We start from the raw sequence: 113,119 nt of genomic DNA on the forward strand, positions 1-113,119 counted from the left end.
GCCCCGGCGAAGGTCGCGGCGGCGCCCCCGGCGAGGGTCGCGGCGGCGGCCCCGGCGAAGGTCGCGGCGGCGGCCCCGGCGAAGGTCGCGGCGGCGGCCCCGGCGAAGGTCGCGGCGGCGGCCCCGGCGAAGGTCGCGGCGGCGGTCAGGACCGCAACTGACGCGAGGACGGCGCCCGGCAGAGCATCTGCCGGGCGCCGTCGTCCGTCCGTCCGGGTGCGCGTCGCGCGTTTTGCGGTGACCATCGGGGAACACGACCGACGGAGGTCCCCATGAGCACCGACGACACACCCGCGAAGCCCGGCCCGTCCAGCACGGACCCCTCGGCGCGCACGGCCGAGACGCCCGCCGCGCCGAAGAGCCCCGGACCACCACCAGGCGGCGTCCCTGGCCAGACACCGACGTCTGCAGAGTCCCCGGACTCGCCTGGGCCCGAGGCACCGAAGAGCCCAGGCCCGCCGTCCGGCTCCGTCCCGGAGCGCTGAGGCCAGGTCGGCATCGGCCGGTTCGCGCGCAACGCGGACCGGCCCACCTCGAACGCGGCGGACCAGGATGAGGCCGCTGCGGATTGCCGCACGCCTTGTGCGGGACGCCGCAGAATTCGGACCCCTGTTCCCTGATTCTCTGGCCGCCGCACCAGCCCCTCAATACGGTGAATCTCGGCGCTCAGGAGTGTTCCCTCAGCATTTCCTGGTGCGGTCGGGCCGACGCAGTTCTGAGACGGACGTTGCCGGCGCCGACCTTGGCAAGTGGCGATGCTGAACGGCCGGATGGTCGGCCCTGAGGCAATCGCTCAAAGGGGGGCCAGTTCGGTGGTGTGCGCACGACGTTCAGGCGGCGTCAGGACCGTTCTCGTGACTCCCGGGATCTCCGTAGGCAAACGAGAGGGGCAAGGAGAATGTCCAGCAGATTCGCACGATCCGGCCGGAAGTGGCTGGCGGCCGCAGCGGCCACCTCGGCACTCGTGCTCGGGGGAGGTGTCGCCACCGCGACGGCCGGCCATGCCGCCGGTGGCGACGGTGGCGGACACGGCGGGGGGCACGAGGGCGGCGGAGACGCCTGCGAGTTCTTCCTGGAGCACATGTGGGCGAACGAGGACGGCATCCCGCTCCTCGGGAGCTTCTCCCATGTGAACGAGCACCACACCGATCCGGCCTACGAGAACCTCGTGCTCTCGTTGGCCAGTGGCGCCATCGGCAACTCCAACATGCCGATCATCGACGTCTACGGTGGCCCTCTCGGCTGGATCCCCGTCTTCAACCCCTCGCACGTGCGGGGTCACGACACCGACTACGTCACGTTGCTCACGTCGTGCGGCGGGATCGGCATCCCCCTGGACAGCAATGACCTGACGACCCTGAACGTGCCGTCGGTCGAGGAGCTCGCGAACCTCTCGGACCTGATCATCCCGGGACTGCCGACGCCCGAGATGCTCACGGACCCCAACTACATCTGGGAGACCACCGACGCGTCCGCGATCCTGGAGCGCGTCACGCCCCAGACGCTGCTCAACCTCGATGAGTACGTGGGCTTCGCCGGCGACCACGTGGACACCTGGCGTCTGCTGTGGGAGACCGCGCTCGAGGCTGTGACCACTGGCGACCCCGCGGGTGTGCTCGAGGTCCTGCAGATCACGGAGAACATCAACACCCTCGAGTCGCTGTCCAGCGTCGTCGGCGAGGACGCGGTGGGCGATGTGCTCAACGGCGCCACGCTCACTCGCGTCCTGGGCGACGAGCCGCTGTCAGGCGTGATCGGTGAAGAGGCGCTGACCGGCGTTCTGGACGAGGAGACGCTCACAGAGCTCTTCGGTGAGGATGCGCTGTCCGGTCTCCTGGGCGGCGAGGACGGCCTCGTCGGCGGTGATGTCCTCGGCGGCATCGACGGCCTGCTGGGCGGCGAGGGCGGTGTCGTCGGTGGCGACGGCGACCTCCTCGGCGGCATCGACGGCCTGCTCGGTGGCGAGGGCGGTCTTGTCGGTGGCGACGGCGACCTCCTCGGCGGCATCGACGGCCTGCTCGGTGGCGGTGAGGCCGGCGGCGGTCAGCCTGGCGGAGGAGACTCCTCGAGCTCGACCGACTTCAGCGTGATCCTGACCGGCGACCAGTCCTCCGGCGCGGGTCAGTGCCAGGGCACCCTGAACGGCAACACGTTGACGGTCACCTGCATCTACACCGGCATGGACTCCGAGGTCACCTCGGTCTCCCTGAGCACAGGCGGTGCCGGCAGCGATCTCGAGCTGACGGCGAACGGCGGCACGAGTGGTGGAGCCGGCGGCTCCTTCGAGCTGACCGACGAGCAGGTCGCCGCGCTGACCAGCGGCGAGTACACGATCACCGTCAGCACCAGCAACGGGACCGGCGACATCAGCGGCGCCCTCGAGGGCTGCGGGTGCAACTGATCGCGTCACCGCTCGGCGCTGACGTGAGCTGATGCGAGGATGGGGCCGGGAGCGATCCCGGCCCCATCTTTCTCGTGCGCGCCCGGACGCCTCACCGGTCGGGCGGGAAGGTCGGCCACGGGTCCGCCGCCTCGAGCGCCGCGGCCAGGCTCAGCAGGGTCTGCTCCGCGCCGGTCCGGCCGCCGAGCATGACACCGAACGGCAGCTCCACGCCGTCGACCTCGGCACGGTGCAGGGGCAGGCTGATCGACGGGGCCCCGATGATGTTCCAGGTCGACGTCCACGGCGTGAAGGCCTTCTGCGCCTCGAAGTCCCCCTCCGGGTCCTCGTCGTCGCGCATCGAGCCGATCGGCACGGGCGGCTGCGCGAGCGTCGGGCTGAGGACCACGTCCACACCGGACCAGTGCAGCGCGGTCTGGCGGGTGAGCCGCTGCACCGCGGCGACGGCGTCGGCGTACTGCGCCCCGGACACCCGGCGGCCGCGGTCGCGCAGCCAGCGGGTCAGCGGCACGAGCCGCTCCTCGGCCTCTGGCGGGATCGGCGCCTGCAGCGCGCCGACCTCCCACAGCGGGCCGAACGCCAGCCAGTCCTCGTCCGAGAACGGCACGGTGACGGGCTCGAGGTGATGACCCATGTCCTCCAGGAGACGAGCGACGCGGTCGACGGCGACCAGAGCCTCGCGGTGCACGGGTGCGTCGGCAACCGTGATCGGGTCGGTCAGCACCCCGATGCGCAGCGGACCCGCGTCCCGGTCGCAGGCGGCGAGGAATGAGTCCTGCGGCAGCGCGAGGTGATAGGTGTCCCCCGGCCACGGCTGCGCCAGCACGTCGAGGAACGCAGCGCTGTCTCGCACCGTGCGGGTCAGGACGCCGTCCACGGCGAGTCCGGCGCCGTCCACACCGTACGGGCCCCGGGAGACCCGGCCGCGGGAGGCCTTCAAGCCGACCAGGCCGCAGGCCGAGGCCGGGATCCGCAACGACCCTCCGCCGTCGTTCCCATGGGCGGCGGGCACGATGCCGGCGGCGACCGCGGCCGCAGCCCCGCCGCTGGACCCGCCCGCGGTCCGGGACCGGTCCCACGGTGTACGGGCCGGCGGGGCGATGTCCGGCTCGGTGTAGGGCGGCAGGGCCAGCTCGGGCACGTTGGTCTTGCCGACCATGAGGGTGCCGGCGCCGCGCAGCAGGCTGGTGACGCCGTCGTCCACCGGGGCGACGAACCCGTCCAGCGCGGCCGAACCCGCCCGGAACGGCAGTCCGGCGACCATCGTGACGTCCTTGATCGGGACGGGGACACCGAGGAACGCGGGCAGCGCCGCCGCGTGCGCACCACGAGAGCCCGACAGCAGCTCGCTCGCCTCGGCGGCCTGCGCCCGGGCGCGGTCTTCGGCCACGTGCACGAACGCCCCGACGTCGGGACCGAGCCGGTGGGCGCGCTCGATCGTGTGCTCGGCGACCTCCTCCGGCGAGACCTGACCGCCGCGCACGACGGCGGCCAGGTCGAGGGCGGACAGGTCGTGGATCTCGCTCACTCCCCGACCGTAGCCCGCGGCCTTGCGCCGCGTGGTGAGATAACGGGGTGACCCAGACGCATGACGCGACCCGCAGGACGACCGAGGACACCGACCCGCACGCCTGGCTCGAGGACGTGGAGGGAGCCGACCAGCTCACCTGGGTGCGCGAGCGCAACGCCCATGCCGAGAACGCGCTCGGCGGTGAGCGCTTCGAGGCCATGCGCGCAGAGATCCTCGAGGTGCTCGACTCGACCGAGAAGATCCCGGCCGTCGTCCAGCGCGGGGAGTACCTCTACAACTTCTGGACGGACGCGGACCATGAGCGCGGGCTCTGGCGCCGGACCACCTGGGAGTCCTACCGCACGGACCGCCCGGAGTGGGAGGTCCTCATCGACGTCGACGCCCTCGGCGCCGAGGAGGGCGTGAACTGGGTGTGGCACGGAGCCCACGTGCTCAAGCCCTCGCACACGCGGGCGCTGGTAGCCCTCTCCCGCGGCGGCTCCGACGCCGACGTGACGCGCGAGTTCGACCTGGAGACCAAGACCTGGGTCGAGGACGGGTTCACGCGCGAGGAGTCCAAGGGCGGCATGGGCTGGGCCGACGAGACCGGCGACGCGGTATGGGTGTACACGGACTTCGGCAACGGCTCGATGACGACGTCGGGCTACCCGCGTACGGTGCGACGCTGGCAGCGCGGGACACCGCTGGCGGAGGCGCCCGAGGTCTTCGCCGGCCGGAGCGACGACATGGTCATCGGTGCCGGCCGGGACCAGACGCCGGGCTTCGAGCGCGACATCGTCTTCCGGCACCTCGCGTTCTACTCGTCCGAGACCTATCTGCTGCGGGACGATGCGCTGACGCTCCTCGAGGTCCCCCGGTCCAGCGAGCCGGACCTGTTCCGGGAGTGGCTGACGGTCGAGCTCCGGGAGGAGTGGACGCCGGAGGGTGGGGACACGACGTATCCGGGCGGGGCGTTGCTGGCGATCCCGCTCGAGGCCTTCCTCGCCGGGGAGCGCCGCTTCGAGGTGCTCTACACACCGAGCGCCAGGACGTCGCTCGCGGGAGCGACGTGGACCCGCCACCACCTCGTCCTCAACATCCTCGACGACGTCTCGAACCGGCTCGAGGTGGTCACACCGCCGACCGCCGGCTCGGAGACGCCGTGGCGACGGCGACCACTCGACCTCAGCGGCGGCACCGACGGGACCGTTGTGCCCGCGCTGGCGACGATCGCCGTGTCCGCGATCGACCCGGACACCTCGGACGCCCTGTGGCTCACCACGACGGGGTTCCTCACCCCGACCACGCTCTCCCGGCTCGACCTCGACGCCGACGGCGCGACGACGTCGCTCGAGCCGCTGAAGTCCCTGCCGGCCTACTTCGACGCCTCCGGCCTGGAGGTCGAGCAGCACTTCGTGAGGTCCGCGGACGGGACCCGCGTCCCGTACTTCCAGGTCGCCGCGGCCGAGACGACGACGGACCGGAATCCGGCCCCGACGCTGCTGTACGGGTACGGCGGGTTCGAGATCTCGCGCGTGCCCGCCTACTCCGGCAGCGTCGGGCGGGCCTGGCTCTCCCGCGGCGGGGTGTACGTGGTCGCGAACATCCGCGGCGGCGGCGAGTACGGACCTCGCTGGCACCAGGCGGCCCTGAAGGAGAACCGCCACCGGGCGTACGAGGACTTCGCCGCGGTCGCACGTGACCTCGCGGCGCGGGGGGTGGCCGACCGGGCTCACCTGGGCGCCCAAGGGGGATCGAACGGCGGCCTGCTGATGGGCAACATGCTGACGGGCTATCCCGAGCTGTTCGGCGCGATCGTCTGCCAGGTTCCGCTGCTGGACATGAAGCGGTACTCGCACCTGCTGGCCGGCGCCTCGTGGATGGCCGAGTACGGCGACCCGGACGACCCCGAGCAGTGGGAGTTCATCAGGACCTTCTCCCCGTACCACCTCATCGACGAGAACCGGGACTACCCGCCGATCCTGTTCACCACCTCCACCCGGGACGACCGCGTCCACCCCGGGCACGCGCGGAAGATGGCCGCGCGCCTGATCGAGGCGGGCAAGGACGTGACGTCCTACGAGAACATCGAGGGCGGGCACGGCGGCGCGGCGACCAATGCCCAGGCCGCCTTCATGCAGGCGTTGGCGTTCGAGTTCCTCTGGCAACGGATCGGATGAGCGACACCGACGAGTGCCTGTTCTGAGGCTGGTTGCGTCGGCCGGGGCCACCGTGCCGCCCAGCCTCCGCGTGAGGTAGGGACCTATGCCGGGCGGCGAGTCCCACAGGCAGGCCTCCTCATGGCATGACCGTCCGGCGAGGTGGTAGTTCTTGTCCGCCGAGATCACCGAGAGCAAAGGGCCGATGGGCGCATGATCTTCTTTGGCTGGGGCGGGAAGAGCCTGAGCAAGCAGGTCTCACCGCAGCATGTGGTGGTGCGGACCTACCGCTACTTCCACCTCATGTTCCTCTTCCGCGTCGCCTTCAAGTACTCCTACCAGCTGGCGACCGCGGGCCCGCAAGGGTGGATGCACAGGCCGATGAGTGACGAGGAGGCGTTGCAGGCCCTGGGCGGCGAGCACCTCTCTCCGAACTGGTGGCAGCGGTTCAGCATCTGGATCCTGCCGGTAGGCATCGCCGTCGCGATCGCGCTCGGGAACCTCGCCACACTGGGCAGCTGAGCGGGTCGTTCAGCGGCCGGGCGGACGCCACAGCACGAGCGCACCCGACGTCGTCGTGGAGACGCGGCGGACCCGTCGGCCGCGCGGCACGGCGACCACGTCCCCGGTCGCGTCGGCCGCGAAGACCCGGCGGCCTGGCTCTGCGACGGACCGAAGCCGGTCGTTCTCCTCCCGGACCCGCTCCAGCTCGCGCTCGAGCCACAGGATCCGCTTGATCCCGGCGAGGTTGACGCCCTCCTCCTGGCTGAGCCGCTGGACCTCGCGGAGCCGCGTGACGTCTCGCATGGAGTAACGCCGTCCGCGGCCGCGCGTGCGGCGCGGCTCGACGAGACCGAGCCGGTCGTACTGGCGCAGGGTCTGTGGATGCATCCCCGCGAGCCCGGCGGCGACGGAGATCGTCAGCACCGGCGCGTCCTCACGCCTGTCCGCCATCGTCCTGCCTCCCCTCGGCGCCGGTCACCGCGCGGCCTGCTCCATGAGCCCCGCGCGCGGGTCGGCGCCGTCGTTGGCGGTGGCGAAGGCCTGGACGGCCTCCTTCGCCGCCTTGGACAGCCGGCTCGGGACGACGACGTTGACCGTGACCAGCAGATCGCCGTCCGGACCGTTCTTCACGTGCAGGCCACGGCGGCGCACCCGCAGCGTCCGGCCCGACGGAGTCCCGGCGGGGACCTTGACCTTCACGGTCCGCCCGTCCAGCGTCGGCACCTCGATGGTCGCCCCGAGGGCGGCCTCGTCGAAGGTGACCGGGACGGTCAGGCGGACGTGGTTGCCGTCCAGCGAGAACAGCGGGTGCGGCTCCACGTGCACCGTGACGATGAGGTCGCCGGGCTCCCCACCGTTCATGCCGGGGCGCCCCTTGCCACGCAGCCGGATCTTCTGCCCGTCGTGGACGCCTGGGGGGATCCGCACAGTCATGGTGCGTCCCTCGACCGTCAGCTGGACGGTCGACCCCTCGACGGCGTTCCGGAAGGGCAGGCTGGCCGCGGTGGCGACGTCCTGCCCGCGCTGCGCCCGGCGTCGCGACCCGAAGCCGCCCCCGCCGAACACCCCCGAGAACAGGTCCTCGAAGCCCGCCGGCCCCGCACCCTCGTTCGTGGTCGAGTACCGGACACGCGGCCCGCCGGTGCCCGCCCCGCCGAACATCCCGGAGAACAGGTCCTCGAAGCCGGCGCCGGAGGCCGGGCCTCCCGATCCGGCGGAGAACCGGGCCCCTCCGCCGGCCATCGCGCGCAGCGCGTCGTACTGCTTACGCTGCTCGGGGTCGGAGAGCACCGCGTACGCCTCGCCGACCGACTTGAAGCGTTCCTCCGCGCCCGCATCACCCGGGTTCTGATCGGGGTGGTACTGCCGGGCAAGCTTCCGGTAGGACTTCTTGATCGTGTCAGGGTCGGCGTCCTTGGGCACACCGAGAGCGGCGTAGAAGTCCTTCTCCAGCCAGTCCTGACCAGTCAAGACTCACCTCCTCGATCGTGCGGTGCCGCGGCGGCCGTCGACCGGCCACCGCGGCACCAGACGCCTGATGTCCTGCTCACTCCGGGCCGGCGACCGCCACCCGGGCCGCCCGCAGCACCCGCTCACCGGCACGGTAACCGGGCTGGAGCACCTGCGTGACGGTCGTCGACGTCGCCTCCGGGTCCGCGGAGTGCATGAGCGCCTCGTGCACCTCCGGGTCGAACTCCTCGCCGACCTCGCCGAACCGGGACAGCTCGAACCGCTGCCCCAGCGTGCCCTCGAGCTTCTCGGCGATGGCGGCGAAAGGACCGGCGAGGTCCCCGTGCTTGCGGGCCGCGTCGACGTCGTCGAGAACGCCCATGAGCGCCTCGAGGACCTCGTTCGCCCCGGCCCGCCGCTGGTTGGCGGCGTCGGCCTTCGACCGGCGGACGTACGCGTTGTACTCCTGCTGGAGGTTGTAGACGTCCGCGTTGCGGCGCGCGAGCTGGTCCTGCAGGTCCGCGGCCTGGGCCTGAGCCTGGGCGAGCGGATCCTCCTCGGCCCCCTGCGCACCTTCGGGAGCCTCGCCGCCCGGCTCGGGCTGGGAGCCGTCCTCCGGGACGATCCCCTCGGCCGCGTCAACCATCTCGGGGCCGCCGCCGGCAGTCCCGGCGGAGCGAACCCTCCCGGTCTCAGGGTCGATCTTCCGGCGGTCGTTGACCACGGGCCGCTCGTACCCCTCCTCGTTCCCTTCGGTCACTTCTTGTCCTCGTCGTCCACGATCTCGGCGTCGACGACGTCGTCGTCGGAGGAGGTCGTCGACTCACCCGACGGGCCGGCCTGGTCGAAGCCCGGCGCGCCCTGCGGACCGGCCGTGGCGCCGTCGCCCTGCTGGGCGTAGAGCGCCTCACCGATCTTCTGGCTCTTGGTGGCCAGGTCGGTCTGGGCGGTCTTGACCGCCTCGATGTCGTCGCCCTCGAGCGCCTTCTTCAGCTCGTCCACGGCGCCGCGGACCTCGGACGTCACGTCGTCGGAGAGCTTGTCCGCGTTGTCGTTGAGCAGCTTCTCCGTGGAGTACACGAGCTGCTCGGCGGTGTTGCGGGTCTCCGCCTCCTCGCGACGCTTCGCGTCCTCGGCGGCGTGCGCCTCGGCCTCCTTGACCATCCGGTCGATCTCCTCCTTGGGAAGGGCGGAGCCGCCGGTGATCGTCATCGACTGCTCCTGGCCGGTGCCGCGGTCCTTCGCGGAGACGTGCACGATGCCGTTGGCGTCGATGTCGAACGTGACCTCGATCTGGGGCATGCCGCGCGGGGCCGGGGCGATGCCGGTGAGCTCGAACGTGCCCAGCGGCTTGTTGTCGCGGGCGAAGTCACGCTCACCCTGGAAGACCTGGATGAGCACGCTCGGCTGGTTGTCCTCGGCCGTGGAGAAGATCTCGGACTTCTTGGTCGGGATGGCCGTGTTGCGCTCGATGAGCTTGGTCATCACGCCGCCCTTGGTCTCGATGCCGAGCGACAGCGGGGTGACGTCGATGAGCAGCACGTCCTTGCGGTCGCCCTGCAGCACGCCGGCCTGGAGCGTCGCACCGACGGCCACGACCTCGTCCGGGTTGACGCCCTTGTTGGGCTCCTTGCCGCCGGTCAGCTCACGGACCACGTCGGAGACAGCCGGCATACGGGTCGAGCCGCCGACGAGCACCACGTGGTCGATGTCGGAGACGGAGATGCCCGCGTCCTTGATGACGTTGTGGAAGGGCTGCTTCGTCCGCTCCAGCAGGTCCTTGGTCATGTCCTCGAAGGCGGCACGGCTGAGCTTCTCGTCCAGGTGGATCGGGCCGTTCTCGCTCATCGAGAGGAACTGCAGGGACACGTTGGTCGAGGTGGCCGAGGAGAGCTCCTTCTTGGCCTGCTCGGCGGCCTCGCGCATGCGCTGGAGGGCGATGCGGTCCTTGGAGAGGTCGACGCCGTCCTTGTTCTTCACCTGCTTGACCAGCCAGTCGACGATCCGCTGGTCCCAGTCGTCACCGCCGAGGCGGTTGTCACCGTTGGTGGCGCGGACCTGGATCGTGGAGAAGCCGTCGTCGTCCTTGCCCACCTCGAGGAGGGAGACGTCGAACGTGCCGCCGCCGAGGTCGAAGACCAGGATGAGCTCGTCCTCCTTGCCCTTCTCGAGGCCATAGGCGAGGGCGGCGGCGGTGGGCTCGTTGATGATGCGGAGCACGTTGAGGCCGGCGATCTGGCCGGCATCCTTCGTGGCCTGGCGCTCGGCGTCGTTGAAGTACGCCGGGACGGTGATGACGGCGTCCGTGACCGGCTCGCCGAGGTAGCCCTCGGCGTCCTTCTTCAGCTTGCCGAGGATGCGGGCGGAGATCTCCTGCGGCGTGTAGGTCTTGTCGTCGATCTCCTGGGACCAGTCGGTGCCCATGTGGCGCTTGACCGAGGTGATGGTGCGGTCCACGTTGGTGACGGCCTGCCGCTTGGCGACCTCACCGACCAGGACCTCGCCGGACTTGCTGAACGCGACGACCGACGGGGTGGTCCGGGAGCCCTCCGCGTTGGCGATGACCGTGGGCTCGCCGCCCTCCAGGACGGAGACCACGGAGTTGGTGGTCCCGAGGTCGATACCGACAGCTCGTGCCATGTGTGTTCGCTCCTTCGATCGGCGCCCGACGGTTCCCGCCGGGTCTTGAGTCTTCCGCGCTCAAGTCTGCGGTCTCGATCGGCCACGACCAAATCGAGAGCGTCGAACTTGAGTCTGTATGGCTCAACTATCGACGCCACGAGTTTGTTCCAGCGCAGCGAAAGTCAGGTTCTGACGCCGCCCCGCTTGACCACGAGACCCCCGGGCGGGACGCTCGACGTTCTTGTGCATGCTGGTCCGAACGTCGATCTGAGCAGGGGGAGATCGCGGTGCGGCGAATCTTCACAGTCCTGGGGGCGCTCGTCGTGCTGCTCAGCGGCCTCGTGGTCGGCGCATCCCCCGCCGCAGCCGAGAACGCCGTCACGGCGTCCTGCAGCGGTCTCGACATCCACCTCGAGGCCACCGCGCCCGGCGAGGTGACCGTCGAGGTCGACGGCCGGGTCGTGGACACAGCTCCTCTCGAGGAACGGATGGAGCCGGGTACCTACCTCTACACAGATCCGATCCCGTTCGAGTGGACCGCGGCGCACGACTGGTCGGTCACGCTCGACTCCGAGGACGACACCCAGGACTGGTCGGACTCGGGCACTACGACGCCGTGCGCCGCCGACGAGTTCCTCGAGGTTGAGGCCTCGGCGGACTGCCACCACGTCGGGTTGACCGCCTCGGGCTACCCCGAACGTGCGCAGGTCGTCATGAGGGTCGACGGCGAGGTGGCCATCGACGAGGGTCTCGAGACGAGTAGCTCCTACGTCGGGTGGGGAACCGCGGGAGACGACTACTACTTCAACGCACCCGATCCTCGCGATCCCGACTCCCACCTGGGCGAGCCCGACTGGAACGCTCCGTTCGAGCCGCACGACTGGTCGGTCACGGTCGACGCGGCGGACGACAGGTTCGACTACGAGGCGTCCGGCACGACCAGGCCGTGCGATCCGCCGGCGACCACCGATCCGGATACGGCGCCCCAGGTCGTCGTCGACGCACAGTGCGACAGCCTGACCGTGGATGTGACGGCGCCGGAGGGCGCCAACTCCGTCTGGGTCCGGATCGACGGCGAGAGAGTGGCTGCCGTCGGCCCGTCGGCGGGGACCGAGTGGTCGGAGTCGTACGAGCTCGACCCGACGGCGCCCCACACCTGGGAGGTCTGGGCTGCCGGGCAAGGTCCCGATGCCGGCCAGGCGCGGGAGTCCGGCGCCACCCAGCCGTGTGCCGCCGGGGCGACCGAACTGCCTGAGACAGGCGTCGAGATCACGGCCGTGGCGGTCGCCACCGTGCTCGTGGTCGGTGGCGGTGTCGTGACCCTGGTGTGGCTCCGCCGTCGAGACGTCACCCCATAGCTACGTCACGCCGTCGTCCGTGACGTGACAGGAGCGGGCGACGCATGGGCCCGGCCGGGGCTCGCCGCCGACCGTGCCGTCACGTGGCGGCGGTCTTCAGGACCCGGAGCGACTCGCGGATGTCCCGCACCACGAGCTCGGGCTGCTCCCAGCCGGCGAAGTGGCCACCCTCGGGCAGCTCGGTGAACCGGACCAGGTTGTTCACCCGTTCGACGAGCCGGGGCACCGGGACGCCGAGGTCGTGCGGCATCGCGCCGATCGCCAGCGGCACCTCGGACCGCTCCGGCTCGGCGCCCCAGGCGGACGCCTCCTCCTTGTAGTACCGCATCGAGGACCAGATCGTGGCGAAGTGCCAGTAGATGCTGACGGTGGTGAGCATCTGGTCCTTGGTGAGGACCTCCTCCGGCCCCTCCTGTGCGGCCGACCAGTCCTTGAACCGTTCGACCATCCACGTCAGCAGGCCGACGGGCGAGTCGGTCAGCGCCAGTCCGAGGGACTGCGGCCGGGTGGACTGGAGCATGGCGTAGGCGCCGAGCTCGTACTGGTAGCGCATCGACTGCTCGACGGCTCGGGCCTCCAGCGGATCGCCCATGTCGGCCGTCTCGTACGTGAGGCCCTCGCCGCCCAGCACGTCGGTCAGGTGCAGACCGATGAGGTGCTCGCGGTCGAGGAGACCCATCTGCCGCGCGATCAGGGCCCCGGTGTCGTAGCCGTGCACGGCGTACCGCTGGTACCCGAGCCGGGCCATCAGCGTGATCATCGCCCGCGCGGCCCGCTCGGTGTTCCAGCCGACCGCGGGACCGGAGATCCCGAACCCGGGGATGGTCGCGACGACCACGTCGCAGACGTCATCCGGGTCACCGTCGTGCGCGGTCGGGTCGACCAGGGCGTCGAGCATCGGGAGGAACTCGGTGGGCGCCCCGGGCCACCCGTGGAGCAGGAGCAGCGGTGTGGCGCCGTCGTGCCCGGAGCGGACGTGGAAGAAGTGCACGTGGTGGCCGTCGATCGGCGTCGTGAACTGCGGGGTGGCGTTGATCCGCCGCTCCTGTGCCCGCCAGTCGAACTCGGTGGACCAGTAGTCCGTGAGCTCCCTGGCGTACTCGACCGGCACGCCGTGGTCCCAGCCGGTACCGGCGTCCTCAACCGGCCAGCGGGTCTGCCGCAGCCGCGTGGTGAGCGCCGCCAGCGACTCGTCCGGGACGTGGAGGGTGAACGGGCTGATGGTGCTGCTCTGTGTGTCCATGGCTCCACGCTAGGAACCCTTGCGGCCTGATTCTGTCCGCGATCTCAGCGTGATGTCGGCGCGGGTGTCAGGCACTCGAACGGCGCCGCCGAGGGTGGCGAGGCGACCGGCGAGCCGGGCGGCGGCTGCCCGGAGCTCCGGCGGCTCCAGCACCTCCCCCTCGACGCCGAGGCGGGCGAGGTGCATCGCCAGCCAGTCGAGGTCGTCGCCGCCGGCGACGAGCACGCAGGACCCGTCAGGTTCCTCCTCGACGCGTCCCACCTGGGGTGGCACCTGCTCCCGGACCTGGTCCGCCGGGGCGCGCAGTCGAACGCGTGCGAGATATCGGTAGGGCGCCTCGGTGACCGATCGCTGTACGTAGGCCACCGGGTCGGGATGCTCCCGCGGCCGGAAGTGCCACGTCGTGATGGTCACCGTGCGCATGCGGTCCAGGCGGAACGTCCGCCAGTCCTCGCGGTCGACGTCCCAGGCCATCAGATACCAGCGACGGCTGGTGGCCACCATCCTCACCGGCTCGACGGTGCGCTCGCGTTCCACGCCGTCGCGCCCGGCATAGCCGAACCGCACCCGGACGGATTCGCGGCAGGCCCGCGCGAGCGTCACCAGCAGCTCCGCGTCGACCTCGACGCCGGGGTCGGCGAGGGTTTCCGTGGCCGCGTGCAGCGTGCGCACGGCCGCCCGGAGCCGGGGCGGCATCACCTGGTCCAGCTTGGCGAGGGCCCGCAGCGCCGCCTCGCCCGTGCCGGTCACTGTGCCGAGGGACGCCAGGCGCAATGACACGGCCGTCGCGATCGCCTCGCCGTCGTCCAGGAGCAGGGGCGGCAGCCTGGTGCCGGCGCCGAGCCGGTACCCGCCGCCCACGCCCACGGTCGCCTGGACGGGATAGCCGAGCGCACGCAGCCGCTCGACGTCGCGCCGGACCGAGCGGTCGGTCACCCCGAGCTCCGCGGCGAGCTCGCTCGCTGTCCAGGACGGCCGGCGCTGCAGCAGACCGAGCAGCCGCAGGACCCTCTCGGTCGTCGCTTCGGAGGCCATGCGCGCATCCTCTCACCTAACACGGAACGTATCTGTCCGGGTTGGGTGTCAGGGTTTGCTCCATGAACACGACGGCGAACGTGCTGTTCAGGAACCAGATCGACGAGCACTGGCCGGGACAGCTGCGTCCTCGCCTCGAGGGCCTCACCACGGAGGAGTACCTCTGGGAACCAGCGCCAGCCTGCTGGAACGTGCGACGGCGCGGCACAAGTGCCGCACCGATCCAGGCCGGCTCCGGCGCGATGACGATCGACTTCGCGGCACCGGAGCCCTCGCCGCCGCCGTTGACCACGATCGCCTGGCGCCTCGGGCACGTGATCGTCGGCGTGCTCGGGGCCCGCAATGCGGCACACTTCGGCCGCGCGCCCACGGACTACATGTCCTTCGAGTACGCCGCGTCCGCGGACGAAGCGCTCGTCCAGCTCGACGCCGAGTACGCGCGCTGGCGCTCCGGCGTCGAGTCGCTCGGGGAATCCGGCCTCGGCCGGCCGTGCGGGGAGGCCGAAGGCCCCTACGCCGAACGCACCATGGCGGAGCTGGTCCTGCACATCAACCGCGAGCTGATCCACCACCTGGCGGAGGTCTGCCTCCTGAGGGACCTCTACCTGCACACCCGAGGAGGAGAGAGATCATGACCAGGACGACGACGCACCTCGACCCCGACGACCTGCAGTACAGCCCGGCGTTCACCCAGGGCGTGGTCGCGCCCGCCGGCCCGATGCTCTACGTCGGCGGTCAGCTCGGGATCGACCGCGACGGAACCATGCAGGACGGGCTCGAGGCGCAGACCGTGCAGGCCATGCGCAACGTGCTCACCGTGCTCACCTCCGGAGGCACCGGCCCAGAGCACGTGGTCAAGCTGACGATCTACCTCGTCCACGGCTCCGACGCCCAGGCCGGGTACGCGGCGGCACGGGAGGTGTGGGGAGACCACCGCACGGCGATCACGGTCGTCTCCACCGCGGGCCACGCTCGCCCGGGAGCACTGGTCGAGATCGACGCCGTCGCGATCGTCCCGGACTGAGCACACACGTGTGGCCCGGTCAGGGAGCCGCTGGAGCCCGCGTCGAGGAGACTCACGGGGCGGCGGGCGTGCTGACGAACCTCGGCGACTACCAGGTTCCAAGCACCTCCACGTCCACGTCTACAGCGGTCCGCGGCTGCGTTGACGTACGGCACTGACCAGCGCGACCACACCCACGGCCCCGCACGAGTCACGGCCGACCGGAACCTGCCGAGCAGACGTGCTTCGCGTAGCGACCCGGTGCCCTTCACCGGAGGGCGAGGACGCTGGCACGCGGCGCTGCATGGTCGATCCACCGTCGTCGTGATGTCAACGACGTTGCCGGACCTGGCCACTCGGCCATCAGATCTGGCCGGTCAGCCGGCACGTGTGTCCGGTCGACGGTTCTCCCCGGGCACGACGGCGAGCGACGCTGCCGGGTATGACCGAGAGAAGCACCTCAGCCGGTAAGACGACAGTGCGTCATCCCGGGCCCGACCTGGCTCGAGGAGCGATGCTGCTGCTGATCGCAATGGCGTACGCCGGCGTCTACGTCAGCGCCGGGTTCGGGACGTCGAGCGCTGACGAGCCCCTACCCGACCGCTTAGCGCGGCTCGTCGCGTCGCTGCTGCTCGACAACCGGGCGTTCCCGATGTTCGCGATCCTGTTCGGCTACGGGCTGTCCTGGATGGTGAGGCGTCGGCTGAGCCGTGGCGACCCCCCGGGACACGCGCGACGGCTGCTGCGGCGGCGCGGCCTCTTCCTGCTGGCCTTCGGCGCAGTCCATGCCTTCCTGGTCTTTCCCGGTGAGATCCTGGCGGCCTACGGGCTCGCGACCCTCGTCACCGGGTGGCTGCTGTTCCGGTCCGACAAGGCGATCGTCCGGGCGGCGACGATCACCGCGGCCTGCTACCTGCTCACGGTCCCGATCGGGATGGTCGGGCTGGCCGCCGCCCCCGAGACCGGCGGAGCGAGCCCTCTGCCCGGGTATGCCACGCTCGGTGACTGGATCGCCAGGGTCGCCGCGGTCCCGTTCTCGCCGCTGTTCGTCACCTTCGCCTATCCCCTGCTGCTCATGGTGCTGCTGGGCTTCTGGGCCGCCCGGCGCAGGCTGCTGGACGAGCCCGAGCGGAACCGGGCGACACTGCGGCGGATCGCCGTCGTCGGCATCGGCGTCTCCGTGGCCGGCGCGATCCCGGCGGCTGCGGTCGACGTCGGCGGCTGGGATCCCGGGGTCGGTCCGGTCACGGCGGCGATGGCCCTGCAGGTGCTCACCGGCGTCCTCGGTGGCGCCGGGTACGCGGCGCTGTTCGGGCTGCTCGGCAGCAGGCTCCGCGCTCCGTACAGTCTCGTGACGACGGCGGTGACGGCGGTCGGGCAGCGCTCCCTCACCTGCTACCTCGCCAACTCTGTGCTGGTGGCCGTGCTGCTGCACCCGGACCTCATCGGTCTCGGCACCAGCATCGGCGCCGCCGGGGCACTGCTATGCGCCGTGGCGGTCTGGGCCGCCACCGCGTGCGCAGCGCTAGGCCTGGCGCACAGTGGTCGGCCGGGACCCGCCGACGCGCTGCTGCAGCGGCTCGTGAACGGCGGCTCACAAGGATCTGGACGATCAGCGGTCGCCGGAGCTTCGCCAACCCCCTGACGGCGGGGCGTCGTCGCGGACCAACGATCCACGCCACGGGCAACGACGTCACCGCCTGGCGACCCTTTCACGTGGCAGCATGCCCGTTGCCGGTGCTCGCCGCGGTCCATACCGTGGGGGACGCCGGCGCGACGTCGCCCGGAGGACGAAGGAGTGACTGTGGACGACCTGGATTTCGCCCGCGCGGCGGACATACGGCCCATCGAGGAGATCGCGGCCAAGGCCGGGATCCCGCACGAGGCGATCGAGCCGTACGGCCGGCACATCGCGAAGGTCGACGTCACGAAGCTCGCGCCGGGCGGCCGGGGCAAGCTCGTGCTCGTCAGCGCGATGAGCCCGACGCCGGCCGGCGAGGGCAAGACGACGACGTCGATCGGCCTCGCGGACGCGATCGCCCGCGCCGGGCGGCGCACCATCGTCGCGCTCCGCGAGCCGTCGCTCGGGCCGGTGCTCGGCATGAAGGGCGGTGCCGCGGGCGGCGGCCGCTCCCAGGTGCTGCCGATGGAGGACATCAACCTGCACTTCACCGGCGACTTCCACGCCATCACGACGGCGAACAACACCCTCGCGGCGATCGTCGACAACAGCATCCATCAGGGCAACCCCCTGGGCATCGACGCGCGGCGCGTCACCTGGCGGCGGGTGCTGGACGTGAACGACCGCTCGCTGCGCAACGTCGTGACGGGCCTCGGCGGGCCCGCCGAGGGTGTCCCGCGCGAAGCCGGCTTCGACATCACCGCGGCGAGCGAGGTGATGGCCGTCCTGTGCCTGGCCACCGACCTGGCCGACCTCAAGGAGCGGCTCGCGCGCATCACGGTGGGTCTCACCGGCGACCGTCGCCCGGTGACGGTGGGCGATCTCGGCGCGCAGGGCGCGCTGACCACGCTGCTTCGGCACGCGATCAAGCCGAACCTGGTCCAGACCATCGCCGGCACGCCGGCGTTCGTGCACGGCGGCCCGTTCGGGAACATCGCGCACGGCTGCAACTCGGTCATCGCCACCACGACGGCCCGCTCGCTCGCCGACGTCGTCGTGACCGAGGCGGGCTTCGGCGCGGACCTCGGCGCGGAGAAGTTCCTCGACATCAAGACGCGGGTCGGTGACGTGGTGCCCGACGCCGTCGTCCTGGTCGCCACCATCCGCTCGCTGAAGTACCACAGCGGGGTCGCGGCGTCGGAGCTGGAGACGCCCGACGCGGCCGCCGTCGAGGCGGGGATGCCGAACCTCGTGCGCCACGTGGAGAACATCCGCAAGTTCGGCCTCGAGCCCGTGGTGGCGATCAACTCCTTCCCGTCCGACACGGACGAGGAGCGTGCGGTCGTGCTGGAGTGGGCGGCGGCGAACGGGGTGCGCGCGGCGGTCGCCGACATCTGGGCGCGTGGCGGCGGCGACGAGGGCGGGGACGAGCTCGCCGCCGCGGTGCTGGAGGTCCTGGACGGCCCCGGCGACGCGTCGTCGTTCCGCCGGCTCTACGAGCCCGAGGCCACGGTCGAGGAGAAGATCCGCACCGTCGCGCGGGAGATCTACCGCGCCGACGACGTCGAGTTCTCGACGGCCGCCAGACGCCGGCACGCGGAGATCGAGCAGAACGGGTGGGACGACCTGCCGGTGTGCATCGCCAAGACGCAGTACTCGTTCTCCGACGACGCGAAGGCGCTCGGGGCAGCGGAACATTTCACGCTCCAGGTCCGGGACCTCGTCGCGCGGACCGGCGCAGGCTTCGTCGTCGCGCTCACCGGAACGATCATGACGATGCCGGGCCTGCCCAAGACACCCGCGTTCGAACGCATCGACGTCGACGAGCACGGGGTGATCTCGGGGCTGTCCTAGGAGCGGCCGGAGGTACTCCGGAGTACCGTCGAGACGGACGGGAGGCGGTCATGGCCACAGGCTTCGCATCAGCTCCGTGGCGCTCGCCGAAGCAGGTCGCCCAGCTCCTCGCCGTCGTCCTCGCCCTGGCGACGTCGATCGCCTATCTGTTCGTCCCGGCGTACGAAGGCGTGGTCTCCGACGGCACGACGGAGACCACCACGACGGCGACGCTGCTCGAGGAGAACGGCCCGCACGTGCTGGCCGTCCTCGCGTTCCCGGTCCTCCTGACGCTGCTGCCGCTGCTCGTGCGCGGCCGGGCAGCCCGGTGGGTCGGTCCGGTCTCGGTCGCGCTGCTGGCGACGTTCGTCGTGCTCGGCGGGTTCAGCATCGGCCTGTTCTACGTACCGGCGCTGCTCGCTTCCGTCTTCGGCCTCGCCCTGCCCACCGCGCACCGACGGTCCACCGAGCAGCTCGAGACGGTCCCACCAGGTGCGTGAACCCTCCCGCTGACGTTCGGCCCCGCCGGGATGCGAGGTCCGGGCGTCCGCGTGACGATGGGTCCCGAGGCCGCGGCGCGACAGCATCCGACCGACGGAGGACGCAATGGCTACCTGCGACACCTGCGGGAACGAGTACGACAAGACGTTCACCATCACCCGGGGCGCCGAGTCGGGAACGTTCGACAGCTTCGAGTGCGCCGTCCACGCCATGGCTCCCACGTGCGAGCACTGCGGCGTGCGGATCCTCGGCCACGGGGTCGAGGCCGACGGTGATGTGTACTGCTGCGCGAGCTGCGCCCGCATGTCCGGCGCGGTGGAGCTGGTCGACCGCGCCTGACCGCCACCCCGCGCACCTCGGCCGGCGCGACCGATCCGACAGAATGCCCGGGTGGACATCCGGGTCGGCGCATACGCGGTCATCGTGCGGGACGGCACCCTCCTCCTGCCGCACTGGAACGAGAACGGACGGCAGGGCTGGACGCTCCCCGGCGGCGGGCTCGACCCCGGTGAGGATCCGGCCGACGCGGCCGTCCGCGAGGTCCGTGAGGAGACCGGCTACGACGTCGTCCTCGACGGGCTGCTCGGCGTCGACAGCCTCGTGATCCCGGCGGCGGACCGGCTGGTGCCCGGCCGGGGCGGCGTCCCGCTGCACGGCCTGCGCATCGTCTACCGGGCGCACGTGATCGGCGGCGAGCTGACGGTCGAGCAGGACGGCACGACCGACGACGTCCGGTGGTTCCCCGTCGCCGACGTCGACGGCCTGGACCGGGTGGAGCTCGTCGACACCGCCCGCCGCTGGGCGGGACTGCTCTGACCTAGGCCGCGAGGGCGTCCACCAGGTCGAGCACCGGGGCCGCGCCGTCGTCCCGGCGGACACGGTCGGCGAACGCCGTGGCGCGACGGCGGTAGCGGGGGTCCGTGGTGACGGTGTGGATCGCCTCGGTCAGGCGGTCGGTGCACATCCGGCGGAGCGGCACCACGCCCGGTGCGACGCCGAGCGACACGGCCCGGGCGGACCAGAACGGCTGGTCGGACAGCACGGGGACGGGGACCGTCGGCACACCGGCCCGCAGCGCCGCCGCCGTCGTGCCGGCTCCCGCGTGATGGACCACGGCCGCGACACGGGGCAGCAGCCACTCGTGCGGGACCACTCCGGCGGTGATGATGTCCTCGCCGTCGTCCGGGAGGGCGTCGACGCCCTGGAGGATGCCGCGCACACCGGCGCGTCGTAGCGCCACGACGGCGTGCCGGACGAGCCGGTCGATACGTCCGGTCGCCATGCTGCCCAGGGTCACCAGCACGGGCGGTGGTCCGGCGTCGAGGAACTCGACGAGGTCCGCCGGCGGCGTCCAGGCCGGCTCGGGCGGGGAGAACCAGTAGCCGACGACGTCCAGACCGTCTCGCCAGTCCGCCGGCCGGGGCACGATCGAGGGGCTGATGCCGTGCAGGATCGGCCACCGGTCCTCGGCCTGGACGCGCCGCACCTCGCGGATGCTCATCCGCGGCAGACCCAGTCGGTCCCGGAGCTCACGGACGGCCGCCGACGTGGCCGCGTCGATGACCACGGAGGCCGCGTGCCCGAGCGCGAGGTTGCCGGTGGCACCGAACGGCCGCGGCGTCAGCCAGATCGGGGAGAACTCGCGCGTCGGCTCCAACGGCTGGAGGTACAGGCCGGCGCTCGGGACGTCGAGGGCCTGCGCCACGTGCCAGCCGAGCGGCGCCGTCGAGGACGCCAGCAGCAGCACGTCCGTCCCGGTGCCGGCGGCGTCGACGAGCCCCTCGCCGAGCTCACGCAGGAACTGACGTGCCAGCCGGACCGACTGGCTGACACCGCGCGGGGTCGCGCCACGCCCCCCGGTGCGCTGCTCGTCGTCGAGCAGAGCCTCCATGTCTCCGCCGATCGATCGGTGACCGAGACCGGCAGCCGTCACCAGGCCGGCGTGCGAGTCGTGCACACCGATCGTGACCTCGTGGCCGGCCGCCTGCAGCCGCTGACCGACCCCGAGGAAGGGCACCACGTCTCCACGGGTGCCCGACGTCGCAATGAGCACTCTCACGGCACCATCATGGCGGTCCGGGCACCCTCCGGTCACCGATCGACACCCCGGCGGACCAGGACGAGGACGGTCGGACGGCCCCGCGCGACCCGGGCTACCGTGCCTCCGTGACCGTTCCGCACCTCCCCACGTACGACGACGTCGCCGCCGCGGCGGACCGGCTGACGGGCCACGCGCACCGGACGCCGGTACTGCGCTCACGCCTGCTCGACGCCGCCCTCGACGCCCGGATCTTCCTCAAGGCCGAGAACCTCCAGCGGGTCGGCGCGTTCAAGTTCCGCGGCGCGTTCAACACCCTCGCCCGCCTCGCGTCCGAGCAGCGCCGCGCCGGCGTCGTCGCGTACTCCTCGGGCAACCACGCGCAGGCGGTGGCCCTGGCCGGGCACCTCCTCGACGTCCCCGCGACGATCGTCATGCCGCACGACGCGCCGGCGTCGAAGGTCGCGGCCACCCAGGGCTACGGCGCCACCGTGGTCCGGTACGACCGCTACACCGAGGACCGCGAGGAGATCGGCCGCGCGCTCGCGGAGCGCGACGGGCTGACGCTGGTGCCGCCGTACGACCACGCCGACGTCATCGCCGGGCAGGGCACCGCCGTTCGGGAGCTGCTCGAGGACGTGGGTGAGCTGGACGCCCTATTCGTGCCGCTCGGCGGCGGCGGGCTGCTCTCGGGCTCCCTGCTCGCGGCCCGCGAGCTGAGCCCGGGCTGCCGGATCTACGGCGTGGAGCCGGCCGCCGGGGACGATGCCCGCCGCTCGCTCGCCGAGGGACGCATCGTGCACATCGACACACCCCGCACCATCGCCGACGGCGCCCAGACCCAGCACCTCGGGGAGCTGACGTACCAGATCCTGCGGCGGGAGGCACCGACGATCCTGACCGCGACGGACGAGGAGCTCGTTATGACCATGCGCACCCTGGTCACGTACCTCAAGGTCGTGGTCGAGCCGACCGGTGCGCTCGGCCTCGCCGCCGCCACGCGGCTCGCGGAGGAGCTGCGCGGTGAGCGCGTCGGTGTGGTGCTCAGCGGAGGGAACGTGGACCCGGCGCGGTTCGGCGCCCTGCTCGCCGGCACCTGACGCCACCGCGGCAGCGCTCGCCCACCGCTGCCGGCATGCCTGCAGCGGTGGGCGACGGGTGCAGTGGTCGCGGGGTGGAGGGTCAGACGCCGGCGCGGACGCGCTCGTCCCGAGGGTCGCGGACCGCCCACTCGTGCTCCCCGGACCCGACCTCGTGCGTCTCCCCGCCGGGCAGCTCGACGAGGGCGCTCGCACCGGCCGGGACGACGGCGCGGACCCGCACCTGCCCGTCCTCGGCCCGCCAGCCCGCCTCCGCGGGCCCGTACGGGGTCTCGAGGCGGGCCGTGGCGTGGTCCATCCCGGCGATCGGCACGGGTGCGATACGCAGCCGCCGGTAGCCGGGCGCGGCGGGCGCCAGTCCGGCAAGGCGCCGGTACATCCAGTCGGCCACCGCCCCGAACGCGTAGTGGTTGAAGGACGTCATCTGCCCGGGGTTGATGGTCCCGTCCGGCAGCATCGAGTCCCAGCGCTCCCAGACCGTCGTGGCGCCCATGGTCACGGCGTACAGCCAGGACGGGACACCGGTCTGGAGCAGCAGCCGCCCGGCGACGTCCGCGTGACCGGTGTCGGTCAGCGCGTCCGCGATGATCGGCGTGCCGACGAACCCGGTGCCGATCCGGTCTCCGGCCTCGCGGACCAGCTCGGCGAGCCGGTCCCCCATCGCCTGCCGTTCCGCGGCGTCCACGAGCTCGTAGGCGAGGGCCATGGCGTAGGCGGTCTGGGCGTCGGAGGTGATCCGGCCGTCCCGGGTGACGTACGCGGTGAGCCAGGCCTGGCGTGCTCGTTCGGCGAGGTCGCCGTACCGCTGCGCGTCCGCGGCGTGGCCCAGCTCCTCGGCCGCCCGGGCCACCAGCCGGGCGGAGCGCACCAGGTGGGCGGTGGCCACGATCTCCTTGGCCACCTTCGCCTCGCCCGGGGCGTCCGGCGGGGAGTCCGGGTCGAGCCAGTCGCCGAACTGGAAGTCGCCCTCCCAGAGCAGGTTGTCCCCGGCGCGCTCGGCGACGACGTCGACCCAGGCGCGCATCGACGGGTACTGCTCGGCCAGCGCCCGGCGGTCACCGAACCGCTCGTAGAGCACGGTCGGGACCACGGTGGCGGCGTCGCCCCAGGCGGCCGCCGGCCGGTCGCCGTCGGGCAGCACCTGGGGGACCACGAAGCCGAGGGATCCGCCGGAGGCGGCCTGCTCGGCCTCGACGTCCTTGAGCCAGCCGGCGAGGAACGCGTCGGCGTCGAAGAGGGTGGAGGCCGTGGGGCTGAAGACCTGGATGTCACCGGTCCAGCCCAGCCGCTCGTCACGCTGGGGGCAGTCGGTCGGGATGGACAGGAAGTTGCCGCGCATGCCCCACACGACGTTCTCGTGCAGGCGGTTGACCAGCGGCTCGGAGCACTCGAACCAGCCGGTGCGGTGCATGTCCGAGCCCACCACGACGGCCGTGAAGGCCGCCGCGTCCCGCCGGCCGTCGAACTCCCGGGGCCAGCCGTCGACCTCGACGTAGCGGAAGCCGTGGAAGGTGAACTCGGGCTCGAGGACGTCCTCGCCGCCGGAGAGGACGAGCTCGTCGGTGGCGCGGGCGTGCCGCAGCGGCCGGGTCCCGAGCTCGCCGTGCTCGAGGACCTCCGCGTGCCGGAGGGTGACGACGTGGCCGGCGGGGCCGGAGACCCGCACCCGGACCCGCCCGACGAGGTTCTGCCCGAAGTCGAGGACCGTCCTGCCGGACGGGGTCGTGAGCACCTCCCGGACCGGGAGCTCCCCCGTCCGCCGGACGGGCTCGGCCAGCGCCGGCACCGGGAGGACGTCGACGTCGCGGGTGGTCACGGCCGGCCAGCCGGCGTCGTCGTACCCGGGCTCGGACCAGCCGGTGGCGGCGCGACGGGCGTCGATCCGCTCGCCGTCGTAGATGCCGCTGCTGACCACCGGTCCCGCGGCGGCACCGCGCCAGTCCGGGCCGGTCGTCACGACCTGCGAGGTGCCGTCGGCGTAGCGCAGGTGCAGCTGTGCGGCGACCGCGGGCTGGTCCTCGCCGTAGACGCGGCGGGCATGGCCGTGGAAGCCGAACTTCTCCGTGAACCAGCCGCCGGCAAAGCGGATCCCGACGGCGTTGCGGCCCTCGCGCAGCAGCCCGGTGACGTCGGTGGCCTCGTGGGCCAGGCGGTACTGGTAGCTGGTCCACCCGGGCTTGAGGACGGCGTCGTCGACGTCTCGGCCGTTGATCGCCACCTGGTAGACGCCCTGGGCGGTCGCGTACAGCGTGGCGGAGGCGAGCGGCCGGTCGAGGTCGATCTCCGTGCGCACCAGGCCCGGGCAGGCCTCGCCGTCGGGCTCGGCCAGGGTGACGAAGGCGGCCTGCCACTCACCGTCGCCGAGGAAGGTGCTGCGCAGCTCGACCGGCTCGCTCCACGGCGAGGCCGCACCGTCCTGTCCGGTGACCCGCACCTCGAGCCGGTGCCGGGCACGCGGGGCCAGCGGATCGAACGGCCAGTCCACGAACACCGACTCGTCGGTCTCCAGCCGGGCGACCTCGCTGCCGTCCAGCCGGACCTCCGCGCCGGCCTGCCGCCACCCCGGGACGTCGGAGCCCACGGTCCACGACAGGCGCGGCGTCGGGGTGTCGGCGAACGCGCCGTCCCGGCGGCGCTCGACGCGGACGGCGGTCACTCGGGGGGTGCTCATGAAACGGATCGTCCTCTCGGGTTCAGCCCTTGACGGCGCCGGAGGTCATGCCGGCGACGATCTGGCGGTTGAAGAAGATGTACATGACCAGCGGCGGGATGGTGATCAGCAGCACGTCGGTGAACAGCAGGTTCCACTGGTTGAGCGTCTGACTCATGAAGTTGTACAGGGTGAGCTGCACCGTGGCGTTCTCGTCCCCCGGCAGGAAGTACAGGGGGTTGGTGAAGTCGTTGAACACGTTGACCGCCTGCACCACGATCACCGTGATGACGGTGGGCTTCATCAGCGGCAGGATCACCGTGAAGAAGAGGCGGACGGCGCCGGCACCGTCGATGAGCGCCGCCTCGTCCAGCTCCCGCGGGATGGTGCCGACGAACGCCCGGAACAGGAGGATGCAGAAGGACAGCCCGAACGTCGCCTCGATGAGGATCAGCCCGGGCATCGTCTTGAACAGTCCCAGCGCCTGCAGGAGCCACACCGTCGGGACAACGGCCGGCGGGACGATGAGGCCCGCAAGCACGAAGAAGTTCACCACGGGGTTCCACCGGCTGGCCCGGCGCTGCAGCACGTAGCCGACCATCGCGGCGACGATCACCATGATGGCGACGCTGGTGACGGTGAGGACCGTGCTGTTGACGAACGCCCGCAGCACGATGCCGTCCCGCATGGTGAGGACCTCGACGAGGTTCTCCACGAACGCCATCTCCTGGGGCCAGGAGAAGCGCAGCTGCGAGGCCTCGGCCGGGGTCTTCATCGCCTGCAGGACGACGAACGCGAACGGTACGAGAAAGATGACGACCGACAGCAGGATGCAGATCGCGCCGAGCAGGGTGCCTGTGCGCTTCATCGCTCTGTGCCCTTCCTGCGCGAGCGCTGCGGTGCCTCGCTCCACCGGCGCTCGTGCCTCGCGCCGCCTCCGCGGGGGCTCCTCGCGCTCATCGCTCTGTGCCCTTCCTGCGCGAGCGCTGCGGTGCCTCGCTCCACCGGCGCTCGTGCCTCGCGCCGCCTCCGCGGGGGCTCCTCGCGCTCATCGCTCGACCGCCTTGCGGTTGATGAGCATCGTGATCGGCACCATCACCGCGGTGACGACGACGAACAGGATCACGTTGCCCGCGGTGGACAGCCCGTAGAACCCGGCCTGGTACTGCTTGTAGATGACCGACGCGATGACGTCGGAGGCGAAGCCCGGTCCGCCCCCGGTCGTGGCCCAGATGAGGTCGAAGGACCGCAGGCCGCCGATGAGCGACAGGATGATCACGGTCCCGGTGGCCGGCATGACCAGCGGGAGCGTGATGCTGCGGAACTGCTGCCACCGGCCCGCGCCGTCGACGCGGGCGGCCTCGTAGTACTCCTGCGGGATGGCGACCAGGCCGGCGATGTAGATGAGCGTGGCGATGCCGAGCCCTTTCCACACGTCCACGGCGGCGACGGTCAGGAGCGCGATGCTCGGGTCGGTGAACCAGCCCGGGCCCTCGAACCCGAAGGCCCCGAGGACGGCGTTGACCAGGCCGTCGAACGGGTCGAGCAGCGCCGTGAACATCACGCCGACGCCGATCGTGGAGACCAGCACGGGGAAGAAGACGACCGACCGGAGGTAGCCGCGGGCGATGATCTGCGACGTGAGCAGCACGCCGAGCGCCAGACCGATGACGACCTTCGCGCCCGAGGTGGTCACCCCGTAGATGAGAGTGTTGACGAAGCCCGTGACGAGCTGCGGCTCCTGGAAGAACCGGACGTAGTTCTCGAGGCCGATGAACTCGATGTCGAAGAGCGTCCAGCGGGTGAGGCTGAAGTAGAAGGACGCGAACGTCGGCACCGCGAAGAAGACCACGTACAGCACGCCGGCGGGCAGGTAGAACCACATGGGGTAGGCGTGCCGGAGCACGCCGGACGAGCGGGCCTTCTCCTCGCGCCGCGAGGTGCGGGCCCGGGCCCGACGGCCCCGCACCTCGGCGGCGGCGAGGGTCACCAGCCCTCGATCCCCAGCTGCTGGGCCTGGTTGACGACGTCCTGGTCGTACCGTGCCGCGGCGTCGCCGGCCGGGCGGATCCCGGAGCCGACCTCCACGAGGATGTGCTCGAGGTTCGGGCCCTTGATCGGCGAGAGGAACTCTAGCGCCGGCGCCGACCTGCCCTCGTCGACGTAGGTCTGCAGGTCGGTGAGGATCGGCGGGGCGTCCTCCGGCAGCTCGCAGGTACCCGGGTAGGGCCCGGCGGCGGTGAGGTGCTCGTTCTGGATCTCGCACCCGGCGTCACTGGTGATGAACTCGACCAGGGACATCGCGGCCTCCCGCTCCGCGTCCTCGGTGGTCTGCGGGACGTAGACGCCCGTGGCCTGCCAGATCGTGGCGGTCGTGCTCGCCGCGTCCTCGGCAGGCATCGCGAAGTAGCCGATGTCCTGCACGGCGTCGGGCGCGATCTGCTGGATCTGCGCGACGAGGTTGGACAGCATCGGGTAGTGGGCCCCGGCGCCCTCGGCGAGCATGCGGGCGCCGTCCGCGTCCGTGGCGGAGGCGAAGTCCTCGTTGAAGTAGCCGCCCTCCTGGACCTCCTGCAGGTGCTCGAAGCCGGCCACCGCCGGCTCCTCGGCGTACGCCCGGTTGTTGGCGGTGTACTCGTCGGCCCACTCCGGGTCGTCGGCGAGGACGTTGCCGAAGTCCGCGAGCACCCACAGCTGGCTGGTGAAGGTGGCGCCGTAGGTCTGGATCACCGGTGCGACGTCCGACTCCGCGGCGATGGTCTCGTTGTTCGCCATGAACTCGTCCCAGCTCTGCGGGACCTCGAGGCCCAGGTCCTCGTAGACCGCCCGGTTGTACAGGATGCCGCCGCCGAACGTGGCGCCCCAGGCGTTGCCGTAGGTGCCGTTCTCGGTGCTGACGGTGTTGACGAACTCCTCGTCCAGCTCGGATGCCCACGGCTGGTCGCTCATCTCGACGAGGGTGGAGTCCGGGTTGAGGGCCTGGAACAGCGAGCCGGTGTTGTAGATGAACACGTCGGCCATCTCCCCGGTGGACAGCCGGGTCTTGACGATGTTGTCGCCCTCGGCACCGCCGGGTCGGGTCTCCAGGGTGACGGAGATGTTCGGGTGGTCGGCCTCGAAGGCCTCGACGAGCGCCTCCGCCGCGGCGACCGTGTCCGCGCTGTTGTCGACCAGGAAGTCGATCTCGACACCGTCGCCGCTGCCCGAGCCACCGGAGCAGCCCGCCAGCGCGAGCATCGTCAGGGCGCCCGCCACGGCGACGACGCCGCGCGGCCTGCTGCTGAGGTTCATGCCTTACCTCCTCGTAAGGGCGAGCGTGTGAACCGATCTACACTCGAGAGTGAATCCTTTCACTCTCCACGCAAAGTAGTCTGTCCCCCGGAGCACTGTCAACCGATCTACACGTGAGGCGGCCCGCATGGCAACGAGCCCCGTCCCGGACACGGGTCGCAGCAGCGACGGGGAGCCGGCGCGGCACGCGGCCGGCCGGCGACGCGGCGCGACGATCCAGGACGTGGCCCGAGAGGCGGGGGTCTCGCGCGCCGCTGTCTCCAAGGTGATCCGCAACGCCTACGGCGTCTCGGACCAGATGCGCGCGCGGGTGGAGGCGGCGATCGCCACGCTGGACTACCGCCCCCGGGTGGCCGCGCGCGCGATGCGTGGCGCGAGCTTCACGCTCGGACTGGAGATCCCCCAGATCGGCAACGACTTCCACTCGGTGATCGCCTCCGCGGCGACCGAGGTGCTGGCAGAGACCAGCTACCAAGTGGTCATCGCCCCGATCCGCGACCCGCAGCAGGGCGACAAGGCCCTGCAGAGCCTGGCGGACCGGCAGGTCGACGGCATCGTCGCCGTCGCACCGCTGGTCTCCACGGACTGGCTCGACACCCTCGCCGAACGGGTCCCGCTCGTCATGGTCGGCCGGCACGACGTCTCCACCCGTTACGACACCGTGGCGGGTGACGACGAGTCCGGCGCCGAGCAGGTGATGGAGCACCTGGTCGAGCTCGGGCACCGGCGGATCGCGTTCCTGGACGTCGACCGGCGGCGTGCCGCCGGCAAGTCGTACATCTCCCCCACCGGGCGCGACCCGCACTCCATCCGGCGCCGGGTCTACCACGAGCACATGGGCGCCCTCGGCCTCGCGCCGCTCGTGGTCGAGTCCCTGGGCCACATGGAGGAGGACGCAGCGGCGGCGGTGAGCGAGATCCTGACGAGCGGGCCGCACCCGACGGCGATCTTCGCGGGGCACGACACCCTCGCCGTCGGGGCGCTCCGGGCCGTTGCCGCGGCCGGGCTCGACGCCGAGGACGTCTCCGTCGCCGGCTTCGACGACATCCCGATCGCCAGCCATCCGCTCATCTCCCTCACCAGCGTCGACCAGCAGGGCTACGCCATGGGCGCCGAGGCCGTCCGGCTCCTGCTCGAGCGGATCGACGGACGCACCGAGGCGGTCCAGGTGCAGATGCCGACCTCCCTGCGAGTCCGCGCGTCGACGCGTCCGCCGCGGAGCGTCGAGGGCGTCAGGCCGGAGCCAGGAGACGATCGATGACCCGGTCGGCGATCTCCCCGGGCATCAGCTGCTCGGTGTCGAGCTCCAGGTCGCACGGTGCGATCCCGGGCCGGAGCTGCTCGAACCGCTCGTAGGCCCGCTGGAGGAAGCCCGGGTCCTTGGACAGCCCGCGCTCCGGGTCACCGGCGACGCGACGCAGGGCCGCCGGGTACGTCGCCCGCAGCAGCACGCGGAGCGTGCCGGTCCCGTCCGGCACACGACTCATGAGGTGACTGGTCTCCCGGCGCGTGTAGATCGGGCCGTGCGCCACCACCAACTCGACGGGCGTCTCCAACCACGCGCCGACCAGCCGGCCGTGCACCTGGTGCGCGAGGTCCCAGTCCTCCGGGCGCCCGGGCACCATGGACGCCACCTCGTCCACGTCGACGACGGCGACGGTGCGCCCGGTGGCCTGCACGCGCGCGGCGACCTCGCGGGCGACCACCGACTTCCCGGCGGCGATCGGCCCGAGCACGACGACGAGACGCGCGGTCGGTCGTGGCATGGGTCGATGCTACGGCGGCCGGGAAGCTCGCCCGGGGCGGCAGTGGCCGCACAGGCGCTCAGTCCTCGCGGGTCTCCTTCACCTGGGCCACGAGCTGGGTCGGGTTCACGAACCGCAGCGCGATGACCAGGATGACCACCATCGTGAGGGTGTACAGCACCCCCATCGACGAGATGAGCTGGCGTGCCTCACCGCCGCCGGATGCCGTCATGGCGCGGTAGATCGCCACCACGAGGGTGTCCGAGCCGGGCCCGGAGACGAGGAAGGTCAGCTCGAACAGCCCGACGGTCCGGACCAGCACCAGCACGGAGGAGGCGAGGATGCCCGGGACCAGCAGCGGGGCGAGGATCCGGGTGAACACGGCCGTCGTCCGCGCCCCGGACATCCTGGCCGCTCGCTCGATGTCCGGGTTCACCTGCTCGATGAACGGCGTCATCGTCATGATGACGAACGGCACGGCCGGCACCAGGTTGACCAGGATGACGGCGGTGAGCGTACGGCCGAGCCCCATGTTGTACATGACCGTCGCCAGCGGGATGCCGTACGTGATGGGCGGCATCATGATCGGCAGCAGGAACAGCAGCATGACCAGCCGTTTGCCGGGGAACGTCCGGCGCGCGAGCAGGTAGGCGGCGGGCACGCCGACCACGACCGAGACCACGACGACGACCGCCGCGACCACCAGCGTCACCCACATGACCTCGGCGAGGCCGAACTCGCTCCACGCCGAGGCGTACCACTCGGTGGTGAACTCCTCCGGGAGCCAGGTGGTGAACCAGCCGCGCCCGAAGGAGTCCACGAGGACCGAGACGACGATCCCGGCGAGGAAGACGAAGAAGGCTGCCACGCCCGCCCACACGAACCAGGTGCTCGGGGACGCGACGAGCGGCCGGTCGCCGGGCAGCCGGCTGCGCCGTCGTGGCGCGGCGGTCTCGGCGGCCATCAGCCCTTCCCTCCCGTCGAGCCGCGGTAGGTCAGCTGCCGCAGGCCCAGCACCACCAGCACCACGAGCAGCTCGACCACGCCCATCATCAGCGCGATCGTCGAGGCCATCGTGTAGTCGTTCTGCTCGCCGAAGGCCCGGAACGCCATGAGCGACATGACGCGGGTCGAGCCCATGGCGTCGCCGACCAGCCGGGCGGAGGGGAAGACGGAGAACGCCAGGACGAAGGTGAGGATGAACGTCGTCGCCAGGCCCGGGGCGAGCAGCGGCAGGGTGATCTTCGTGAGCCGTTGCCGCCATCCCGCTCCGAGCGTCCGGGCAGCCGCCTCCAGGGACGGGTCGATCCCGGAGAGATAGGAGGAGATGAGCAGGAACGCGAACGGGAAGCCGCTGATGATCAGCGACAGCGCGACGCCGATGTAGTTCATGACGAGGGTGAGCGGCTGGTCGATCAGGCCAACGCCGAGCAGGAAGCGGTTCACCCAGCCCTGCCGCCCGACGAAGATCAGCAGCCCGAGCGCCGTCAGGACCGTCCCGAGCGTGATCGGCAGGACCAGCAGCGTGGTGAGCGTGCGCTTGCCGCGGAACCTCCCGCGGAGCTTGAACGCGACGGGGATCGCGGCGAGCACGTTGAACAGCGCCACCGGCAGCGCGAGCCGCATGGTGATCCACACCGAGTCCCGGATGAACGGGTCGGAGAAGAACGCCGTGAAGTTCGCCAGCATCCCGCCGCCCCACCGCTCGCGCGTCGCCGCGGGCGGCTGCACGGTCAGGCCGATCCCGTAGACGAACGGGTAGATGAAGAACACGACGACGAACAGCACCGCGGGGACGACCAGCAGCAGGGACCGGTCGATGCCGCGCTCGGCGAGCCGGTGCGCCAGGCTCGCGCGGGCCCGCGGCTCGCGCAGAGCGCCTCCGGTGGTCATGGCATGCTCCCTCGCGCGAGCCCTGCGGTACGGGGCTTCGGCTCCCGGCACACCTCGTTTCCTCGGCGTCCCTCCGCGGGGGCTCCTCGCGCTCACGCTGTGGCCTCCGCGAGTGCCTCCTCGACCTGTGACGGCTGCCCCTCGTCCCGGTACACCAGGGCCCGAGACGGATCGACGGCGAGCTCGACCGTCTCACCCACCGCCGGGGCGACGGCGGAGCGCACGTGCAGGACCCTCTCGCCCAGCGTGGCCTCGAGCGCGAACTCCCGCCCGCGGTACTCGACCACTCGCACGACGGCGCGCACCCGGTTCTCCGCGGGCTCCTCGTCCGGTCCCGCGATGCGCAGGTCGTCCGGTCGGATCGCGACCCGGGCCCGGCCGCCCGCGGTGACCTCCTCGAGGGCGCGGCCGGTCAGGCGGATGTCCCCGGCGGCGACGACCACGCCGTCGTCGCGGACCGCCTCGACCGTCGCCTCCAGCAGGTTCCGGAAGCCCATGAAGTCGGCGACGTGCCAGTTCGCTGGCTCGTCGTGCAGCTCCTCGGGCGTGCCGACCTGCTGGACCCGGCCGTCCCGCAGCACCACGAGGCGGTCCGCCATGCTGAGGGCCTCCTCCTGGTCGTGGGTGACGTAGATGGTGGTGAGGCCGAGCTCCTGGTGCAGCCGCCGGATCTCGGTGCGCATCTCCAGCCGGAGCTTCGCGTCGAGGTTGGACAGTGGCTCGTCCATGAGGACCAGCCGCGGCTCCAGCGCGATGACCCGCGCGATGGCGACCCGCTGCTGCTGCCCGCCGGAGAGCTGGGCCGGCAGCTTGCGGGCGTGCTCGCGCAGGTGCACCAGGTCCAGCGCCCGCTCCACCCGGGGCGTGATGTCCCGTCTGGGCACCTTGTGCATCTCCAGGCCGAAGGACACGTTCTTCCACACCGACATGTGCGGGAACAGCGCGTAGTTCTGGAAGACCATGCCGAAGTCGCGCCGCTCGGCCGGCTCGGTGTCGACCCGGGCGCCGTCGACGAGGATCTGCCCGTCGGTGAGCGGGATGAGCCCGGCGAGGCAGTTCAGCGCCGTCGACTTCCCGCACCCGGACGGCCCGAGCAGGGCGATGAACTCGCCCGCCCGGACCGTCAGGTCGAGCCCGGTCAGCGCCACCTGGCTGCCGTAGGTGCGGCCGACGCCCCGCAGCTCGAGCGTCTCGAACCGTGCCTGGCGTGCCATCACTCCTCCTGGACCCGGTCGCCGCCGATCTCCCGGTCCCAGATGTCGAAGGCGGTGACCAGCGCGTCGGCGGGCAGCGGGGTGACGACCTCGTGCTCCTCGATGGCCTGGTCGTACCAGTCGCGGCCGAACTCGGCCATGAGGTCCTGGCTCTCCTGCGGCGCCTGGTCGAGGCTCGCGCCCTCCACCGCCGGACCGGGATAGAAGTAGCCGCTGTCGTAGGCGTAGGAGTTGACCTCGGGCTGGAGCATGTACTCGATGAGGTTGAGGATCGCCGACTGCTCGTCCGCGGTGAGGCCGCGCGGCATGAGCGCGTACTGGGAGTCCGCGACGAAGGTGTACTCCTCGAACTCCGCCGCCTCGATCTCGGCGGGGACCAGGCCGTCGGCGCGTGGCTGGATGTCCCAGCCCATGGTCGTCGGCGTCATCGTCCAGGTGCCGTCCGCGACGTTCGAGACCATGGCGCCGGTCCCGGTCGTGTAGAAGTCGACGTGCCGGTCGAGCTCGGCGAGGTAGTCCCACGTGTTGTCCCAGCCGTTCTCGGGGTCCAGCGGGTCCGAGTCGTCGAGCATGTACGGCAGGGCCTGGAGGAAGGTGCGCCCGACGCCGGAGTTCGCGGGCCGCGCATAGCCGAACCGGCCCGGGTTGGCCTCCGCCCACGCCAGCAGCTCCTCCGGGGTGGCAGGCACCTCCGCCTCCTCGACCTCGGCGGGGTTGTACCAGAGGAACGGCCCGGACGGGGTGTAGGTGAGCAGCACCCCGTACCCCTCGGCGAGCTCCTGCATGGCGGCGGCACCCTCGAGGTAGCCGTCCATCCCGGTCAGCCGGTCACCGAACTCCTCGACCACCGGGACCCACAGGTCCTCGCCGATGCCGGCGGACATGCCGTCCGTGCCGGAGAGCACGAGGTGGATCTGCAGGTCCCCGGAGTCGACCTGCGGCTTGATCGTGCCGACCAGGTCCGGCGAGCCGGCCTCCTCGTAGGTCACCTCGGAGATGATGTCGGGGTTCTCCTCGACGAACTGGTCGATCATCTCCTGGGTGAGGTTGAGGTTCCCTGCGACGTCGAGGATGTGCAGGCTCACCGGCTCTGCGGGCACAGTCGGCACGTCCCCTGGTTCCGCTGCCGGGCCGCCGCCGTCGTCCTCCTGACCGCTCTGACCCTCCGGCGGGCTGCAGGCCGCCAGGCCGACCGTCAGAGCCGCGGCGCCGATCGCGGCGACCGTACGCACTGATCGCATGGTGTGCCCCTTCTGCTCGTCCGGGCACCGTCGCCCGGAGCGTCGTGGCGGTGCGTCGTCGCCCACCGCCTGCGTGCGTCGTGGTCCGAGTGTTCCATCGGACGGGGCTACGTCAACGTCCGGCGCGTCCCGGGAGCTGCGACACATTTTCGTGCCCTGCTCGTTCGTGGCGCGCTCGTGCGCCGGCGGCGCGAGCTCAGGCGAAGAACTGAGCGCCGGGGATGGCGGCGAGGAGCTGCCGGGTGTACTCCTCGCGCGGCTCGTCGAAGATCGACGCGACGCCACCCCGCTCGACGACGCTGCCGGACCGCATGACGAGGATGTCGTCGGCGATCTCGTGGACGACGGCGAGGTCGTGCGTGATGAACAGGTAGGTCAGCTCCAGCTCGTCCTGCAGCTCGGCGAGGAGGTCCAGGATCTGTGCCTGGACGAGCACGTCGAGCGCCGAGACCGCCTCGTCGAGGACGACGACGGCCGGCTCGGGGGCCAACGCCCGGGCGATCGCGACACGCTGGCGCTGACCGCCGGAGAGCTCGGCGGGACGCCGCTGCGCGAGCGAGCGCGGCAGGGACACCTGGTCGAGCAGCTCGGCCACCCGGCGTCGCCGGCTCTGCCGGTCCCCGATCCCGAACACCCGCAGCGGCTCGTCGATGAGGCGCTCGACCGAATGGGTCGGGTCCAGGGAACCGTACGGGTCCTGGAAGACCGGCTGCATCTGCCGGCGGACCGCGCGGCTGCGCCGACCGCGCAGCTCGTCGACGCGGTGCCCCGCCACGGTGACCTGGCCGGACGTCGGACGATCGAGGCCGAGCACCATCCGGGCCAGCGTGGTCTTGCCGGAGCCGGACTCCCCCACGACCGCCGTCGTCGTCCCGGGCCGGACGGTGAAGGTGACGTCGTCGACGGCGCGCAACGTACCGGAGCCGCGGAGCCGGAAGTCCTTGGTGACGTTGACCGCCTCGAGCACCGGCTCGCGGTCACGTCCCGGCCGCCCGGTCGCGGACCCCTCCCGCCCGCGCTCGCGCACCGCGCTCAGCGACGGCGCAGCGGCCAGGAGGCGCCGGGTGTAGTCCTCCTCGGGCCGGCGCAGGATGCGGTCGGGCGCGCCCTGCTCGACGATCCGCCCGCCCGACATGACCACCACACGGTCGGCGCGGTCCGCAGCCAGCCCGAGGTCGTGGGTGATGAGCAGCAGGGAGGTGTCGTGGGTGGCGATGAGGGTCTCGAGGTGGTCGAGGATCTGCCGCTGCACGGTCACGTCGAGGGCCGAGGTCGGCTCGTCGGCGACGAGGAGGGCCGGCCGGCACGCCAGCGCCATGGCGATGAGGACGCGTTGGCGCATGCCGCCGGAGAACTCGTGGGGGTACTGCCTGGCGCGTCGCCCGGCGTCGGGGATCCCGGCCTCGGTCAGCAGCTCGACGGCACGGGCGCGGGCCTGGTCGGCGGGGACGATGCCGTGCGCCGTCAGGGCGTCGCGGACCTGCTCGCCGACCCGCATGACCGGGTTGAGGTTCGACATCGGGTCCTGCGGGACGTAGCCGATCTGCTTGCCGCGGACGGCACGCATCCCGGTCTCGGTGGCGGCCGCGAGGTCGGTGCCACGCAGTGCGACGCTGCCGCCGGTGATGCGCCCGGCGCCGGGGAGCAGGCGCAGCACGGCAGCCGCGGTCGTCGTCTTGCCGGAGCCGGACTCCCCGACGATCGCGACGCGTTCACCCGGCCGGACGGTGAGGGAGACGCCGTGGACGACGGGCGTCGCGCCGTAGGAGACCTCGAGGTCGCGGATCTCCAGCAGCGGGCTGTCGGCCATCTCGGCTCCTGGGTCGGCGGGCGTGGACCGGGGGTCGGGGGCGCTGCTCATGCGGATGTCGAGGGGTCGAGGGCGTCCCGCAGCGTGTCCCCGAGCAGGTTGAACGCCAGGCAGATGACCACGATGGCGACGCCGGGGAAGACCGCGGCGGTGGGTGCGCGGAAGATGTACTGCTGGGCGTCGGAGAGCATGATGCCGAGGCTGGCCGACGGCGGCTGGATGCCCAGGCCCAGGAAGGACAGCAGCGCCTCGCCGATGATGGCGGTCGGCATGATGATCGTGGCCTGCACGATGATGACCGAGACGCAGTTCGGCAGCACGTGCTGGAGCAGGATGTGCCACGGCGAGGCATCCATGGCCAGGGCGCTCAGCACGTAGTCCCGCTCGCGGATCCGGAGCGTCTCGGCCCGCACGACCCGCAGCATCGTGGGGACCTGCGCGATGCCGAGGGCGATCGCGGCGTTGGTGAGGCTGGCCCCGCCGATCGCGGCCAGCCCGACGGCGATGATGAGGTACGGGAAGGCGAGCACCACGTCGTTGAGGCGGGAGACCACCGCGTCCAGCTTCGGGAAGTACCCGGCCAGCAGCCCGAGCGGCGTGCCGACGGCGATGGCGAGCAGCACCGAGAGGATGCCGACCTGCAGCGAGGCACGGATGCCGTAGATGATCCGGCTGAGGATGTCCCGGCCGAGGTCGTCGGTGCCGAGCGCGAACCCCACGGTGGCGGGCCGCTGGAACGGGGTGTCGAAGTGCACCTCCGTCTGGCCGTAGGGCGCCAGCAGCGGTGCGAGAAGGGCCACCAGCACCACGAGCGCGACGAGGACGGCGCCCACGGTCCCCGCGCGGGAGGCACGCAGGGTGCGCCAGGCCCGGCGGGCGGAGGCCCCGAGACCACCCTCGGCGGGGGAGGTGAGGGGTGCGACGGCGGTCATCGGGTGCGCCCTCCGATCCGGATCCTGGGGTCGATGACGGTGTAGAGCACGTCGGTGAGGAGGTTGATGACGATGTAGAAGAGGGTCACCACCAGCACCACGGCCTGGATCACCGGGTAGTCGCGGGTGAAGACGGAGTCGAGCGTGAGCTTCCCGATCCCGGGCAGGGCGAAGATCTGCTCGGTGACCACGGCGCCCGAGACGAGGCCGCCGAGCTGGAGCCCGACCAGCGTGACGACGACGATCACCGAGTTCCGCAGCGCGTACCGGGTGACGATCCGCGGCCAGGCCATCCCCTTCGCGCGGGCGGTGCGGATGAAGTCGGCGCCCAGCGTCTCGATCATCGACGCGCGGGTCTGGCGCAGCAGCAGCGCCAGGGTGCTGGTGGCGAGGATGAAGGCCGGCATCGTGAGGTGGTACAGGCCCCGCGCCGGGTTCTGCAGCACGTCGGTGTACCCGGAGGCCGGGAACCATCCGAGCTCGACGGCCAGGTAGAGGATGGCGAGGATGCCGATCCAGAACGACGGCACGGACAGGCCGAGGACGGCGACCGCCCCGGTGAGGTAGTCGGGCCAGCGGCCGCGGTAGACCGCGGCGAGGACCCCGAGCCCGATCCCGAGCACGACGGCGACGACGATCGCGTACCCGGCGAGCCACAGCGTCACCGGCAGCGTCTGCGACACGAGGTCGGTGACCGGGATGCCGGTGCGGATGGACTCGCCGAGGTCGCCGCGCAGGACGGAGCCGACGAACCGGACGTACTGGACCAGCACCGGCTGGTCCAGTCCCAGATCGGCCCGGACCCGCGCCAGCGTCTCCGGGTCGGCCTCCTCGCCCGCCATCGCCAGGGCCGGGTCGCCGGGCAACGAGCGGACACCGACGAAGATGACGACGGAGGCGAGCACGAGCGTGACGGCGGACTGCCACAGCTTGCCCAGCAGGTAGCGTGCCATCTCAGTCCTCCTCCGCGAGGAAGGCGGCCCGGGAGAGGCGGACGACGCCGTCGGCGTAGGTCTCCACGCCCGCGACGTCCTCGGTGTACCCGGTGAGGTTGCGGAGCCGGTAGAGGTAGATGATCGGGTTGTCCTCCTGCACCTGGGTCACCACCTCGCCGTACGTCTGCGCACGCTCGGCCGGGTCGGTGGTGCGGGTGGCGGCCGTCATGAGCTCGTCCACCTGCGGGTGGCTGTAGCCGGCGTAGTTGTTCGACCCGCCGGTGGTGAGGAAGTCGAACATGTTGCCGTGCGGGTCCACCCGGCCGGACCAGCCGCCCAGGAACGCCTCGAAGTCGCCGCGGGCGTACTCGTCCAGGAGGGTCGAGTACTCGACGGCCTCGATCGTCATCGCGAAGCCGCCCTCCGCGACGGACGCCTGCAGCGCCTGGGCGAGGCGGATGCCGTCCTGGGCGTCGGCGACCTTCACGTGGACCGGGAACGGGGTCTGCACGCCGGCCTCCTCGAGCAGTCGCCGGGCGCGCTCGGGATCGTGCTCAGGGCACGCCTCGGAGGCCGGTGTGCTGAACCGCGAGTCCGGCGAGATGGGCGAGCAGGCGGGCTCGTGCCAGTTGTTGAACGTCGAGTTGACGAGCGCCTCACGGTCGATCGAGGCCGAGAGCGCCTCCCGGACCCGGGGGTCGTTCGCCAGCGGGCCCTCGATCCGGCCGGGCGGGGTGCCGGCACCGTCCACGTTGCCGAGGTTGACGGTCAACGCCTGGTAGCCGTACGAGCCGACCTGCAGCACCCCGATGCCGTCCTCGCGCCGAAGCGCGTCGACGTCCTGCGGGGAGATGGTGTCGGCCACCTGGACGTCGCCGGAGCGCAGGTTCGCCGACCTGATGTTCGCGTCGGTGATGATGCGGTACGTGATCGTGTCGAGACGGACCTCGTCGGCGGCGTAGTAGCGCGGGTCCCGCTCGACCGTGATGGAGGTCTGCGGGACACGTTCCACGAACTTGAACGGACCGACGCAGACGGGGTTGCTCGCGAAGTCGTCTCCCAGCTCCTCCAGCGCGGCCGGGGACATGATCATCCCGGCGCGGTCGGCCAGTGACGCCGTGAGCGGGGCGAAGGGCTCGTCGTACGTGAGGCGCACGGTGCGCTCGTCCACCGCCTCGATGTCGGTGATCGGGCCGAGCTCGCCCGCACGGCTGGACAGCTCGTGGTTGAGGTGCCGGTCCAGGGTGGTCCGCACGGCCTCCGCGTCGAACGGCTCGCCGTCGGCGAAGGTGATGCCCTCGCGCAGCGGGATCGTCACGGTGCGGCCGCCGTCGCTGAAGGTCGGCATCTCGGCCGCCAGCTGCGGGACGATCTCGCCGGCGGGGTCGATGTCGTAGAGCTTCTCGCAGATCGAGGACATGACGTACCGCGTGTACAGCGAGGACGACGTCGTCGGGTCGAGCCCGTCCGGCTCGCTGGAGAGCGCCATGACCAGGTCGCCACCCTCCTGGACCGCGCGCCCCTCGATGAGCTCGCCGGTGACGTCCTGCCGTTCCGGCGGCGGCTCGATCGGCTGGATGGGCCGGCAGGCGACGGTCAGGAGGGCGAGCGTCCCCGCCAGGACGGTGAGCAGGGCACGTCTGCGGGCCGCGCCGCGTCGGTGGTCTCGGTGCTGCGGTGCCACGGTCCTCCCGGGTCGTCGTCGAGTGCGGGTGACGCTAGCGACAGCAGGCTATACGGACGTTTCCCGCTCATTACCCGGACGTTTCGGCCGGTGGGAGAGCGATGCCCGGGCCGAGCCGGGTCCGAGCCGGCCGAAGCGTGCCGATGCGGGAGACTGGGCGCGGCGGCACACTGGCCATCGAACGGGAGGTGACGGTGTGGCGGATCTCGACGAGCGGGCCGAGGCCCACCTGGTCGCCGCGCGCGGGGACGAGCGGGGCCGCAGCGCGGAGCTCCTGGTGCGAGACGGACCGCTGCGGCAGACCGTCATCGCGCTCACCGCGGGCAGCGTCCTCGAGGAGCACAACACGCCCGACGCGGCGAGCATCCAGGTGCTGCGCGGGCGGGTCCGGATCACCGGCCCGCAGACGATCGAGATGGGCGCCGGCGACCTGCAGACCCTCGCGCACGACCGCCACGGGGTCCTTGCAATCCAGGACGCCGTGCTCCTGCTGACCGCGGTCACCGGGGTCGGTCCCACGGGCGGACCCGAGCGGGCGCGGTAGGGCGCCGCACCGTCACGGAGGGGGAGCACCGTGGAGTGGTTCGCCGCCGAGAACTACGACGCCGCCCGGTTCGTGCTGCAGCGCGGCATCGCGCTGGTGTACCTCGTCGCGTTCGTGGCCGTGCTGCGCCAGTTCCGGCCGCTGCTGGGCTCACACGGGCTGCTGCCGGTGCCGGACCACCTCGCCCGGGTCGGTGCGCGGGCCGGGCCCACGCTGTTCCGGTGGCGGTACTCCGACCGCCTCGCCCTCGCCGTCGGGTGGGTGGGCGTCGCGGTGGCGGCCGCCCTCGTCGCCGGGCTGCCACAGGCGGGGGCGCCGTGGGTGCCGCTGCTCGCCTTCCTGGTGCTCTACGGTCTCTACCTGTCGGTGGTGAACGCCGGCCAGGTCTTCTACGGCTTCGGCTGGGAGTCCCTCCTCCTGGAGGCCGGGTTCCTCGCGGCGTTCCTCGGCTCCGACGGCGTCGCGACACCGGTCCTCGTGCTGGTGCTGTTCCGCTGGCTGCTCTTCCGGGTGGAGTTCGGCGCGGGCATGATCAAGATGCGCGGCGACCGGGTCTGGCGCGACCTGACGGCGCTGTACTACCACCACGAGACCCAGCCCATGCCGGGCCCCCTCTCGTGGTTCTTCCACCGGCTGCCCCGGCCGCTGCACAAGGTCGAGGTGGCGGCGAACCACGTCGCCCAGCTCGTGGTGCCGTTCCTGCTGTTCCTGCCGCAGCCGGTCGCCTCGATCGCCGCCGCCGTCGTGATCGTCACGCAACTCTGGCTGGTGCTCTCGGGGAACTTCGCCTGGCTGAACTGGCTGACGATGCTCCTGGCTTTCTCAGCCGTCGGGGACCGACAGCTGGCCGCCGTGGTCCCGACGCTCGCTCCCGCGCTGGACTCCGGCGCCGCGGAACCGGGGCCGTGGTGGTGGACGGTGCTCGTCATGACCATGACGGCGGCGATGGTGGCCATGAGCTGGCGGCCGGCGACGAACCTCCTCTCGAAGCACCAGGCGATGAACGCCGCCTACAACCGGTTCCACCTGGCCGGCTCCTACGGTGCGTTCGGCTCGATCACCCGACGCCGTGACGAGGTGGTGGTGGAGGGCACCGAGGACCCGGATCCGGCCACGGCGACGTGGCACGAGTATGTGTTCCGGGGCAAGCCGGGCCCGCCCGGTCGATGGCCGCGCCAGTTCGCGCCGTACCACCTTCGGCTCGACTGGGGCATGTGGTTCCTCGCGCTGGGCTCACCGTCCCAGCACCGCTGGTTCACCGTGCTGCTGCGCCGCCTGCTCGAGGCGGACCGGCCCACGCTGCGGCTGCTGGCGCGGTACCCGTTCGAGGGCCGCGCGCCGCAGTGGGTGCGGGCGCGGGTCTTCCGGTACCGGTTCAGCACGTGGGAGGAGCTGCGCAGGACGCGGTGCTGCTGGGTGCGGCAGGAGGCCGGGGAGCTCGTCGGGCCGCTCGACCTGGCGAGCATGCGCGGGCCGACCGACTAGCCCGCCCTCGGGTGCGACGACGAGGCGACGCGGTGGCGACCGGTCGGTGGCGGTTCGGTGAATCCTCGGTCCACGGCGCGCCGCACCGCCGTCCGGGCACCGCCGCGCCGCCATCATCGAGGCGTGGTCACGACGACTGCCGCCTCCCGCACGTACGGTTCGCACCCCGGACCCTGGGCCGTCGCCCACCGCGGCGGCATGGGTCTGGCACCCGAGAACACCCTCCTCGCCTTCGAGCGGGCCGCCGGCCTCGGGCTGACGTACCTCGAGACCGATGTCCGCGTCACGGCCGACGGCGTCCCGCTCGCCTTCCACGACCGCACGCTGGACCGGATCACCGACCTTCGTGGCCCGGTCGCGTCCCGGACCTGGGCACAGATCAGCAAGGCCCGGGTGCACGGCACCGAGCCGGTGCTGCCGCTGGAGGACCTTCTGGGCTCCTTCCCCGACGCGTGCGTCTCGGTCGACGTCAAGGAGGCCCGGGCGGTCCGCCCGCTCGTGGCGACGATCCGCCGGACCGGTGCGGCGGGCCGGGTCTGCGTGGCCGGCGGCTGGGACGGCTGGCTCGCCGCGGTCAGCGGGGCCTGCGGCCCGGCCCTGACGACGGCACTCGGCTGGCGTGCGCTCACCGCGCTCGTCTCGGCGGCCCGCACGGGCGTACGGCCACCGCGTTGGATCGCGGGTGCCGCGGACTTCGCCCACGTGGGTCTGGCCTACGGCCGGCTCCCCGTCCTGGAGGACCCGCTGATCACCGCACGCCTGGTCGGCATGGCGGACGAGCTCGGGATCGGGGTGGTCGCGTGGACGGTCGACGACGCGCCCACGGTCCACCGGCTGGTCGACGCGGGTGTCGCAGGGGTCATCTCCGACCGTCCCGACGTGCTGAGAGAGGTGCTCGTGGCCAGGGACCTGTGGACGCCGCCCCACGCACGGCTGTTCCGGCCCGCCCTGCGCGAGGCGGCCACGCGGTAGGACGGGCCGGGCCGCCGGTGCCCTCGTCGAGGAGTTCCTCCGCTCGGTGCCGGACGCGGTGCTGGGGGATGGCTGACCGGGTGCGGCCGGCCCGTCAGGGGGCGGCTCCGCCGTCGTCCTCGTGGGCGCGTACCACCGCGGCGTCCTCCCTGGTGACCGGGTCGACGAGGTCCGCGACCTCGGGGTGCCGCTCGACGTAACCGGCGACGTAGGGGCACACGGCCACGACGCGCATCCCCTCCCGGCGGGTGGTCTCCAGGGCGTGACGGACCACCGTCCCGGCGAGCCCGTGCCCCTCGAAGGCCGGGTCGACGACGGTGTGGACGAAGATGCGCCGGTCGCCGTTCTGGAGGTACTCGGTGAAGCCGGCGACCTCGCCGTCGACGAGGATCTCGAAGCGGCTGCGTTCGTGGCGGATGGTCGTGTCCATACCGCCATCCTGGTGCAGTCGGCCCGTCGGCTCAGCCGGAGCCACGGCGCGCGTCGTCCCACACGAAGCGCGGGATCAGCCCGATGAGATCCAGAAGGACGGGGAGCGCGGCGTCGATGGCGGCCGGGTCGGGCAGGCCGCGGCGCCACAGGATGATCCGATCGTCCTCGATGAGGATGTTGGCGTCCTTCAGGTCCGGCCGCATCAGCCGCTCCATCATCCGCGGATGGACGATGTCGGACGTGGTCCGCGCATCCTCGCCCCGGACGTTCCAGGCATCGTTGAACGCGGCGCTCTCGAACTCGGTGTCCGTGCCGGTGAACGCGTCCTCGGGCCTGAGCTCGACGGAGGGCAGCCGGCCGGGCATCCAGAGGGAGATCACGTGCTGGTCGTACCTCTGCGTCCGCCGCTTGCCCCGCGAGACCCGCCTCCTCTTGTAGGTGTACTTCCACGACGCCGCCTGGTGGCCCTCGTACGTGCCCCGGACCGCCTCGGTCGAGGAGCGGGAGTGGCCGCGCCCGAACGGACGGCGGCCGAGGCCACGCGTCAGCTCCGGCGCACTGCCCACGTACGTCCAGCCGCGGGCCTGCGCCCAGGTCCGCAACGCGGCACGCCGTTGCGCCGTCCGCTTGCGACGGAGCCACCAGAGGAGCACGAGGATCCCGATGAGCACGGGCCACATGAGGACGGCGATGAGGGCCGACGGGTCCACGTTCACACTCCTCCACGTCGCACGTCGTCCCAGACGAATCCAGGCACCAGTGCGATGAGCTCGTCCAGCAGGCGTAGCGTCCTGTCGATCGTCGCCGCGTCTGGCACGCCGCTGCGCCACCACAGGATGAGGCCGTCCTCGACGAGCAGGTTCCCGGCACGCGCGTCCGGCTGCAGGAGCCGCTCCATCATCCGAGGATGGAGCACGTCCGACGTCGTCTTCGGGTCTTCGCCCTCGACGTTCCACACGTCGTTGAACTCGGCGCTCTCGAGCTGGAGGTCCCTCCCCTTGACGAATCCCTCGTTCGTGAGCTCCAGGTACGGCAGCGGCACGCTCAGCACGAGCGCGACGACGTGCTCGTGGTACGTCCGCGAGTACTTGCCGCTGCCGACGGTGTAGGAGTACCGCCACGACGAGCCGAGCCTGCCCTCGTACCGTCCGCGGACGACCTCGGTGAACCTGCGGTCGTGGCCGCGGCCGAACGGTCCGCCCCGCAGGACCTGGTTCAGGCCGGGCTCGGCGGCGCTGTACTGCCAGTCGTGCGCACGCGCCCACGCCCGGAGGGCGGCCAGCCGCTGCTGGCTCCGCCGGTAGCCGAGGGCGAGCAGGGCGAGGACGACCGCGACGACGGCGAAGACGACCGTGGACGCGGCAGAGGGCATCACGGCGTCGGAGAGCCCGGTGGTTGCGTCCAGCTCAGCCCCCGTGCCCGCGCGCGTTGTCCCAGACGAATCCGGGGACCAGCTCGATGAGCTCGTGGAGCAGGCGGAGCGCGGCGTCGATGGCGGCCGGGTCCGGCATGCCGCGCCGCCAGAGGAAGATCCGGCCGCCCTCGTAGAGGAGGTTCGCGCCCTGGAGGTCGGGCTGCATGAGGCGCTCCATCATCCGCGGGTGGATGACGTCGGAGGTCGCCCGCGGACTGTCCCCGCGCACGTGCCAGGCGTCGTTGAAGGCCGCGTCCTCGAACTCGACGTCGTTGCCGAACGTGCGGCTGAGGAAGTTCTCCGCCGAGAGCTCGATGTACGGCAACGGCACGGGCAGCTGGAGAGAGACGACGTGGTGGTGGTACGTCCGGGTCCGCCGGCTCTTCCCCGACCCGGAGGTGATCTTGTACGTGTACCGCCACGAGGCGCCTTGCCAGCCCTGGTAGGTCCCCCAGACCGCCTCGGTCGAGCTCCGGGAGTGGCCACGGCCGAACGGACCGCCCCGCAGGTCGAGGCCCAGCCCCGGCGCGTTGTCCGTGTACGCCCAGCCGTGCGCCTGCGCCCACGCCCGCAGCGCGGCCCGGCGCTTCTTGGTCTGCTTGTGGCCGACGACCGCCAGGACGATGACCAGCCCGATGATCAGCGGGAACATCAGCATCGGCAGCAGCGACACGAGGAACTCACCGGCCATTGCTCACACCCCCTGTCCACGTGCGTTGTCCCAGACGAACCCCGGGATCAGGTCCACCACCTCGGCCACCATCCGCAGCCCCGGGTCGATCGCGGGAACCTCCGGCTGGCCGGAGCGCCACAGGAAGATCCGGCCCGCCTCGAACAAGATGTTCGCGCCACGCAGGTCCGGCTGCATGAGCCGCTGCATCATGCGCGGGTGGATGACGTCCGACACCGCACGCGGGTCATCCCCCTGCACGTTCCACGCGTCGTTGAACGCGGCGTCCTCGAACTGGATGTCGCGGCCCTTGAAGAAGCCCTCGTCCTTCAGCTCGATGAAGGGCAGCCGCGCGGGCAGGACCATCGAGAGCACGTGGTGGTGGTACGTGTGGGTGGTCGTCGTCTTCCCGTTGCTGGTCGTCACCAGGTACGTGTACCGGGAGGACATCGCCTCCCGGCCCTCGAACGTGCCCCAGACCGCCTCGGTCGTCTTCCGGGAGTGGCCCTTGTTGAACGGCCCGCCGTGCAACCCCTCGTGGACGGTCGGCACGTCGTCCGCGTAGGCCCAGCCGCGCTGGCGCGCCCAGGCGGCGAGCGCCTCGCGCCGTTCCCGGGTCTTCTTCGCCTGCCAGATCGCGGCGCCGACGCCGACCACGAGCATGAGGACGACGAAGACGCCGACGAACGTCATCATGCCTTCCCCGTGCACGCCTCCCCCTCCTGCGACTCGGGTCGAGGGTAGCGGCATCGTCGCCGTCCTCGAGGGAGGAGAACTCCCCATGGACACGGACGCCTGTGGGCGGCGCCGCCTACGCTGCTGCGGTGGAGGTCGTGGTGGCCGTCGGTCGTGCCCAGCCGGACGAACCGGCCGTGCTCACGGGTGCACCCGACGGCCCTGAGGAGGTCCCGGTCGCGCGGCTTCCGGCACGCATCGCCGAGCTGGAGAGCCGGCACCGTCCACGCTGGGTCTGGGCCGACACCGCCCGCCTGTACCCGCACCTGCTCGACGCCGGCGTCCGCGTCGCACGCTGCCACGACCTGCGGCTGTGCCGCCGGATCCTGGCGGCCGGTGAGCACGGTCGCGAGGACCACGACAGCGGCGGTGCGGGCGTGGACCTCGGGCAGGCGCACGGCGCGTCGTGGGAGGCCGGCGCCTCGTGGGAGATCCGCCCCGCCCACGAGCCCACCCTGCTCGACGGGCTCGAGCAGGAGCTGGGGCCCGCCGAGGTCGCGGCCGAGCACGCCCGGCAGCGGGAGGTCGTCGCGGCCTGCCCCGAGCCGGGCCGGCTGCGGCTGCTCCTCGCCGCGGAGTCGGCGGGTGCCCTCGTCGCGGCCGAGATGCGGCACGACGGTCTGCCCTGGGACCGCGCCGCGCACGACCGGATCCTCACCGAGATCCTCGGACCCCGCCCGCCGCACGGGAGCCGGCCCGCCCTCCTCGAAGAGCTCGCCGGCCAGATCCGCACGCACCTGTCCGCGCCGTCGCTCAACCCCGACTCCCCCTCCGACCTCCTGCGCGCGCTCAACGCCGCCGGCATCGAGGTCGGCACCACCCGGAAGTGGGAGCTGAACCAGGTCCGGCACCCCGCGATCCCGCCGCTGCTGGAGTACAAGAAGCTCGCCCGACTGCTCACCGCCAACGGCTGGGCCTGGCTGGAGGAGTGGGTGCACCCCGTCCGTCACCCCGGACCCGGTACCGGACGCGAGCTGGCCCGCTTCCGCCCCGAGTACGTGGTCGCCGGGGTGGTGACCGGGCGATGGGCCACCAGCGGCGGCGGTGCGCTGCAGCTGCCGAAGCAGGTGCGTGGCGCCGTCGTCGCGGACCCGGGCTGGCGGTTCGTGGTGGCGGATGCCGCGCAGCTGGAGCCGCGCGTGCTCGCCGCGATGGCGCGGGACGAGGGCATGGCCGCCGCGGCACGCGGCATCGACCTGTACCAGGGGCTGGTGGACCAGGGGATCGTCGATACCCGGGCACACGCCAAGGTGGCGATGCTCGGTGCGCTGTACGGCTCGACCTCGGGCGAGGCGGGCCGGCTGATGCCGCGGCTGCTGCGGGCCTACCCCCGGGCCACCGGCGTGGTCGAGGCCGCGGCGCGCACGGGTGAGCAGGGCGGCACCGTCCGGACCTGGCTGGGGCGCCGCTCACCCGATCCCCCGCCGGCGTGGCGGGAGGCGCAGCGCGGCGCCGCGGCCGAGGGCGCGGCCGCGGAGGAGGTCCGCCGGGCCCGCCAGCTGGCGCGTGAGTGGGGCCGCTTCACCAGGAACTTCGTCGTCCAGGGCACCGCGGCGGAGTGGGCGTTGTGCTGGCTGGCCGATGTGCGCGGGCGGCTGCGGGCCCTCGCGGCGAACCGCGGCCCGTGGTCCGGGCCGGGCGCCGACGTCGGGCCGCACCTGGTCTTCTTCCTGCACGACGAGGTGGTCGTGCACACCCCGGCGGACCTGGCCGAGGAGGTCGCCGAGGCGGTCCGCGCCGCGGCGGCCGCCGCCGGACGCCTGCTCTTCGGCGACTTCCCGATCGAGTTCCCGCTCGACGTCGCCGTCGTGGAGACCTACGCCGACGCGGCGTGAGCGGCCAGCCACTCGGGCGCGAGCGCGGCCATCGTGACCGCGTCGACCCACTCGTCGTCGAAGCGCAGAGCGTCCCTCGCCACGCCCTCGACCACGAAGCCGGCCTTCTCGTAGACCCGTTGCGCCCGCGGATTGAACGCGTAGACCTCGAGGGCTACCCGGTGCAGGCCGAGCGTCCGGAACGCGTACCCGAGGATCAGGCGAGTGGCCTCCGTCCCGAAGCCCCTGTTCTGCCCCTCCGGTCCGAGGAGGATGCGGAAACCGCAGGACTGGTTCCCGGCGTCCCAGTCGTTGAGCACCACCTCTCCCACGCAGGTGCCGGCGACCTTGTCGACGACCGCGAGATCCAGGCGGTCCTCCTGCTCGTTCCGGGTGGAGTACCAGTCGCGCACCCTGGCGTCCGGCTCGGGGCTGGCCGCGTGCGCCTCCGCGGTGGAGTGGACCGAGCCGGTCAGGCGTTGGACGTCGGGGTCGGCGAGAATCACCGCGATGCGGTCGACGTCCTCCGGGACGAAGGGCCGGAGGACGACGCGCTCGCCTGTCAGGGTGGGTTTGGTGGCGAAGGAGGGCACCGGTCGATCATGCCCGAGCCGGACCCGCGCATCCCCTCGCCGGCCGCGTCCCTGGCGGACGTGCTCGACTGACTCGAGCAGGACGGGCTCTCCTCAGGAGGCGCCGGTCAGGCGGGGACGACGACCGTCCCCGCCCCCTGGAGCCGGATCCCCACCCGCTCGGCCGGTTCGCACCCGCCCGGCGCGACGGCGGTCGCGACCTGTCCGTCCGGGAGGCAGACGTCGACCTCGGTCCGGCCGCGCACGAACCGGGTGGCGACCACCGGCAGCATCATCCCCTCCCGCGCGACCCGCAGCGCCTCCGGCCCGAGGCCGACGAGGACGCCGCTGCCCGGCGCCAGGGCGCGATCCGCGGGCACCTCACCGAGGACGGTCCGGGCGCTCGCGCCGTCGAGCTCGGCGGGCAGGAACGGTCCGTAGCCGAGGAACGCGGCCACCTCCCGACCGGCCGGCGCACGCCAGATCTGGGCCGGCCTCTCCACCTGGACGAGGCGCCCGTCGATGAGGACGGCGACACGGTCCGCGACCGTGAAGGCCTCGTCGTGGTCATGGGTCACGTACAGGGCGGTCGTGCCCGTGGCCCGGAGGATCCGGCACAGGTCACCGGTGAGGCGCTCACGCAGGCCGCGGTCCAGCGCCGAGAGCGGCTCGTCGAGCAGGAGCAGCCGCGGCGCCGGCGCCAGCGACCGCGCGAGCGCCACCCGCTGCGCCTGGCCACCCGACAGGCTGGTGATCGCCCGGCGCTCGTAGCCCTCCAGGCCGACCAGACCGAGCAGCTCGGCCACCCGGGACGCCCGCTCGTCCCGCGGCCGCCCGGTCAGCCCGTAGCCGACGTTCCCGGCGACGGACCGATGCGGGAAGAGCTGGCCGTCCTGGAAGAGCAGGCCGAAGCCGCGGCGGTGCACGGGCAGGTCCGTCACGTCGGTCCCGTTCCAGCGCACCGTTCCCCCGGGCGGCGGCTCGAGCCCCGCGATCGCCCGCAGCAGCGAGGACTTGCCCGAGCCGGAAGGCCCGAGCAGGGCGACCACCTCACCCGCCTGGACGTCCAGGTCCACGCCGGCCACCGCGGTCGTGCCGCCGTAGCGGACGGTCAGGCCGCGCACGGTCAGCCCGTCGGTCACCATCCGGTCGCCTCCTTGGTCCGCATCCGTTCGGCGAGCCCCATGACGGTGGCCGTCAGGGCCGCCAGCACCACGGCGGCCGCGAGTGCCATGCCGTAGTTCTCCGCGCCGGGGCGCCCGATGAGGCGGAAGATCACCACCGGCAGTGTGGGCCGGTCGGGCCGGGCGAGGAACGACGTCGCTCCGAACTCCCCCAACGACACCGCGAACGCGAACCCGACCGCCAGCCCGAGCCCGCGCAGCAGGAAGGGTCCGTCGACCGTGGCGAGGACGCGTGCCGGTGCCGCACCGAGCGCCGCGGCCGCCTGCCGCAGGCGCGGGTCGACGGCGCGCAGCACCGGCAGCACGCTGCGCACCACCAGCGGGATCGCCACGACCGCCTGGGCGATCGGCACGAGCACCGGCGAGGTCCGCAGGTCCAGCGGCGGGGAGTCGAGCGTGATGAGGAAGCCGAAGCCGACGGTGACCGCCGAGACGCCAAGGGGCAGCATGAAGACGCCGTCGAGCAGTCCCGCGGCGCGGCGGGCCGCCCGGCCGCGCGGCCGGCGGGAGACGACCAGCGCCACGAGGCAGCCGACCACGACGGCGAGGACCGTGGCGTCGACGGCGGCCCGTAGCGAGTTCGCGGTCGCCTCCCACACGGTGACGGTGAGCGCGTTCGGCCCGCCGGTGGAGCCGAGGTTGACGTAGTTCTCCAGCGTCCAGCCCTCCGACGTCCGGAAGGACCGCACCACCAGTCCGGCGAGCGGGGTGACCAGGAGGCCGAGGACCACGACGGCGGTGAGCGTGGCCGGCACCAGGTCCGGTCCCGGCCGGAGCGTGCGCAGGCCGCGGGTCACGAGGCGCAGCGGCTGCTCGGCGGCCGCGTCCAGGCGCAGCCGCAGGGCCCGTTCCTGCCGGCGGCGCCCGGCGGCCGCGACCGCGAGCGCGGCGGCCACCACCCCCACCTGGAGCACCGACAGCACGGCGGCGGCGCGCAGGTCCAGGAACTGGGTGGTCTGCACCCAGATCTCGGTCTCGACCGTGCCGTAGTCGAGGCCGCCGAGGACCATGACGACGCCGAACGCCGTCGCGCAGAAGAGGAACACGACCGAGGCCGCCGAGGCGATCGCGGGACCGAGCGCCGGCAGGGTGACGGTGCGGAACGCGCGCACCGGACTCGCACCGAGCGCCCGGGCCGCCTGGACGGCTCGTGGGTCCAGCCGGGCCCACATCCCGCCCACGGTGCGCACCACCACCGCGTAGTTGAAGAACACCAGCGCCAGCACGATGGCGGCGAAGGTCCCGTCCAGCCGCAGGAAGCCGAGCGGGCCGCCCTCGGCGAGCAACGCCCGGAACGCGACGCCGACGACGACGGTCGGCAGCACGAACGGCACGGTCACCACCGCCCGCAGCAGGCCTCGTCCCCGGAATCGGCAGCGGTAGAGGACGTACGCGCCGGGGATCCCGAGCAGCAGGGCGACACCGGTGCCCACGGCCGACTGGGCGAGGGTCAGCCCGACCACCCGCCAGGTGCGCGACCGGGTAAGGATCTCGGCGAACCCGTGCGGGTCCAGCGCGCCGTCGGGCAGGAGGCCGCGTCCGAGCAGGGTCAGCACGGGCCAGGCGAAGAACGTGCCGAGGAAGACCAGCGGGACCCCCGCGGCGAGCGCCCACGCGAGCCTTGCCGGCCAGCGTCCGGGCGTCCGCCCGTGGGGAGCCCCGGACGTTGCCGGAGCGGCTGCGGCGGCCATCAGCCGACCACGATCTCCCGCCACGCGGCGAGCCAGTCCTGACGGTGGGCGTCGACGGTCTCCGGGTCGACGGCGAACGGCTCCTCGGCCGGCGGCGCGTGCCGCTCCCAGGCCTCGGGCAGGTCCACCGAGTCGTCAACCGGGTACATGTACATCTGGCCCGGGATGTCCGCCTGGACCTCGGGCGAGAGCAGGAAGTCGACGAAGGCGCGGGCTCCGTCGACGTTCTGCGCGCCGGCCAGGACGCCGGCGTGCTCCACCTGCCGGTAGCAGGTCTCCAGCAGCGCCCCGGTGCGAGGCTCGCCGCCCCCGTCGGGCACCTCCGCGGCGGGCGAGGAGGCATAGGACAGGACGATGGGCCGGGGCCCGGCGCCCTCGGAGCCGGAGAAGTCGACGTAGTAGGCGTCAGACCAGGAGTCGGACACCGCCAGCCCGTTCGCGGTGAGGTCGCGCCAGTAGTCCTGCCAGCCGTCCTCGCCGAACGCACCGACGGTGGCCAGGAGGAACGACAGCCCGGGCGAGGAGGCCGCCGGGTCGGTCACGACGGTCAGGTCGCGGTAGGCAGGGTCGGTCAGGTCCTCGAGGGTGGTCGGCTCGGCGAGGTCGTGCTCGGCGAACCACCGGTGGTCGACGTTGAGGCACACGTCCCCCTTGTCCACCGGGGTGAGCTCCTCGCCGAGGTCGACCGCGTCCGCGGAGGCCGGCTGCCCGTCGGGCGTGTAGGGGTCGAGGACGCCGGCGTCGACGGCACGCGTCGCGTAGGCGTTGTCGATGCCGTACACCACGTCACCGAGAGGGGCGTCCGCGGTGAGAACGAGCTGGTTGACGAGCGCGCCGGCGTCTCCCGGCGCGAGGGTCTCGAGGGTGTAGCCGGTGTCCTCCTCGAAGGCGGTCAGCAGGTCCTCGCTCAGGGCGAAGGAGTCGTGGGTGACGACCGTGACGGTGCCGCCGGCCGCGCCGTCACCGCCGCCCGGGCCGGCGTCGTCGTCCGAGCCTCCGGTGAGGGTGCAGGCCGTGAGCGCCGCGGTGGCGATGACGGCCGTGGCAGCGTTTGCCGCGCACCGTGTCCTGGTGTGTGTCCTGGTGCGCGTCGTGGTGCGCATGGTCGTCCTCCCGTCGTGCAGGAGGGCCTGCGAGCGGGCTCGCAGGGAGAGACGTCCCGACTCCCTTCGCCGGTGCTAACCGGTGCAGGTTCGAGGGTCTGCGGTGCTCCGCACTCTCAGCGCCCGTGGCGCTCCCCTGTCGTCGCTCGTGACCCTAGCACCGGGCGAGCCCCAGTGAAGAGATCCGCTCTCAGTCCGTCACCGCGGCGACGAGGCGATGGCCTCCACCAGCTCCTCGGCGAGCTGTGGCGTGGCGGCGACGACGCCGGACCAGCGGCGGGTGAGGTCGGTGTCCAGCTCGAGCGGGCTGCCGTGGACGTCGACGACGGCGCCCCCGGCGGCCGGCACGATGAGCGCCGCGGCGGCGAGGTCCACGAGCCGGTGGGTGCGCGAGCCCGGGTCGGCGAAGGCGTCGATGCTGCCCTCGGCGACCAGGAGCGACTCCAGGCAGCTGGAGGAGAGGATCCGGACCCGCTCGGCACGGCCGGCGACCCGCAGCCACGCGTCGGTGGAGTCCCCGCCGGCGTGCCGCTTGGGTCGCAGCATGCTGACCGCGGCCCCGGTCAGCGCCGTGGCGCCCGAGGTGCGGTACGGCACCGGTTCACCGGCCCGGGCGGCGACGCAGTGGCCCTGCTCGAGCCAGCAGATGAGACCCTCGGCGAGCTCGCCGTCCACGTATAGCGCTCCGGAGAAGCACGACAGCGGGACACCGGCGGCGGCGTTGGCGGAGCCGTCGAGCGGGTCGACGACCATCGTGACGCCGCTGCCGCGGTCGACCAGGCCGAGCTCCTCGCTGAGCAGGTTGACCCCGTGCGCCGCGGCGGTCGCGGCGATGGCGTCCTCGACGATCTCGTCGATCCGGTACGTCGGCGTGCCGTCGGCGCCGGTGCGCACCGTCTGCACCAGGCCGGCCCGGTCCCAGGTGTCCCACGCGCGGTTCACGCCGGTGACGGCGGCACGGCAGGCGTCAGCGAGCACGTCGGAGACGGTGTCCGGCACGCGCGGCTCCGGCGCCCGGAAGGGCACCCGGCCGCCGGCTGCCGATCGCTGCTCGGTGGTCACCGGGCCAGTGTCGCTCACGACACCGCCTCGGCGCGCAGCGTGGCGACGGCGTAGGGCCATGTGCCCCGGCCGTCGTCGACGAGCGCGAGATCTGCCCGCATCCCCGCCGCGATGACGCCGCGGTCCGGCAGCCCGGCCACGCGGGCCGGGCCGGAGGTGATGAGCCCGACGGCGCGGGGCAGGTCGACGACCCGCTCCGCGGCGAGGAGGGCCGCGGAGGCCAGCAGCGCCGTCGGGAGGTAGTCCGACGCAAGGGCGTCCACCAGGCCGAGCGAGACCAGCTCACGGGCCGAGACGTTCCCCGAGTGGGACCCGCCGCGCAGCACGTTCGGCGCGCCGGCGACGACGACGAGGTCACGTTCCCGGGCACGGCGTGCTGCGGGCACGGTGGTCGGGAACTCGGCGACGGCGCCGCCGCGTGCGACGAGCGCGTCGATCTCCTCCGGGGAGTCCGGGTCGTGGCCCATGAGCCGGACACGGCCGGCGGTGGCGAGGTCGGACAGCCACGCCAGGTTGGCCTCCCGCACGGCGGCGAGGTCGGCGGCCTCCTCCACCCGCTGCGCGATGCGGGCGTCCGCCTCCTCACCGGTCAGTCCGTCCCGCTCGATCATGAACCGGCGCAGCCCGGCCGGGTCGGCGTACTGCCCCTGGCCGGGCGTGTGGTCCTCGTGGGAGACCAGGGGCGCTGGTGCGCCGTCCTCCAGGCCCGAGACGCGGCGCCGGAGGACCTCGGCGCCGTCGGCGGACAGCACGTCGAGCCGGTGCAGCACGCGGTGGTCGACGCGGTAGGAGGGTGTGGTGTCGGCGACGCGGCACACGTCCAGGGCGCGCTCCGCGCTGCGCGGCACCCCGCGGGTGTTCTTGTGCTGGAACGCGGCGCCGTGGAACATCGTCGTCGTCCCGGCGCCGGCCACACGTCCCTCGAACGAGGCCAGGGCGAACTCGATGGGCACCTCCGCACCGGGGCGCGGTGTCCGCTCGTTCTCGAGCGCGTCGCTGTGCACGTCCACGAAGCCGGGGACGAGCAGCAGGTTCTGGCCGTCGACCACCGGACCGGCGCCCGGGGCTCCCACCGCCGAGCCGCCGCCGGCGGTGACGTCCTGGATCCGGCCGTCCCGCACGGTGAGGGTCGCGTTCTCGAGGATGCGGTCCGGCAGCACGGCTCGGACGTTGCGCAGCTGGTAGCTGGGCCGCGGCGCGCCGAGCGCCCACGGCTGGGCGGTGGAGGTGGCGGGCCGGTCGGCGGTGAGCTGCGTGCTCATGCGGTGCTCCTAGGCGACTTCTTCGAGGGCGGCGTGGTGCTGGGCGAGGATCGTCTCGGGCGTGCCCTCGGCGACCACCCGCCCGGCGTCCATGACGACGGCGCGGCCGGCCAGCCGACGGATGATCTGCATGTCGTGGTAGACGGCGAGCACGCTGACCCCGGCAAGGTCCTCGATGAGCTCCAGTGCCCGCTCACGGTTCGCCGGGTCGAGCGCCGAGACCGGCTCGTCCAGGAGCAGCAGCCGGGGCGGGCTGACCACCCCGGCGGCCAGGTTGACCCGCTGCCGCTCACCGCCGGACAGGACGCTGCAGTCGATCTCCCACAGCGGCTCGTCGATCCCGAGGCGGCGCAGCGCGGCGACGGCCGCCTCGCGGGCCTCGGGCGGGGCGAGGCCGCGCCGCCGGGCCGCGGCGGCCACGTGCTGCAGCGGTCCGGTGCGCGGCGGGGCGGCGAGGAACTGCGAGACGTAGCCCAGCTCCCGGCCGCGCAGCCGCGCCATCTGCCGGTCCGGCAGGGCGGTCAGCTCGACGGCCCGGTCCTCCAGAGCCAGCGTCACGGTGCCGGCGTCCGGCAGATAGTTGCGGTAGACGCAGCGCAGCAGGCTGGACTTCCCGGCACCGGAGGCACCCGCGACGGCGACGTGCTCGCCGGTACCGACGTCGAGCGAGACGCCGTCGAGCGAGGTCACCGTCCGGCCGGACACCGCGTGCATGGTGAAGGTCTTCCGTAGGTCACGCACCGAGAGGATCGGTCCGCCGCTGTCTGTCATGGTCGCTCCCTCGGTGGTCACGTCGCTCACCCGCGGGCTGCGGCGACGAGGCGCTGGGTGTACGCCTCGTGCGGGTCGGCGAAGAGCTGGTCGGTCAGGCCCTGCTCGATGACCCGGCCCCGGTGCATGACCACCGCCCGGTCCGTGAGCGTGCGGATGACGCCGAAGTCGTGGCTGACCACGACCACGGCGATGCTGCGCTCCGCGAGCAGCTCTCGCAGCAGGTCCAGGACGCCCGCGGCCACCGAGGCGTCCAGGCCGGTGGTGGGCTCGTCGAGGAGCAGCACGTCCGGGTCGGTCGCCAGCGCCTTGGCGATCTGGACGCGTTGGCGCATGCCGCCGGAGAACTGCCCGACGACGTCGTCCATCCTGTTCAGCGGGACCTCGACGCGGTCCAGCAGGGCGGCGGCCCGGCGGCGGATGTCGTGGTAGGACCGCCAGCCCGCCGCGGTGAGCCGGTCGGCGATGTTGCCGCCGGCGGAGATCCGCAGGTCCAGGCCCGCCGCCGGGTCCTGGTAGACGACCGACAGCAGCCCCACGCGCAGCGCTCGGCGCCGGGACAGGGAGAGGTCGAGGACGTTGCTGCGGCCCTCGTCGTAGCCGCCGAGGCGCACGTCCCCGGTGGTGGCCTCCTCGTCGCCGATGATGCAGCGCATCACGGTGGACTTCCCCGAGCCGGACTCGCCGATGATCCCGAGGGCCTCGGCCGGGGCGACGTCGAAGCTCACCCCGGTCGCGGCGACGACACCGGTCGAGCCGCGTCGCGCCCCGTAGGTCTTGCCCAGGTCGGTGACCTTCAGCGCCCACTCCTCCCCCGGCGCGGTGGCGGTCCGCGTGGAACCGTCGGTGAGCGCGTGACCCGCGAGCAGCCCCGGGTCGGACACGAAGTCCTCGGCCCGGGCGCGCACCCGCTGGGTCGGGTCGGGGTAGTAGCGGGTCGGGGCGAGCTCGGCGTGGTCCGCGGGGTCGACGTCACCGGACCGGACGCGGGCGCACCACTCGACGTCGGAGCACAGGAACTTCCCGTCCGAGGTCTGCACGAGGTAGGTGTCCGCCGAGCCGCACAGGCCGCAGGCCGATCCCGGGGTGCGCTCGACCTCGAACGGGACGTCGTCGAAGGTGACCGGCTCGACCGTGGTGTGGGGCGGGACCGCGTAGACCTTCTTGTCGCGGCCGTGGCACAGGATGGTCAGCTGGTCCCCGCCGAGCCGCGGGACGTCCCACCGCGGGATGGGGCTGGGGGCCATGAGGTAGCGACCCTCGACCATGACGGGGTACCCGGCGCCCTGGTTGATGACGCCGCCGGTGACGAGGTCCTCGTACATGCCGACCCACATGCGGGAGTAGTCGGCCTCGGCGTGCATCCGGCGGCACTCGGTCACGGACTTCTCGATGCCGCGCAGCGGTTCGGAGACCGGGACCTGCAGGACCAGGGTCTGCCCGGTTCGCATCCGGTCCTCCGGGATGCGGTGCCGGGACTGCACGATGGTGGCGTCCCGGGTGTCGGCGGTGCCGCCGCAGCCGAGGGTGCCGCGGATCAGGCGGCGCAGGTTGACCGCGTTGACGGACTCCTCGTCGCCCTGGTCGATGACCTTGACGACGTCGTCGGGACCACCGACGGCGAGAGTCACCTGCAGGCCGCCGGAGCCCCAGCCGCGGGCGACAGGCATCTCGCGGGATCCGAAAGGCACCTGGTAGCCGGGGACGGCCACGGCGGTGAGAGTGGCGCGGCGGACCTCGCGCTTGCCCTGCTCGTCGAGGACAGCGGGACGGTCGCGGCCCTCCGTGGCGGCGTCGATCTCGTCGATCAGGGCGGCGGTGCTCATACGTTCGCCTCCTCGGGCTGGGCCTGCTCGGCCGGCTCGCTCTGCTCGGCCCTTGCGGCTGTGCCTGATGCGGCGCTTCCTCGCACTCCGCTCGTCCCTCGCTCGTGCTCGTCGGCGGCCGGGCCTGACTGGCCGTCTCCTCGCACTCCGCTCGTCCCTCGCTCGTGCTCGTCGGCGGCCGGGCCTGACTGGCCGTCTCCTCGCACTCCGCTCGTCCCTCGCTCGTGCTCGTCGGCGGCCGCGAGCGCCCGTTCGATCATCGAGCGGAACGTCACGTAGTGCGGCATCTTCAGGTGCTCCAGGAAGCCGTTGGCGGCCAGCCCGTCGGTGGTGAGCATGACCACCTGCTGGAGCGCGGCGCCCTCGGCCGTCTCCCGGTACCGGGTGAGCGCGCTGTCGACGTTCGCCATCGCGATGGCCTTGCGCTCGTTGTGACCGAGCGCGAGGCCGTAGCCGGCGGTGAACCGGGACGGGTCCTCGCCGCGCTCGTTCAGATGGTCGATCGCCTCGCACTCGGTGATCCGCAGGTCTCCGATGGTCACCGGGTTGCCCGTGTAGGGGTGCTCGACGGAGACCGGGACGTGGCCGTGGCGGACCTCGCCGAGGGTGACCGACTCGTCGGAGTAGCCGTCCGGCCCGAGAACCGACCGGTACCAGATGTTCACCAGCGCGCCCGTCTCGGCGATCGCCATCGCGGACAGCAGCGCGGACCGCGGCGCCGGCAGCCGCACCGGCTCCAGGGCGAGGTCGTACGGCTCGGGGTCTGTGGGGTCGGTCCGGTCCAGCAGGAGGTCGTTCGCGGCGAGGTACCGGGTGTAGCGACGTGGCGTCTCGTCCGGATGGGCCGTCGCTGCGCCGTTCTCGCCGGCCTCGGCCTGCGCCATGACCTCGAGAATCTCGTCCGTGGGCGGCAGCGGGTCCCCGTGGCCCGGCCGACGCACGAGGCGGGGCGAGTAGTCCACCGTCTCGCCGAGCAGCTGCGGCCCGTCCGGCTTGCGGTGCGCCGAGCTGATGCGCCGGTCGAGGACCGTCTCGTCGGGGTCGATCGGGCGGCTGAACGCGAACCGGGTGAGCGTGGAGCGGTGCGCCCGCAGCAGGTGGACCGCCTCCGCGGTGTCCCCGCCGCCCTGGATGAAGGCGGCGGCGGCGAGCTGCTCGTCCCAGAGCCCGCCCTCCCCCATGATCCGGTCGAGGATGTGCGGGAACGCGGCACGGACGGCCTCGACGTCGACCGCGGTGCCGTCGGTCGACTGCTCCGACAGCCGCCGGGCGCGCAGCGCCTCCGCGGCCAGGATCGCGGCGGTCCCGCCGCGATTGCCTCCGGCGTACGTCATGACGTCACCTCGATCCGAGTGGTCCGGGGCAGGGCGGCGACGGCGCCGTCCGGTGCCACCAGCACCAGGTCGACGCCGGCGGGGAAGTCGCGGCAGCGCTCGTCGCGGTCGGCGAGGGCTTCCGCGGTGAGGCCGTCGACGCGCAGCTCGCGGACGCCGTCGACCCCGGGGCCGGACAGCAGCAGGCACGGGCCGTCCGTGGCCCGCTCGCCGAGCGCGGTGACCTGCTGCGCGAGCAGGGCGCCGTGCTCGGGCAGCCAGGCGGACCCGGGGGGCAGCTCGAGCAGCCGGCGCGGTGCCGGTGGCCGGGTGGACAGGACCATGCGGGCCTGGGCGAGCGGCACCAGCGGGGCGCCGGTGATCCGGGCGACCTCGGCCGTCAGGGCGGCGTCGGCGTCGTCCAGCCCGGCCACCGGTGACATGAGGTCCGCGAGCGCGAGCAGGAGGGCCGCCGCGGCGGGCCGGCCCTCGAGGGCCTCCACGTCCGGCAGGTGCTGGACGTCACCGGGCCGGGCCATGGCCTCCAGGGCGGCGCGGTAGGTCCGCTGGGCCTGCGCCGGCGTGAACGCCGCGAGCGTCCGGGTGGCGGGGGCGGCGGAGACGGTGGTGGTCACGGGACCTCCTCGAACTCGACGATGGTCGGCACGAGCCGTGCCCACTCCGCGGCGCGCGCCTCGGCGAGGTGTGCTCGGGTGCGGCGCGCCAGGTCCTCGATCGCCGCGCACTGCGGCCCGCCGCGCTCGGCCTCGGCGTCACAGATCGCCTGTGCGAGGGCGGCCTGACGGTCCTCCCCCATGCGCAGCGCCCACCCGAGGTGGCCGTCGAGGCTGACCTCTGCCTGGGTGGTCAGGACGTCGGCGAGGATGAACCGGTGGCGGGAGAGCGGCTCCCGGACCTGGGCGACGACGGTGCCCACCTGCGGGGTGCGGGTGACCTGGACGGCGTCCCGGCCGGCGCCTGCCGTCACCCGGTCGGCGATCGCGACGACGGCGCCCGCCTCGGCCCGCGCCAGCAGCTCGGTCCGCTCCTCCCGGGTGAGGTGATCGGCTCGTGTGCTCATGCCAACCACCCTGACGAGCGAAGGTGACCCGTTCGGCGCGGGAGCGTGGACCGGGGGTGAACGTCCGGGTAAACCGCGCGTGACTTGTTCGGCGCGGCCATCTCAGCGGACCACCCGACGGGCCCACACCGCGATCGCCTCGACGCTCAGCACGACCGCGAGGACCAGCAGCACGATGGTGGTCACGACCCCGAACTCCTGCACGCGGGCGGCGTTGAGCAGGTAGAAGCCGATGCCGCCCGCGCCGACGATCCCGAGCAGGGTCGCCGAGCGGATGTTGACGTCGAGCTGGTACAGCACGTGCGCGACGAACGCCGGGAGTGCCTGCCGCAGCGTCGCCCCGAAGAACACCTGGCTGCGGGTGGCGCCGGCCGCGCGCAGCGCGTCCTGGACCCGCACGTCGGTCTCCTCGACGGAGTCCGCGACGAGCTTGCCGAGCAACCCGACGGAGCCGATGCCCAGCGCCAGCGCGCCGGGGACGGGCCCGAGGCCGGTGATGACGATGAGCACGATCGCGATGATGAGCTCGGGGAAGGCCCGCACCGTGACGATCACCGTCCGCAGCGCGGTCGCCACCCGCGGGTGGGGGGCGACGTTCCGCGCCGCCAGCACACCGATCGGCAGCGCCAGGACCATGCCGAGCAAGGTCGCGGCGAGGCCGATCTGCACGGTGATGAGCAGCGCCTCGAGCAGGGTGGGCAGGATGCCGCCCGTCTCCGGGGGCCAGAACAGCCCGACGGCGGCGGGTAGGCCGGCCAGGTTCTCGCCGAGCGCGGCCACGTCGATGCCGCTGCCGACCGTCGCGGCCGCGAGGACCGCGACGGTGACGAGCACGCCGGCCAGGCGGCGGATCCGCTCGGCGTCCCAGGGCGGGGTGACGCGGACGCGGCCGTCGCGGCGCCGCTGCGGCCGGTGCGTCTCCCGCGGGGCGTGCACCCAGGCGTCGGTGAGGCGGCCGAGCCAGCCGCCGCGGTCCCCCGCGCCGGGTGCCAGACGGGCCCGGATCGCCCCGGAGAGCAGCTCGAGCAGGACGCACACGACGAGCACGACGAGGGCGAGCGCCATGCCGCGCTGGTAGTTCATCGTGCGCAGCGCGTTCGCGATCTCCATGCCGATGCCGCCGACGCCCACGTAGCCGAGCAGCACCGCCGTTCGCAGGTTGATGTCGAACCGGTGCAGGGCGGTGGCCACGACCTGCGGCATGACCTGGGGCAGGACGGCACCGGTGATCCACTGCCAGCGCCGCCCGCCTGCGGCGGTGATGGCCTCGGGCGGTCCGGCGTCGACCTGCTCGATCGCGTCCGCGTAGAGCTTGCCGATCATGCCGACGGAGTGGAACGCCAGGGCCAGGATCCCGGGCAGCGCCCCGAGCCCGAGGAACCGGAAGAGGACGATCGCGAAGATGACGTCGGGGATGGCGCGGCTGAGCACGATGAGGGAGCGGGCGGCGCCGCGGGCGAGTGGGCCCGTCGTGGTGTTCGCGGCGGCGAAGATGGCCGCCGGCGTGGACAGCACGACGGCCAGGGCGGTCGCGACGACGACGATCGCCAGCGTCTGCGCGGTCATCGCGACGAGCTCGCCCAGCGGCGGGAAGTCGAGCGGGACCACACGCGCGAGGAACGCCGTCGCGTTGTCGACGCTGTCGACCATGGTCGCGAGGTTGATCCGCAGGTCGATGACCGACCACACGGCCGCCGCGAGCACGCCGAGCAGCACCACGACGGCGCCGGCGGACCGCACGCGGGGCCGGGGGCGCCGCGGGACGGCGAGCGCCGTGGGACGGGCCGCGCGTCCTGCCGGAGCGGTGAGCGCGCTGATGGTCAGCTCCCGGCGCGCGCCAGCCGCGGCACCCGCCGCGCCGTCCGGGCGGCCACGGCCGGCCTGACGGGCTCCGGTGCCGCGGGCGCGGAGGCGTAGACCTCCAGCGCGTCCGATCGGCTCATGCCCGCCGCGTCCCGGTCGAGCACCACCCTGCCGTCGTTGAGGCCGACGACCCGGTCGGCGACGTCGAGAGCCAGGTCCACCTGGTGGAGGCTGCACAGCACGGTCAGGTCACGCTCCTGGCTGATGGCGGCCAGCAGCTCCATGACGCCGGCGGAGGACACCGGGTCCAGCGACGCGACGGGCTCGTCGGCGAGCAGCACGGTCGGGTGCTGGATCAGTGCCCGCGCGATGGCGACGCGCTGCTGCTGCCCGCCGGAGAGCGTGTCCGCCCGCTGGAAGGCCTTGTCGGCCAGGCCGACGCTGGCGAGCTCAGCCATCGCCGCCTCCCGCACCGCCCGCGGGTAGCTGAACAGGCCGAACCGGGGCCCGCGCAGCGAGCCGAGCTTCCCGGTGCAGACGTTCTCGAGGACGGACATCGGCCCGACGAGGTGGAAGTGCTGGAAGATCATCCCGACCCGGCACCGCAGCTCCCGCAGCGTCCGCGCGGACGCGTCGTGGACCTCGACCCCGAGGGTCGAGATGCGGCCGGACGTCGGGCGGTGCAGCCCGTTGACGTGCCGCAGCAGGGTGGACTTCCCGGACCCGGACAGGCCGAGCAGCACGTTCATGCGCCGGGGTGCGACGTCCATGGTCACGTCGTCCAGCGCGGTGACGGCGCCGAAGCGCTTGGTGACGTTCTCCAGGCGGATGACGGTCTCGGTGTCCGCGAGTGCGGCAGCTGCGCTCATCGGAAGGCTCCTCACTCCACGCAGGACGGTGAACGGGTGATGTCGCAGACCTCGCGGATGCCGTCGTACAGGCTGTCCTCGACCGGGACGTACCCGTAGGTGTGGGACTCCGGCATCACGCAGTCGTCCTCGGACTCGCAGTAGCCGTTCTCCACCATCCACGGCACGTTCATGTCCTCGGCGAAGAGGGTGCTGAGCTGGTCCCGGAGCTCCTGCGGCAGCCGGTCGCTCATCACGGTGGGGCTGCCGGGGATCACCTCGGACTCCCAGACCACCTCGAGGTCGCCCTCCTGGAGCTGGCCCGACTCGACGAGCTCCTGGGTGACCATCGTGTCGTAGGCGAAACCGGCGTCGCAGGTACCGTCCGCGACCGAGAGGGCCGAGGCGTCGTGGCCACCCGCGAGCACGGGCTCGACGTCGTTCTCGGGGTCGATGTCGTTCTCCATCAGCCCGGCCGACGGGTAGAGATAGCCGGAGGTCGACGTCGGGTCCACGAAGCAGACCCGCTGCCCCTCGAACCCGGCGAGGTCGGTGATGTCGCTGCCGGCGGGCACGATCCCGTAGGACCGGTAGCCCGGGTCCTCGTCGGCGGAGTCCACCACCGCCCCGAGCAGCTCGACGCCGGCGTCGCCGTCCTTGGCGGTGACGTAGGAGAACGGTCCGAGCGCCGCCACGTGGACCTGGCCGGCGCGCAGGGCCTCGATGACGGCGGCGTAGTCAGTGGCCTCCTGCTGCTCCACGGGGATGCCCGTCTCCTGCTCGATGACATCCATGACGTGGCCGTAGTCCTCGGTGATGCTCGAGGCGTTCTCGCTCGGGATGGAGGCGAACACCAGCGTCTCGGGTGTCTCGCCGGCCTCGGAGCTTGCGTCTCCGCCGCCGGCGGCCGCGCCGGCACCGGCTCCGCCGTCGGCGTCCTCCGCGGCGGAGGAGCCGCACGCGGCGAGCAGCAGGGCGGACGCTGCCGCGGCCGCGAGCGCGGCAACGGGGCGTCGGGCAGGTCGGGTCATCGCTCTCTTCCTCTGGTCGGGCCCGGGAGGGCCGGGCGTCCCGACCAGGCTCACGTGCGTGCCTGACCTGCCGTCCACGGGTCACGCAACACGTGAGGGCGGGGCGGTGAACTCTCGTCGAACTTGCGGGACAAGTCGCGCCGGGTCGTGCGGTCTCAGCCGGGGTACGCCAGGTCGGGGTTGTCGAACTCGAAGACGAGGCGGATGACGTCCTGCCGCATCCAGGACCGGGAGTAGAGCAGGGCGCGCCCGGTGCGGGCGTCGCGGGTGACGGTCTCGATCGTCCAGACGGGGACCGCCCGCTCGAGCTCGAGGCGCTCCTCGACGTCCTCGGGCGGGAAGTCGGGCGCAGCCCGGCTCCACGCCCGGACCGGCTGGTACCGGCCCATGCGCAGCACCTCGTTGAGGGACTCGACGGCGCGCAGCGAGACGTCGACGTGCTCCAGGACCTCGGGGGCGAGCCACTCCTCGATGCTGTTGGCGATGAGGTCGTCGACGTAGCCGACCCGCAGCAGACGGTTCAGCGGCGTCCCGGGGTCGCACTCGAGGGCCGTGGCGACGACGTCGGGCACCGGCATCTGCGTGACGTCGACGAGGAACGTCCGGGCCTCGCTGCCTGCGGCGGCGACCGTCTGGTGGAGCGAGGGCGGGTTGCGGGAGGAGATGACGTAGTCGATCCGGTTGTTGAGGAAGGTCCCGGCACCCTGGACCCGGCGGAGCAGGAACCGGGTGACGAGCTCGTCCAGCGCCGCGCGCACCAGCGACCGGGAGACCCCGAAGCGCCGCATGAGCTCGTGCTCGCTCGCGACGCGCGTACCCGCCGGCAGGCCGGCGAACTCCTCGCCGAGTCTCCGGGCCAGGCTGCGCGCCGACCAGTCGCTCACAGCGGGGACGCTAGGTCCACCGGGTGAACGGAATGCGTCCGCCCGGTGACCGGTGTGGCCGGCGCCGGGCGCGAGCGCCGAAGCCGGTCAGACCTCTTCGACGCGCTTGTCCTTGGGACCGCCGTACCACTTCGTGGCGCCCCGCAGTGCCAGGTGCCGGGCGACGCCGAGCAGGGCACCGGAGACCACGGTGAAGGCGATGACCTCCCACCACTCGACCTCGGGGTCGTCCTCGTCGACCGGCGGCTCGTGGCCGGTGACCGCACGCCATCCCACTGTGATCGCCTTCGTCGTCACCACGGTGGCGCCGAGCGTGGCCACGGCGCTGACGAGCTTCCAACCGATGTCCATGCCATCTCCCTCGACCTGTGAGGCAATCCTGCGGGACCCGTCCGATCATGCCGGACAAGCCCGCCGAGCGCGACGTCGGTCCGCGTCCGCCCCCGACCCGGCCGGTGACGTCACACCGCGAGGGCTAGGGGCGTGGGCGGCGGGCGCCGAGGCGGCGCGCCACCTCCTCGTCGGAGAGCTTCGCGGCCTTCTCGAGGTCGTCGGTGAGCTGGTCCACGACGAGCTGGTCCGACTCGATCCGGCGGGTGCGGTAGCCGGCGCGTCCGACCATGTGCGCCGAGATCGGCGCCGTGACGAGCTGGCACGCGACCACCAGCAGCAGCGTCCACACGACGAACGCCTCGCGCACGCTCAGCGCCAGGCCGCCCATGAGCAGCATCAGGCCGAGCGTCTGGGGCTTCGTCGCCGCGTGCATGCGTGTCAGCAGGTCCGGGAAGCGGACCAGGCCGATCGCGGCGACGAGGGCGAGCAGGGAGCCGAGGAGCATCAGCACGGCACCCGCGAGGTCGGCGACGTCGGTCCAGGTCATCGCTCCTCCCCATCCGCGCCCTGCGGCCCGGGGCCGGTCTCGGCGCCCGGCTCCGCCGCGGCGTCGGGGTCGTGCACCGGGGCGGCGGCGTCGTCCTCGACCTCCTCGGCCGCGGCCGCCCGGAGCTCCTCGGTACTCAGGATCCGGGCCTCCTCCGGCGTCTCGGCGGCCGCGAACCGGGCGAGCGCCACCGAGCCCGTGAAGCCCACCACGGCGAGCACGGCGAGCAACGGCACGAGGTCGGACCGGTCCGCCAGCGCGGTCATCAGGCCCGCCGCCCCCAGCACGACGATGGTGACGACGTCCAGGGAGACCGCCCGGTCGAACATGGTCGGCCCCTTCTCCATCCGGAAGAGCGCCAGCAGCACGGCCCCGGCCAGCAGCACGAGGCAGACCACGAGCACGGCGTCGACGACGGACCCGACGCTCATGCCGGCTCACCTCCCTCGGCCGGTGCAGGGGCGAGACGTCCGGCACGCGGGGAGGACCCGGGCACGTAGCCGGCGTCGCGGAGCTGATCGTCGGAGGCGAAGGCCCGCAGGACGCGTTCCTCCTGCGCGAGCACGATCTGGCGGGCGCCGTCGAGGCCGCCGTGCATCTCGATGTCGAAGACGTGCACGTACAGCGTCCCGGTCAGCCGGTGCGCCTCGACGACGATCGAGCCGGGCACCAGAGAGGTGAACCCCGAGGTGGCGGCGAGGAAGACGTCGGAGTGCGACCGGAGCCGCACCCGGATGACGGCGCCCGAGGGAGTCTGCCTCCCCAGTGCCGTCGCGGCGACCTGCACGGAGGCGACGCTGACGTCGGCGAGGAACCGGGCGAGCAGGCGCACCACACCCCACGGCCGGACCTTGCCCTCGAAGGACACCCGGGGCAGCGGCGTCACAGTGGTGACGAACAGCGCGACGCCGAACCCGGCGACCACGTTCGCCACCGTGAGGTCGCCCCACAGCAGCACCCAGACCGCGGTCAGCCACGCCAGCATGCCCCACGAGACCCTCGGGCGGTGGCGGCGCGGCTGGTGCTCGCCGACGGCGCGGTCGTCGCTCATCCCTCCCCCTCCGGTGTGCCGCGGTCACCCTCCTGGGTGACGTCCGGCGAGACCCCCGTCCCCCGTCCCCCGTCCGGGAGCACGGAGAAGATGTACGGCGTCCGGGCCCGCAGGTTCTCGGCCGCGGCGTCGGTGTAGCCGTACAGGCTGCCGGCGAGGACGGTCAGCCCCAGCGAGAGGGCCACCAGCGCGCCCGCGGGCCCGACCATCCCGCGGGGCGTGCGGGTCTGCGGCAGCTCCTCGGGCGCCTCCTGCCAGAAGGCCATGTTCCAGGCCTTGGTGATCGCGTAGAGGGTCAGCAGCGAGGTGATGATGCTGCCGACGATGAGCGCGTAGGACAGGCCGCCGCCGCTCGCCGCGGCGGCCTCCATCAGGCCCGCCTTCCCGAGGAACCCGGTCAGGGGCGGGATGCCGGCGAGGTTCATCGCGGGGACGAAGAACAGCACGGCGAGCAGCGGGGAGAGCCGGGCCAGCGAACCGAGCCGGACCAGGGACGTGGTGCCGCCGCGGCGCTCGACGAGGCCGGCGACGAGGAACAGCGCCGTCTGCACGGTGATGTGGTGGACGACGTAGAAGATCGCGGCGGACAGGCCGGCCGCGGTGGCGGTGGCGACCCCCCACACCATGAAGCCGATGTGGCTGACGAGGGTGAAGGACAGCAGACGCTTGATGTCGTCCTGCGCGACGGCGCCCATGATGCCGATCACCATCGTCGCGAGCGCGACCACCATGAGCAGGCCGTCGAGGCGGCCGTCCGGGAAGAGCAGCACCTGGGTGCGGATGATCGCGTAGACACCGACCTTGGTGAGCAGGCCGGCGAAGACCGCCGTGACGGGAGCTGGCGCCGTCGGGTAGGAGTCCGGCAGCCACGCGGACAGCGGGAAGACGGCAGCCTTGATGCCGAACGCGACGAGCAGGATGAGCTGCAGCACGAGCTGGGTGCCCGGGTCGATCTCCGGCAGCCGCAGCGCCAGCTGCGCGAGGTTCAGGGTGCCGGCGGCCGCGTAGACCAGCGCGATGGCCACGAGGAAGATGATCGAGCTGACGAGCGAGACGACGACGTAGATCGTCCCGGCCCGGATGCGGGGGCGGGTGCCGCCGAGCGTGATGAGCACGAAGCTGGCGCCGAGCAGGACCTCGAAGCCGACGTACAGGTTGAACAGGTCGCCCGAGACGAACGCGTTGGACACCCCGGCGGAGAGCACGAGGAAGGTCGGGTGGAAGACCGCGAGCGGGGCGCCGTCGTCGCCGTCCGCGAGACCCTGCGCCAGCGAGTAGAGCAGGACGGCCAGGGTCACGGACACGGAGACCACCAGCATGAGCGCGCTGAGGCGGTCGACCACGAGGGAGATGCCGACGGGCGCTGCCCAGCCTCCGACGTCGACCACGAGCGGACCGTCCTGGACCAGGACGAGCAGCGTGACGGCGACGGCGAGCACCGCGCTGAGGACCGCGACGGACACCACGCGCTGCACCCGGTGGTAACGGGCCAGGGCGAGGGCGAAGCCGGCGCCGACGAGCGGCAGGACGACGGGGAGCGGGACGAGCCAGGTCATCGCTCCCCCTCCCGGTCGTGGGCCCCGAGCGCGGCCGGGTGGTGTCCCTCGTCGGCGTGCTCGCCTTCGCCCGTCTCCATCTCGTCCCGGGTGGTGGCGGCGTCCTCCGCCAGGGTGGTGCCGGCGTCGTCCGTGGCCCGCTCCGACAGCTCGTCCCGCGCGGCACGCTCGGCGATCCGGCGGTCCTCGAGGTCGTCCTGGACCTCGTCGTGCCCGTTGAGCTGCCAGGACCGGTACGCCATCGCCAGGAGGAACGACGTCAGTCCGAGCGTGATGACGATCGCGGTGAGGATCATCGCCTGCGGCAGGGGGTCCGACATCTCGGCCGGCTCCGTCTGACCGATGATCGGGGCTCCGCCGGCACGTCCGCCCGCGATGAGGACGAGCACGTTCACGCCGTTGGACAGCAGCGCGATGCCGATGACGACCCGGGTCAGGGACCGCTCGAGCAGCAGGTAGACGCCGGTGCCGACCAGCACGCCCGCGAGGACCACGAGGGCCAGGCTGGGCGAGACGTCGATGAATGTGCCGGGGCTCATCGGGACCCCTCCTCCGCCGCCGATCCCGCGGACACGACCGCGTCCTCGCGGACCGCGGCCGGGTGGTCGAAGGACACGTCCGGCGCCTGCTTGCCCTCGAGCTCGCCCTGCCGGTCCACCTCGGCGCCGAGCGAGCGCAGGATGTCCAGGACCAGGCCGACGACGAGCAGGTAGACGCCGACGTCGAAGAACAGGGCGGTGGCGAGGTGCACGTCGCCGAAGATCGGCAGGTGCAGGTCGACGACGGCGGACTGCAGGACGGTGCCGCCGAAGAAGAGCGGCACGGCGCCGACGCCCGCGGACAGGAACAGGCCGGTGCCGAGCAGGAGCCCGGGGTGCAGCGGAGCGGCCTCACCGAGCTCGTGCCGGCCGCCGGCGAGGTAGCGCACGACCAGGGCGATCCCCGCGATGAGACCCGCGGCGAACCCGCCACCGGGTGCGTTGTGGCCGGAGAAGAGCAGGAAGAGCGAGAAGACGCCGAGGGTGTGGAACACGAACCGGGTGCCGATCTCGAAGATCACCGACCGGCGCTGCGGCTCGACGCCGCCGGCGGCCGAGAGCCAGGTCCGGTCCCGGCCCGGGCGCCGCACGTCCCGCGCGGGCTCGAGGAGCACGCCGGTGCGCAGGCGGGCGGCGAGGTCCGAGCCGCCCGCGACGCCCACGCCCGGCACGTCGGCGGCGCGGTCGATGCGACCGACCCGCATCCGGAGGAAGACCAGGGATGCGACCCCGGTGGCCGCCACCAGCAGGACGGCGATCTCGCCCATGGTGTCCCAGGCGCGGATGTCGACGAGGGTGACGTTGACGATGTTCCGGCCGTAGCCGTACTGGTAGGCCTCGTCGGGGAAGTGGACGGCGACGCTCTCGTGCACCCGGGACCCGGTGGCGATGACGCCGAGCAGGGCGGCCGTGGTCCCGACGACGAGCCCGAGGATGGCACGCCACCACCGGGACCGCGCGAGGGGCCGGTTGGAGAAGTAGGCGGGCAGCCGGCGCAGGACGAGGACGAAGACGACGAGCGTGACGGTCTCCACCAGCACCTGGGTCAGGGCGAGGTCGGGCGCCCCGTGCAGGGCGAACAGCAGGGCGATCCCATAGCCGCAGACACCGAGCAGCAGCACGGCCTTGAGGCGCCGTCGCGCGCGGGTGACGAGCAGGGCGGCCACGCACACGACGGTCACGACCACCGCCTGGCTGATGGAGTCCCAGGGCCGCAGCCGCTCGGGCCACGCCGTACCGCCGACGGCTGCCGCGCCCGCCGCGACGACGACCACGGTGACGAGCACGATGGAGAGGTAGGCCGGAAGAGAGCCGCGCTGAGTGAGGGCGGTGACGTCCGCGGCGAGCAGGTCGAGTCCGCGCAGCGACTTGCGGTACAGGCCCTCGGTGCCCTCGACGTCGCGGAAGAGCCGTTGGAACCGCTCCACCGGATCCCGTGCTACGAAGAGGAGGACGCCGAGGAGCAGCACACCGACCGTGATGAGCAGGGGCAGCCCCAACCCGCCCCAGAGCGTCAGGTGCCCGGCCTCTCCGGGATAGGTGTCCACGTGGCCGGCGAGCAGTGACTCCAGCCGGCCGGGCAGGAGCCCGAGTGCCGTGCCCACCACCGCGAGGATCACCGGGGCGGCCATGATGAGCCGCGACGTGCGCTGCGCCGTCGGCACGACCACGCCGTCCTTGCTCCAGAACGCCCCCCACCAGAACCGGAGCCCGTAGCCGAGGGTGAGCACGGATCCGACCGCGACCGCCACGAGCGTCAGGACGTCGGTCGTGGTCCCGCCGTGCACGAGGGCCTCGAGCGCGGCCTCCTTCGCCACGTAGCCCAGGGCCGGCGGCAGCCCGACCATCGACGCGACGGCCAGCGCGCCGGCGGTCGCCGCGACCGGCATGCTGCGCCCCAGACCGGAGAGGCGGCGCAGGTCGCGCGTTCCGACGGACCAGTCGATGACCGCGACGAGCAGGAACAGGGACGCCTTGAACAGCGCGTGAGCCAGCAGCAGCGCGAGGCCGGCGAGGGCGACGGCGCGCTCGCCGTGCCCGACGAGCACGGTGATGAGGCCGAGCTGGGAGACGGTGCCGAACGCGAGCACGAGCTTGAGGTCGTGCTGGCGCAGGGCGCGGTACCCGCCGACCAGCAGCGTGACCAGCCCGATGCCCACCACCGCGACCTGCCAGACCTGCTCGACGGCGGGATCGCGCGCGAACCCGGGGGCGAGCCGCGCCACGAGGTAGACACCCGCCTTCACCATCGCGGCGGCGTGCAGGTACGCGCTGACCGGCGTGGGCGCCGCCATGGCGGCCGGCAGCCAGAAGTGGAACGGCACGAGCGCCGACTTGGTCAGCGCACCGAGCAGGACGGCACCGACGGCGACGGGGACGAGCGCTCCCGGGGCCGCCGCGCCGAGCGTCCCGGCCTGGGCGGACGCGACCAGCTCCCGGATGCCGTACGAGCCGCCGTCGACCTCACCGAGGACGATGAGGCCACCCAGCATCGCCAGGCCGCCGAGCGTGGTCACCACGATGGCCTGCTGCGCGGCGCGGCGGGCGGACTGCCGCTCGTGGTAGTGCGCGACGAGCAGGTAGGAGAAGACGGTGGTCAGCTCCCAGAACACGTACAGCAGCAAGGTGTTGTCCGTGAGCACCAGACCGAGCATCGCCCCGGCGAACGCGACGAAGAGCCCGGCGAAGCGGCCCAGCGCGGACGCCTTCGCGGAGAAGTAGGCGGCGCAGGAGACGAGCACGAGGGCGCCGATGCCGCCGACCACCAGGGTCATCAGCCAGCTCAGGGTGTCCAGCCGGAAGGTCAGCTCCAGCTGGAGCGAGGGCACCCACGCCACCGCCTGGGTGGGGTGCTCACCGGCGAGCACCTCCGGTGTCCGCAGCGCGGCCCAGACGGCGGCAGAGGCGGGGACCGCGGCGAGCAGCAGGAAGGCGCGGCGGCCGAGGCGACCGACGATCGAGGGCGCGACAAGGGCCGCGACCAGGTGGATCGCCAGCAGCTGCAGCACGGGCCGCTCCAGGGCTCGGTTGCGGTTCGTCTCTCCGCCACCGCCCGGAGGGAAGGCAGTGCCCAGGGCACCGGCGGCGGGTGAGGGGGAACGCGGCGATTTTACCAAGCCGTGAACGGGTCCCGCCGCCGGCGTCTCGCCGAGAGGGCGTCATCAGCGCAGGTCAGCCGGGTCGACGAGGAATCCGTCGTCGTCGCACACGGCGCCGCCCACCGCGCCGTGGAGTGCGGCCGCCGCTCGCTCGATGACCTCCGCGGCTGCGGCCCGTGCCCGGCGCACGACGAGCGGCGGGCGGGCGAGGAACGCCGTCTCGGGGCGAGCCGGCCGCCACCGCACCGCGTAGCTGACCACGCCGGTCTCCGCCCACGGCTCGCGGCGGACCACCAGGGGCGGGTGGTCGCTGCCGGCGACGGTCACGTCCACGAGGTCCGCCCCGACCTCCGTGACGAGGCCGTAGACGTCGATCGCCTCGGGTGCCGCGCCGTCGGGCAGCTCCGGAAGCGGGGAGCGGGCCGCGGGGAGCGCGCGGCGGAGGACCTGGAGGCAGGCGTCCGGATCGAGCCAGACGGGGGCGTGGACGGTCAGGTCGGTGGCGGACTCGGGGTCGAGGACGACGACGGCGCCGGAGCCGGCGAGCCGCAGGGCACCGCCCGCACGGCGCGCCACGGCCCGTAGGTGGTCGATGGACTCCTGCTCGATCCCGGCGGGCACGCCGTCGGGAAAGGCGTCCAGCACCGGGTCGACCCCGCTGAGCTCGGGCGGCAGCGGCCGGCCGCGCCGGACGGGGCACTGCAGCAGGTACGCCTGGCCGGCCCAGGTGGGCAGGTCGAAGGCGTCGCGCAGGTCGGCGCCGAGGCTCCACGGGCCCAGCAGGTGCACACCGGGCAGCAGCCGGAGGTCCGAGGTTCCGGTCCGGGCGGCGGTGTCGCTGCGGGAGACGGCCAGGGCCTCGACGTCCTCGGGCGTGACGTGGTCGTCCAGCACGAGGAGGTGGTGCGCCTCGGCGGTGGCGGCGTCGAGCCGCCCGGGCTCCTGGTCCGGGGGCGTGCTCACGTCACACGGGTGCGGATGAAGTTCAGGTGGGAGCGGGAGGCGGTCGGGCCGCGCTGGCCCTGGTACCGCGAGCCGGTCGCGCCGGAGCCGTAGGGCCGCTCGGCGCTGGAGGAGAGCCGGAAGAAGCAGAGCTGGCCGATCTTCATCCCGGGCCACAGCATGATCGGCATGGTCGCCGTGTTGGACAGCTCGAGGGTGACGTGGCCGGTGAAGCCCGGGTCGATGAACCCGGCCGTGGAGTGGGTCAGCAGGCCCAGCCGCCCGAGTGAGGACTTGCCCTCCAGGCGGGCGGCGACGTCGTCGGGCAGCGTGACCTGCTCGTAGGTGGCGCCCAGGACGAACTCCCCGGGGTGCAGCACGAGCGGTTCGTCCGCGCCGGCGTCGACCAGCCGGGTCAGGTCGGGCTGGTCCTGCGCCGGGTCGATCACCGGGTAGCGGTGGTTGTCGAAGAGCCGGAAGTAGCGGTCCAGCCGCACGTCCAGGCTGGCCGGCTGGATCATCTCCGGCTCGTACGGGTCGAGCCGCACACGCCCGGAGTCGATCTCGGCGCGGATGTCACGGTCGGAGAGCAGCACGCGCCCATCCTGCCATCGCCGCCGGGGCCGCCGGCGTAGCGGGGCCGCACCCACTGCGGCAGCCCTCGCCGACCGCTGCAGGCATGCCTGCAGCACCCGGCGACTGTTGCAGCGATGGGCGGGACGGGCGGTTCGCTGGGCGCCGCACGCGTTGGGTATAGTGGCCGCGCGCTGCCGAGATTCGGCGCACTGCGGGTGTAGTTCAATGGTAGAACTTCAGCTTCCCAAGCTGACGGCGCGGGTTCGATTCCCGTCACCCGCTCCGATCGTGTGGGGTGGTACACGACTCGCGCTGGCGCGGCCACTCCAGCGTGTCGTGAACAGTGGTCGCTGGATCTAGTCGAGGCGCCACTTGCGCACCTCAGATTCGCTATTGCACTTACAGGTGCAACCCCGTACGTTGGTTGACACCAAAGCGGCAACTGGCTAACGCGCCTTGAGAGATGAGAACTGATCGATGCGGCTCAAGAGTTCAAACCGTGACCACCTCCTCGCCGACGATCTCGTCACCGAGCAGGCCGAGCAGGTTGCAGGAGCATTTGAGGACCTCCTCCGTGAGCGAGCCGAGTTGGAACTCCGCGAAGAGCATGCCGATGCACGACCGGTCCCGGTCGAGCTTGCGCAGCTCCTCGCACGCGTCGTCGAGACCGTAGCGAAGGGAGGGGCCGTGACCATCGAGACGATGCCCAGCGAGCTAACGACGACGGCGGCCGCGGGCATGCTCGGAATCTCGCGGCCCACACTGATGAAGATGGTTGATCGAGGTGAGGTGCCCGCTCACAAGGTGGGCAGCCATACCCGGCTACGCACGGACGATGTCCTCGCGGCGAAGCGCCGTCGTCTCGATGAGCAGCGTCGCGCGTTCGAGGCACTGCGACAGATGGACGAGGAGTTGGGGCTCGACTGAAACAGACCTGCAGTGTGAGTACCGGCGGGTAGCCTGCCCTTTCATGACAGCTGGGTCACGTGGCGTTCACATTGTTCTGGTCGACGCTAACGTCCTGGCCTCCATCACCCTTCGTGATTGGCTACTTCTGCTGCGCCTCGAGACGCAGGCGTCCATGTTCGACGTCAAGTGGACCGAGGAGATCCTCGACGAGACGCTCGACGCTCTGGAGCGACGTAAGCCCGGTATCACGAAGGAATCTCTCGCCCGTTACCGAGAGCGAATCGTGTTGAGCCTGCAGGATGGCGAGGTAGTCGGGTACGAGGTGCCGGGCACCTACAATGGGCCGGACCCGAAGGACGCCCACGTACATTCCGCCGCCGAACTCTGCGGGGCCGACATCCTCCTCACCAACGACAAGGGCTTCCGTCCTCCTGTTGTCGAGGATGAGTTGCCGTACGAGGTCTACACAGCCGACGAGTTCTTCGTCCTAGTCGATGACTCATTACCCGCCGCGGTCCGCGCCGTGACGCTGCACCAGATCAAGTACTTCTGGGAGACGCGTGGCAGCGTCGAACTCTGTCAACGGCTCGAAGCGGCCAAAGCCCCGCACTTCGCCGAACGGGTCCGGGCCCACATTCAGGACCTCCGTCCGCATATCGAAGCCTTCGCGCCGAGCAAGTCACGTCAAGGTTGAGGCATCGACTGGCGGTCCCCGGCACCCCGCTTCCGCTGAAACACCACTGCCTCGGCCCGGCCAACCACCTTCACCCAACGACTTGAGCGCGTCGGCGCCCCGCTGCCCGCTAACCACCACCCAAACGTGTGCCGAACTACTCACGAGCAGACGGCCGACGCCGGCCCGACGTGCCACCCCCGTCCCAGGTGACGAAGAGGAAGCCGGCCATCGTCACCCTCCCGGCACGACGCCGAGGGTGGTGAGCACCGGACCGACCATGACCCACGTGGCAAGACCGAGCACGACGGCGAAGGTGAGCACCCAGCACCACGCCGGGACCGGGGTGAGCCGGGCGAGGACCGCCGAGTCGGAGCCGGCGGCCGGGCTGGTGACCAGCGCGCCGAGGTGCCGCCAGGCCCCGACCAGCAGGAAGAACCCGACGCCCAGCAGCACGGCGGCACGCAGCTCGGGGGCGCCCCACCACCACAGCGCCCCGGTCCCTGCGGTGAGGAGCACCATCACGACGCCCGTGTAGAACGACCGCACCCGGACGAGGGAGACGACGAGCACCGCGGTGGTCAGCCCCAGCAACGGCGCGGACCAGCCCGTCCCGGCCGCGCGCACCAGCAGCGCCCCGACGACGGCCGGGGCCGGGTATCCCGCCCAGGTGGACAGGACACGGCCGAACCCTCGTGACGGCCCGACCGTGACGGCATGGCCGGACATGTCGGCCCGCAGCACCAGGCCGGTGAACCGGCGCCCGCACAGCACGCCGACGAGCCCGTGCCCCAGCTCGTGGACGACCGTGACGCCGACCCGTAGCCGGCGCCACAGGGCGGGGACGAAGACCGCGGCGAGCACGGCCAGCCCGACGCCCGCCAGCACAGCGTCGTCGGCGCGTGGCGGCGGGCCGGGCTGCAGCCGCGCCCAGGCCTGGCCGAGCCAGCCGAGGGCGCCGTCGAGGAGATCGTCCATCCGCCCATCGTGCCGTGCCGGCCGGCCGCTCAGTCCTCGGGGTACCAGACGCAGTGGTCGAGGGACGTGTCGTCGCTGAGGCTGCCGCCCGGCATCAGGTGGACCTGCATGAACTCCCAGCCCTCGACCTCCGAGTACCAGGCGCCACTGTCCATGTGGAGCATCTGGGGCTCGGGCGCCGCGACCTCACCGAGTCCGGGCGCCACGGTGAAGGCCGCCTGGTCGACCACGCCCTCCTCCCGGACCTCCTCCTCGTGCTCGGCCTCGCTCTCGGCGCCGCCGCCACCGACGCACAGCCCGCCCCAGAACCGACCCGGGTCGATCTGCACCGGCCACGGGTTGCCCTCGTCGTCGTACTCGACCACCACGGTGCGGTCCGCCTCCACCGTCGGCGTCGAGGCGCACGGCTCCTGGTAGGCCATGATCAGGCGGTCGATCCGCACACCCGGGCCGTCTCCGGCCGGCTCGATCGACTCGGTGATCTGCACGCAGTTCCCGTCGTACGCGATCGCGTACGGCATCTGCACCAGGTCGGTGCCGTCGTTGAGCCAGACGAACCAGCTGGTCCAGGCGTACCCGGCGGTCTGCTCCTCGAAGGTCAGCGGGGCGACGACGTCCTGGTCGCCGTCGTCGTCCATGTCTGCCACGACCCGCCGGCTCTCGTCGTAGGTCATCGGTCCCTGGCCGGTCAGGCCCCAGTCACCCTCGGCCGTGCCGTCCTGCAGCGGGACGTCGACGGGGGCGTGCCAGGCGTCCTCGTAGGTCCACTCGCGGTTCCCGAGGTCCACTGTGGCGGGGTCGAGCGGCTCCGGCGTGGTCGGCTCCGGCTCGGGCGAGGTGGTCTCCTCCGCGGGTGGGGACGCCGCCTCGGTGGGCTCCTCCTGAGGTGCACAGGATGCGGCCGTCGTCAGCAGCAGCCCACCGGCCGCCGCGGCGGCCACCAGTACTCGTCGCATGATCCCCCCCTGGCTTGTGCGCGTCAGCGTCGACGCGGTCTGAGACGAACGTTGGGCAGGTCCGGTGCCGGCAACGGTCCGCCGTCGTACCCGGGTACGGTGCCGAACCGCTGCACGGCCGCAGCGGTCGTCCCGTCGAGGTCATCGGGGGCGGCGCCGCCGCCGGGCAGGGCCGCGACCACGCGCTGCCACTCGGCGCGGGCGGCCACCACCTCCTCGTGGGTGCGGCCGACGAAGTTCCACCACATGAGGATCTGCTCGGGGAAGGGCGTGCCGCCGATGAGCACGGCGCGCACCGGTTCCTCGCCGCTGCGCAGCGAGATGGTGGTGCGGCCGGGTGCGAGGTACCCGAGCCAGGCGGGCTCGACGCGGGTCCCGGCCACGGTGAGGTCGCCGGCGTCCGTGAGGACGGCGTGCTCGAATGCCGGGTCCACCGGGAGCTCGAGCTCGGTCCGCGGCGGGACGTCCAGCTGGGCGGCGACGGCCGGCGTGTAGGCGCGGGCGGGTGAGGTCGCGGTACCGACGGTGCCCATGAAGACCTGCACGCGGGTGCCGTCGAGGTCGAGTGTGGGGACTTCGGAGAGATGCTCGAAGTCGGCGTCGCCGTGACGCCGATCCTCCGGCAGCGCGGTCCACAGCTGGACGCCGTGGAGGGTGCGCTGGTCCGGGAAGCGTGCGGGCGTGCCCTCCTCGGAGTGGCTGATGCCGCGACCCGAGGTCATGAGGTTGAGCTGCCCGGGGCGGATGGTGCGGACCGAGCCGAGTGCGTCCTGGTGGAGGACCGAGCCCTCGAACAACCAGGTCACGGTCTGCAGCCCGGTGTGCGGGTGCGGCGCCACGTCCATCCCGCCCTTGGCGGCGACGTCGTCCGGCCCGTAGTGGTCGAGGAAGCAGAACGGCCCGACGAGCGAGCGGTCCCGGTGCGGCAGGGTCCGCCGGACGGTCATGGCACGAGGCCCACCGAGCGGGACCTCCCGCGGCTCGACCAGCTCGACGGCGCCGTCCGGCGCGGCGGCGTCGGCAGGAGCACCGGCCTCGCACACCTGCTCCCGGGGCCGTGCCTCGAGGTTGGTCACGGCGACACGATACGGCCGATCGGGCCTCCGCGGTCGGACGCCCACCGAGATGCCGGGCGACACCCCTCCCGCTTCTGGCAAATGCCACGTAAAGTCGATTCCGATCGCCCGTCGGGCGCTTTACTCGTTGCAGGAACTGGAGGGGTGCGGTCTTGGACCTGCTCGAGGACTACCGCGCGCGAGGACCCGGCCATGACGAGATGCTCCAGTCGACCGGACCGGCCCGCGCGGCGTGGGAGGAGCTGGCCGCCCGCGCCCACCTCGGACGGGCCGAACGGTTGGAGGCGGCTCGCTCCGACGTCGTCGCACTCCTGCAGGACCAGGGCGTCACGTCCGGCGACCTGGACCAGGAGTGGGCGCTGGACCCGCTCCCCGTTCTCGTCGAGGAGACCCAGTGGGCGGTGCTCGAGGACGGGCTGCGGCAGCGGGCCGAGCTCCTCGACCAGGTCCTCACCGATCTCTACGGCGACCGCACGCTGCTGACGTCCGGCCTGCTGCCGCCGGAGATCATCCTGGCCCACCCCGGGTTCGTGGGTGCCGCCCAGGGGATGCGAAACCCCTGCACCCACCAGCTGTTCCACCTGGCCACCGACCTCGCGCGCAACGCGGACGGGGCATGGACGGTCCTCGCGGACCGGACGGACGTCCCGGCGGGGCTCGGGTACGCGATGGCGGACCGGCGGGTGGTCTCGGAGGCGTTCGCCGGTCCGTACCGGAACTCCCGGACGCGTCGGCTCGGCCCGTTCTACCAGGCCCTGCGCCGCTCCCTGGCGGCAGTCGCGCCGCCGGCCGCGGGAGACCGGCCGCGCGTCGCGGTACTCAGCACGGGCACGGCGGGACGATCGGGCGCGGCGTTCGACCACGGCTATCTCTCGGTGCTGCTCGGCGTCCCGCTCGTCGAGGGCGGTGACCTCGCCGTCGAGGACGGCCGGGTGTGGGTCCGTGGGCTTGGTGGCCGGGAGCCGGTGGACGTCCTGCTCCGTGGTGCACCGAGCTGGGCCGTGGACCCGCTCGACCTCGACCGCACCTCCACCGCCGGCGCGGCCGGGCTCCTGCATGCCGCCCGCCGTGGCGCCGTCACGGTGGTCAACACGCTCGGGTCGGGTCTGCTGGAGAGCCCGGCGCTGGCCACCTACCTCCCGCGGCTGGCCCGGGCGCTGCGTGACGAGGAGCTGCTGGTGCCGTCGGTGGTGACGTACTGGTGCGGCGAGCGGGCGATGTGCTCGCACGTCATGGCCAATCTCGGCCGGCTGATCGTCCGACCGGTGGCCGGGGTGCGCCCGCCGGTGCTCGGCTGGGAGCTGAGCCTGGACGAACGGGCGGACCTGGCCGCGGCCATCGCGGCCCGCCCCGCGGAGTGGGTCGGGCAGGAGCCGGTCGAGGCGTCGACGTCGCCGTCGGTGGTTGACGGCGCGCTGGTGCCGCGTGCGACGTCGCTGCGGACCTTCACCCTGAGCCGGGACGGGGAGTACACGGTGCTCGCCGGGGCACTCGGGCATGTCAGCCCCGTGCCCCAGGCGACGGTCGCCGGAGGCCCGGGAGCCGGCGCGGCGAAGGACGTGTGGGTGCTCGCGGCGGAGCCGCTCGCGGTGGCCGGCGACACGTCGGCCCGCGCCGAGCTGGTGCCGGGCCGGGACTCCGACGGGGGCATCTCGTTGCGCAGCGCCGCAGACCTCTTCCGGATGGGACGCCACGTCGAGCGTGCGGAGCAGTCGGTCCGGTTCCTGCTGGCGGTCGCGGACCGCTGGGACGACTACCACGCCCGCCCGGGGGCCCGGCCCGAGGACCCCGGCGGCCGGGCGCTGGAGACGCTGCTCACGGCCCTGCACGCGACGACGGCGGACGGCCCTCTTGCCGCCCTGCTCACCGACCCGGCGCTCGAGGGGTCGGTGGCCTGGACGGTCGCGCAGCTCGGCCGGGACGCCGCCGGCGTGCGGGACAACCTCAGCCCGGACGTGTGGATCGCGTTGTCGTCCATGAACCGTGCGCTGCGCCGCGAACGGGACCGGCGCCGCAACCGGGAGAGCGCCGAGGTCGGGCTCGCCCCGGCGCTGCTGACCCTCCTCGAGGGGCTCCTCGCGCTCCAGGGCATCGTCGGCGAGTCCCTCGTGCGTGACGTCGGGTGGCTGCTGCTGGACACGGGGCGCCGCCTCGAACGCGCCCGCGAGGTCGTCGCTAGCCTGAGCGGCACGCTCACCGAGGTGCGTGACCCCGCCGTCGAGGAGCTCGTCGCCGGCTCCGTCCTGGCCGCGCACGAGTCCGCGCTCACGTTCCGCCGTCGCCATCCCGACGGCGGGCTCGCCGGCGTCCTCGACCTGCTGCTGCAGGACCGGCGGAACCCCCGCGCGCTCGCGTTCCAGCTCGACCGGATGCGCGAGCACTTCACGGCACTGCCGCCCGTGGCCCACGGTCCGGAGACCCGTGACCGGCTCTTGGCGGAGACTGCGGACGTGACCGCTGAGCTCCGGCGGGACCGGGCCGTCGGGGAGGTCGTGGCCGGTCGGCGCATCTACCTGGCCGAGGCGCTCGACGCGATGGCGTCACGCCTCGAGGAGCTGGCCGTCGAGATCCCGCGGATCCACCTCAGCCGTCCTACCGTCACCGGCCTGGGCCTGAGGGGGTGACCGGGCTGAGCACGAAGCACGAGGACCGGCATGCGCACTACCGGGTGCGGCACCGCAGCACGTACACGTACCCGGAGCCGGTCACGAGCTCCTACGGGCGGGCGATGCTGCTGCCGCGCGACGGCGGGGGCCAGCGGGTGCACCACGCCGAGCTGCAGGTCACGCCGGGTCCGGCGGAGCAGGAGGAGCACCTCGACTTTCGCGGCAACCGGTCGGCGTACTTCCACGTCGCCAGCGAGCACAGCCGGCTCGAGGTGGTCGCCACCTCCCTGGTGACCGTCTCCCGGCGGCGTCCCGCCCTGTCCGCGCTGCCGTCCGTCGGGTGGGAGGAGGCCGCTGCCGCGGTCAGCGCGGTGCGCGCCACCGGGCGTGCCGAGCAGGGGGAGGGACCGTCGTCGATCATGGCCATCGTCGAGGGCGCGCTGCCGTCCGAGCTGGCCGCCCCGGACGAGGTGGTGCTCGGCTTCGCCCTCCCGTCCTTCCATCCCGGCGCGCGGCTCACGGACGTGGTCAGGGATCTCGCGCACCGGATCCACACGGACCTCGATCACCGGCCCGGATCGACCACCGTGCGGACGACGCCCGCGGAGGTCCTCGTGGCCCGGGCCGGTGTCTGCCAGGACTTCGCCCACCTCATGGTGGCGAGCCTGCGCGCGCTGGGCCTGGCGGCGCGGTACGTCTCGGGGTACGTCGCGCCGCCGGGTCCGGTGGCCGGACACGGCACTGGTGCCGCTCACGCCTGGGCCGCGGTCTGGGTCCCGGGCGGAGGGTGGGTGCACGTCGACCCGACGCACGACCGGCTCGTGGACCACCGGTACGTCGTGCTCGGGTGGGGCAGGGACTTCCTGGACGTCTCGCCGCTGCGGGGCGTCGTGTACTCCGCCCGGGACGGCGCGCACCTCGAGGTCGCGGTCGACCTGGAGACGATCACGCCCGCCGAGCTCTCCGCGGAGCTCGGCTGATCGGGCAGACCGCCGTAGTCTTGCCGCATGGCCAGGACCATCGCCACCACCACGACCGTCAGCCGCGCCGACATGGAGGACTTCGTCCGGCCGCGGCACCACGCCGTGCTGCTGACGCACCGAGCCGGCGGGGGCGTCCAGATGAGCCCCGTCACCTGCGGCCTGGACGAGTCGGGGCGGCTGGTCGTCTCGACCTACCCGGAGCGGGCCAAGGCCACGAACCTCCGGCGCGACCCGCGCGTCTCGGCGTGCGTGCTCTCGGACGACTTCGGCGGCGCCTGGATCCAGGTCGACGGCACGGCCGAGGTGCTGGACCTGCCCGAGGCGCTCGAGCCGCTCGTGGAGTACTTCCGCTGCATCTCGGGCGAGCACCCGGACTGGGACGAGTACCGGCAGGCCATGCGCGACCAGGGCAAGTCCCTCATCCGCATGACGATCGAGCGGTGGGGACCGGTGGCGACGGGCGGCTTCCCGGCACGCCTGGCATGAGCCGGGACGGGCGGCGGCTCGTGGTCGCGGCCGCGATCCTCGACTCGCTCCGCTCCCCCACGATGATGCTGTGCGCGCGCCGCTCGGCGCCCGCCGCCCTCGCCGGGAAGTGGGAGCTGCCGGGCGGGAAGGTCGAGCCGGAGGAGGACGCGGAGTCTGCGCTGCACCGGGAGCTCGTCGAGGAGCTGGGCGTCGAGGTGCGACTGGGACCGGTCGTCCCCGCCTCCGACGGCGGCGACTGGCCGATCCTGGACCACCTCGTCATGCGGGTCTGGCTGGCCGAGCTGGCCACGGGCTCGCCGGAGCCCCTCGAGGACCACGACGAGCTGGCGTGGGTGCCACGGGAGCGACTGCCCGAGCTGGACTGGCTCGAGCCGGACCGGCCCATCGTGGCCGCGCTGCAGGCCGCGACCGCCTGACTCCCGGAGAGCCCTCGCAGCCGCGGGCGGATCAGGAGGTCTCAACCTCACCTGGGGAAATGGTCGATGACACCTCACGGCCTGTGGCCACTTCCGGTCGTGGCAGGTACCTGCCACACGGCGGGCTTGGGCGCTCGCGGAGCCGTACCTACCTTGGGATGGCGTGGTCAACGTGGACCACGCCATCCCAAGGGAGGCGAAAAATGACACACAGACTTCAGGCTCGTAGACGCGGGATGCTCACGAGTCTTCTCGCTGCACTTGTTGCCGCAAGCCTTGCGCCGTTGGGCCCTGCCGCAAGCGCGGTCGAGGATACCGCCGTCGAAGAGCCGCTCATGGTCGAGGTCGACGTTCCTGATCACGAAGTTGCTGAGGTAACGCCCGAAATGCTTGAACAGGCGCGACAGGAGTTGCGCACTGCTGGCTATGCCTACCGCACTGAAGGCAGCTACGAAGTGTACGACCTCGGTCGGGGCACCACATTTGCCCTGCCAGTTGCAGACGAGAACACGGCCAATTCTCCCGCGCCGATGCTCGATGGCGGATTTGCTCACGGCACGGCGTACATCGATATGACCGCAACTGATCAGAGGGCACTCGTGGCCGCCGGGGCTGCCGCGTCGGCGAGCGCAATATGTGCAGCTTCCGGGCAAGCTGCGCCCGTCGTCTGTCCGGTTGCCGTAGGGGTCGCGGCGGCGGCTGTGGTGTACATCAACGAGTACGGGATCTGCAAGGGCACTCTTCGCACGAAAGTTCGTATGGAAGCGCCTCGCTTCCTCGTCGGATGCATTCGAGGATGACGGATGAGCTTTAGCCCTGAAGGTCCCGCCATTCTGGTTCTCGTTGCCGCCATACTCTCCGTCTTCCACGCCGGCCATCATTCGCGACGAGCCCGCGGCGGAGTCACGATACAGGGGTCTGCTGACGTCCTACGGGGCATCATCCTCGATATCGTCACCGTCTACCTGGTCGTCTGGGGGATCTTCGCGGCATTCGTCCTGCCCGAGCGCGCACACCAGTGGGTGTTGTTTGGCGGAATGCTCGTGGTTGCGTGCAGCGCGGGGATTCGCCAGCGCCGCGACAAGGAACGGAGGGCTGCCCTCCACCACGAGCAGCTAAGCCGTTCATCGCAGTAACGGTGTAGCGCGGCTTCATTCCAGGTCGGCTACCTCGTCAGTGCCGCGCTCGGCGGCGCCGCGATCGGGGCTGGGGATGGTCGGCCACCGGTGCGCTCCTGGCCGCCGTCCTGGTCGTGGCGACCGTCCTGCTGCGCTCGCTGCCGGCGGGACCGGGCTCACATGATGCCGGTGACCATGACCATCATGGCGACGACGCCGAGGACGGTCAGCACCATCGACACGAGGACGACGGCGAGGATGACCTTCGCTACGACGCTCGTGCGGCTGCTGCTGCCCTGGGCCCAGTACCGGGGATCGGCCGCGCCCGGCGGCCGGCCGGACGACGGCGGACCATAGGGCCCGCCGGTGCCCGGCCCGGCGGGCTGTGAACCCTGCGGCGGTGGGTAGGCGGCGCCGTCGGACCGGTGGGCGTGCGGCTGCTCGCCGTGCTGCCACCCGCCGGACGGCTGCCGGTCACGCGGATCCGGGGGACCGGGCACAGACGTCATGCCCTCAGCGTACGGGTCGTTAGGCTGTCGGGCGGCCCGAGGTGCGGGTCACTCGATGTTGTTGCACCACTGGTCGGTGCCCGGGTGCCGGTTGCCGCAGTCCGCTCCGAACTGCTCGTACTCCGACCCCACCGGGGAGTTCGCGTAGAGGTTGTCGCACGCCACCGGATCACCGGACTCACAGGCGTCCCACAGCTGGTCCGCCACAGGGTCGTCGCCATACGTCTGGGCGTCGGGAGCGATGTCGTGAGGCTCGACCCACGGCGGAGCCTCGCCACCGCCGCCGCCCCCGCCACTGAAGAGGTTCCCGAAGACCAGGACGCCGACGACGATGAGGATGAGCACGCCGACGCTGATGCCGATGATGATCGGCGCCTTGTTGCTCTTGGCGGGTTGGTCACTCCACGGCGAGGCCTGGCCGGGCTGACCGTACGCACCCTGAGGCTGACCGTAGCCCTGCTGAGGGAGCTGACCGTAGCCCTGCTGCGGGGGCTGACCGTAGCCCTGCTGCGCGGGCTGACCGAAACCAGGCTGCTGCGGCTGGCCGGGGCCCGGCTGCCCCGGCTGTGGTTGACCGAAGCCCTGCGGTGCCGAACCGCCCGCGCTACCGGCCGAAGGAGCGGCGTAGGGACTCGCGGCGCCCGAGGCACCACCCCGGTTCTGGATCGCGGCGTCGACGGCAACGTCCCCGAGACTCCCGAGCCACTGGACCACGGAGTCCGGCGTCGACGGGTTGGCCGCGACGAGCGCACGCAGGTCCGGGCGCTGCTGCGCGATCTGCCCGAGCACCTCCGGGGGCGTCTGCGGGTTGCTGGCTTCGAATGCCGAGAACTGGTCCGGCGTGGTCATGATCGATCCCCCTCATACGGTTCCGTCACCGGAGACTAGGGCACATGGCGGCATCGGCCCATGGGGAGGCGTGCCCATCCCGGCGCCCGGGCCTGCGCTTTCACGACGATTCGTGGCACTCCGTCAGCAAGTGGCATGATGGCGCCCATGCCCAAGATCCTCGGGAGCTCGCTCGCGGAGCACCGTGAGCGCACCCGTGACGCCCTGTTCTCCGCGTTGTCGTCGCTCATGAGCGAGCGTGGCTTCGACGCGATCTCGCTCGCCGACATCGCGGCCCGCGCCGGGATCGGCCGGACCGCGGTCTACAACCACTACCCGGACAAGGAGACGCTGCTCCTGGCGTTCATCGAGCACGAGACGTCCCGGTACGTGGCCGGCCTGCAGGAGTCGCTGGCCGACGTGGCGGAACCGGTGGAGCAGCTGAGGGTCTACGTCCGCCAGCAGCTGTCGCTGGCGCCGTCCTACCACTTCGCGCCCGGTCCGGACCTCAAGCAGGTGGTCTCGCACGAGGGCCTGCGGCGGCTGCGGGCGCACGTGGCCGAGGTGGAGGCGCTGCTGAGGGACATCCTGACCCGTGCGATCGAGGCAGGTTCCATCCCGGCGCAGGACCTCGAGGCCGTCGTGCCACTGGTGCACGCCTGCCTCAGTGGCCGGGCGGCGCCTCAGCACGAGCCCGCCCGCTCGACGTACGTGGAGACCACGGAGGCGTTCGTGCTGCGCGCGGTCGGTGCCCCGGCCGCCGCGGGTGTCGCGACCGTCGCGTGACGGCCGCGACACCCCGGCCGCCTCACTGACGCGACACGGTCACGTCCACCGGAAGTGCTGGAGCATTCGAGCTGTACAGCTCGAGCACGATCGTGTACGTCCCGGGCTCCAGGTCCTCGGTGATGATCGGGTCGTAAGTGTTCGGCTCCTCGCCGCCGTCGTCGTTGCTCGCGATGTCGGCGCCGCTCTCGTCCCGGAGGTACATGATGGAGTCACCGTCCGGGGTCTGGGCGGTGGCGCGGAGCTCGTACGTGCCGGCCTCGTCGATGGTGAACTCCTGGGTCACCCGGTCGTCCGGGGGGATCTCGAGCGAGAACTCCTCGACGACCTGACCACCGCCGGCGCCGCCCGTGTCGCCACCGTCGGAGCCGCCCGTGTCGCCACCGTCGGTGTCGCCACCGTCGGTCTCTCCTCCACCGCCACCGGAGACGCCCGGATCAACGTTGACGCACCAGTCCGAGTTGCCCGGAACCCGTCCGGCGCAGTCGTTGCCGTACGCCTCGTAGCCGGAGCCTTCGGGCGCGGCCGCGTAGAGCTCGTCACAGGCAGCGGCGTCGCCGGACTCGCACTCCTCCCACAACCCGTCGAGGGTGGGGTCCTCGCCGTACGTCGGTGAGGTGGAGTAGTCCACGGTGGCCGGGTCCTCGCCGCCGCCGTCGGTGGTGGGCTGCTCCGCCGTCGGTTCGGTGGGCGCCGGCGCGGGCTCGGGCTCATCGTCCCGGTTGAAGAAGATGATCGCGACGACGACGGCGACGATGACGACGACGGCGATCAGGCCGCCGATGAGCCACTTCGCCGCATTGCTGCCGCCCGAGCCGGTGTCCGTGGTCCACGGACCCGCACCGCCAGGCTGCCCCTGGGCGTACTGCTGCTGGCCGTAGGGGTCTTGGGTCGGCTGGCCGTAGGGGTCGTAACCTCCGGTCTGACCCTGGGACTGGTCGTACCAGGCTCCCTGCCCACCCTGCTGCTGGCCGTAGTCCTGCTGCCCCCACTGCTGCGTGGGCGCGCCACCCTGCTGCTGGCCGTAGTCCTGCTGCCCCCACTGCTGCGTGGGTGCGTCACCCGGCTGCTGGCCGTACGCCTGCTGCTGGCCGTAGTCCTGCTGACCCCACTGCTGAGTCGCCTGCTCGCCTCCCGGTGGCGCCGGCTGCTGCCCCCACTGCGCCTGGTTCGGCGCCCCACCGCTGGGTGCACTCGGTGCCGGGAACTGCTCGGTCGGCGCCCCCTGCGCCGGCGGCGGGCCGTAGTCGCCGGACGGTGCCTGGCCCGGCTCGCCCGACGGAGCCGCGGGTCCGGAGGCCGTCTCCGACCCCGCGGGCTGCTCCCCCTCGGGTGCACCACCGGCCTCGGCCGGCTGGGAGGACTCGGGACCCGCCTCGGACGCCCCGGCCGGCTCACCGGCCTCGGGCGTGGCAGGACGGCTGCGCAACGCAGCGTCGACGCCGGGGTCGCCGAGACCAGAGAGGTACTGCACTGTCTGCTCCGGGGTCGACGGGTTGCCCGCGACGAGCGCTCGGAGGTCGGGCCGGTTCTCGGCGATCTGCGCCAAGACGTCCGGCGGCGTCGCCGGGTTGCCGGCCTCGTAAGCCGTGTACTGCTCCGGGCTAGTCATGAGTTCCCCCTCATCCTTCAGGTCACGGGCGACACTAGAGCACGGTGTGTCGGCGAGCACGCCTCCGTCTCATCAGTTGATGGGGAGGACTACCCACCCACGGTGGCGAGGGACAGTCCGAGGAACACGCTCGCGGCCAGGGCCGCGACCAGGCCCGCCGCGCCGACGAACCACGGCAGGAGGGTGCGCCTGTCCGGTGGAGCGATCGCCACGGGCGCCCCTGCGGGCACCGTCGCACGCTGCGCGAGTCCCGGGTACCAGCCCCGCTCGGAGTCCCTCCGCTCCCGAGCGTCCAGCGCCCTGGCAGCCTGCTGGATCGGAAGCTCGGGCATCGAGACGGGAGCGACCACGCCGGAGGCCAGCGCGGTCCCCGCGCCCACGTCGTCGGCGTCGTCGAACAGCCACGCGGGCAACGGCCGGCCCGCCGGCAGCGGCTCGTCCTCCGGCGCATCCGCCACCTTCTCGACGGCGACGCGCGGACGAGCCTTGAGCGCCGTGCTCACGCCGACGTCCCGGAGCGTCTCGAGCCACGCGAGGACCGGTTCGCCGGTCGACGGGTTCGCCGCGACGAGCGCGCGCAGGTCGGGACGGTGCTCGGCGATCAACGCCAGCACGTCCGGCGGCGTGCTCGGGTCGTGGGCGTGGCGCGGCGTGAACTGCTCGGGTGCCGGCGTCGTGGTCATGGTTCTCCCTGGGTGGTCCTGCAGGGAGGCTAAGCCAGAGTTCGGCGCATGCCGATGGGCAGCACTCCCCACCCGTGCGGGCGCACGTCCTGCAGGTCAGGGCCTCACATGACGTCGGTACAGAGCTCGCCCGAGCCCTCGGGCACCCGGCCGCCGCAGGTGAAGCCGAAGTCCTCATACTCGCTGCCGCTGGGGCTGTCGAGGTAGAGGTCGTCACAGGCGGCGGGATCCCCGGCCTCACACGCGTCCCACAGCGCGTCGAGCTCCGGGTCCTCGCCGTAGCGGTCCGCCGCGTCGCCCAGGGCGACCGCACACTCCCCGCCGCGCTCGCCGCCCGGATGGCGCTCGCCGCAGGTCCAGCCGAAGTCCTCGTACTCCGAGTCGTACGGCGACTCGTAGAAGAGGTCGTCGCAGGCCTGACCGTCGCCGCCCTCGCACGCGTCCCACAGGTCGTCCAGTGCGGCGTCGTCGCCGTAGGTGTTCGGGGCGTCCCCCATCTCGACGGCGCAGGAGCCGCCGCTGCCGCCCGAGACCCGGCCGCCGCAGGTCCAGCCGAACTCCTCGTACTCCGAGTCGACCGGTGCCACGGAGAACAGCTCGTCGCACGCCTGACCGTCGCCGCCCTCGCAGGCGTCCCACAGCGCGTCGAGCTCCGGGTCGTCACCGTAGGCCTGCGGCTCGCCCGGGTCGTCCGTGGCTTCGTCGGTGGTCGGCTCCTCGGTCGTGGGCTCCTCCGAGGTCGGCTCCGGCGTGGTCGGTGCCGCCGTGGTCGGCTCCGGCGCCGGACCGGGTCCGCCACCGCCGTCGAGGACGACGGCGAGGACGATCCCGATGACCGCGACGACAGTCACGACGCCCACTACGAGCCACTTGACGGCGTCCTCGGACCGCCGCGGACTCCTGGGCGCCGAGGCCCCGGCACCCATCGCCTCGGGTGGCAGGGTGGGTGGCGGCGGTTCGCTCCGGCCGCCGCCCTGGTGCGCCCAGGCGGGGAGCTGGTAGGGACTGACGGCATCCTGGCCGTAGGGGTCCGGCGCGCCGGTGCGCGGCATCTGGTCGCCCGCGTACCACGACGCGAGGTAGTCAGGCGCGGCACTGTGCTCTGGCCGCCGACCTTCCCCGCTCATGCCCCTCCCCCCGTCGTTCACGGGAGGTTAATCGATCCGCGGCCGCCTCGTGGATGGGGAGGTCTGCCCTGGACGGTCCGGGTCACCAGTTCTGGCCGCCGCCGAAGCCTCCGCCCTCCTGCTGCTCCTGCTGCTGCCGGTCCTGCTCGCCCTGGCGGTTGCGCTCCTCGAGCTCCTCCTGCTGCGGGTCCGGCGGGGGCTCGGAGGGCTGCTCCTGCTGACCGTTCTCACCCTCCTGACCCTGCTCGCCTTCCTGGCCCTGCTCCCCCTGGTTGCCCTGCTGGCCCTGCTGCCCCTGGGCCTGGTCGCGCTTCTGCTGCTGCCGCTGCTCGTTCTCGTCCGGGCTCGCCGGTTCCTGCTGCTGGTTCGGGTCCTGGCTCGGCTGCCCGGACGGCTCACCACTGGGCTCACCCGACGGCTCACCACTCGGCTCACCCGACGGCTCACCACTCGGCTCACCCGACGGCTCACCACTCGGCTCACCCGACGGCTCACCACTGGGCTCACCACTGGGCTCACCCGACGGCTCACCACTCGGCTCACCCGACGGCTCACCACTCGGCTCACCCGACGGCTCACCACTCGACTCACCCGACGGCTCACCACTGGGCTCACCCGACGGCTCCTGGGACGGGTCCTCCTGCTGCTGCTCCTCGCTGCTGGACTCGGACTGGCCGTCGGAGGTGCACGGGCCGATGGCGTCGAGCGCGTCGTTGTAATGGTTGGTCGCCATCGCCGGGTCGCCCTCGGCGGTCGAGTCGTCTCCCAGCCCCTCGAGCGCGAGCGACAGGTTGGTCCGCACCCGGCACTCGGGTGTGGTCGGGTCCGGGTTGCCCTGCGCGTCCGTGGTGCCCGGGGGCACCAGCTCGAGCGCGCGCCGGAGGTCCTCGACCGCGCGGAAGTGCTCCGTGGCCTGCAGGTCCGAGCTCCCGCTGTTGAACCACGCCTTCCACGGTTCGACGACGACCGGCGTAAACGGCTGCTGCCACCGGTAGCGTTCGGCCGCCACCACGTACCGGCCGTCGTCGTAGGCCGCCCGGGCATGCATGTTCCCCAGCGTCACACCCAGCAGCAGGCTCGCCAGGAGGAGCACCACGAGCACCACCGGGGCGGACCACAGCATCATGCGCCGGCGCAGCACGAGGTGCTGGGGCAGCGGCCGCCGCGGGACCTTGCGCCCGTACCCGAGCCCCGGCCCTCTCCTCGCGTTCATGAGGCGACCTCCTTCAGGCGGCGGGTGCGGCCGCCGAGGTAGAAGGCCTCCCAGGCGACCAGGGCCGCGAGCGCCGCGGCCGCCGGCCACGTGACGTCCCGGTAGGTGTGGACAGACTCCCGGCCGTCGGCCGCAGCAATCTCCTCGACGTCGATCCCGCCGGTGATGTGCTCGATGGAGTTCGGCTGCACGCGGTGGCTGTACTCGACCCCGAGCTGCTCCGCGACCTGCCGGAGGTTGCCCTCGTCGATCCGCGAGATCGCGGGCGGCGAGCCGGGCTGGGTCTCGTCCGTGATGTAGGGCGCGTCGCTGCCGGCCCCCGAGTTCTCGGTCCCGTCGTACTGCCGCATCTGGCCGCCCTCGGGCGTGCCGTAGCCGAGGACTGCGCCCGCGTCGACGACGTCGTTGAGCTCCGCGAAGCTCCGCGTCTCACCGGACGAGGAGGAGTTGTCACCATCGGTGTTCTCCCCGTCGGACATGAAGAACACGATGCGGACGTTGCCGGGATTGCGCTCGGCCGCACCGCGGATCGAGTCGGTCATCGCGCCGATCGGCCGGTCGATCGAGGATCCTGCCGAGTAGTAGGAGATCTCCTGGCGCATCGTCTCCGCCCAGGCCCGGACGGCCCGCGAGTCGGTGGTCAGCGGGAGCTGCCGGGTGGCCTGGGAGTCGAACGCGATGACCGAGTACCGGGCACCGGGCAGCGCCTCGAGGATGGCACCGATGTCGTGCCGGACGCCCTCCAACCGCGGCTGCTCGCCGTTGTAGTCCTCCGCCGCCATCGACCCGGTCCGGTCGACCACGAAGAAGACCTCGGCGTTGGACTGCACCTGGTCGGTCTCGGCAGGCAGCGCCGGGGTCAGGCCGATCACCAGGGTCGCCACGACCATCCCGGTGCGGCGTACCCAGGCGCCGGTGGTGCCGTCGTGGGTCCGGCGCGACCGCACCAGCGACCAGACGCACAGGGCGAGGGCCGGGCCCAGCAGGATCGCCAGCGCCCAGATCGGCCACAACATCCGCAGGATCATGCGCGCAGCCTCCACACCATGACGAGGAACGCGCCCAGCCCGACGACGAGCCACGGGTACCAGCGGTCCGGCCGGTCCGTGAAGACCACCTCGGGATTGGCGTCCAGCTCCACGGCCTGCTGCGCGGCGATGTTCTCCACGATGCCCTCGACGGCCGCCGGGTCGTCCGCCTCGTAGAAGAGACCCCCGCGGGAGGTGATGACCTCCTCGTACTCGGCGCGCGCGGACTCGGAGTCGGCGTCCTCCGCCGAGGCGTACAGGCCGTGCACCGCGATGTCCCGCTCGACGGCGAGGTCGGCGGCCTCCTCGAGGGTGTAGACCGAGTCACCCATGACGAGGTTGTCCGTCACCAGGATGATCGAGCGGGACCGCTCGGAGTCCGCCTCGTCGAACGCGAGCGCACAGCTGGCCAGCCCGTCGCCCACGAGTGAGGACGCCGTCGTGGAGTACGAGACCGTGCCCGCGATGAAGCGCTCGAGCCGCTCGAGGTCCTCCTGGTCGTAGACGAAGGAGTCGACGTCGAAGTCGAGCGCCGTCGCGGCGAGGTCCAGCTCCTCGCGCACCAGGGTGTAGTCGTCCGTGAGCGGGAAGACCATTCGGGAGGTGTTGTTCCAGATGCTCAGCGCGATGCGCTCGCCCTCGAAGTCCCGCACCATCTCGGAGAACTTCTGGACGATCTCGGTGTCGAACTCGATCATCGAGCCGGAGACGTCCAGGCACAGCACGATGTCGCGGGTGGCCAGCTCCTCGGAGCGCACGTCGCGGTCCACCGGGCGGGCGGTCAGCGCGGACGCCGCGAGCGCGGTGACGGCCAGGGCGGTCCCGGCAACGGCCATCCCCGCGCGCAGGAGCTTCATCCGGCGCTGGTAGCCCTTGAGGGACCGCACGAACGCGGAGTTCGCGACCCAGGTGACCGCCGTGCGCGGCAGGGCGCGCCGGGCGCGCGGGTACCAGCCGAGGAGGGCCGCGACGACGACGGCACCGAGGATGACCGGGACCAGCCACGGCGTCACCACTGCGCGATCACCTCCTTGGCGTTCGTGACGGAGACGAGCACCTCGGCGTCCGAGCGGACCGCGAAGCTCGGCTCCTCGTAGACGGCGAGGACGTCACCCACGCGGCGGGTCGGGTCGTACCCGGCGATGTCGCCCCTGGTCCAGGCGGTGACATCCGTGCCGATGCGCTCGGAGGCGAACTTCCGCATGGTCGCGGAGAGCTCCAGGTGCAGCGTGCGCAGGTCCAGGTGGCCCTCGCTGTAGCGCGCGTGGTGCTGGTCGATCTCGGCCGCGTACCGCTGCCGCAGCGTGGGCGGCATGGGGCCGGGCGTGAAGGTCTTCCGGCTGCGCTCGGCCACGCGTGCCGGGTCCGTCCAGAGGTGGACGAAGACGTACCAGCCGACCACGAGCAGCAGGAGCACGATGCCGACGGTCGGCACCCACCACGCGTACGCCTCCGGGGGCAGGGCCTCAGCGGCGGGCGACACGTCGCTGCCTCCTCAGCAGGTCGATGAGCTGGTCGACCAGGTCGTCCTCGCTCGTCACGGTGACGGCCTCGACGCCCCGACGGCGGAGCATCGCCCGGACCTCGGCCTTGCGTGCCTCGACGGCGGCCTCGGCCTCGCGGTGCAGCGCCTTGTCGTCGCGGAGGAACGCGGGCAGGTCGGCGCCGGTGTCCACATCCGCCGTCGGGCCGATCCCGAGCGTGGTCGGGAGGGCGTCCGCGACCGAGATCACCATGACCTCGTGCTTGGTCCGCAGACGGCGCAGCGCGTCCTCGTGCTCCGGGCCCGGCCTGGCCTCGTCGGTGAGGACGACCATGAGGGAACGACGGGTGAAGAGGGTCAGCGCACGGCCCAGCAGGCGCCCGAGGTCCGACGGCGGCGCCTCCACCGAGAACGCCCGCTCCACGGTCCGCAGCAGCAGCTCCATGTGCTCGGTCCCCGCCCGGGCGGGGAGCTGGTGCATCCGCTCGGTGTCCCCGGCGAGCAGCGCGACCAGGTCACCGCGGGAGCGCGCGAGGTAGGCGACGATGTCCGCCGCGAACAGTGCGATCGAGGACTTCGTCGCCCCGGACGGCGCCGTCGCCCCCATGTTGCGGCCGGTGTCGATCACCAGCACCACGGAGAGGTTCGACTCGCGGACGAACCGCCGGATGATCGGCGTCCCCGCGCGGGCGGAGGACTTCCAGTCGATGTCCGAGACGTCGTCGCCCGGGTGGTACTCCACCTGGTCGTCGAAGTCCTGCCCGTGCCCGGAGAAGATCGACCGGTGACGCCCGTCGAGCAGCCCCGACGCACGCCGGAGCGTGGGCAGGTCGAGGCGCGCGCGGACCTTCGCCAGGCGCGATGCGGTCGAGGTCATCCGGGCCGTCCCTCCCTCAGGGAGTAGGCACCGTGGCGAACACCGCGTCGATGAGCGACTCCGGCGCCACGTTGTTGGCCAGCGCGTCGTAGGTGCGCACGAGCCGGTGCCGCAGTACCGGGTGTCGCAGCTTCTTCACGTCGTCGGGCACCACGTAGGTCCGGCCCTCCTGGACGGCGACCGCCTGAGCGACCCGCATGAGCGCGATCCCGCCACGCGGCGAGGCGCCGACCCGCACGTGCTGGTTGAAGTTCGGCAGCGGCCGTGGCCCGCCGCCACGCGTGGTGTTGATGAGGGCGACGATGTACTGCCGGATCGACAGGTCGACGTACACCCGGCCCACCAGGTCCTGGAGGAACTTCACGTCCTCGAGCGTGATCGGCTCGTGCTCCACCGGCTTGCGGTAGCCGGGTGAGGACGTCAGCTCGAGGATGTCGACCTCCTCGTTCGGGGTCGGGTAGGTCACGACCTCCTTCATGAGGAACCGGTCCATCTGCGCCTCGGGGAGGACGTAGGTGCCCTCCTCCTCGATGGGGTTCTGGGTCGCGAGCGTCATGAACGGGTCCGGCAGCGGGTAGATCTCGCCGCCGATCGACGTCTGCCGCTCCTGCATCGCCTCGAGCATCGCCGACTGGGTCTTCGCCGAGGACCGGTTGATCTCGTCCAGGAGGACGAAGTTCGCGTGCACCGGACCGAGCTGGGTGGAGAACTCGTTGGTGGAGTAGTTGAAGATCTGGGTGCCCACGATGTCGTTGGGCATGAGGTCCGGCGTGCACTGGATCCGGTGGAACGATCCGGAGACCGCCTTCGCCAGCGTCGACGCCGCGGTGGTCTTCGCGAGGCCCGGCACGGACTCCAGCAGAACGTGGCCACCCGCCAGCAGCGTGGAGATCAGCGCGGTTCGCAGGCCCTCCTGGCCGATGACCTTCTCCCCGAAGATCGTCACGATGCGCTGGACGAGCTCGGTGGCCCGCCTGGTCTCGGTGTCGGAGATCGGCGCCAGCTGGTCGGTCTGCTGCTGGTGCTGCTGCTCCGGCAGGGCCTGCCAGCCGCTGGGCGGTTCGTTCTCGTACCGTGCTCGCTGGGCGCTCATCGTCCCCCCGGTTTCTCCTCGTCAGCCCTCCGACTGAGGTCGAGCGTATGGCACACCGCTGGGAGGGTGGCAACGCCGCCCGCGGACAGATCTCCCCATGCACGCCACCGAACTAGGCTGGCTCGGTGCCCGAGAAGACCACCACGGCGGCCCGTACCTGGCCCTGGGCGGCGGGCGCCTTCCCCGCGCTGCTGCTCGCCGTCGTCCTCGGGCTGGCCGCCACCGGAGGCGCGGCGCCGACGATGGTCGACCCCGGCCCGGTGGTCCGGTGGGGCGTCCCGCTCGCCTCCGGCGTCGCGGACGGTGCGGCCGCCGTGACCGTCGGCGCGTTCGCGCTGTGCGCACTGGCGCTGCCGCGGCACTTCGTCGCCGGTGACTCCCGGCGCCGCACGACGGCGGAAGGACGGGCCTGGCCCGCGGCCGCGCGGATCGGCGCCGTCGCCGCGACGGTGTGGGCGCTGTCCCAGCTGGTGCACCTGATCCTGTCCTACGGCGCGATCGCCGGGACGATCGGCGGGCCGGGGTTCGGCGCGCAGCTGCTGCAGTTCGTCACAGACATCGAGCTGGGCCGGGACCTCATGTGGACGACGGTGCTCAGCGCCGTCGTCGCACTGGTCGCGGCCGGTGCGGGCGGGTACGCCTCCGCGGCGCTCACCGGCGTGCTGGCGCTGGTGGCGCTGGTACCGCTGGCGCTCACGGGGCACGCGTCGGGCGCGGCGAGCCACACCCTGGCGGTCTCCGGGTGGTGGCTGCACGCGGCGGGCGTGTGCCTCTGGGTGGGTGGTCTCGTGGTGCTGGTGGCGGTGGGCCGTCTGCTCGGGTCCGATCTGCGGGAGGCCACCGCACGGTTCTCCGCCATCGCGCTGTGGGCGTACGTGGCGGTCGCCTTCTCCGGCGTGATCAACGCGTGGATCCGGCTGTCCACGCCGCTGGAGCTGCTGACGCACCCGTACGGCCGGCTGCTGGCGGTGAAGATCGCCCTGACCGTTGCGCTCGGTGCCGCCGGGTGGGCGCACCGACGTGTGACGTTGCCCGCGATCGGGCGCTCGTCAGACTTCGCGTTCTGGCGCCTCGCCGGCGTCGAGGTCCTGCTCATGGCCGCGACCACCGGGGCCGGCGCCGCGCTGGGCTCCTCCGCGCCGCCCGTACCGCAGGAGCCCATCACGGACGCCAGTCCCACCTACCTCCTCACCGGTTACGCGGTCCCTCCCTACCCGACCGCGATCACGTACCTCACCCAGACCCGTCTGGAGCCGGTCCTGTTCTTCGGGACCGTCGCCGCCGTCGTGGTGTACCTGCGATGGGTGGTGCGGCTCCGGCGGCGCGGCGACTCCTGGCCCGTGGTGCGCACGCTCGCGTGGCTCGCCGGCTGGCTGCTGTTCGCCTGGGTCACGAACGGCGGCCCGGTGGTCTACGGGTCGGTGCTCTTCAGCGCACACATGCTCATGCACATGCTGCTGGCGATGGTGGTGCCGATCCTCGTGGTGATCGGCGCGCCGGTGACCCTCGCGGTCCGTGCCCTGCCGCACCGCCGGGACGGCTCGCGTGGCCCGCGGGAGTGGCTCCTGGCGCTCGTCCACTCGCGCCCGGCGCGGTTCCTGGCCCACCCGGCGGTGGCGGCCGTCAACTTCGCCGGGTCGCTCGTCCTCTTCTACTACACGGCCATCTTCGAGGTGGCGCTCACCACGCACGTGGGTCACCTGCTGATGGTCATCCACTTCACGGTGACCGGGTACCTGTTCGCGAACGCGCTCATCGGGGTGGACCCCGGCCCCTCGCGCCCGTCCTACCCCCTGCGGCTGCTCCTGCTCCTGGCGACGATGGGCTTCCACGCGTTCTTCGGGGTCTCGCTCCTCTCCCAGTCGACCCTGCTGGCGGCCGACTACTTCGGCTGGCTGGGGCTTCCGTGGGGGGTGGACGCGCTCGCCGACCAGACCCGGGGCGGCGCCATCACCTGGGGCATCGGCGAGCTGCCGACGGTCGCGCTGGCCATCGGGGTCGCGGTGGCGTGGGCGAAGGACGACACCCGCGCGGCGAGGCGGGCGGACCGGCGGGCCGACCGGGACGACGACGCCGAGCTGCGCGCCTACAACGCGATGCTCGCCGAGCGTGCCCGCCGGGACGGTGAGAGCACCGCCTGATCCGCGGCTTCGGCCGCGATCGGCGGCCTCACTCCTCGAGGGTGAGGTCGGTGCCGGTCAGGGCGAGGCGGAGCCCGCCGTCGACGGGGTCGGCGGCTGTCACCCGCAGCCCCATCGGCAGGTCACTGACGTCGACCTCGAGCTCGCGGAGCTCTGGCGGCAGGAGGCCCACGACCGTGGCGAGCTCGACGTCGTTCCCGGCGAGGCTGGCCGCGACGGGGCGGAAGACGAACCGCTCCGCGGTGACCTCGGGAACGGCGACCAGGCCCGCCCGCAGACCGAGGATCTCGGTGGTGAGATGGATCCCGTCGGTCCGCGTGGCCACCTCGACGCCCGGTCGCCCGACGATGTTCTGGATCGAGGCGTCCCTCAGGGTGCCGCCGAGCTCGAGCCGGCCCACCACGGACGGGGTCTGCAGCGTGACGTCGCGGGCGTGCGCGCGCACCCCATGCAGCCCGAGGGATCCGTCCGGGGTGTCGATCGTCACGTCCTCGGCCTGCGCGCGGACGCTGCCCAGGCGCCCGGCCGCCACCTGGGTGAGGAACGGGAAGCCGTCGACCGTCACGGCGGGCGGTTCCTGAAGATCGAGGGAACGCGCGAGTTCCCCGGATATGCGCGCCTCGGTGCGGGCGTGGGTCGCCCGGTCCGCCACCAGCACCACCACCAGCAACAGGACGAGAAGGAGGACGAGGAGCACGCCACGGGTCGGTCGGCGTCGGGCGGTGATGCGGCTCACTGCCCCACCGTAGGCATCCACAGCCGCGTCGAGCGCTGTGTAGGGTCAACCCGGATCGAGCCGAAGTGGCTCAGGGAGGTGTGACGGATGACGAGCCGGGACGACGGCGCGCACGGGGGCGGCCTCGAGGCGCAGGCCGCGGATCCGGGCACTCCGCTGGCGACCCTTCACCAGCTGGCGCAGCACCATCCCGAGTTGCGGGCCACCATCGCGGAGAACCCCTCGACGTATCCGGCACTGCTGGAGTGGCTGGGCAAGCTCGGGATGCCCGAGGTCGACGCCGCCCTGGCGCGGCGGGCCGCGGCCGAGCAGGCCGTCGTGCCGCCACCGCCCCCGCCGGAGGCCGACGCACCGCAACAGTCCGCCGACGGCGTCGAGAACGGCGAGACGGTGGCGCGCCCGACGACGGCCCAGCCGGACGAGACCGTCGCGGTGCCGGTGGGGCCGGCGGTGGCCATGCCACCCGCGCAGACGGACGAGAGCACGATCCGCACCGCGGACCGGGCAGACGAGGACCGGCCGGTCGAGCGACGCTCCATCCTGGGCCGAGGCACCAACGCGGGCGCGGCCGGGGCGGCGGCCGCCGGGGCCGGGGCGTGGGCGGCTCAGGGGCCGGCCCACCAGCCGACCCAGCCGCAGCCCGTCCAGCCCACGCAGCCGCAGCCCGTCCAGCCCACGCAGCCGCAGCCCGTCCAGCCCACGCAGCAGCCGACACAGCAGCAGCCCACGCAGCCCGCCTGGCACCAGCCCCAGGCTGCGCACGGCGCGGCGGCGGGAGGCGCCGGTGGCGTGTTCGCCTCCTCCGGCGAGGACGACGCACGACGGCGATCCTGGGTGCCGCTCGCCATCCTGGCGGGCGTGGCCGCCGTCCTGGTGGTCATCGTGATCCTGCAGTTCACCGGCGCGTTCAGCGGTGGCGACGAGGAGCCGGAGCGCCCGCCGACAGCGGAGCAGACCACCACCGAGCAGCAGACCGAGGAGCCGACGGACGCGACGTCCGAGACGGCTGACGTCGAGGCGGCCAGGGACCAGCTCGCGGGCCTGCCCGACGAGACGTCCTGCGAGGACCCCGCCGGTGACGCGGGCGTCTTCGCAGCGTTCGCGTCCGCCTCCGCCCCGGACGGCGCCTGGGCCGACGAGGGCGACCCGGCACTCGTCGGCGAGACGCTGCAGGGTCTGCAGGACTCCTGCGACAGCGCCTACGCCGTCACCCTCGTCAGGGTGCTCACCGACGGTGAGACCACACCGGAGGCACTGAGCCAGGCGGTCGAGGACGCCGGGACCGACTGGGTGGACATGGCCGAGCCCGCGCCGGACGGTGCCAGCGAGGTCTCGGCGTTCCAGTCGCCGTCGGGCAACATCCAGTGCGAGCTCGGTGACGACGGTGTGCGCTGCACGATCATCGAGCACGACTTCGACGCCCCCGAGGGCTGCGACGACGGGACCACGCTGCAGGTCCAGATCGACGGAAACTTCGGCTCCGACTGTGGCAACCCGGTTGGTGAGCAGAGCGACGTGCTCGAGTACGGCGACTCGGCCGTCTCCGGCTGGTTCGCGTGCACCTCCGAGATGGACGGCATGACGTGCTGGAACACGCTGGACGGCACCGGCTTCTCCGTCGCCCGCGCCGGGTACGAGGAGAACTGACGGCGCCTCAGCCGCCGCGCCGCTCCGCCCAGGCGCGCAGGCCGGCGGCGATCGCGTCGGCGTAGCGCTGCCGCCCGTCGCGGCTCTGGACCAGCGCGGCCTCCTCCGGGTTGCGCATCTCGGCCAGCTCGAGCATCACCGCGGGCCGTCGCGCCCAGTTCAGGGTGGCCAGGTCCGGACGCTCGCTCAGCGCACCGGGGACCCAGGTCGACGGCGTGAAGTCCCCGTCGTCGAGGGCCCCGAGCAGGTCCTCCGCGAGCCGGCGGGAAGGACCTCCCTGCGCGTCGTGCAGCGGCGGGGCGGCGACGATCGCGAAGTAGCCGCGGACGGACGGGTCCTCCGAGCCGTTGGCGTGGATCGAGACCATCGCGTCGGCGTCGGCCCGCTGGACCGCACGGCCGCGTTCGTCGATGCACGGGCCGACCCCGTCGTCACCGCTCCGAGTGAGGGTGATGGTGGCACCGTCCTCCTCGAGGAGCTCGCGAGTCCGCTGCGCGACGTCCCAGGTGAAGGCGTGCTCCGGGTAGCCCGAGAGCGTGGACGTGCCCACGGTGTTGCACGCCTTCCAGCCGCCTCGCCCGTCCTCGACCTGCGCGTTGATCTCGGCGGGGGCCTGCCCGTTTCCGCCGTTGTGCCCCGGGTCGAGCACCACGTGCAGGCCTTCCAACGGCGGCGGCGCGGAGGGGCTCGGGGACGGTGAGGCGCTCGTCGGCTCCGGGCTCGGGGACGGCTCGGCGAGCGGGGCGGAGCCGATCCGCAGGCCGACGGCGGCAGCAAGGACGCCGAGGACGAGCCCGAGCAGCAGGAGGAGGCGGGCTGGAGGCGTCGGCACGGCTCCCATCCTGACACCCGTTCGCCGTCGCCTCCGGCAGCGTGGTGAGATGTCGCACGTGACCCAGACCTCCGAGCAGGTGCGCGGCACCGCGGCCGAGCACGCCGTTCCCCCGACCCCGTTCCATGACCTCGACGCCTACGTGGCGCTCCCCCGCCTCGCGGGCCTGGCGCTCTCGCCGGACGGCACACGCCTGGTGGCGGGCGTCAGCACCCTCAACGACGACGCCACGGCGTACGTGACGGCGCTGTGGGAGGTGGATCCCGGTGGTGGTGTGCCCGCGCGCCGCCTGACGCGTGGCGCGAAGGGCGAGTCGCAGGCGCGGTTCACCGCGGAGGGCGACCTGCTGTTCGTCGCGACGCGGCCGGACGGTGGCACCGGCAAGGACACCGACGAGAAGCCCGCACTGTGGGTGCTGCCCGCGGCGGGCGGTGAGGCGCGGGTGCTGGCCAGACATCCCGGCGGCGTCGAGGCGGTGGCGGTGGGTCGGACCGCCGGGTCGGTCCTGGTGCAGGCCTCGGCGATGCCGTCCGCGGCGGACCTTCGGACCGAGGAGCGGCTCCGCAAGGAGCGCAAGGAGAAGAAGGTCGCGGCGATCCTGCACACCGGGTACCCGGTGCGGTACTGGGACCACGACCTCGGCCCGGCGGCGCCGCGGCTGTACGCGTGCGACCTGGACGGCAGGCTCGCCGGGACGCCGAGCGCGGCCGCGACGGACGAGCCGCTGGAGCTGCGGGACCTGACCCCGGACGCCGGCACCCATCTCGTCCGGGCGGGGCACGACGTCGCCCCGGACGGGTCGTTCGTGGTCTCGGAGTGGCGCGTGCCCGAGGGCCGCGCGAGCGTGCGGTCGGACCTGGTGCGGATCGACGTCGCCACGGGCGAGCGCACCACGCTGCTGGCCGCGGACCACGAGTACGAGTTCGGCTCGCCGCTGGTGAGCCCGGACGGCACCGCGGTGGCGTACGTGCGGCGCGAGCGCTCGTCGCGCGAGCGACCGCCGCGCCCGTCGCTGTGGCTGCTGGACCTGGCGTCCGGGAGCAGCCGCCCGCTCACGGAGGGTTGGGACCGTTGGCCGGGCGAGGCAGCCTGGCTGCCGGACGGCAGCGGCCTGCTGGTGATCGCGGACGAGGACGGCCGGGCGCCGGTCTTCCGCGTGGAGGTCGCGGACGGCGGCGTGCGGCGCCTGACCGACGACGGCGCGCACTCGAGCCTGGTGGTGAGCCCGGACGGGACGGCGGCGTTCGCGTTGCGTGCCTCGTACGAGCATCCGGCCGAGGTGGTGCGCCTCGACCTGGCGAGCGGGACGGTCACCTCGCTGCGTGGGCCCGCGGAGCGGCCGCAGCTTCCCGGCACGCTGACCGAGGTCGAGACGACGGTGCAGGACGGCACCCGGGTGCGGTCCTGGCTCGCCCTGCCCGACGGCGCTTCCGCGGAAGCGCCCGCGCCGCTCCTGCTGTGGATCCACGGTGGGCCGGTCAGCTCGTGGAACTCGTGGAGCTGGCGGTGGTGCCCGTGGCTGATGGTGGCGCAGGGATATGCGGTGCTGCTGCCGGACCCGGCGCTCTCCACCGGGTACGGCCAGGAGATGATCGCCCGCGGCTGGGGCCGGTGGGGTGCGGAGCCGTACACCGACCTCATGGCCGCCACCGACGCGGTCGTGGCCCGCGAGGACATCGACGAGACGCGAACCGCCGCGATGGGTGGCTCGTTCGGCGGCTACATGGCGAACTGGGTGGCGGGCCACACCGACCGGTTCAAGGCGATCGTCACCCACGCCAGCCTGTGGGCGCTCGACGGCTTCGGCCCGACCACGGACGCGGCGTTCTACTGGTCGCGCGAGATGGGCCCCGAGAGGCAGGAGGCCAACTCACCGCACCGGTTCGTCGAGGAGATCCGCACGCCGATGCTGGTGATCCACGGCGACAAGGACTACCGCGTCCCGATCGGCGAGGGCCTGCGGCTCTGGTTCGAGCTGCTGGCGAAGTCAGGCCTGCCGCAGGCCGAGGACGGCTCGACGCCGCACCGGTTCCTGTACTTCCCGGACGAGAACCACTGGATCCTCACGCCGCAGCACGCCAAGGTCTGGTACCAGGTGGTGCTGGGGTACCTGGCCGAGCACGTGCTGGGTGAGGAGCCGCCCGAGCTACCGCTGCTGGGGTGAGCTCAGTTCTCGGTCGGCTCCGCGTCACAGGACACGCACAGCGGGCTGACCTCCGGGGCGGCCTCGGTCGAGGGGACCACCCCGAAAACAGCCAGTACCAACAGCGCACCCACCAGAGTTCGTTCGATCATCGTCCTGCCCGCCTTCGCTTCTATACTGCCTCGACGTCCGCAACGGTAACGCTACCCGCGACCTGGCACATGCACCCAGTCGTCCGCAGCGGTGCCGGCCCGGACCAGGTCGTGAGCTAACACCACCAGGTTGAGGAGCGATGTTCGAGACTCTGGGAGTCGGCCACCTCGACATCGCGGTCTACCGAGTCCTCATCGACGATCCCGATGCGACCACCGAGACAATCGCAACCCGAGTAGCTGCGAACGTGGAGGCAATCGCGAGATCGCTTGCCATGCTCGAAGAGCGTGGCTTCGTGCGCCGGTCGCACGCCGTAGCCGACAAGTACCGCGCCGAGCCACCCCAGCTTGCGTTCGAGAGACTTCTCGGCGATCACGAGCGCGAGCTCCACCGTGCGCAGGAGGAGCTGAGTGGCTGGCGCACCAAGGCCGCTGAGCTGATCGAAGACCTCAACAGAACCAACCCTCGCGCAACGACCTTCGGTGAGTTCGAACGTCTTGTCGGCCTCGACGAGATCGTCGGGCGCATGCGCGACCTTGCAAGGTCGGCCAACGTCTCGGTCGACTCCATCGTGCCCGTGATGCCGTCCAAGCATGGACTCGACCAGGCACGTGTAGATGACGGTGAACTGCTGGACAGGGGCGTCTCCGTTCGTGCGATCTACCGAACGAGCGCTCGCCAGGACCCGGATGCCGTGGAGTTCGCGCGTTGGTTCCGCCGACACGGAGGGCTGGTCCGCACGGCGCTCGATGTCCCGAACCGGGTCGTCATCTACGACCGCGAAGTTGCTCTGTTCCGTTCGGATCCGCGCGCACCACGCCAGGGCGCCATCGTGCTCAATACTCCGGGCGCAGTGATGGCACTGCACTCCTACTTCGATCTTCTCTGGGCAACCGGCGAAGAGCTTGGCGCGGAGGACTCCGATGATGACGCGCTCAAACCCGACGAGCGGGACCTCCTCCGTCTCATGGCGCGCGGCGACAAGGACGAGTCGATAGCCCGCACGCTCGGCATCTCCATCCGCACCGTGCGCCGGCTGACGAACTCGCTCAGCGCCCGGGCCGAGGCCTCCAGCCGGTTCGAGCTCGGCGTACAGGCGGTCAAGCGCGGTTGGTTGGACTGAGTCCGAGATGATGCTCGATCCCGCCGGCGGGCTGTCGACGGCCCAGAGGTAGCGCGGACCGGGTACCGACAGCGTCGGTAACGCACAGTCGAGGGCGGCGATACGACGAGTCGGGCTCGATGTCGGTGGAACTCCGACGTATGGACCGGACCGTTCAGTCAACGACGAAAGCGCTGGTGCTGCGTGTTGGGTGCCTCGTGGCTCTGAGTGGGAGACTCCTGAGGTGGTGGGATGCTGCCTTGACCGCAACGTTCCCCTCGAAGCCCAAGGGATAGGGACACACAAGATGAGCAACGTCAAGGCACTTCAGAGGGCCGCGATCATTGCAACCTTCCTGGCCGCCGCATTCATCTCGGCATCCCAGGTCGTTCCTCCTGGGTTCGCGGCGACGTGTTGGCTGGTTGCGCTCGCGGCCTGCGTCGTCGCGCTCTTCGCCGCGCTTCGTTCACGACGAGCGTCGCGATCGAGAGACAAGGCCAATTAGCGGCTGACGGCGGGCACCGAGGGCGCGAGGACACAGGCCGGCTGGAGTCGCGTGGCGGCAGCGTCTCTTAGGGAATCCGCTCGCAAAGATGCCAAGTCGGGATCCCCCCAATGTCAGCCCACCGACGTGCCTCACGCCCGGACGAGCAGCACCACCACGTTCACGACGGCGATCACCAGCGCCGCACGGAACGGCGCCCGACCGGCCCGAACCAGCCCGGCGACCGCGAGCGCCACCACGCCGGCGAGCACCACCCACGCCCACACCGGCACCGGCCCTCCCGGCCCGAGCACAGCGACGGCGGAACCCGCCGTCAGGACGGCGACGGCGAGCACCGCGCTCGCCCGGGCGCCCAATCGGTGCGGCAGCCCGCGGATGCCGGTGGCGGCGTCGTCCTCGAGGTCCGGCAGGACGTTGACCAGGTGGGCGCCCAGGCCGAGCAGGCTCCCCACGGCCACCGTCCAGCCCGGCGGCGCCGTCGGCGGGTCGAGGGCGAGCCAGGCGACCGCGGGCAGTGCCCCGAACGCCACCACATACGGCAGCCAGGACAGCACGGTGCGCTTGAGCACCAGGTTGTAGGCCCAGCCCGACCCGACCAGCAGCAGCACATGCACCACTCCGGCCGCAAGACCGAGCGCCGCGGAGGTCACCACGCACAGCACCGCGGCCACGATCAGGGCGGCACGCAGCACCGCCACCGTCAGCTCACCCGTCGCCACGGGCTTGTCCGATCGGCCCACGCGGCGGTCGCGGTCGGCGTCCAGCAGGTCGTTGGACCAGCCGATCGACAGCTGTCCGAGGAGCACGGCAACCGTCACCGTCACCACCCCGCCCGGCCCGTGCCCGGCCGCCACGGACACCAGCGCGGCGAGCGCGGTCACGGCCGCGGTCGGCGCGGGATGGCAGGCACGCGCGAGCGCACCGACGGTGGCGGGCACATCAAAGAGCGTAGGGAGCGCGGCGACCGTACGCTCGATGGATGACCCACCTCCTCGGCGTGGAGGCCACGCTCCCGGAGCACCGGTACGACCAGGGGGTCATCGCGGACGCCCTCGTCGACCTCATCGGTCTGGACGCCCGGAACGCGGCGGTCATGCACAAGATCCATGCGAACGCCGGCGTGGATGCGCGTCATCTCGCCCTACCCCTCGAGCGGTACGCCACGCTGACGGACTTCGGGGCCGCCAACAACGCGTTCATCGCCGCGGCAACCGAGCTCGGCACCAACGCCGTCACCGGCGCCCTGCAACGAGCCGGCCTGACGCCGCAGGAGGTCGACGTCGTGGTCTCCACGACCGTCACCGGCCTCGCGGTGCCGTCGCTCGAGTCACGCATCGCGGCGCGCCTCGGCATGCGGGAGGACCTGGTCCGTCTCCCCATGATGGGACTGGGCTGCATGGCGGGAGCCGCGGGCCTCGCCCGGTTGCACGACCTCCTGAGGGGCCGGCCGGACGGGGTCGCGGTGCTGGTCGCCGTCGAGCTGTGCTCGCTCACCGTCCAACGCGACGACCCCTCGACCGCCAACCTCGTGGCCTCCGGCCTCTTCGGCGACGGCGCCGCCGCCGTGGTCGCGGTCGGGGCGGAGCATCCGGCGGCCGCCGCAGCGAGCAGCGGGCCGACCGTCGTCGCGGGCGGGAGCCGGACCTACCCGGGCACCGAGGCCACCATGGGGTGGGACGTTCGCAGCTCGGGGCTGCGGATCGTCCTCGGCGTCGAGGTGCCGGAGCTGGTCCGTTCGCACGTGGGCCGCGACGTCGCCGACTTCCTCGCGCGGCACGACCTCACCCTGGAGGACGTCGGCTGGTGGGTGTGCCACCCGGGCGGCCCCAAGGTGATCGACGCGATGGTGGCCACCCTCGGCCTCGAGGCCGACGACCTGGCGCTGACCACCGAGTCGCTGCGCACCGCCGGGAACCTCTCCTCGGTCTCGGTCCTGCACATCCTGCGCACGACGCTCGACCGACGCCCGCCGCGGGCAGGGTCGCTCGGGGTGGTGCTGGCGATGGGGCCGGGCTTCGGCCTCGAGATGGTGCTGCTGCGGGCATGACCGGCGAGCTCCTCTTCACCGTCCTGGTGCTCGCCGTCGGCGGCGAGCGCCTCGCCGAGCTGCGGGTCTCCCGCCGGAATGCCGCCTGGAGCCTGGCACGCGGCGGCGTGGAGTCCGGCGCCGGCCACTACCCGGTCATGGTCGTCCTGCACACCGGCCTGCTGCTCGGCGCGCTGACCGAGGTGTGGCTGCGGCGCCCGGACGTCCCGGTGGAGCTCGCGGCGCCGATGCTGGCGCTGGCGCTCGGCGCGCAGGCGCTGCGCTGGTGGTGCATCGCCACCCTCGGGCCACGGTGGAACACCCGGGTCATCGTCGTGCCCGGGATGCCGCTGGTCGCCTCGGGCCCGTACCGGTGGATCCGCCACCCGAACTACGTTGCCGTGGTGATCGAGGGGTTCGCGCTGCCACTGGTCCACGCTGCCTGGATCACCGCCGCCGTGTTCACGGTCGCGAACGCGTTCCTCATGGTGGTTCGGATCCGCGCGGAGAACCGCGCGCTCGAGGCGGCAGCCGGTCCGCCCGGGGCTGCCCCGTGATCGACCTCCTCGTCGCCGGCGGCGGGCCCGGGGGCCTCGCGACGGCGCTGCACGCCGCCCGGGCCGGACTGTCGGTGGTGGTGCGCGAGCCCCGACCAGCCCCGATCGACAAGGCCTGCGGCGAGGGGCTCATGCCGTCCGCGGTCGACCGGCTCGAACGCCTCGGCGTCCGGCCGGACGGTCACGTGCTGCGCGGCATCCGCTACGTCGCCGCCGGCGACGCGGCGCGCTGTGCCGAGGCGACCTTCCGCGCCGACCCGGGCCGCGGGGTCCGCCGCACCGTGCTGCACGCCGCACTGCGCGAGGCCGTCGACGCGGCCGGCGTCCCGGTGGAACCGCGGTCCGTGACCGAGCTCGTGCCGCGCGAGCACGACGTCCTCGCCGACGGCACACCCGCCCGGTACATGGTGGTCGCCGACGGGCTGCACTCGCCACTGCGCCGCCGGCTCGGCCTGGACGCGCCGGTCCGCGGACCGCGCCGGTACGGCCTGCGCCGGCACGTGCGGGTGGCGCCGTGGAGCGACCTGGTCGAGGTGCACTGGGCACCGCGGGCGGAGGCGTACGTGACGCCGGTGGGTCCGGAGGAGGTCGGGATCGCGGTGCTGACGGCCGACCGGCTGCCGTACGAGGAGCAGCTCGCGGCGTTCCCGGCGCTGCTGGACCGGGTCGGCGACGCCCCGGTCGCCTCCGCGGTCCGCGGCGCCGGCCCGTTGCGGCGGACCAGCACCCGGCGCGTGGCCGGCCGGGTACTGCTCGTCGGTGACGCGAGCGGGTACCTCGACGCCCTGACCGGCGAGGGCATCTCGTTGGCGCTCGCCCAGGCCGAGGCGGCCGTCGCCGCGATCGTCGCGGGGCGGCCCTCCGACTACGGTGCGGCCTGGCGCGGGATCGTCCGCCGGCACCGCCTGCTGACCCGGGCCCTGCTCGCCGCGTCCGCCGTGCCGCCCGTGCGGCGGAGCCTCGTGCCCGTAGCCAGGGCGCTCCCCGGTGTCTTCGCCGCGACGGTGCACCAGATCGGCCGGTGATGCACGGCGCCTCCGCGACGGAAACCGCGGCGAGCACGGCGTGGGCAGCCTGCCCACCTCGTACGACCGCCGGACCGCGCGTCCAGGCCCTACACGACGAGCGCCACCCCGGCGAGCGCGACGTACACCCCGCCGGTGATGCCACCCATCCACCGGCCGGCAGGTCGCAGCCTGGTCAGGCGTGCCCCGAGGCTCCCGGACGCGAGGGCGTACACGGTGTCGTTGGCGGCGGCCAGCGCGAGGAAGCACAGGCCGAGCAGGACGATCTGCCCCGTGGCGGATCCGCGGGCCGGGTCGACGAACTGCGGAAGGAAGGCGAGGAAGAACAGGGCCGTGCCCGGGTTGAGCAGATCGATGAGCATGCCGTCACGGACCAGGTGCCACCGGCTCGCGTGCACCCGCACCGGACTGACGCCCGTCCCGGCGGCGCGCGTGCCACGTAGCTGGCGCACGCCCAGCCAGAGGAGGTAGCCCGCACCTGCCCACCGCAACGCCACGATCGCCTCCGGCCACTGCTCGAGGAGGGCGGCCAGGCCCGCCGCCGTCGCCAGCAGATGGACCAGGGCGCCGAGCTCGAGGCCGATCATCGAGAGGATCGCCGCGCCTCGTCCCTGCTCGACGCCGCGCGTCACGACGTACACCACCGAAGGTCCCGGGATCGCCACCATCGCCGCACTGGCGACGACGAACGCGAGCAGCACCGACGAGGTGGGCATGAGGAGCTCCTGAGGGACCCGGTGTGACAGCCCGGAAGCGGGCAGACCGGAACGCTAGGAAGACCGGCTCACGTCGCACTCACAGGCCACTCACAGACGGCTAGGCTGGGCAGGCGTGCCGTGCTGGCGTCCGAGGGGCACCCGTGGCCGGGGGAAACGATGTTGCTTCCTGAGATTCGGTTGCTCGGTGCTGTCGAGGTGGACCGGGCAGGTTCCGCCGTGCCTCTTGCCGGGTCTCGCTCGCGGGCGCTCCTCGCCGTCCTGGCCCTTGCCGCCGGGCATGCCGTCTCGGTCGAGACGCTCGCGATGCGAGTCTGGGGAGAACGAGCTCCAGACCGGGTGCGGGCGGCCCTGCAGACTCACATCTGGCGACTGCGGGCCGTGCTGGGGTCCGACCTCGTCCGGTTCGACCCCACGGGATACCGCCTCACGCTAGACAGGCACCGCATCGACGCCCTGGCGTTCGCCGACCGGTGTGCGGCGGCCCGCGCCACGGACGATCCGCGGCGCGAGCGGACGCTGCTGCAGGAGGCAGTGGCGCTGTGGTCCGGCGAACCGTTCGGAGAGGACCTCTCTGCGTGGCTGACCCATTCCGCCGCGCCCCAGCTCGTCGACAGCTACCTCCGTGCGGTGGAGCGTCGGGTCGATCTCGACCTTGCGGCGGGTGACACCGACGGGATCGTGGCCGAGCTCCGTGCACTCACGGACACCCACCCGCTGCGCGAGAGCCTCTGGCTCCGGCTGCTCCGGTCGCTGCGCGTGGAGGGCCGCACGGCCGAGGCGCTCGCGGCCTACGGCGAGCTGCGGGTCCGTCTCGCCGACGAGCTCGGCGCGGATCCGGCGCCCGAGCTCCAGGCCCTCCATCTCGACCTGCTGCGCGGCACAGCACCCGCAGCGACACCGGCGAGGGTGCCGCGAACACTCCCGGCCGACCTCCCCCACTTCGTCGGGCGGGACGCCGAGCTCGCCGCCCTCGACGCCCTCGTCTGCCGCGACGACGTTCCCGGTAGCGGCGCGAGGCTGGCGGTCGTCCACGGCCCGGCCGGCAGCGGCAAGACGTCGCTGCTCGTCCACTGGGGCCACCGCGTCACCGAGGCCTTCCCGGACGGCCAGCTGTTCCTCCATCTGCGCGGCTTCGACCGCGACCCGCCGGTGCCCGCACACACCGCCCTGGACCTGCTGCTGCGCGCCGTGGGCGTTCCCGGGAACCGGATCCCGGACGCCGTCGAGGCCAGGTCGGCGCTGCTACGGACCGAGCTGGCGGACCGCCGCATGCTGCTCGTGCTCGACGACGCCCATGACGCCGGACAGGTGCGGCCGCTGCTGCCCAGCGGTCCCAGCCTGGTGGTGGTCACGTCCCGCAACGAGCTCCGCAGCCTCGCCGTGATCGACGGCGCGGCCCGGGTGGCGGTCGGGCCGATGACGCCCGACGACGCGGTGCGGCTCATCCGTCGGCGCACGGACGCCGCCCAACCAGGACCGGGGACGACGCCGACGACGAGCGAGTCGCTGCTCGCAAGTCTCGCGGAGCACTGCGGCCATCTGCCCCTCGCGCTGGCCATCGCCGGCGAACGGGCCGGTCGCGCGCCGGATCTCGACGCGTTCGTCACCGAGCTGGCGGACCGGCGCCGCCGGCTGGACGCGCTCGGCAGCAGCGAGGACCCCCTCACAGACCTTCGCAGCCTGTTCGACGCGAGCTACCGCTACCTCGACCCGGACGCCACACGCGCGCTCCGGGTGATCGGCCTCTACCCGGAGGGCGTGGTCAGCACCGGCGCCGTGTCGGCGCTTGCAGGTCTCGATCGTCAGGCCGCCGACCGCGCCATGGACCGGCTCACCGAGAGCAACCTGCTCCGGCTGGTCCGGGCCGGAACCTTCGCGATCCACGACCTGTTGCGGCTCTACGCGATCGAGCTCGTGCACCGCGAGGACGGCCCGGTCGAGCGTGCCGCGGCACGGGACCGGCTGCACTCCTGGTTCGCCCACTCGGCCGAGGCCGCCTGCCTGCGGTTGTGGCGCTATCCGACCGCCATCGAGGCAGGCCCGCTCGCCGCCGGGACCGAGCCCGAGGCGTTCGGGACCGAGAACGATGCCATCGCCTGGTTCGCCGGGCACCGCTCCGCGCTCACGGCCGTCATCGACCAGGCGTTCGAGGCGGATGACCACCGCACCGTGTGCAGGCTCGTCCCCCGCCTCGGCTGGTACCTCATCCTCATCGGGGCCGGCGACGACCAGCTCAGGTTGTGCCGCCTCGCGCTCGCCAGCGCCCGCACGCTCGGGGATCCCCAGCACATCGGCGGCGCGGCGAACAACCTCGGCATCGCATGGGCCCAGCAGGGCGAGGACCACAACGACGACGCACGGCGGTGCTTCGACGAGGCGGCCGAGGCCTACACCAGGTCGGGCGACCTCGACGGTCTCCACCGGACCAAGAACAACATCGGCGCGCTGCTCTGCCGCACGGACACCCCGGGCGGCGTCGCCTACCTCGAGGAGCTGCTGGCCGAGATGCGGCAGCTCCACGTCCCGGCGTTGGACACGTGCGGCACACTTCGCAACCTCACCGCCAACCACTGCCGGCTGGGGAACTACGACCGTGCGATGGACCTGGCGCAGGAGCTTCTTGACGTCGCCCGCTCCGAGCGGCACGCGCTCCACGAGGCCGGCGGTCTCGACGCGCTGGGCACCGCCCAGCTCGCGCGTGGCGACGCCGAGGCGGCCTGCCGGTCGTTCCGGGAGGCGGTCGAGCTCTACCACCACGCGGGCGACCGCCTCAACGAGGCCAACCAGCTCCGGGAGGTCGGCAAGGCCGAGCTCACGGCCGGCCGGCCCGAGGCCGCCCGTGCCGCCTGGACCGAGTCGCTGGACCTGCTGGAGGAGATCCGGGCGACCGGCCGCTCCACGAGCGTGGATCAGGTGCGGGCGCTGCTGGAGGAGCTGGCGGACCAGCCGGACCCGCCAGTGCCGGCCGGGCCGGGACCTCGGTAGAACAGATTCGTGCGGTCGTGAGGCTCAGCTCCAGACGAGGACCTGCGAGGGATCCTCGAGCACCTTGGCGACGTCGGCCAGCACCTGTGCGCCGAGAGCCCCGTCGACCAGGCGGTGGTCCATCGACAGCGCCAGCTGCGTGACCCAGCGGGGCTTGACCGTGCCCTTGTGGACCCAGGGCTGCTGGCGGACGGCGCCGAAGGCCAGGATCACCGACTCCCCGGGATTGAGGATCGGGGTGCCGGTGTCGATGCCGAAGACGCCGACGTTGGTGATCGAGACCGTCCCGTCGGTCATCTCCTCCGGGGCGGTCTTCCCGGCGCGGGCACGCGCGGTCAGCTCACCGAGCGCGACGGCGAGCTCGTGCAGCGTCATCCGGTTCGCGTTCTTGATGTTCGGCACGAGCAGGCCGCGGGGCGTCTGCGCGGCGATGCCGAGGTTCATGTAGTGCTTGTAGACGATCTCCTGGCGTGCGTCGTCCCAGGAGGCGTTGACCTCGGGGTTGCGGCGCACCGCGTGGATGAACGCCTTCATGACGATCAGCAGCGGGGTCACCCGCACGTCGGCGAACTCCTTGTCCTGCCGGAGCCGCTCGACCAGCTTCATGGTGCGGGTGACGTCCACGGTGTGGAAGACCGTCACGTGGGGTGCGGTGAACGCGGAGGACACCATGGCCTCCGCGGTGCGCCGCCGCACCGACTTCGCCGGGACGGTCGTGCGCCGTCCGTCGGGCGAGACGGTGCCGCCCTCCAGCCACGGCTCGCCCGGGTACGTCGCCAGCGGCTGCACCTCGGTGCGCTCCTGCTGCGCGAGGACGTCCTCCCGGGTGATGATCCCGCCGGGTCCGGAGCCAGTGACGGTGGTCAGGTCGACGCCGACGTCCTTGGCGAGGCGCCGTACCGGCGGCTTGGCGAGCACGCGGAGATCCCCGTGCTCAGCCGTGCTCGCGGGCGACGGCGTCGTGGCGGGTGGCGCGGTCTGCGGCTCGGGCGTCGCCGTGCGGCGGGGCCGACGGCGCGGGCTCGCCGCACGAGTGCCGTAACCGACCAGCACGGAACCGGAGGAGTCCGCGTCGTCGTGCTGGCTGCCGTTCGGCTGCGCGGTCCCCTCGCCGTCGCTCGCGCCCTGGCCGTTCTCCGCGGCCGCGGTGGCGGCGCCTCCGCCGTCGGACGAGGTCTCCGGACCGCCGGGGTCGACGTCGATGACCACGATCGGGTCGCCGACCTGGACCGTGGTCCCCTCCTCGGCGAGGAGCTCATGGACGCGCCCCGCGTACGGGCTAGGCAGCTCGACGACGGACTTGGCCGTCTCGATCTCGCAGAGCTGCTGGTTGGCGGCCACGGTGTCGCCGACGGCGACGGCCCAGGTGACGATGTCGGCCTCGGTCAGGCCCTCCCCGACGTCCGGGAGCCGGAACTGCTGGTAGCTCGGCACGTGTGCTCCTCTCGGTGTGGTCAGAAGGCCAGCGACCGCTCGACCGCGTCGAGCACCCGGTCGAGGTTCGGCAGGTAGTGCTCCTCGTGCTTCGCCGCCGGGTACGGCGTGTGGTAGCCGCCGACCCGCAGCACGGGTGCCTCGAGGGAGTAGAAGCAGCGCTCGGAGACCCGTGCCGCGAGCTCGGCGCCCGGGCCGAAGAAGACCGGCGCCTCGTGGGCGACCACGAGCCGCCCGGTGCGCTCCACCGACGCGGCGACGGTGTCGACGTCGAGCGGGGAGATCGAGCGTAGGTCGATGACCTCCAGCGCCGTGCCCTCCTCGGCCGCGACGTCGGCCGCGGACAGCAGCGTCTTGACCGTGGGCCCGTAGCCCGCGACCGTCACGTCGGTGCCCTGCCGAACCACGCGCGCGGCGTGCAGGCCCGTCGTCAGGCCCTCCTCCGTCAGGTCGACCTCGGACTCGAGGTCCGCCTCCGACCGCTCCCAGTAGCGGGCCTTCGGCTCGAGGAACAGCACGGGGTCCGGCGAGGCGATGGCCTGCTGGATCATCGTGAAGCCGTCCACGGCGGTGGCCGGGGAGACCACGCGCAGTCCGGCGGTGTGCGCGAAGTACGTCTCCGGGGACTCGCTGTGGTGCTCGATCGCGCCGATGCCGCCGCCGTACGGGATCCGGATGACGACGGGGACCTGCAGGTCGCCCATCGAGCGGTACCGGATCTTCGCCAGCTGGGTGGTGATCTGGTCGAAGGCGGGGAAGA

General features: G+C 72.5%; 107 protein-coding genes, 1 tRNA gene and 1 riboswitch (1 of these 109 cut by a window edge). Of the genes, 36 read left to right on the plus strand and 72 right to left on the minus strand.

All coding sequences use genetic code 11. From position 1 onward, the window contains the following. Positions 1–245: hypothetical protein (locus ACFQQL_RS00005; RefSeq protein WP_382389960.1), on the minus strand; the 245-nt coding region annotated here is incomplete at its 3' end. A gap of 653 nt (positions 246–898) precedes the next feature. Here ACFQQL_RS00005 and ACFQQL_RS00010 point away from each other — a divergent pair. Continuing rightward, the gene (locus tag ACFQQL_RS00010; protein ID WP_382389962.1) at positions 899–2,401 is read left to right on the plus strand and encodes a hypothetical protein; all 1,503 of its coding nucleotides are present in this window, start codon (positions 899–901) and stop codon (positions 2,399–2,401) included. Positions 2,402–2,492: 91 nt separating this feature from the next. On the opposite strand, the gene ACFQQL_RS00015 is transcribed toward ACFQQL_RS00010, so the two are convergent. Next, positions 2,493–3,929: an amidase gene (locus ACFQQL_RS00015; RefSeq protein ID WP_382389964.1), complete on the minus strand. Its 1,437-nt coding sequence runs from the start codon at positions 3,927–3,929 to the stop codon at positions 2,493–2,495. A 47-nt stretch (positions 3,930–3,976) separates the two neighbouring features. Here ACFQQL_RS00015 and ACFQQL_RS00020 point away from each other — a divergent pair, with 47 nt between their 5' ends. Both ACFQQL_RS00020 and ACFQQL_RS00025 read left to right on the plus strand, forming a co-directional pair. Beyond that, positions 3,977–6,091: a prolyl oligopeptidase family serine peptidase gene (locus ACFQQL_RS00020; protein ID WP_382389966.1), complete on the plus strand. Its 2,115-nt coding sequence runs from the start codon at positions 3,977–3,979 to the stop codon at positions 6,089–6,091. A 192-nt stretch (positions 6,092–6,283) separates the two neighbouring features. Further along, a complete protein-coding gene (locus ACFQQL_RS00025; RefSeq protein ID WP_382389968.1) occupies positions 6,284–6,592 on the plus strand; it encodes a hypothetical protein in 309 nt (102 codons plus the stop codon). 9 nt (positions 6,593–6,601) lie between these two features. On the opposite strand, the gene ACFQQL_RS00030 is transcribed toward ACFQQL_RS00025, so the two are convergent. From ACFQQL_RS00030 to dnaK, 4 genes are all read right to left on the minus strand, one after another. Continuing rightward, complete coding sequence (locus ACFQQL_RS00030; protein ID WP_382389970.1) at positions 6,602–7,024, minus strand: heat shock protein transcriptional repressor HspR; 423 nt, start codon at positions 7,022–7,024, stop codon at positions 6,602–6,604. Positions 7,025–7,048: 24 nt separating this feature from the next. Then, positions 7,049–8,044 carry a DnaJ C-terminal domain-containing protein gene (locus ACFQQL_RS00035; protein ID WP_382389972.1) on the minus strand — a complete coding sequence of 332 codons (996 nt, stop codon included), beginning with the start codon at positions 8,042–8,044 and terminating at the stop codon, positions 7,049–7,051. A gap of 76 nt (positions 8,045–8,120) precedes the next feature. Continuing rightward, positions 8,121–8,783, minus strand: a complete 663-nt coding sequence (gene grpE / locus ACFQQL_RS00040; protein WP_382389974.1) for a nucleotide exchange factor GrpE — start codon at positions 8,781–8,783, stop codon at positions 8,121–8,123. Continuing rightward, a complete protein-coding gene (gene dnaK / locus ACFQQL_RS00045; protein ID WP_382389976.1) occupies positions 8,780–10,663 on the minus strand; it encodes a molecular chaperone DnaK in 1,884 nt (627 codons plus the stop codon). The genes grpE and dnaK overlap by 4 nt, the downstream gene beginning before the upstream one ends. A gap of 269 nt (positions 10,664–10,932) precedes the next feature. On the opposite strand from dnaK, the gene ACFQQL_RS00050 reads away from it, so the two are divergent. Further along, positions 10,933–12,003 carry a hypothetical protein gene (locus ACFQQL_RS00050; RefSeq protein WP_382389978.1) on the plus strand — a complete coding sequence of 357 codons (1,071 nt, stop codon included), beginning with the start codon at positions 10,933–10,935 and terminating at the stop codon, positions 12,001–12,003. Between the two features lie 79 nt (positions 12,004–12,082). On the opposite strand, the gene ACFQQL_RS00055 is transcribed toward ACFQQL_RS00050, so the two are convergent. Then, positions 12,083–13,246, minus strand: a complete 1,164-nt coding sequence (locus ACFQQL_RS00055) for an epoxide hydrolase family protein (protein ID WP_382389980.1) — start codon at positions 13,244–13,246, stop codon at positions 12,083–12,085. Between the two features lie 9 nt (positions 13,247–13,255). Beyond that, on the minus strand, positions 13,256–14,281 hold the full coding sequence (locus tag ACFQQL_RS00060; protein ID WP_382389982.1) for a helix-turn-helix transcriptional regulator: 1,026 nt from the start codon (positions 14,279–14,281) through the stop codon (positions 13,256–13,258). 62 nt (positions 14,282–14,343) lie between these two features. On the opposite strand from ACFQQL_RS00060, the gene ACFQQL_RS00065 reads away from it, so the two are divergent. The 7 genes from ACFQQL_RS00065 (at position 14,344) to ACFQQL_RS00095 (ending at position 20,055) form a co-directional block, all read left to right on the plus strand. Continuing rightward, positions 14,344–14,916: a DinB family protein gene (locus ACFQQL_RS00065; protein ID WP_382389984.1), complete on the plus strand. Its 573-nt coding sequence runs from the start codon at positions 14,344–14,346 to the stop codon at positions 14,914–14,916. Then, positions 14,913–15,305 carry a RidA family protein gene (locus tag ACFQQL_RS00070; RefSeq protein WP_382389986.1) on the plus strand — a complete coding sequence of 131 codons (393 nt, stop codon included), beginning with the start codon at positions 14,913–14,915 and terminating at the stop codon, positions 15,303–15,305. The genes ACFQQL_RS00065 and ACFQQL_RS00070 overlap by 4 nt, the downstream gene beginning before the upstream one ends. Before the next feature lie 493 nt (positions 15,306–15,798). After that, the gene (locus ACFQQL_RS00075; protein WP_382389988.1) at positions 15,799–16,929 is read left to right on the plus strand and encodes a DUF418 domain-containing protein; all 1,131 of its coding nucleotides are present in this window, start codon (positions 15,799–15,801) and stop codon (positions 16,927–16,929) included. 153 nt (positions 16,930–17,082) lie between these two features. Next, positions 17,083–18,759 (plus strand): formate--tetrahydrofolate ligase, encoded by a 1,677-nt coding sequence (locus tag ACFQQL_RS00080; protein WP_382389990.1) that lies wholly within the window; start codon positions 17,083–17,085, stop codon positions 18,757–18,759. 50 nt (positions 18,760–18,809) lie between these two features. After that, a complete protein-coding gene (locus ACFQQL_RS00085) occupies positions 18,810–19,238 on the plus strand; it encodes a hypothetical protein (protein ID WP_382389992.1) in 429 nt (142 codons plus the stop codon). Between the two features lie 106 nt (positions 19,239–19,344). After that, positions 19,345–19,578: a hypothetical protein gene (locus tag ACFQQL_RS00090; protein WP_382389994.1), complete on the plus strand. Its 234-nt coding sequence runs from the start codon at positions 19,345–19,347 to the stop codon at positions 19,576–19,578. 51 nt (positions 19,579–19,629) lie between these two features. After that, positions 19,630–20,055, plus strand: a complete 426-nt coding sequence (locus ACFQQL_RS00095) for an NUDIX hydrolase (RefSeq protein WP_382389996.1) — start codon at positions 19,630–19,632, stop codon at positions 20,053–20,055. A 1-nt stretch (position 20,056) separates the two neighbouring features. Here ACFQQL_RS00095 and ACFQQL_RS00100 read toward each other — a convergent pair whose 3' ends face one another. Continuing rightward, positions 20,057–21,298 (minus strand): glycosyltransferase, encoded by a 1,242-nt coding sequence (locus ACFQQL_RS00100; protein ID WP_382389998.1) that lies wholly within the window; start codon positions 21,296–21,298, stop codon positions 20,057–20,059. A 107-nt stretch (positions 21,299–21,405) separates the two neighbouring features. On the opposite strand from ACFQQL_RS00100, the gene ACFQQL_RS00105 reads away from it, so the two are divergent. Beyond that, on the plus strand, positions 21,406–22,377 hold the full coding sequence (locus ACFQQL_RS00105) for a threo-3-hydroxy-L-aspartate ammonia-lyase (protein WP_382390000.1): 972 nt from the start codon (positions 21,406–21,408) through the stop codon (positions 22,375–22,377). Between the two features lie 82 nt (positions 22,378–22,459). On the opposite strand, the gene ACFQQL_RS00110 is transcribed toward ACFQQL_RS00105, so the two are convergent. From ACFQQL_RS00110 to ACFQQL_RS00125, 4 genes are all read right to left on the minus strand, one after another. Continuing rightward, a complete protein-coding gene (locus ACFQQL_RS00110; RefSeq protein WP_382390002.1) occupies positions 22,460–25,048 on the minus strand; it encodes an alpha-L-rhamnosidase in 2,589 nt (862 codons plus the stop codon). Between the two features lie 22 nt (positions 25,049–25,070). Further along, the gene (locus ACFQQL_RS00115; RefSeq protein ID WP_382390004.1) at positions 25,071–25,895 is read right to left on the minus strand and encodes a carbohydrate ABC transporter permease; all 825 of its coding nucleotides are present in this window, start codon (positions 25,893–25,895) and stop codon (positions 25,071–25,073) included. Positions 25,896–26,075: 180 nt separating this feature from the next. Beyond that, positions 26,076–27,017 carry a carbohydrate ABC transporter permease gene (locus ACFQQL_RS00120; protein WP_465253982.1) on the minus strand — a complete coding sequence of 314 codons (942 nt, stop codon included), beginning with the start codon at positions 27,015–27,017 and terminating at the stop codon, positions 26,076–26,078. Continuing rightward, positions 27,014–28,318 carry an ABC transporter substrate-binding protein gene (locus tag ACFQQL_RS00125; RefSeq protein WP_382390006.1) on the minus strand — a complete coding sequence of 435 codons (1,305 nt, stop codon included), beginning with the start codon at positions 28,316–28,318 and terminating at the stop codon, positions 27,014–27,016. The genes ACFQQL_RS00120 and ACFQQL_RS00125 overlap by 4 nt, the downstream gene beginning before the upstream one ends. Before the next feature lie 127 nt (positions 28,319–28,445). Between ACFQQL_RS00125 and ACFQQL_RS00130 the strand changes: the two genes are divergently transcribed. Then, on the plus strand, positions 28,446–29,579 hold the full coding sequence (locus ACFQQL_RS00130) for a LacI family DNA-binding transcriptional regulator (RefSeq protein WP_382390008.1): 1,134 nt from the start codon (positions 28,446–28,448) through the stop codon (positions 29,577–29,579). Here ACFQQL_RS00130 and ACFQQL_RS00135 read toward each other — a convergent pair. The 9 genes from ACFQQL_RS00135 to ACFQQL_RS00175 all read right to left on the minus strand — a co-directional run bounded on the left by ACFQQL_RS00135 (position 29,551) and on the right by ACFQQL_RS00175 (position 39,772). Further along, a complete protein-coding gene (locus tag ACFQQL_RS00135; RefSeq protein WP_382390010.1) occupies positions 29,551–30,084 on the minus strand; it encodes a hypothetical protein in 534 nt (177 codons plus the stop codon). The genes ACFQQL_RS00130 and ACFQQL_RS00135 overlap by 29 nt on opposite strands. Positions 30,085–30,142: 58 nt before the next feature. Further along, complete coding sequence (locus tag ACFQQL_RS00140; RefSeq protein ID WP_382390012.1) at positions 30,143–31,027, minus strand: ABC transporter permease; 885 nt, start codon at positions 31,025–31,027, stop codon at positions 30,143–30,145. Further along, complete coding sequence (locus ACFQQL_RS00145; protein ID WP_382390014.1) at positions 31,027–31,956, minus strand: ABC transporter permease; 930 nt, start codon at positions 31,954–31,956, stop codon at positions 31,027–31,029. Before ACFQQL_RS00145 ends, ACFQQL_RS00140 begins: the two co-directional genes overlap by 1 nt. 92 nt (positions 31,957–32,048) lie before the next feature. Then, positions 32,049–33,170, minus strand: coding sequence for an ABC transporter ATP-binding protein (locus tag ACFQQL_RS00150; protein WP_382390016.1), 1,122 nt, complete (start codon positions 33,168–33,170; stop codon positions 32,049–32,051). After that, entirely contained in the window at positions 33,170–34,411 is a 1,242-nt protein-coding gene (locus ACFQQL_RS00155) for an ABC transporter substrate-binding protein (protein WP_382390018.1), read from the minus strand. The genes ACFQQL_RS00150 and ACFQQL_RS00155 overlap by 1 nt, the downstream gene beginning before the upstream one ends. Positions 34,412–34,607: 196 nt before the next feature. After that, complete coding sequence (locus tag ACFQQL_RS00160) at positions 34,608–36,221, minus strand: dipeptide ABC transporter ATP-binding protein (protein ID WP_382390020.1); 1,614 nt, start codon at positions 36,219–36,221, stop codon at positions 34,608–34,610. A 47-nt stretch (positions 36,222–36,268) separates the two neighbouring features. Continuing rightward, positions 36,269–37,153 (minus strand): ABC transporter permease, encoded by an 885-nt coding sequence (locus tag ACFQQL_RS00165; RefSeq protein WP_382390022.1) that lies wholly within the window; start codon positions 37,151–37,153, stop codon positions 36,269–36,271. Continuing rightward, positions 37,150–38,106: an ABC transporter permease gene (locus ACFQQL_RS00170; protein ID WP_382390024.1), complete on the minus strand. Its 957-nt coding sequence runs from the start codon at positions 38,104–38,106 to the stop codon at positions 37,150–37,152. The genes ACFQQL_RS00165 and ACFQQL_RS00170 overlap by 4 nt, the downstream gene beginning before the upstream one ends. 1 nt (position 38,107) lies before the next feature. Beyond that, positions 38,108–39,772, minus strand: a complete 1,665-nt coding sequence (locus tag ACFQQL_RS00175; protein WP_382390026.1) for an ABC transporter substrate-binding protein — start codon at positions 39,770–39,772, stop codon at positions 38,108–38,110. Between the two features lie 196 nt (positions 39,773–39,968). On the opposite strand from ACFQQL_RS00175, the gene ACFQQL_RS00180 reads away from it, so the two are divergent. From ACFQQL_RS00180 to ACFQQL_RS00190, 3 genes are all read left to right on the plus strand, one after another. Further along, positions 39,969–40,316 (plus strand): cupin domain-containing protein, encoded by a 348-nt coding sequence (locus ACFQQL_RS00180; RefSeq protein ID WP_382390028.1) that lies wholly within the window; start codon positions 39,969–39,971, stop codon positions 40,314–40,316. Between the two features lie 30 nt (positions 40,317–40,346). Next, a complete protein-coding gene (locus ACFQQL_RS00185; protein WP_382390030.1) occupies positions 40,347–41,801 on the plus strand; it encodes a lipase maturation factor family protein in 1,455 nt (484 codons plus the stop codon). Between the two features lie 123 nt (positions 41,802–41,924). Next, positions 41,925–42,773, plus strand: coding sequence for a glycerophosphodiester phosphodiesterase family protein (locus tag ACFQQL_RS00190; RefSeq protein WP_382390032.1), 849 nt, complete (start codon positions 41,925–41,927; stop codon positions 42,771–42,773). A 94-nt stretch (positions 42,774–42,867) separates the two neighbouring features. Here the strand turns inward: ACFQQL_RS00190 and ACFQQL_RS00195 are convergent, their stop codons facing one another. Genes ACFQQL_RS00195 through ACFQQL_RS00215 form a run of 5 tightly spaced genes read right to left on the minus strand, consistent with a single transcriptional unit; the run spans position 42,868 to position 46,000 of the window. Then, the gene (locus ACFQQL_RS00195) at positions 42,868–43,203 is read right to left on the minus strand and encodes a GNAT family N-acetyltransferase (RefSeq protein ID WP_382390034.1); all 336 of its coding nucleotides are present in this window, start codon (positions 43,201–43,203) and stop codon (positions 42,868–42,870) included. A 31-nt stretch (positions 43,204–43,234) separates the two neighbouring features. Continuing rightward, positions 43,235–43,915: a hypothetical protein gene (locus ACFQQL_RS00200; protein WP_382390036.1), complete on the minus strand. Its 681-nt coding sequence runs from the start codon at positions 43,913–43,915 to the stop codon at positions 43,235–43,237. 2 nt (positions 43,916–43,917) lie between these two features. Then, positions 43,918–44,577, minus strand: coding sequence for a DUF3137 domain-containing protein (locus tag ACFQQL_RS00205; RefSeq protein ID WP_382390038.1), 660 nt, complete (start codon positions 44,575–44,577; stop codon positions 43,918–43,920). 34 nt (positions 44,578–44,611) lie between these two features. Then, positions 44,612–45,310: a hypothetical protein gene (locus tag ACFQQL_RS00210; protein WP_382390040.1), complete on the minus strand. Its 699-nt coding sequence runs from the start codon at positions 45,308–45,310 to the stop codon at positions 44,612–44,614. Positions 45,311–45,313: 3 nt separating this feature from the next. Beyond that, the gene (locus ACFQQL_RS00215; protein ID WP_382390042.1) at positions 45,314–46,000 is read right to left on the minus strand and encodes a hypothetical protein; all 687 of its coding nucleotides are present in this window, start codon (positions 45,998–46,000) and stop codon (positions 45,314–45,316) included. A gap of 113 nt (positions 46,001–46,113) precedes the next feature. Between ACFQQL_RS00215 and ACFQQL_RS00220 the strand changes: the two genes are divergently transcribed. Further along, positions 46,114–47,859 (plus strand): bifunctional 3'-5' exonuclease/DNA polymerase, encoded by a 1,746-nt coding sequence (locus ACFQQL_RS00220; protein ID WP_382390044.1) that lies wholly within the window; start codon positions 46,114–46,116, stop codon positions 47,857–47,859. Here the strand turns inward: ACFQQL_RS00220 and ACFQQL_RS00225 are convergent. The 24 genes from ACFQQL_RS00225 to dcd all read right to left on the minus strand — a co-directional run bounded on the left by ACFQQL_RS00225 (position 47,841) and on the right by dcd (position 72,931). Further along, positions 47,841–48,431 carry a GNAT family N-acetyltransferase gene (locus ACFQQL_RS00225; protein ID WP_382390046.1) on the minus strand — a complete coding sequence of 197 codons (591 nt, stop codon included), beginning with the start codon at positions 48,429–48,431 and terminating at the stop codon, positions 47,841–47,843. The genes ACFQQL_RS00220 and ACFQQL_RS00225 overlap by 19 nt on opposite strands. A 107-nt stretch (positions 48,432–48,538) precedes the next feature. Further along, on the minus strand, positions 48,539–49,555 hold the full coding sequence (locus ACFQQL_RS00230; RefSeq protein ID WP_382390048.1) for an ABC transporter ATP-binding protein: 1,017 nt from the start codon (positions 49,553–49,555) through the stop codon (positions 48,539–48,541). After that, positions 49,549–51,285 carry an ABC transporter permease gene (locus ACFQQL_RS00235; protein ID WP_382390050.1) on the minus strand — a complete coding sequence of 579 codons (1,737 nt, stop codon included), beginning with the start codon at positions 51,283–51,285 and terminating at the stop codon, positions 49,549–49,551. Before ACFQQL_RS00235 ends, ACFQQL_RS00230 begins: the two co-directional genes overlap by 7 nt. Then, positions 51,285–52,388, minus strand: coding sequence for a thiamine ABC transporter substrate-binding protein (locus tag ACFQQL_RS00240; RefSeq protein ID WP_382390052.1), 1,104 nt, complete (start codon positions 52,386–52,388; stop codon positions 51,285–51,287). Before ACFQQL_RS00240 ends, ACFQQL_RS00235 begins: the two co-directional genes overlap by 1 nt. A 44-nt stretch (positions 52,389–52,432) precedes the next feature. After that, positions 52,433–52,536, minus strand: a riboswitch (TPP riboswitch). A 50-nt stretch (positions 52,537–52,586) separates the two neighbouring features. Next, positions 52,587–53,450: an inositol monophosphatase family protein gene (locus ACFQQL_RS00245; protein ID WP_382390054.1), complete on the minus strand. Its 864-nt coding sequence runs from the start codon at positions 53,448–53,450 to the stop codon at positions 52,587–52,589. 14 nt (positions 53,451–53,464) lie between these two features. Further along, positions 53,465–54,712 carry an alpha-D-ribose 1-methylphosphonate 5-triphosphate diphosphatase gene (locus ACFQQL_RS00250; protein ID WP_382390056.1) on the minus strand — a complete coding sequence of 416 codons (1,248 nt, stop codon included), beginning with the start codon at positions 54,710–54,712 and terminating at the stop codon, positions 53,465–53,467. Between the two features lie 9 nt (positions 54,713–54,721). After that, positions 54,722–55,483: an ATP-binding cassette domain-containing protein gene (locus tag ACFQQL_RS00255; RefSeq protein ID WP_382390058.1), complete on the minus strand. Its 762-nt coding sequence runs from the start codon at positions 55,481–55,483 to the stop codon at positions 54,722–54,724. 26 nt (positions 55,484–55,509) lie between these two features. After that, the gene (locus ACFQQL_RS00260; RefSeq protein WP_382390060.1) at positions 55,510–57,309 is read right to left on the minus strand and encodes an alpha-D-ribose 1-methylphosphonate 5-phosphate C-P-lyase PhnJ; all 1,800 of its coding nucleotides are present in this window, start codon (positions 57,307–57,309) and stop codon (positions 55,510–55,512) included. Further along, positions 57,306–58,643: a carbon-phosphorus lyase complex subunit PhnI gene (locus ACFQQL_RS00265; protein ID WP_382390062.1), complete on the minus strand. Its 1,338-nt coding sequence runs from the start codon at positions 58,641–58,643 to the stop codon at positions 57,306–57,308. The genes ACFQQL_RS00260 and ACFQQL_RS00265 overlap by 4 nt, the downstream gene beginning before the upstream one ends. After that, a complete protein-coding gene (phnH, locus tag ACFQQL_RS00270; RefSeq protein WP_382390064.1) occupies positions 58,640–59,257 on the minus strand; it encodes a phosphonate C-P lyase system protein PhnH in 618 nt (205 codons plus the stop codon). Before phnH ends, ACFQQL_RS00265 begins: the two co-directional genes overlap by 4 nt. Next, positions 59,254–59,703 carry a phosphonate C-P lyase system protein PhnG gene (locus ACFQQL_RS00275; RefSeq protein ID WP_382390066.1) on the minus strand — a complete coding sequence of 150 codons (450 nt, stop codon included), beginning with the start codon at positions 59,701–59,703 and terminating at the stop codon, positions 59,254–59,256. The genes phnH and ACFQQL_RS00275 overlap by 4 nt, the downstream gene beginning before the upstream one ends. Positions 59,704–59,805: 102 nt before the next feature. After that, positions 59,806–61,443, minus strand: coding sequence for a phosphonate ABC transporter, permease protein PhnE (gene phnE / locus ACFQQL_RS00280; protein WP_382390068.1), 1,638 nt, complete (start codon positions 61,441–61,443; stop codon positions 59,806–59,808). Positions 61,444–61,523: 80 nt separating this feature from the next. Continuing rightward, entirely contained in the window at positions 61,524–62,375 is an 852-nt protein-coding gene (gene phnC / locus ACFQQL_RS00285) for a phosphonate ABC transporter ATP-binding protein (RefSeq protein ID WP_382390070.1), read from the minus strand. Between the two features lie 11 nt (positions 62,376–62,386). Beyond that, positions 62,387–63,385, minus strand: coding sequence for a phosphate/phosphite/phosphonate ABC transporter substrate-binding protein (locus ACFQQL_RS00290; RefSeq protein ID WP_382390072.1), 999 nt, complete (start codon positions 63,383–63,385; stop codon positions 62,387–62,389). Positions 63,386–63,540: 155 nt separating this feature from the next. Continuing rightward, positions 63,541–64,269 (minus strand): GntR family transcriptional regulator, encoded by a 729-nt coding sequence (locus tag ACFQQL_RS00295; RefSeq protein WP_382390074.1) that lies wholly within the window; start codon positions 64,267–64,269, stop codon positions 63,541–63,543. An 87-nt stretch (positions 64,270–64,356) separates the two neighbouring features. Next, positions 64,357–64,620 (minus strand): DUF4235 domain-containing protein, encoded by a 264-nt coding sequence (locus ACFQQL_RS00300; RefSeq protein WP_382390076.1) that lies wholly within the window; start codon positions 64,618–64,620, stop codon positions 64,357–64,359. Between the two features lie 124 nt (positions 64,621–64,744). Further along, positions 64,745–65,149, minus strand: coding sequence for a monovalent cation/H(+) antiporter subunit G (gene mnhG, locus ACFQQL_RS00305; protein WP_382390078.1), 405 nt, complete (start codon positions 65,147–65,149; stop codon positions 64,745–64,747). After that, entirely contained in the window at positions 65,146–65,580 is a 435-nt protein-coding gene (locus tag ACFQQL_RS00310) for an MrpF/PhaF family protein (RefSeq protein ID WP_382390080.1), read from the minus strand. Before ACFQQL_RS00310 ends, mnhG begins: the two co-directional genes overlap by 4 nt. Beyond that, complete coding sequence (locus ACFQQL_RS00315; protein ID WP_382390082.1) at positions 65,577–66,200, minus strand: Na+/H+ antiporter subunit E; 624 nt, start codon at positions 66,198–66,200, stop codon at positions 65,577–65,579. The genes ACFQQL_RS00310 and ACFQQL_RS00315 overlap by 4 nt, the downstream gene beginning before the upstream one ends. After that, entirely contained in the window at positions 66,197–67,756 is a 1,560-nt protein-coding gene (locus ACFQQL_RS00320; protein WP_382390084.1) for a Na+/H+ antiporter subunit D, read from the minus strand. The genes ACFQQL_RS00315 and ACFQQL_RS00320 overlap by 4 nt, the downstream gene beginning before the upstream one ends. Then, positions 67,753–68,295: a Na(+)/H(+) antiporter subunit C gene (locus ACFQQL_RS00325; protein WP_382390086.1), complete on the minus strand. Its 543-nt coding sequence runs from the start codon at positions 68,293–68,295 to the stop codon at positions 67,753–67,755. Before ACFQQL_RS00325 ends, ACFQQL_RS00320 begins: the two co-directional genes overlap by 4 nt. Next, positions 68,292–71,303: a Na+/H+ antiporter subunit A gene (locus ACFQQL_RS00330; protein WP_382390088.1), complete on the minus strand. Its 3,012-nt coding sequence runs from the start codon at positions 71,301–71,303 to the stop codon at positions 68,292–68,294. The genes ACFQQL_RS00325 and ACFQQL_RS00330 overlap by 4 nt, the downstream gene beginning before the upstream one ends. Positions 71,304–71,456: 153 nt before the next feature. Next, entirely contained in the window at positions 71,457–72,356 is a 900-nt protein-coding gene (locus ACFQQL_RS00335) for a hypothetical protein (protein ID WP_382390090.1), read from the minus strand. After that, a complete protein-coding gene (dcd, locus tag ACFQQL_RS00340) occupies positions 72,353–72,931 on the minus strand; it encodes a dCTP deaminase (protein WP_382390092.1) in 579 nt (192 codons plus the stop codon). Before dcd ends, ACFQQL_RS00335 begins: the two co-directional genes overlap by 4 nt. A 191-nt stretch (positions 72,932–73,122) precedes the next feature. Here dcd and ACFQQL_RS00345 point away from each other — a divergent pair. The 3 genes from ACFQQL_RS00345 to ACFQQL_RS00355 all read left to right on the plus strand — a co-directional run bounded on the left by ACFQQL_RS00345 (position 73,123) and on the right by ACFQQL_RS00355 (position 74,514). Next, positions 73,123–73,193 (plus strand) — tRNA-Gly (locus tag ACFQQL_RS00345). A 195-nt stretch (positions 73,194–73,388) separates the two neighbouring features. Further along, positions 73,389–73,838 (plus strand): helix-turn-helix domain-containing protein, encoded by a 450-nt coding sequence (locus tag ACFQQL_RS00350; protein WP_382390094.1) that lies wholly within the window; start codon positions 73,389–73,391, stop codon positions 73,836–73,838. 43 nt (positions 73,839–73,881) lie between these two features. Further along, positions 73,882–74,514, plus strand: coding sequence for a PIN domain-containing protein (locus tag ACFQQL_RS00355; RefSeq protein ID WP_382390096.1), 633 nt, complete (start codon positions 73,882–73,884; stop codon positions 74,512–74,514). A 213-nt stretch (positions 74,515–74,727) separates the two neighbouring features. Here the strand turns inward: ACFQQL_RS00355 and ACFQQL_RS00360 are convergent, their stop codons facing one another. Genes ACFQQL_RS00360 through ACFQQL_RS00370 form a run of 3 tightly spaced genes read right to left on the minus strand, consistent with a single transcriptional unit; the run spans position 74,728 to position 77,503 of the window. Then, positions 74,728–75,471 carry a M50 family metallopeptidase gene (locus ACFQQL_RS00360; protein ID WP_382390098.1) on the minus strand — a complete coding sequence of 248 codons (744 nt, stop codon included), beginning with the start codon at positions 75,469–75,471 and terminating at the stop codon, positions 74,728–74,730. Between the two features lie 29 nt (positions 75,472–75,500). Next, positions 75,501–76,427, minus strand: a complete 927-nt coding sequence (locus tag ACFQQL_RS00365) for a hypothetical protein (protein ID WP_382390100.1) — start codon at positions 76,425–76,427, stop codon at positions 75,501–75,503. A gap of 23 nt (positions 76,428–76,450) precedes the next feature. Then, positions 76,451–77,503 carry a pirin family protein gene (locus ACFQQL_RS00370; RefSeq protein WP_382390101.1) on the minus strand — a complete coding sequence of 351 codons (1,053 nt, stop codon included), beginning with the start codon at positions 77,501–77,503 and terminating at the stop codon, positions 76,451–76,453. Positions 77,504–77,655: 152 nt separating this feature from the next. Here ACFQQL_RS00370 and ACFQQL_RS00375 point away from each other — a divergent pair, with 152 nt between their 5' ends. From ACFQQL_RS00375 to ACFQQL_RS00400, 6 genes are all read left to right on the plus strand, one after another. Next, entirely contained in the window at positions 77,656–80,127 is a 2,472-nt protein-coding gene (locus tag ACFQQL_RS00375) for a circularly permuted type 2 ATP-grasp protein (protein WP_382390103.1), read from the plus strand. Continuing rightward, entirely contained in the window at positions 80,124–81,089 is a 966-nt protein-coding gene (locus tag ACFQQL_RS00380) for a transglutaminase family protein (RefSeq protein ID WP_382390105.1), read from the plus strand. The genes ACFQQL_RS00375 and ACFQQL_RS00380 overlap by 4 nt, the downstream gene beginning before the upstream one ends. A gap of 27 nt (positions 81,090–81,116) precedes the next feature. Continuing rightward, positions 81,117–81,578, plus strand: coding sequence for a PPOX class F420-dependent oxidoreductase (locus ACFQQL_RS00385; protein ID WP_382390107.1), 462 nt, complete (start codon positions 81,117–81,119; stop codon positions 81,576–81,578). Then, entirely contained in the window at positions 81,575–81,997 is a 423-nt protein-coding gene (locus ACFQQL_RS00390; RefSeq protein ID WP_382390109.1) for a (deoxy)nucleoside triphosphate pyrophosphohydrolase, read from the plus strand. Before ACFQQL_RS00385 ends, ACFQQL_RS00390 begins: the two co-directional genes overlap by 4 nt. 335 nt (positions 81,998–82,332) lie before the next feature. Beyond that, positions 82,333–82,797 (plus strand): hypothetical protein, encoded by a 465-nt coding sequence (locus ACFQQL_RS00395; protein WP_382390111.1) that lies wholly within the window; start codon positions 82,333–82,335, stop codon positions 82,795–82,797. A 3-nt stretch (positions 82,798–82,800) separates the two neighbouring features. After that, positions 82,801–83,133 (plus strand): hypothetical protein, encoded by a 333-nt coding sequence (locus ACFQQL_RS00400; protein WP_382390113.1) that lies wholly within the window; start codon positions 82,801–82,803, stop codon positions 83,131–83,133. A gap of 158 nt (positions 83,134–83,291) precedes the next feature. Here the strand turns inward: ACFQQL_RS00400 and ACFQQL_RS00405 are convergent, their stop codons facing one another. Together ACFQQL_RS00405 and ACFQQL_RS00410 are read right to left on the minus strand one after the other, a co-directional pair. Then, positions 83,292–83,624 carry a hypothetical protein gene (locus ACFQQL_RS00405; RefSeq protein ID WP_382390115.1) on the minus strand — a complete coding sequence of 111 codons (333 nt, stop codon included), beginning with the start codon at positions 83,622–83,624 and terminating at the stop codon, positions 83,292–83,294. 48 nt (positions 83,625–83,672) lie between these two features. Continuing rightward, positions 83,673–84,473 carry a variant leucine-rich repeat-containing protein gene (locus ACFQQL_RS00410; RefSeq protein WP_382390117.1) on the minus strand — a complete coding sequence of 267 codons (801 nt, stop codon included), beginning with the start codon at positions 84,471–84,473 and terminating at the stop codon, positions 83,673–83,675. Positions 84,474–84,620: 147 nt separating this feature from the next. Here ACFQQL_RS00410 and ACFQQL_RS00415 point away from each other — a divergent pair, with 147 nt between their 5' ends. Next, positions 84,621–85,238 (plus strand): TetR/AcrR family transcriptional regulator, encoded by a 618-nt coding sequence (locus tag ACFQQL_RS00415; RefSeq protein ID WP_382390119.1) that lies wholly within the window; start codon positions 84,621–84,623, stop codon positions 85,236–85,238. Positions 85,239–85,260: 22 nt separating this feature from the next. Here ACFQQL_RS00415 and ACFQQL_RS00420 read toward each other — a convergent pair whose 3' ends face one another. The 9 genes from ACFQQL_RS00420 to ACFQQL_RS00460 form a co-directional block, all read right to left on the minus strand. Then, positions 85,261–86,850: a DVUA0089 family protein gene (locus ACFQQL_RS00420; protein ID WP_382390121.1), complete on the minus strand. Its 1,590-nt coding sequence runs from the start codon at positions 86,848–86,850 to the stop codon at positions 85,261–85,263. 89 nt (positions 86,851–86,939) lie between these two features. After that, positions 86,940–87,533: a variant leucine-rich repeat-containing protein gene (locus ACFQQL_RS00425; RefSeq protein ID WP_382390123.1), complete on the minus strand. Its 594-nt coding sequence runs from the start codon at positions 87,531–87,533 to the stop codon at positions 86,940–86,942. A 104-nt stretch (positions 87,534–87,637) separates the two neighbouring features. After that, entirely contained in the window at positions 87,638–88,660 is a 1,023-nt protein-coding gene (locus ACFQQL_RS00430; RefSeq protein ID WP_382390125.1) for a hypothetical protein, read from the minus strand. An 82-nt stretch (positions 88,661–88,742) separates the two neighbouring features. After that, positions 88,743–89,873 (minus strand): hypothetical protein, encoded by a 1,131-nt coding sequence (locus ACFQQL_RS00435; protein WP_382390127.1) that lies wholly within the window; start codon positions 89,871–89,873, stop codon positions 88,743–88,745. Beyond that, the gene (locus ACFQQL_RS00440) at positions 89,870–90,901 is read right to left on the minus strand and encodes a vWA domain-containing protein (protein WP_382390129.1); all 1,032 of its coding nucleotides are present in this window, start codon (positions 90,899–90,901) and stop codon (positions 89,870–89,872) included. The genes ACFQQL_RS00435 and ACFQQL_RS00440 overlap by 4 nt, the downstream gene beginning before the upstream one ends. Then, a complete protein-coding gene (locus tag ACFQQL_RS00445) occupies positions 90,898–91,914 on the minus strand; it encodes a vWA domain-containing protein (protein WP_382390131.1) in 1,017 nt (338 codons plus the stop codon). Before ACFQQL_RS00445 ends, ACFQQL_RS00440 begins: the two co-directional genes overlap by 4 nt. After that, positions 91,911–92,384, minus strand: a complete 474-nt coding sequence (locus ACFQQL_RS00450; protein ID WP_382390133.1) for a hypothetical protein — start codon at positions 92,382–92,384, stop codon at positions 91,911–91,913. The genes ACFQQL_RS00445 and ACFQQL_RS00450 overlap by 4 nt, the downstream gene beginning before the upstream one ends. Beyond that, entirely contained in the window at positions 92,368–93,261 is an 894-nt protein-coding gene (locus ACFQQL_RS00455) for a DUF58 domain-containing protein (RefSeq protein ID WP_382390135.1), read from the minus strand. The genes ACFQQL_RS00450 and ACFQQL_RS00455 overlap by 17 nt, the downstream gene beginning before the upstream one ends. 16 nt (positions 93,262–93,277) lie before the next feature. Beyond that, positions 93,278–94,354 carry an AAA family ATPase gene (locus tag ACFQQL_RS00460; RefSeq protein WP_382390137.1) on the minus strand — a complete coding sequence of 359 codons (1,077 nt, stop codon included), beginning with the start codon at positions 94,352–94,354 and terminating at the stop codon, positions 93,278–93,280. Positions 94,355–94,479: 125 nt separating this feature from the next. Between ACFQQL_RS00460 and ACFQQL_RS00465 the strand changes: the two genes are divergently transcribed. Beyond that, positions 94,480–96,495, plus strand: coding sequence for a bifunctional copper resistance protein CopD/cytochrome c oxidase assembly protein (locus ACFQQL_RS00465; protein ID WP_382390139.1), 2,016 nt, complete (start codon positions 94,480–94,482; stop codon positions 96,493–96,495). A 28-nt stretch (positions 96,496–96,523) separates the two neighbouring features. On the opposite strand, the gene ACFQQL_RS00470 is transcribed toward ACFQQL_RS00465, so the two are convergent. Further along, positions 96,524–97,231, minus strand: coding sequence for an LmeA family phospholipid-binding protein (locus ACFQQL_RS00470; protein ID WP_382390141.1), 708 nt, complete (start codon positions 97,229–97,231; stop codon positions 96,524–96,526). A gap of 87 nt (positions 97,232–97,318) precedes the next feature. Between ACFQQL_RS00470 and ACFQQL_RS00475 the strand changes: the two genes are divergently transcribed. Beyond that, positions 97,319–98,878: a variant leucine-rich repeat-containing protein gene (locus ACFQQL_RS00475; RefSeq protein ID WP_382390143.1), complete on the plus strand. Its 1,560-nt coding sequence runs from the start codon at positions 97,319–97,321 to the stop codon at positions 98,876–98,878. A 7-nt stretch (positions 98,879–98,885) separates the two neighbouring features. On the opposite strand, the gene ACFQQL_RS00480 is transcribed toward ACFQQL_RS00475, so the two are convergent. Then, complete coding sequence (locus ACFQQL_RS00480) at positions 98,886–99,710, minus strand: N-acetylmuramoyl-L-alanine amidase (protein WP_382390145.1); 825 nt, start codon at positions 99,708–99,710, stop codon at positions 98,886–98,888. A 49-nt stretch (positions 99,711–99,759) separates the two neighbouring features. Between ACFQQL_RS00480 and ACFQQL_RS00485 the strand changes: the two genes are divergently transcribed. Next, positions 99,760–101,874 (plus strand): S9 family peptidase, encoded by a 2,115-nt coding sequence (locus ACFQQL_RS00485; protein WP_382390147.1) that lies wholly within the window; start codon positions 99,760–99,762, stop codon positions 101,872–101,874. A gap of 2 nt (positions 101,875–101,876) precedes the next feature. Here the strand turns inward: ACFQQL_RS00485 and ACFQQL_RS00490 are convergent, their stop codons facing one another. Then, entirely contained in the window at positions 101,877–102,005 is a 129-nt protein-coding gene (locus ACFQQL_RS00490; RefSeq protein ID WP_382390149.1) for a hypothetical protein, read from the minus strand. A 140-nt stretch (positions 102,006–102,145) separates the two neighbouring features. Here ACFQQL_RS00490 and ACFQQL_RS00495 point away from each other — a divergent pair, with 140 nt between their 5' ends. Then, positions 102,146–103,129 carry a helix-turn-helix domain-containing protein gene (locus ACFQQL_RS00495; protein WP_382390151.1) on the plus strand — a complete coding sequence of 328 codons (984 nt, stop codon included), beginning with the start codon at positions 102,146–102,148 and terminating at the stop codon, positions 103,127–103,129. Between the two features lie 286 nt (positions 103,130–103,415). Further along, positions 103,416–103,613 carry a hypothetical protein gene (locus ACFQQL_RS00500; protein ID WP_382390153.1) on the plus strand — a complete coding sequence of 66 codons (198 nt, stop codon included), beginning with the start codon at positions 103,416–103,418 and terminating at the stop codon, positions 103,611–103,613. Between the two features lie 131 nt (positions 103,614–103,744). On the opposite strand, the gene ACFQQL_RS00505 is transcribed toward ACFQQL_RS00500, so the two are convergent. Then, positions 103,745–104,551, minus strand: a complete 807-nt coding sequence (locus ACFQQL_RS00505; RefSeq protein ID WP_382390155.1) for a UbiA family prenyltransferase — start codon at positions 104,549–104,551, stop codon at positions 103,745–103,747. 41 nt (positions 104,552–104,592) lie between these two features. Between ACFQQL_RS00505 and ACFQQL_RS00510 the strand changes: the two genes are divergently transcribed. The 3 genes from ACFQQL_RS00510 to ACFQQL_RS00520 are packed head-to-tail and all read left to right on the plus strand — an operon-like array spanning position 104,593 to position 107,221. Next, positions 104,593–105,660, plus strand: coding sequence for a type III polyketide synthase (locus tag ACFQQL_RS00510; protein ID WP_382390157.1), 1,068 nt, complete (start codon positions 104,593–104,595; stop codon positions 105,658–105,660). Continuing rightward, on the plus strand, positions 105,657–106,196 hold the full coding sequence (locus tag ACFQQL_RS00515; RefSeq protein ID WP_382390159.1) for an isoprenylcysteine carboxyl methyltransferase family protein: 540 nt from the start codon (positions 105,657–105,659) through the stop codon (positions 106,194–106,196). Before ACFQQL_RS00510 ends, ACFQQL_RS00515 begins: the two co-directional genes overlap by 4 nt. Next, complete coding sequence (locus tag ACFQQL_RS00520) at positions 106,193–107,221, plus strand: NAD(P)/FAD-dependent oxidoreductase (RefSeq protein WP_382390161.1); 1,029 nt, start codon at positions 106,193–106,195, stop codon at positions 107,219–107,221. Before ACFQQL_RS00515 ends, ACFQQL_RS00520 begins: the two co-directional genes overlap by 4 nt. Before the next feature lie 89 nt (positions 107,222–107,310). On the opposite strand, the gene ACFQQL_RS00525 is transcribed toward ACFQQL_RS00520, so the two are convergent. After that, positions 107,311–107,937, minus strand: a complete 627-nt coding sequence (locus ACFQQL_RS00525; RefSeq protein ID WP_382390163.1) for a LysE family translocator — start codon at positions 107,935–107,937, stop codon at positions 107,311–107,313. 219 nt (positions 107,938–108,156) lie between these two features. Between ACFQQL_RS00525 and ACFQQL_RS00530 the strand changes: the two genes are divergently transcribed. Beyond that, positions 108,157–110,925, plus strand: coding sequence for an AfsR/SARP family transcriptional regulator (locus ACFQQL_RS00530; RefSeq protein ID WP_382390165.1), 2,769 nt, complete (start codon positions 108,157–108,159; stop codon positions 110,923–110,925). A 24-nt stretch (positions 110,926–110,949) separates the two neighbouring features. On the opposite strand, the gene ACFQQL_RS00535 is transcribed toward ACFQQL_RS00530, so the two are convergent. After that, positions 110,950–112,359 (minus strand): dihydrolipoamide acetyltransferase family protein, encoded by a 1,410-nt coding sequence (locus ACFQQL_RS00535; RefSeq protein ID WP_382390167.1) that lies wholly within the window; start codon positions 112,357–112,359, stop codon positions 110,950–110,952. A 20-nt stretch (positions 112,360–112,379) separates the two neighbouring features. After that, positions 112,380–113,119 carry the 3' portion of an alpha-ketoacid dehydrogenase subunit beta gene (locus tag ACFQQL_RS00540; RefSeq protein ID WP_382390169.1) on the minus strand. Its footprint extends 259 nt past the window's final position, so only the last 740 of its 999 coding nucleotides appear in the window; the start codon falls outside the window, past its right edge; the stop codon is at positions 112,380–112,382.

The organism is Georgenia alba, assembly GCF_042665525.1.
Taxonomy (GTDB): domain Bacteria; phylum Actinomycetota; class Actinomycetes; order Actinomycetales; family Actinomycetaceae; genus Allobogoriella; species Allobogoriella alba.

Coding starts and splice junctions, on each gene's coding strand:
- ACFQQL_RS00410 (WP_382390117.1), bottom strand. CDS start 84,473: ATGACCACGCCGGACCAGTTCTCGGCATTCGAAGCCAGCAACCCGCAG.
- ACFQQL_RS00315 (WP_382390082.1), bottom strand. CDS start 66,200: ATGAGCGACGACCGCGCCGTCGGCGAGCACCAGCCGCGCCGCCACCGC.
- ACFQQL_RS00325 (WP_382390086.1), bottom strand. CDS start 68,295: ATGAGCCCCGGCACATTCATCGACGTCTCGCCCAGCCTGGCCCTCGTG.
- ACFQQL_RS00275 (WP_382390066.1), bottom strand. CDS start 59,703: ATGAGCACACGAGCCGATCACCTCACCCGGGAGGAGCGGACCGAGCTG.
- ACFQQL_RS00250 (WP_382390056.1), bottom strand. CDS start 54,712: ATGAGCACGCAGCTCACCGCCGACCGGCCCGCCACCTCCACCGCCCAG.
- phnC (WP_382390070.1), bottom strand. CDS start 62,375: ATGAGCGCAGCTGCCGCACTCGCGGACACCGAGACCGTCATCCGCCTG.
- ACFQQL_RS00405 (WP_382390115.1), bottom strand. CDS start 83,624: ATGACGTCTGTGCCCGGTCCCCCGGATCCGCGTGACCGGCAGCCGTCC.
- ACFQQL_RS00130 (WP_382390008.1), top strand. CDS start 28,446: ATGGCAACGAGCCCCGTCCCGGACACGGGTCGCAGCAGCGACGGGGAG.
- ACFQQL_RS00360 (WP_382390098.1), bottom strand. CDS start 75,471: ATGGACGATCTCCTCGACGGCGCCCTCGGCTGGCTCGGCCAGGCCTGG.
- ACFQQL_RS00435 (WP_382390127.1), bottom strand. CDS start 89,873: ATGAACGCGAGGAGAGGGCCGGGGCTCGGGTACGGGCGCAAGGTCCCG.
- ACFQQL_RS00055 (WP_382389980.1), bottom strand. CDS start 13,246: ATGGACACACAGAGCAGCACCATCAGCCCGTTCACCCTCCACGTCCCG.
- ACFQQL_RS00125 (WP_382390006.1), bottom strand. CDS start 28,318: ATGAACCTCAGCAGCAGGCCGCGCGGCGTCGTCGCCGTGGCGGGCGCC.
- ACFQQL_RS00425 (WP_382390123.1), bottom strand. CDS start 87,533: ATGACCACGACGCCGGCACCCGAGCAGTTCACGCCGCGCCACGCCCAC.
- ACFQQL_RS00490 (WP_382390149.1), bottom strand. CDS start 102,005: ATGATCGAACGAACTCTGGTGGGTGCGCTGTTGGTACTGGCTGTTTTC.
- ACFQQL_RS00500 (WP_382390153.1), top strand. CDS start 103,416: ATGAGCAACGTCAAGGCACTTCAGAGGGCCGCGATCATTGCAACCTTC.
- ACFQQL_RS00160 (WP_382390020.1), bottom strand. CDS start 36,221: ATGGCCGACAGCCCGCTGCTGGAGATCCGCGACCTCGAGGTCTCCTAC.
- ACFQQL_RS00090 (WP_382389994.1), top strand. CDS start 19,345: ATGGCTACCTGCGACACCTGCGGGAACGAGTACGACAAGACGTTCACC.
- ACFQQL_RS00460 (WP_382390137.1), bottom strand. CDS start 94,354: ATGAGCGCCCAGCGAGCACGGTACGAGAACGAACCGCCCAGCGGCTGG.
- ACFQQL_RS00135 (WP_382390010.1), bottom strand. CDS start 30,084: ATGCCACGACCGACCGCGCGTCTCGTCGTCGTGCTCGGGCCGATCGCC.
- ACFQQL_RS00300 (WP_382390076.1), bottom strand. CDS start 64,620: ATGGACATCGGTTGGAAGCTCGTCAGCGCCGTGGCCACGCTCGGCGCC.
- ACFQQL_RS00205 (WP_382390038.1), bottom strand. CDS start 44,577: ATGCCCTCTGCCGCGTCCACGGTCGTCTTCGCCGTCGTCGCGGTCGTC.
- ACFQQL_RS00495 (WP_382390151.1), top strand. CDS start 102,146: ATGTTCGAGACTCTGGGAGTCGGCCACCTCGACATCGCGGTCTACCGA.
- dnaK (WP_382389976.1), bottom strand. CDS start 10,663: ATGGCACGAGCTGTCGGTATCGACCTCGGGACCACCAACTCCGTGGTC.
- ACFQQL_RS00165 (WP_382390022.1), bottom strand. CDS start 37,153: ATGACCGCCGTCGCACCCCTCACCTCCCCCGCCGAGGGTGGTCTCGGG.
- ACFQQL_RS00415 (WP_382390119.1), top strand. CDS start 84,621: ATGCCCAAGATCCTCGGGAGCTCGCTCGCGGAGCACCGTGAGCGCACC.
- ACFQQL_RS00515 (WP_382390159.1), top strand. CDS start 105,657: ATGACCGGCGAGCTCCTCTTCACCGTCCTGGTGCTCGCCGTCGGCGGC.
- ACFQQL_RS00310 (WP_382390080.1), bottom strand. CDS start 65,580: ATGAGCGTCGGGTCCGTCGTCGACGCCGTGCTCGTGGTCTGCCTCGTG.
- ACFQQL_RS00065 (WP_382389984.1), top strand. CDS start 14,344: ATGAACACGACGGCGAACGTGCTGTTCAGGAACCAGATCGACGAGCAC.
- ACFQQL_RS00350 (WP_382390094.1), top strand. CDS start 73,389: ATGCGGCTCAAGAGTTCAAACCGTGACCACCTCCTCGCCGACGATCTC.
- ACFQQL_RS00195 (WP_382390034.1), bottom strand. CDS start 43,203: ATGGACACGACCATCCGCCACGAACGCAGCCGCTTCGAGATCCTCGTC.
- ACFQQL_RS00475 (WP_382390143.1), top strand. CDS start 97,319: ATGACGAGCCGGGACGACGGCGCGCACGGGGGCGGCCTCGAGGCGCAG.
- ACFQQL_RS00010 (WP_382389962.1), top strand. CDS start 899: ATGTCCAGCAGATTCGCACGATCCGGCCGGAAGTGGCTGGCGGCCGCA.
- ACFQQL_RS00385 (WP_382390107.1), top strand. CDS start 81,117: ATGGCCAGGACCATCGCCACCACCACGACCGTCAGCCGCGCCGACATG.
- ACFQQL_RS00265 (WP_382390062.1), bottom strand. CDS start 58,643: ATGACGTACGCCGGAGGCAATCGCGGCGGGACCGCCGCGATCCTGGCC.
- ACFQQL_RS00430 (WP_382390125.1), bottom strand. CDS start 88,660: ATGAGCGGGGAAGGTCGGCGGCCAGAGCACAGTGCCGCGCCTGACTAC.
- ACFQQL_RS00150 (WP_382390016.1), bottom strand. CDS start 33,170: ATGGCACGCCAGGCACGGTTCGAGACGCTCGAGCTGCGGGGCGTCGGC.
- ACFQQL_RS00485 (WP_382390147.1), top strand. CDS start 99,760: ATGTCGCACGTGACCCAGACCTCCGAGCAGGTGCGCGGCACCGCGGCC.
- ACFQQL_RS00510 (WP_382390157.1), top strand. CDS start 104,593: ATGACCCACCTCCTCGGCGTGGAGGCCACGCTCCCGGAGCACCGGTAC.
- ACFQQL_RS00075 (WP_382389988.1), top strand. CDS start 15,799: ATGCTGCTGCTGATCGCAATGGCGTACGCCGGCGTCTACGTCAGCGCC.
- ACFQQL_RS00365 (WP_382390100.1), bottom strand. CDS start 76,427: ATGCGACGAGTACTGGTGGCCGCCGCGGCGGCCGGTGGGCTGCTGCTG.
- ACFQQL_RS00400 (WP_382390113.1), top strand. CDS start 82,801: ATGAGCTTTAGCCCTGAAGGTCCCGCCATTCTGGTTCTCGTTGCCGCC.
- ACFQQL_RS00110 (WP_382390002.1), bottom strand. CDS start 25,048: ATGAGCACCCCCCGAGTGACCGCCGTCCGCGTCGAGCGCCGCCGGGAC.
- ACFQQL_RS00085 (WP_382389992.1), top strand. CDS start 18,810: ATGGCCACAGGCTTCGCATCAGCTCCGTGGCGCTCGCCGAAGCAGGTC.
- ACFQQL_RS00060 (WP_382389982.1), bottom strand. CDS start 14,281: ATGGCCTCCGAAGCGACGACCGAGAGGGTCCTGCGGCTGCTCGGTCTG.
- mnhG (WP_382390078.1), bottom strand. CDS start 65,149: ATGACCTGGACCGACGTCGCCGACCTCGCGGGTGCCGTGCTGATGCTC.
- ACFQQL_RS00170 (WP_382390024.1), bottom strand. CDS start 38,106: ATGGCACGCTACCTGCTGGGCAAGCTGTGGCAGTCCGCCGTCACGCTC.
- ACFQQL_RS00235 (WP_382390050.1), bottom strand. CDS start 51,285: ATGGCCGCCGCAGCCGCTCCGGCAACGTCCGGGGCTCCCCACGGGCGG.
- ACFQQL_RS00240 (WP_382390052.1), bottom strand. CDS start 52,388: ATGCGCACCACGACGCGCACCAGGACACACACCAGGACACGGTGCGCG.
- ACFQQL_RS00390 (WP_382390109.1), top strand. CDS start 81,575: ATGAGCCGGGACGGGCGGCGGCTCGTGGTCGCGGCCGCGATCCTCGAC.
- ACFQQL_RS00210 (WP_382390040.1), bottom strand. CDS start 45,310: ATGGCCGGTGAGTTCCTCGTGTCGCTGCTGCCGATGCTGATGTTCCCG.
- ACFQQL_RS00155 (WP_382390018.1), bottom strand. CDS start 34,411: ATGCGATCAGTGCGTACGGTCGCCGCGATCGGCGCCGCGGCTCTGACG.
- ACFQQL_RS00070 (WP_382389986.1), top strand. CDS start 14,913: ATGACCAGGACGACGACGCACCTCGACCCCGACGACCTGCAGTACAGC.
- ACFQQL_RS00145 (WP_382390014.1), bottom strand. CDS start 31,956: ATGACCACCGGAGGCGCTCTGCGCGAGCCGCGGGCCCGCGCGAGCCTG.
- ACFQQL_RS00290 (WP_382390072.1), bottom strand. CDS start 63,385: ATGACCCGACCTGCCCGACGCCCCGTTGCCGCGCTCGCGGCCGCGGCA.
- ACFQQL_RS00395 (WP_382390111.1), top strand. CDS start 82,333: ATGGTCGAGGTCGACGTTCCTGATCACGAAGTTGCTGAGGTAACGCCC.
- ACFQQL_RS00025 (WP_382389968.1), top strand. CDS start 6,284: ATGATCTTCTTTGGCTGGGGCGGGAAGAGCCTGAGCAAGCAGGTCTCA.
- ACFQQL_RS00260 (WP_382390060.1), bottom strand. CDS start 57,309: ATGAGCACCGCCGCCCTGATCGACGAGATCGACGCCGCCACGGAGGGC.
- ACFQQL_RS00525 (WP_382390163.1), bottom strand. CDS start 107,937: ATGCCCACCTCGTCGGTGCTGCTCGCGTTCGTCGTCGCCAGTGCGGCG.
- ACFQQL_RS00115 (WP_382390004.1), bottom strand. CDS start 25,895: ATGAAGCGCACAGGCACCCTGCTCGGCGCGATCTGCATCCTGCTGTCG.
- ACFQQL_RS00255 (WP_382390058.1), bottom strand. CDS start 55,483: ATGACAGACAGCGGCGGACCGATCCTCTCGGTGCGTGACCTACGGAAG.
- ACFQQL_RS00440 (WP_382390129.1), bottom strand. CDS start 90,901: ATGATCCTGCGGATGTTGTGGCCGATCTGGGCGCTGGCGATCCTGCTG.
- ACFQQL_RS00455 (WP_382390135.1), bottom strand. CDS start 93,261: ATGACCTCGACCGCATCGCGCCTGGCGAAGGTCCGCGCGCGCCTCGAC.
- ACFQQL_RS00230 (WP_382390048.1), bottom strand. CDS start 49,555: ATGGTGACCGACGGGCTGACCGTGCGCGGCCTGACCGTCCGCTACGGC.
- ACFQQL_RS00140 (WP_382390012.1), bottom strand. CDS start 31,027: ATGGCCGCCGAGACCGCCGCGCCACGACGGCGCAGCCGGCTGCCCGGC.
- ACFQQL_RS00420 (WP_382390121.1), bottom strand. CDS start 86,850: ATGACTAGCCCGGAGCAGTACACGGCTTACGAGGCCGGCAACCCGGCG.
- ACFQQL_RS00355 (WP_382390096.1), top strand. CDS start 73,882: ATGACAGCTGGGTCACGTGGCGTTCACATTGTTCTGGTCGACGCTAAC.
- ACFQQL_RS00320 (WP_382390084.1), bottom strand. CDS start 67,756: ATGACCTGGCTCGTCCCGCTCCCCGTCGTCCTGCCGCTCGTCGGCGCC.
- ACFQQL_RS00030 (WP_382389970.1), bottom strand. CDS start 7,024: ATGGCGGACAGGCGTGAGGACGCGCCGGTGCTGACGATCTCCGTCGCC.